This is a genomic window from Pedobacter miscanthi, assembly GCF_003315595.1.
Lineage (GTDB): Bacteria > Bacteroidota > Bacteroidia > Sphingobacteriales > Sphingobacteriaceae > Pedobacter > Pedobacter miscanthi.
In genome coordinates this window covers 1-115,343 of record NZ_QNQU01000015.1, presented here as the reverse complement: position 1 = coordinate 115,343, position 115,343 = coordinate 1, and the positions used below count along the sequence as shown (strand labels likewise).

Annotated in this window: 105 protein-coding genes (1 of these 105 running past the window's edge); 51 read left to right on the top strand and 54 right to left on the bottom strand. The window is 39.1% G+C overall.

Translation table 11 applies throughout. The features are described 5' to 3' along the window. Nucleotides 1-796: the 5' portion of a formyltetrahydrofolate deformylase gene (gene purU, locus DRW42_RS17620; RefSeq protein WP_113950148.1), read on the bottom strand. 44 nt of this gene lie to the left of the window's left edge; 796 of the gene's 840 nt are visible here — the first part of the coding sequence; the start codon lies at nt 794-796; its stop codon lies beyond the left edge, outside the window. A 118-nt stretch (nt 797-914) separates the two neighbouring features. Between purU and DRW42_RS17615 the strand changes: the two genes are divergently transcribed. Then, a complete protein-coding gene (locus tag DRW42_RS17615; protein WP_113950147.1) occupies nt 915-2,300 on the top strand; it encodes a DNA recombination protein RmuC in 1,386 nt (461 codons plus the stop codon). 345 nt (nt 2,301-2,645) lie between these two features. On the opposite strand, the gene thiL is transcribed toward DRW42_RS17615, so the two are convergent. The 3 genes from thiL to nadA form a co-directional block, all read right to left on the bottom strand. Then, nucleotides 2,646-3,686 (bottom strand): thiamine-phosphate kinase, encoded by a 1,041-nt coding sequence (gene thiL / locus DRW42_RS17610; protein WP_113950146.1) that lies wholly within the window; start codon nt 3,684-3,686, stop codon nt 2,646-2,648. Nucleotides 3,687-3,844: 158 nt separating this feature from the next. Further along, nucleotides 3,845-5,083 (bottom strand): dicarboxylate/amino acid:cation symporter, encoded by a 1,239-nt coding sequence (locus DRW42_RS17605; protein WP_113950145.1) that lies wholly within the window; start codon nt 5,081-5,083, stop codon nt 3,845-3,847. A gap of 110 nt (nt 5,084-5,193) precedes the next feature. Continuing rightward, nucleotides 5,194-6,234 (bottom strand): quinolinate synthase NadA, encoded by a 1,041-nt coding sequence (gene nadA / locus DRW42_RS17600; RefSeq protein ID WP_425273488.1) that lies wholly within the window; start codon nt 6,232-6,234, stop codon nt 5,194-5,196. A gap of 408 nt (nt 6,235-6,642) precedes the next feature. Here nadA and nadB point away from each other — a divergent pair, with 408 nt between their 5' ends. Both nadB and DRW42_RS17590 read left to right on the top strand, forming a co-directional pair. Continuing rightward, on the top strand, nt 6,643-8,229 hold the full coding sequence (nadB, locus tag DRW42_RS17595; protein WP_113950195.1) for an L-aspartate oxidase: 1,587 nt from the start codon (nt 6,643-6,645) through the stop codon (nt 8,227-8,229). 113 nt (nt 8,230-8,342) lie between these two features. Then, complete coding sequence (locus DRW42_RS17590) at nt 8,343-8,855, top strand: gamma carbonic anhydrase family protein (protein WP_113950143.1); 513 nt, start codon at nt 8,343-8,345, stop codon at nt 8,853-8,855. A 96-nt stretch (nt 8,856-8,951) separates the two neighbouring features. Here DRW42_RS17590 and DRW42_RS17585 read toward each other — a convergent pair whose 3' ends face one another. The 6 genes from DRW42_RS17585 to DRW42_RS17560 form a co-directional block, all read right to left on the bottom strand. Continuing rightward, complete coding sequence (locus DRW42_RS17585) at nt 8,952-10,592, bottom strand: Ig-like domain-containing protein (protein WP_113950142.1); 1,641 nt, start codon at nt 10,590-10,592, stop codon at nt 8,952-8,954. Between the two features lie 121 nt (nt 10,593-10,713). Continuing rightward, nucleotides 10,714-12,576 (bottom strand): tRNA uridine-5-carboxymethylaminomethyl(34) synthesis enzyme MnmG, encoded by a 1,863-nt coding sequence (gene mnmG / locus DRW42_RS17580; protein WP_113950141.1) that lies wholly within the window; start codon nt 12,574-12,576, stop codon nt 10,714-10,716. A 143-nt stretch (nt 12,577-12,719) separates the two neighbouring features. After that, nucleotides 12,720-14,582, bottom strand: coding sequence for an ABC-F family ATP-binding cassette domain-containing protein (locus DRW42_RS17575; RefSeq protein ID WP_113950140.1), 1,863 nt, complete (start codon nt 14,580-14,582; stop codon nt 12,720-12,722). Nucleotides 14,583-15,160: 578 nt separating this feature from the next. Then, entirely contained in the window at nt 15,161-15,793 is a 633-nt protein-coding gene (locus DRW42_RS17570) for a GIN domain-containing protein (protein WP_113950139.1), read from the bottom strand. A 359-nt stretch (nt 15,794-16,152) separates the two neighbouring features. Further along, entirely contained in the window at nt 16,153-16,590 is a 438-nt protein-coding gene (gene ybeY / locus DRW42_RS17565; protein WP_113950138.1) for an rRNA maturation RNase YbeY, read from the bottom strand. 175 nt (nt 16,591-16,765) lie between these two features. Next, complete coding sequence (locus DRW42_RS17560; protein ID WP_113950137.1) at nt 16,766-20,083, bottom strand: DUF4175 family protein; 3,318 nt, start codon at nt 20,081-20,083, stop codon at nt 16,766-16,768. 368 nt (nt 20,084-20,451) lie between these two features. On the opposite strand from DRW42_RS17560, the gene DRW42_RS17555 reads away from it, so the two are divergent. The 9 genes from DRW42_RS17555 to DRW42_RS17515 all read left to right on the top strand — a co-directional run bounded on the left by DRW42_RS17555 (nt 20,452) and on the right by DRW42_RS17515 (nt 35,122). Continuing rightward, nucleotides 20,452-21,957: a glycerophosphodiester phosphodiesterase family protein gene (locus DRW42_RS17555; protein WP_113950136.1), complete on the top strand. Its 1,506-nt coding sequence runs from the start codon at nt 20,452-20,454 to the stop codon at nt 21,955-21,957. 313 nt (nt 21,958-22,270) lie between these two features. Further along, nucleotides 22,271-24,640, top strand: a complete 2,370-nt coding sequence (locus DRW42_RS17550) for a phosphocholine-specific phospholipase C (protein ID WP_113950135.1) — start codon at nt 22,271-22,273, stop codon at nt 24,638-24,640. Nucleotides 24,641-24,748: 108 nt separating this feature from the next. Further along, nucleotides 24,749-27,619 carry a ligand-binding sensor domain-containing protein gene (locus DRW42_RS17545; protein ID WP_158544364.1) on the top strand — a complete coding sequence of 957 codons (2,871 nt, stop codon included), beginning with the start codon at nt 24,749-24,751 and terminating at the stop codon, nt 27,617-27,619. A gap of 37 nt (nt 27,620-27,656) precedes the next feature. After that, the gene (locus DRW42_RS17540) at nt 27,657-28,283 is read left to right on the top strand and encodes a response regulator transcription factor (protein ID WP_113950133.1); all 627 of its coding nucleotides are present in this window, start codon (nt 27,657-27,659) and stop codon (nt 28,281-28,283) included. A 138-nt stretch (nt 28,284-28,421) separates the two neighbouring features. After that, nucleotides 28,422-28,754, top strand: a complete 333-nt coding sequence (locus tag DRW42_RS17535; protein ID WP_158544363.1) for a VOC family protein — start codon at nt 28,422-28,424, stop codon at nt 28,752-28,754. A gap of 2 nt (nt 28,755-28,756) precedes the next feature. Then, nucleotides 28,757-29,623, top strand: a complete 867-nt coding sequence (locus DRW42_RS17530) for a helix-turn-helix transcriptional regulator (RefSeq protein ID WP_113950131.1) — start codon at nt 28,757-28,759, stop codon at nt 29,621-29,623. Nucleotides 29,624-29,911: 288 nt separating this feature from the next. Next, on the top strand, nt 29,912-33,034 hold the full coding sequence (locus DRW42_RS17525) for a SusC/RagA family TonB-linked outer membrane protein (protein WP_113950130.1): 3,123 nt from the start codon (nt 29,912-29,914) through the stop codon (nt 33,032-33,034). Between the two features lie 11 nt (nt 33,035-33,045). Then, entirely contained in the window at nt 33,046-34,500 is a 1,455-nt protein-coding gene (locus DRW42_RS17520; RefSeq protein ID WP_113950129.1) for a RagB/SusD family nutrient uptake outer membrane protein, read from the top strand. Nucleotides 34,501-34,651: 151 nt separating this feature from the next. After that, a complete protein-coding gene (locus DRW42_RS17515; RefSeq protein WP_113950128.1) occupies nt 34,652-35,122 on the top strand; it encodes a nuclear transport factor 2 family protein in 471 nt (156 codons plus the stop codon). Nucleotides 35,123-35,173: 51 nt separating this feature from the next. Here DRW42_RS17515 and DRW42_RS17510 read toward each other — a convergent pair whose 3' ends face one another. Beyond that, entirely contained in the window at nt 35,174-35,743 is a 570-nt protein-coding gene (locus DRW42_RS17510) for a DUF2911 domain-containing protein (protein ID WP_113950127.1), read from the bottom strand. Between the two features lie 110 nt (nt 35,744-35,853). Continuing rightward, nucleotides 35,854-36,039 carry a hypothetical protein gene (locus DRW42_RS17505; protein WP_047799688.1) on the bottom strand — a complete coding sequence of 62 codons (186 nt, stop codon included), beginning with the start codon at nt 36,037-36,039 and terminating at the stop codon, nt 35,854-35,856. 311 nt (nt 36,040-36,350) lie between these two features. On the opposite strand from DRW42_RS17505, the gene DRW42_RS17500 reads away from it, so the two are divergent. The 5 genes from DRW42_RS17500 (at nt 36,351) to DRW42_RS17480 (ending at nt 43,744) form a co-directional block, all read left to right on the top strand. Then, a complete protein-coding gene (locus DRW42_RS17500) occupies nt 36,351-36,977 on the top strand; it encodes a TetR/AcrR family transcriptional regulator (protein ID WP_113950126.1) in 627 nt (208 codons plus the stop codon). Further along, complete coding sequence (locus DRW42_RS17495) at nt 36,974-38,293, top strand: TolC family protein (RefSeq protein ID WP_113950125.1); 1,320 nt, start codon at nt 36,974-36,976, stop codon at nt 38,291-38,293. Before DRW42_RS17500 ends, DRW42_RS17495 begins: the two co-directional genes overlap by 4 nt. An 8-nt stretch (nt 38,294-38,301) precedes the next feature. Continuing rightward, nucleotides 38,302-39,339 (top strand): HlyD family secretion protein, encoded by a 1,038-nt coding sequence (locus DRW42_RS17490; protein WP_113950124.1) that lies wholly within the window; start codon nt 38,302-38,304, stop codon nt 39,337-39,339. A 9-nt stretch (nt 39,340-39,348) separates the two neighbouring features. After that, a complete protein-coding gene (locus DRW42_RS17485) occupies nt 39,349-40,896 on the top strand; it encodes a DHA2 family efflux MFS transporter permease subunit (protein ID WP_113950123.1) in 1,548 nt (515 codons plus the stop codon). 262 nt (nt 40,897-41,158) lie between these two features. Further along, nucleotides 41,159-43,744: a phosphoenolpyruvate carboxylase gene (locus tag DRW42_RS17480; RefSeq protein ID WP_113950122.1), complete on the top strand. Its 2,586-nt coding sequence runs from the start codon at nt 41,159-41,161 to the stop codon at nt 43,742-43,744. Nucleotides 43,745-44,169: 425 nt separating this feature from the next. On the opposite strand, the gene DRW42_RS17475 is transcribed toward DRW42_RS17480, so the two are convergent. From DRW42_RS17475 to DRW42_RS17455, 5 genes are all read right to left on the bottom strand, one after another. After that, nucleotides 44,170-44,418, bottom strand: coding sequence for a DUF6952 family protein (locus DRW42_RS17475; RefSeq protein ID WP_010599336.1), 249 nt, complete (start codon nt 44,416-44,418; stop codon nt 44,170-44,172). Continuing rightward, a complete protein-coding gene (locus tag DRW42_RS17470) occupies nt 44,418-44,726 on the bottom strand; it encodes a thioredoxin family protein (protein ID WP_109925589.1) in 309 nt (102 codons plus the stop codon). Before DRW42_RS17470 ends, DRW42_RS17475 begins: the two co-directional genes overlap by 1 nt. 14 nt (nt 44,727-44,740) lie before the next feature. Then, a complete protein-coding gene (locus DRW42_RS17465) occupies nt 44,741-45,373 on the bottom strand; it encodes a peroxiredoxin (protein ID WP_039479644.1) in 633 nt (210 codons plus the stop codon). 344 nt (nt 45,374-45,717) lie between these two features. Continuing rightward, the gene (locus tag DRW42_RS17460) at nt 45,718-48,102 is read right to left on the bottom strand and encodes a S9 family peptidase (protein WP_167437811.1); all 2,385 of its coding nucleotides are present in this window, start codon (nt 48,100-48,102) and stop codon (nt 45,718-45,720) included. A 286-nt stretch (nt 48,103-48,388) separates the two neighbouring features. Then, nucleotides 48,389-49,567 (bottom strand): hypothetical protein, encoded by a 1,179-nt coding sequence (locus DRW42_RS17455; RefSeq protein WP_113950121.1) that lies wholly within the window; start codon nt 49,565-49,567, stop codon nt 48,389-48,391. Between the two features lie 131 nt (nt 49,568-49,698). Between DRW42_RS17455 and DRW42_RS17450 the strand changes: the two genes are divergently transcribed. From DRW42_RS17450 to DRW42_RS17440, 3 genes are all read left to right on the top strand, one after another. Next, nucleotides 49,699-51,093 (top strand): aldehyde dehydrogenase family protein, encoded by a 1,395-nt coding sequence (locus tag DRW42_RS17450; protein ID WP_113950120.1) that lies wholly within the window; start codon nt 49,699-49,701, stop codon nt 51,091-51,093. 134 nt (nt 51,094-51,227) lie between these two features. Beyond that, nucleotides 51,228-51,752: a YfiT family bacillithiol transferase gene (locus DRW42_RS17445; RefSeq protein WP_113950119.1), complete on the top strand. Its 525-nt coding sequence runs from the start codon at nt 51,228-51,230 to the stop codon at nt 51,750-51,752. Then, nucleotides 51,749-52,225 carry a DUF6265 family protein gene (locus DRW42_RS17440; RefSeq protein WP_113950118.1) on the top strand — a complete coding sequence of 159 codons (477 nt, stop codon included), beginning with the start codon at nt 51,749-51,751 and terminating at the stop codon, nt 52,223-52,225. The genes DRW42_RS17445 and DRW42_RS17440 overlap by 4 nt, the downstream gene beginning before the upstream one ends. A 231-nt stretch (nt 52,226-52,456) precedes the next feature. Here DRW42_RS17440 and DRW42_RS17435 read toward each other — a convergent pair whose 3' ends face one another. The 8 genes from DRW42_RS17435 to DRW42_RS17400 all read right to left on the bottom strand — a co-directional run bounded on the left by DRW42_RS17435 (nt 52,457) and on the right by DRW42_RS17400 (nt 58,016). After that, on the bottom strand, nt 52,457-53,176 hold the full coding sequence (locus DRW42_RS17435; protein WP_113950117.1) for a heavy-metal-associated domain-containing protein: 720 nt from the start codon (nt 53,174-53,176) through the stop codon (nt 52,457-52,459). 84 nt (nt 53,177-53,260) lie between these two features. Continuing rightward, on the bottom strand, nt 53,261-54,085 hold the full coding sequence (gene ygiD, locus DRW42_RS17430; protein ID WP_113950116.1) for a 4,5-DOPA-extradiol-dioxygenase: 825 nt from the start codon (nt 54,083-54,085) through the stop codon (nt 53,261-53,263). A 123-nt stretch (nt 54,086-54,208) separates the two neighbouring features. Then, the gene (locus DRW42_RS17425) at nt 54,209-54,781 is read right to left on the bottom strand and encodes a YceI family protein (protein ID WP_113950115.1); all 573 of its coding nucleotides are present in this window, start codon (nt 54,779-54,781) and stop codon (nt 54,209-54,211) included. A 318-nt stretch (nt 54,782-55,099) separates the two neighbouring features. After that, a complete protein-coding gene (locus DRW42_RS17420) occupies nt 55,100-55,660 on the bottom strand; it encodes a helix-turn-helix domain-containing protein (RefSeq protein WP_113950114.1) in 561 nt (186 codons plus the stop codon). After that, entirely contained in the window at nt 55,660-56,163 is a 504-nt protein-coding gene (locus tag DRW42_RS17415; protein WP_113950113.1) for a DUF3347 domain-containing protein, read from the bottom strand. Before DRW42_RS17415 ends, DRW42_RS17420 begins: the two co-directional genes overlap by 1 nt. Before the next feature lie 11 nt (nt 56,164-56,174). Next, a complete protein-coding gene (locus tag DRW42_RS17410) occupies nt 56,175-56,987 on the bottom strand; it encodes a transporter family protein (protein ID WP_113950112.1) in 813 nt (270 codons plus the stop codon). 1 nt (nt 56,988) lies between these two features. Further along, nucleotides 56,989-57,525, bottom strand: coding sequence for a heavy-metal-associated domain-containing protein (locus DRW42_RS17405; protein ID WP_113950111.1), 537 nt, complete (start codon nt 57,523-57,525; stop codon nt 56,989-56,991). Nucleotides 57,526-57,614: 89 nt separating this feature from the next. Then, nucleotides 57,615-58,016, bottom strand: coding sequence for an HYC_CC_PP family protein (locus tag DRW42_RS17400; RefSeq protein WP_113950110.1), 402 nt, complete (start codon nt 58,014-58,016; stop codon nt 57,615-57,617). A 94-nt stretch (nt 58,017-58,110) separates the two neighbouring features. Here DRW42_RS17400 and DRW42_RS17395 point away from each other — a divergent pair, with 94 nt between their 5' ends. Next, on the top strand, nt 58,111-58,833 hold the full coding sequence (locus DRW42_RS17395; RefSeq protein WP_113950109.1) for a peptidylprolyl isomerase: 723 nt from the start codon (nt 58,111-58,113) through the stop codon (nt 58,831-58,833). Here DRW42_RS17395 and DRW42_RS17390 read toward each other — a convergent pair. Together DRW42_RS17390 and DRW42_RS17385 are read right to left on the bottom strand one after the other, a co-directional pair. After that, nucleotides 58,826-59,113 carry a type II toxin-antitoxin system RelE/ParE family toxin gene (locus tag DRW42_RS17390; protein WP_113950108.1) on the bottom strand — a complete coding sequence of 96 codons (288 nt, stop codon included), beginning with the start codon at nt 59,111-59,113 and terminating at the stop codon, nt 58,826-58,828. The genes DRW42_RS17395 and DRW42_RS17390 overlap by 8 nt on opposite strands. After that, nucleotides 59,110-59,337 (bottom strand): hypothetical protein, encoded by a 228-nt coding sequence (locus DRW42_RS17385; protein WP_113950107.1) that lies wholly within the window; start codon nt 59,335-59,337, stop codon nt 59,110-59,112. The genes DRW42_RS17390 and DRW42_RS17385 overlap by 4 nt, the downstream gene beginning before the upstream one ends. Nucleotides 59,338-59,506: 169 nt before the next feature. On the opposite strand from DRW42_RS17385, the gene DRW42_RS17380 reads away from it, so the two are divergent. The 3 genes from DRW42_RS17380 (at nt 59,507) to DRW42_RS17370 (ending at nt 62,554) form a co-directional block, all read left to right on the top strand. Further along, on the top strand, nt 59,507-60,274 hold the full coding sequence (locus tag DRW42_RS17380) for an exodeoxyribonuclease III (protein ID WP_113950106.1): 768 nt from the start codon (nt 59,507-59,509) through the stop codon (nt 60,272-60,274). Between the two features lie 95 nt (nt 60,275-60,369). After that, nucleotides 60,370-61,608 carry an imidazolonepropionase gene (hutI, locus tag DRW42_RS17375; RefSeq protein WP_113950105.1) on the top strand — a complete coding sequence of 413 codons (1,239 nt, stop codon included), beginning with the start codon at nt 60,370-60,372 and terminating at the stop codon, nt 61,606-61,608. Continuing rightward, a complete protein-coding gene (locus DRW42_RS17370; RefSeq protein ID WP_244215310.1) occupies nt 61,586-62,554 on the top strand; it encodes a formimidoylglutamase in 969 nt (322 codons plus the stop codon). Before hutI ends, DRW42_RS17370 begins: the two co-directional genes overlap by 23 nt. A gap of 196 nt (nt 62,555-62,750) precedes the next feature. Here DRW42_RS17370 and DRW42_RS28830 read toward each other — a convergent pair whose 3' ends face one another. The 10 genes from DRW42_RS28830 to DRW42_RS17325 form a co-directional block, all read right to left on the bottom strand. Continuing rightward, complete coding sequence (locus DRW42_RS28830) at nt 62,751-62,909, bottom strand: hypothetical protein (protein WP_158544362.1); 159 nt, start codon at nt 62,907-62,909, stop codon at nt 62,751-62,753. Between the two features lie 11 nt (nt 62,910-62,920). Next, a complete protein-coding gene (locus DRW42_RS17365) occupies nt 62,921-63,505 on the bottom strand; it encodes a 5-formyltetrahydrofolate cyclo-ligase (protein ID WP_244215309.1) in 585 nt (194 codons plus the stop codon). Between the two features lie 98 nt (nt 63,506-63,603). Beyond that, nucleotides 63,604-64,164 carry an elongation factor P gene (gene efp / locus DRW42_RS17360; protein ID WP_113950103.1) on the bottom strand — a complete coding sequence of 187 codons (561 nt, stop codon included), beginning with the start codon at nt 64,162-64,164 and terminating at the stop codon, nt 63,604-63,606. Between the two features lie 103 nt (nt 64,165-64,267). Beyond that, on the bottom strand, nt 64,268-64,828 hold the full coding sequence (efp, locus tag DRW42_RS17355) for an elongation factor P (protein WP_113950102.1): 561 nt from the start codon (nt 64,826-64,828) through the stop codon (nt 64,268-64,270). A gap of 427 nt (nt 64,829-65,255) precedes the next feature. After that, nucleotides 65,256-65,870 carry an ABC transporter ATP-binding protein gene (locus DRW42_RS17350; RefSeq protein WP_113950101.1) on the bottom strand — a complete coding sequence of 205 codons (615 nt, stop codon included), beginning with the start codon at nt 65,868-65,870 and terminating at the stop codon, nt 65,256-65,258. 5 nt (nt 65,871-65,875) lie between these two features. Beyond that, the gene (locus DRW42_RS17345) at nt 65,876-66,358 is read right to left on the bottom strand and encodes a GNAT family N-acetyltransferase (protein ID WP_113950100.1); all 483 of its coding nucleotides are present in this window, start codon (nt 66,356-66,358) and stop codon (nt 65,876-65,878) included. 41 nt (nt 66,359-66,399) lie between these two features. Beyond that, nucleotides 66,400-67,185: an acyl-ACP--UDP-N-acetylglucosamine O-acyltransferase gene (gene lpxA / locus DRW42_RS17340; RefSeq protein ID WP_010599175.1), complete on the bottom strand. Its 786-nt coding sequence runs from the start codon at nt 67,183-67,185 to the stop codon at nt 66,400-66,402. Continuing rightward, nucleotides 67,185-68,597: a bifunctional UDP-3-O-[3-hydroxymyristoyl] N-acetylglucosamine deacetylase/3-hydroxyacyl-ACP dehydratase gene (locus DRW42_RS17335; protein WP_113950099.1), complete on the bottom strand. Its 1,413-nt coding sequence runs from the start codon at nt 68,595-68,597 to the stop codon at nt 67,185-67,187. Before DRW42_RS17335 ends, lpxA begins: the two co-directional genes overlap by 1 nt. Further along, nucleotides 68,587-69,663, bottom strand: coding sequence for a UDP-3-O-(3-hydroxymyristoyl)glucosamine N-acyltransferase (gene lpxD, locus DRW42_RS17330; RefSeq protein WP_113950098.1), 1,077 nt, complete (start codon nt 69,661-69,663; stop codon nt 68,587-68,589). The genes DRW42_RS17335 and lpxD overlap by 11 nt, the downstream gene beginning before the upstream one ends. 122 nt (nt 69,664-69,785) lie before the next feature. Beyond that, on the bottom strand, nt 69,786-71,009 hold the full coding sequence (locus DRW42_RS17325; protein WP_167437810.1) for an HD domain-containing protein: 1,224 nt from the start codon (nt 71,007-71,009) through the stop codon (nt 69,786-69,788). Nucleotides 71,010-71,120: 111 nt separating this feature from the next. Between DRW42_RS17325 and porX the strand changes: the two genes are divergently transcribed. From porX to DRW42_RS17300, 5 genes are all read left to right on the top strand, one after another. Beyond that, complete coding sequence (gene porX / locus DRW42_RS17320) at nt 71,121-72,674, top strand: T9SS response regulator signal transducer PorX (RefSeq protein WP_113950097.1); 1,554 nt, start codon at nt 71,121-71,123, stop codon at nt 72,672-72,674. Nucleotides 72,675-72,942: 268 nt separating this feature from the next. Beyond that, complete coding sequence (locus DRW42_RS17315) at nt 72,943-73,179, top strand: hypothetical protein (RefSeq protein ID WP_113950096.1); 237 nt, start codon at nt 72,943-72,945, stop codon at nt 73,177-73,179. A 9-nt stretch (nt 73,180-73,188) separates the two neighbouring features. Further along, nucleotides 73,189-73,605 (top strand): tRNA (adenosine(37)-N6)-threonylcarbamoyltransferase complex ATPase subunit type 1 TsaE, encoded by a 417-nt coding sequence (tsaE, locus tag DRW42_RS17310; protein WP_113950095.1) that lies wholly within the window; start codon nt 73,189-73,191, stop codon nt 73,603-73,605. A gap of 73 nt (nt 73,606-73,678) precedes the next feature. Next, on the top strand, nt 73,679-74,905 hold the full coding sequence (locus tag DRW42_RS17305; RefSeq protein ID WP_113950094.1) for an alanine dehydrogenase: 1,227 nt from the start codon (nt 73,679-73,681) through the stop codon (nt 74,903-74,905). Between the two features lie 108 nt (nt 74,906-75,013). Next, nucleotides 75,014-75,697 carry a M15 family metallopeptidase gene (locus DRW42_RS17300; RefSeq protein ID WP_113950093.1) on the top strand — a complete coding sequence of 228 codons (684 nt, stop codon included), beginning with the start codon at nt 75,014-75,016 and terminating at the stop codon, nt 75,695-75,697. 296 nt (nt 75,698-75,993) lie between these two features. Here the strand turns inward: DRW42_RS17300 and DRW42_RS17295 are convergent, their stop codons facing one another. Genes DRW42_RS17295 through DRW42_RS17285 form a run of 3 tightly spaced genes read right to left on the bottom strand, consistent with a single transcriptional unit; the run spans nt 75,994 to nt 78,817 of the window. After that, complete coding sequence (locus tag DRW42_RS17295; RefSeq protein ID WP_113950092.1) at nt 75,994-76,494, bottom strand: phosphoglycerate mutase family protein; 501 nt, start codon at nt 76,492-76,494, stop codon at nt 75,994-75,996. Between the two features lie 38 nt (nt 76,495-76,532). Further along, nucleotides 76,533-77,573 carry an aminotransferase class I/II-fold pyridoxal phosphate-dependent enzyme gene (locus DRW42_RS17290; RefSeq protein ID WP_113950091.1) on the bottom strand — a complete coding sequence of 347 codons (1,041 nt, stop codon included), beginning with the start codon at nt 77,571-77,573 and terminating at the stop codon, nt 76,533-76,535. Beyond that, nucleotides 77,573-78,817, bottom strand: a complete 1,245-nt coding sequence (locus tag DRW42_RS17285; RefSeq protein ID WP_244215308.1) for a D-alanyl-D-alanine carboxypeptidase — start codon at nt 78,815-78,817, stop codon at nt 77,573-77,575. The genes DRW42_RS17290 and DRW42_RS17285 overlap by 1 nt, the downstream gene beginning before the upstream one ends. 135 nt (nt 78,818-78,952) lie before the next feature. Between DRW42_RS17285 and DRW42_RS17280 the strand changes: the two genes are divergently transcribed. The 7 genes from DRW42_RS17280 (at nt 78,953) to DRW42_RS29515 (ending at nt 86,284) form a co-directional block, all read left to right on the top strand. Beyond that, nucleotides 78,953-80,200 carry an aspartyl protease family protein gene (locus tag DRW42_RS17280; RefSeq protein ID WP_113950089.1) on the top strand — a complete coding sequence of 416 codons (1,248 nt, stop codon included), beginning with the start codon at nt 78,953-78,955 and terminating at the stop codon, nt 80,198-80,200. Nucleotides 80,201-80,292: 92 nt separating this feature from the next. Beyond that, nucleotides 80,293-82,809: a zinc-dependent metalloprotease gene (locus DRW42_RS17275; protein WP_113950088.1), complete on the top strand. Its 2,517-nt coding sequence runs from the start codon at nt 80,293-80,295 to the stop codon at nt 82,807-82,809. 553 nt (nt 82,810-83,362) lie between these two features. Further along, nucleotides 83,363-84,238: a phosphodiester glycosidase family protein gene (locus DRW42_RS17270; protein WP_113950087.1), complete on the top strand. Its 876-nt coding sequence runs from the start codon at nt 83,363-83,365 to the stop codon at nt 84,236-84,238. A 92-nt stretch (nt 84,239-84,330) separates the two neighbouring features. After that, nucleotides 84,331-85,224, top strand: coding sequence for a hypothetical protein (locus DRW42_RS17265; RefSeq protein ID WP_244215307.1), 894 nt, complete (start codon nt 84,331-84,333; stop codon nt 85,222-85,224). A gap of 104 nt (nt 85,225-85,328) precedes the next feature. After that, nucleotides 85,329-85,520, top strand: coding sequence for a cold-shock protein (locus DRW42_RS17260; protein ID WP_025141747.1), 192 nt, complete (start codon nt 85,329-85,331; stop codon nt 85,518-85,520). Nucleotides 85,521-85,619: 99 nt separating this feature from the next. Further along, nucleotides 85,620-86,147 (top strand): RBBP9/YdeN family alpha/beta hydrolase, encoded by a 528-nt coding sequence (locus DRW42_RS17255; RefSeq protein ID WP_113950085.1) that lies wholly within the window; start codon nt 85,620-85,622, stop codon nt 86,145-86,147. A 59-nt stretch (nt 86,148-86,206) separates the two neighbouring features. Next, nucleotides 86,207-86,284, top strand: coding sequence for an alpha/beta hydrolase (locus tag DRW42_RS29515; RefSeq protein WP_208643582.1), 78 nt, complete (start codon nt 86,207-86,209; stop codon nt 86,282-86,284). Between the two features lie 245 nt (nt 86,285-86,529). Here the strand turns inward: DRW42_RS29515 and DRW42_RS17245 are convergent, their stop codons facing one another. The 4 genes from DRW42_RS17245 to DRW42_RS17230 all read right to left on the bottom strand — a co-directional run bounded on the left by DRW42_RS17245 (nt 86,530) and on the right by DRW42_RS17230 (nt 89,120). Beyond that, nucleotides 86,530-87,009, bottom strand: coding sequence for an anti-sigma factor family protein (locus tag DRW42_RS17245; RefSeq protein WP_113950084.1), 480 nt, complete (start codon nt 87,007-87,009; stop codon nt 86,530-86,532). Continuing rightward, entirely contained in the window at nt 87,006-87,587 is a 582-nt protein-coding gene (locus DRW42_RS17240; protein ID WP_113950083.1) for an RNA polymerase sigma factor, read from the bottom strand. The genes DRW42_RS17245 and DRW42_RS17240 overlap by 4 nt, the downstream gene beginning before the upstream one ends. 576 nt (nt 87,588-88,163) lie before the next feature. Next, nucleotides 88,164-88,484 (bottom strand): DMT family transporter, encoded by a 321-nt coding sequence (locus DRW42_RS17235; RefSeq protein ID WP_113950082.1) that lies wholly within the window; start codon nt 88,482-88,484, stop codon nt 88,164-88,166. Nucleotides 88,485-88,553: 69 nt separating this feature from the next. Then, a complete protein-coding gene (locus DRW42_RS17230; protein ID WP_113950081.1) occupies nt 88,554-89,120 on the bottom strand; it encodes a Crp/Fnr family transcriptional regulator in 567 nt (188 codons plus the stop codon). Nucleotides 89,121-89,371: 251 nt separating this feature from the next. On the opposite strand from DRW42_RS17230, the gene DRW42_RS17225 reads away from it, so the two are divergent. Then, a complete protein-coding gene (locus DRW42_RS17225; RefSeq protein ID WP_113950080.1) occupies nt 89,372-89,737 on the top strand; it encodes a DUF6249 domain-containing protein in 366 nt (121 codons plus the stop codon). A 136-nt stretch (nt 89,738-89,873) separates the two neighbouring features. Here the strand turns inward: DRW42_RS17225 and DRW42_RS17220 are convergent, their stop codons facing one another. The 3 genes from DRW42_RS17220 to DRW42_RS17210 are packed head-to-tail and all read right to left on the bottom strand — an operon-like array spanning nt 89,874 to nt 91,984. Further along, complete coding sequence (locus tag DRW42_RS17220) at nt 89,874-90,296, bottom strand: hotdog fold thioesterase (protein WP_113950079.1); 423 nt, start codon at nt 90,294-90,296, stop codon at nt 89,874-89,876. Continuing rightward, nucleotides 90,286-90,795: a DinB family protein gene (locus DRW42_RS17215; RefSeq protein WP_113950078.1), complete on the bottom strand. Its 510-nt coding sequence runs from the start codon at nt 90,793-90,795 to the stop codon at nt 90,286-90,288. Before DRW42_RS17215 ends, DRW42_RS17220 begins: the two co-directional genes overlap by 11 nt. Then, a complete protein-coding gene (locus tag DRW42_RS17210; RefSeq protein WP_113950077.1) occupies nt 90,776-91,984 on the bottom strand; it encodes a sensor histidine kinase in 1,209 nt (402 codons plus the stop codon). Before DRW42_RS17210 ends, DRW42_RS17215 begins: the two co-directional genes overlap by 20 nt. A gap of 225 nt (nt 91,985-92,209) precedes the next feature. Here DRW42_RS17210 and gltX point away from each other — a divergent pair, with 225 nt between their 5' ends. After that, nucleotides 92,210-93,718, top strand: coding sequence for a glutamate--tRNA ligase (gene gltX / locus DRW42_RS17205; protein ID WP_113950076.1), 1,509 nt, complete (start codon nt 92,210-92,212; stop codon nt 93,716-93,718). A gap of 87 nt (nt 93,719-93,805) precedes the next feature. Here the strand turns inward: gltX and DRW42_RS17200 are convergent, their stop codons facing one another. Together DRW42_RS17200 and DRW42_RS17195 are read right to left on the bottom strand one after the other, a co-directional pair. Further along, complete coding sequence (locus DRW42_RS17200; protein WP_113950075.1) at nt 93,806-94,204, bottom strand: hypothetical protein; 399 nt, start codon at nt 94,202-94,204, stop codon at nt 93,806-93,808. Nucleotides 94,205-94,206: 2 nt separating this feature from the next. Further along, the gene (locus DRW42_RS17195) at nt 94,207-94,884 is read right to left on the bottom strand and encodes a hypothetical protein (RefSeq protein ID WP_113950074.1); all 678 of its coding nucleotides are present in this window, start codon (nt 94,882-94,884) and stop codon (nt 94,207-94,209) included. Nucleotides 94,885-95,071: 187 nt separating this feature from the next. Here DRW42_RS17195 and ypfJ point away from each other — a divergent pair, with 187 nt between their 5' ends. The 7 genes from ypfJ to DRW42_RS17160 all read left to right on the top strand — a co-directional run bounded on the left by ypfJ (nt 95,072) and on the right by DRW42_RS17160 (nt 102,926). Further along, a complete protein-coding gene (gene ypfJ, locus DRW42_RS17190) occupies nt 95,072-95,914 on the top strand; it encodes a KPN_02809 family neutral zinc metallopeptidase (RefSeq protein ID WP_113950073.1) in 843 nt (280 codons plus the stop codon). A gap of 104 nt (nt 95,915-96,018) precedes the next feature. Beyond that, the gene (locus DRW42_RS17185) at nt 96,019-97,152 is read left to right on the top strand and encodes a sensor histidine kinase (RefSeq protein WP_113950072.1); all 1,134 of its coding nucleotides are present in this window, start codon (nt 96,019-96,021) and stop codon (nt 97,150-97,152) included. 18 nt (nt 97,153-97,170) lie between these two features. Beyond that, the gene (locus DRW42_RS17180; protein WP_113950071.1) at nt 97,171-100,761 is read left to right on the top strand and encodes a response regulator; all 3,591 of its coding nucleotides are present in this window, start codon (nt 97,171-97,173) and stop codon (nt 100,759-100,761) included. 17 nt (nt 100,762-100,778) lie between these two features. Further along, the gene (locus DRW42_RS17175) at nt 100,779-101,150 is read left to right on the top strand and encodes a response regulator (protein ID WP_113950070.1); all 372 of its coding nucleotides are present in this window, start codon (nt 100,779-100,781) and stop codon (nt 101,148-101,150) included. 4 nt (nt 101,151-101,154) lie between these two features. Continuing rightward, a complete protein-coding gene (locus tag DRW42_RS17170) occupies nt 101,155-101,973 on the top strand; it encodes a CheR family methyltransferase (protein ID WP_113950069.1) in 819 nt (272 codons plus the stop codon). Then, complete coding sequence (locus DRW42_RS17165) at nt 101,958-102,542, top strand: chemotaxis protein CheB (RefSeq protein ID WP_113950068.1); 585 nt, start codon at nt 101,958-101,960, stop codon at nt 102,540-102,542. Before DRW42_RS17170 ends, DRW42_RS17165 begins: the two co-directional genes overlap by 16 nt. Before the next feature lie 18 nt (nt 102,543-102,560). After that, nucleotides 102,561-102,926 (top strand): response regulator, encoded by a 366-nt coding sequence (locus DRW42_RS17160; RefSeq protein WP_113950067.1) that lies wholly within the window; start codon nt 102,561-102,563, stop codon nt 102,924-102,926. A 123-nt stretch (nt 102,927-103,049) separates the two neighbouring features. Here the strand turns inward: DRW42_RS17160 and DRW42_RS17155 are convergent, their stop codons facing one another. From DRW42_RS17155 to DRW42_RS17135, 5 genes are all read right to left on the bottom strand, one after another. Beyond that, on the bottom strand, nt 103,050-104,006 hold the full coding sequence (locus tag DRW42_RS17155) for a DUF3137 domain-containing protein (RefSeq protein WP_113950066.1): 957 nt from the start codon (nt 104,004-104,006) through the stop codon (nt 103,050-103,052). Beyond that, entirely contained in the window at nt 104,006-104,563 is a 558-nt protein-coding gene (locus tag DRW42_RS17150) for a LemA family protein (protein WP_113950065.1), read from the bottom strand. Before DRW42_RS17150 ends, DRW42_RS17155 begins: the two co-directional genes overlap by 1 nt. A 40-nt stretch (nt 104,564-104,603) precedes the next feature. Next, nucleotides 104,604-106,427, bottom strand: coding sequence for a hypothetical protein (locus DRW42_RS17145; protein WP_113950064.1), 1,824 nt, complete (start codon nt 106,425-106,427; stop codon nt 104,604-104,606). 66 nt (nt 106,428-106,493) lie between these two features. Beyond that, nucleotides 106,494-108,281, bottom strand: coding sequence for an AsmA family protein (locus DRW42_RS17140; protein ID WP_113950063.1), 1,788 nt, complete (start codon nt 108,279-108,281; stop codon nt 106,494-106,496). Nucleotides 108,282-108,394: 113 nt separating this feature from the next. Continuing rightward, a complete protein-coding gene (locus tag DRW42_RS17135; protein ID WP_147243772.1) occupies nt 108,395-108,760 on the bottom strand; it encodes a hypothetical protein in 366 nt (121 codons plus the stop codon). A gap of 339 nt (nt 108,761-109,099) precedes the next feature. On the opposite strand from DRW42_RS17135, the gene miaB reads away from it, so the two are divergent. The 6 genes from miaB to DRW42_RS17105 all read left to right on the top strand — a co-directional run bounded on the left by miaB (nt 109,100) and on the right by DRW42_RS17105 (nt 115,196). Beyond that, entirely contained in the window at nt 109,100-110,518 is a 1,419-nt protein-coding gene (gene miaB / locus DRW42_RS17130) for a tRNA (N6-isopentenyl adenosine(37)-C2)-methylthiotransferase MiaB (protein ID WP_113950061.1), read from the top strand. A gap of 100 nt (nt 110,519-110,618) precedes the next feature. Next, a complete protein-coding gene (locus DRW42_RS17125) occupies nt 110,619-111,869 on the top strand; it encodes a sigma 54-interacting transcriptional regulator (RefSeq protein ID WP_113950060.1) in 1,251 nt (416 codons plus the stop codon). A 68-nt stretch (nt 111,870-111,937) separates the two neighbouring features. Continuing rightward, nucleotides 111,938-112,453, top strand: coding sequence for an LptE family protein (locus DRW42_RS17120; RefSeq protein ID WP_341866236.1), 516 nt, complete (start codon nt 111,938-111,940; stop codon nt 112,451-112,453). Between the two features lie 75 nt (nt 112,454-112,528). Beyond that, nucleotides 112,529-113,656: a hypothetical protein gene (locus DRW42_RS17115; protein ID WP_113950058.1), complete on the top strand. Its 1,128-nt coding sequence runs from the start codon at nt 112,529-112,531 to the stop codon at nt 113,654-113,656. A gap of 16 nt (nt 113,657-113,672) precedes the next feature. Further along, a complete protein-coding gene (secG, locus tag DRW42_RS17110; protein ID WP_113950057.1) occupies nt 113,673-114,038 on the top strand; it encodes a preprotein translocase subunit SecG in 366 nt (121 codons plus the stop codon). Between the two features lie 132 nt (nt 114,039-114,170). After that, a complete protein-coding gene (locus DRW42_RS17105; protein ID WP_113950056.1) occupies nt 114,171-115,196 on the top strand; it encodes a sensor histidine kinase in 1,026 nt (341 codons plus the stop codon). The last annotated feature ends 147 nt before the right edge of the window (nt 115,197-115,343 follow it).

The window sequence follows — 115,343 nt, the reverse complement described above, 5'->3', positions numbered from 1 at the left end:
CTTCGAAAATCAGTTCCAAAGCTTCCAATAATACTTTTTTTTCTATTTCTTTTCCGGCCCTTACCATTTCCTTTACACCAAAATTATGGTCTACATGATTGGTATGTTGGGTAATAATCGGTCCTTCGTCCAAATTATCGGTTACAAAATGGGCAGTAGCGCCGATAATCTTTACACCACGCTCAAAAGCCTGCTTGTAAGGATTGGCCCCGATAAAAGCAGGTAAAAAAGAGTGGTGGATATTGATGATTTTACCCGCGTAATCTTTCACAAAATCAGCTGATAAAATGCGCATAAACTTCGCTAATACGAGATAATCTACCTCAAAGCGGTTGATAATTTCCTTTATTTCAGCTTCAAATACACTTTTATCTTTATCATTATGATCAACATAAAAGTAAGGAATGCCCAGTTTTTCGGTAAAATCCCTTAAACTTTCGTAATTACCAATTACACATTGAACATTTGCACCCAGGGTTTTAAACTGGTTTTTGATCAGTATTTCTGCCAAACAATGATATTCTTTGGTTACCAGTATAGCAATTTGTTTCTCCTGCCGGGTAATCAAATTTACCTCCGCATCATTTGGCAGGTTTTCTAAAAGTTTCTCTTTTAGTTTATCTGCATCTTCCAGGTTTCCGGTGCAGGCAATTCGGGTAAAAAAAGCTTTGTTGGCTTCATCTACAAACTCACGCATGGCAATAATATTGAGTTGATGTGCCGCCAGCACGCGGGTGATATTGGTAACCAAACCAACCTGGTCGGGACAGGAAATAAGGACTGTTAATGCGTTCATTTATAAAATACTAATGCCCAATTATAGAAAAATTTTACGGTTTTTTCTGGTTCAGGTTGACTAATTTTTTTTGGTATATCTATTTTAAATCTCCATTTTTGCTAAAATTTTTATCATTATGGAGATCATTGGCATTGCTTTACTAACTATTATTTTAATCGTTCTGATTATTTTATTATTGAAGAAACCCCAGGCTGCACTATCGATTGTGTCGGTAGAAGATTTCGAAAAAATGAAAGGCGAAAATGAATCTTTGAAGATCAGTTTGGCTAAAGCCGATGAGCGCGTTTCCAATTTAACGGTAGAAAAAGAACATATTACCACTTTGCTTAAACAGGAGCAGCAACGTTTAATTGACGAATTACAAGCCGAACGCGATCGGCTTGCGGATGCCAACCGCGAACTTGAAAGTACCCGTTCTTTTTACCTGGCCGAAAAAGAAAAACTGGCCGAGCAGAAAGTAAGTTTCGAACAGTCGCAACAAAAACTGAATAAAGATTTCGAGCTGATCGCCAATAAAATACTGGAAGAAAAATCGACCAAATTTATTGAGCAAAACCGCACCAATCTGGATATTATCCTCAATCCTTTAAAAGAAAACATTAAAGCTTTCGAAGATAAGGTAGAAAAGGTTTACAAAGCAGAATCGGATGAACGAAATACATTAAAAGGAGTAATTTCATTATTAATGGATCAAAGTAAACAGATCCAGGAAGATGCCAATAACTTAACTAAAGCCTTAAAAGGCGACAGTAAAAAACAGGGGAACTGGGGTGAGGTAATTTTAGAAAAGGTTTTGGAACGCTCGGGTTTGGTGCGCGATCAGGAATACCGCATTCAGGCCTCGCATATATCCGCCGAAGGCGGTCGCTACCAACCCGATGTAGTAATAGATCTTCCTGATGATAAACATCTTGTGGTTGATGCTAAGGTAAGCCTTGTCGCTTATGAACGTTCGGTATCAGCAGAGACAGATGAAGAGCGTGAAGGCTATGTAAAGCAGCACCTGGCTTCGATTAAGAATCACATTCAAGAGTTGTCGTCAAAAAATTATCAGGATTTATACAAAATCAATTCCCCTGATTTTGTGCTCTTGTTTGTTCCCATCGAATCTTCCTTCAGTATTGCGGTTCAAAAAGATGCCGAACTCTTCAATTTTGCGTGGGACAGAAGGGTGGTCATCGTGAGTCCATCTACTTTACTGGCTACATTACGTACCATCGCCAGCATGTGGAAACAGGAACGCCAAAACCGCAACGTAATGGAAATTGCACGTTTGAGCGGCAGTATGTACGATAAATTCGTGGGTTTTGTGGCCGACATGGAAAATATAGGCAAACACATCAAAAACGGACAGGATGCTTATGATAAAGCCATAAATAAACTATCAGTAGGCGCCGGAAATTTAACCAATACTTCCGAAAAGATTAAAAAATTGGGTGCGAAAGCTACCAAACAGATTGACACTAAATATCTGGATTTAAACGACACGCAAGATTTATAGTTTCGCTATAAGTGGAGGCGAAGCCTCCCGATTTTTTAGAAATTTACTTCATTAAAAATAAAATCCAAAACTTACAAAGTTAGTGATTTTTTCCGACAAACATAGGACGATTTTTTTGCTATTTTTTATTTTTCGGAGTATAGTGTTGTTGTTTGAATTCGTCATGCTGAATTTATTTCAGCATCTTTTAGGCATGATAGACCCTGAAATAAATTCAGGGTGACGATCGCATAAAAAAGTCGTCATTTCGAGCGAAGTGCAACGAGTCGAGAAATCTATCTTGATATAGATCTCTCCGCTCCACTGCATTCCGGTCGAGATGACGACGTAATATTTGTAGTTATCCTATTTATTAAAAGCATTCCAGCCCTGGGCTTTCAGCTCATGTACTTTTTCTGATTTCGAAACCATTTTACAGCCCGAATTTTTATCGGTAACATGTCCAATCACGGTGATATCTACATCATGTTTCAGTTTTTTATAATCTTCCTGGCTGATGGTAAACAATAATTCATAATCTTCGCCACCACTTAAAGCACAAACCGTTGGGTCTAAACCTAACTCACGGGCTGTTTCATAAGTCATTGGGTCTAAAGGAATTTTCTCCTCGTAAATCGTAATTCCTTTATCTGATTGTTCTGCCAGATGCAAAATTTCAGAAGCTAAACCGTCTGAAACATCGATCATAGAAGTTGGTTTAATGTTCAGGTCATCTAAAAGTGCAACAATATCCATTCTGGCTTCTGGTTTCAATTGCCTTTCGATGATGTAATCTTTTCCTTCCAGATCAGGTTGGATTTGAGGGTTTTTCAGATAGATCAATTTTTCTCTTTCCAGAATCTGAAGCCCTAAATAAGCGCCGCCTAAATCACCTGAAACACAGAGCAAATCGTGTTCCTGCGCACCATTTCTGTACACTACTTTATCGGCATCGGCATAACCAATACTGGTAATACTGATCACCAGGCCTTGTTTACTGGAAGAAGTATCGCCACCAATTAAATCGATGTTATATTTATTGCAGGCCAGTTCAATTCCTTTATAAATTTCTTCAACAGCTTCTAAAGGAAATTTACTCGATAAACCCAATGAAACGGTAATCTGACTGGCTTTTCCGTTCATCGCATAAATGTCGCTCAGGTTTACCTGCACTGCCTTGTAACCCAGGTGCATTAATGGCACATAAGCCAGATCAAAGTGGATTCCTTCCAGCAATAAATCGGTTGAAATTAAGGTCTGTTTTCCTTTTGCATCCAAAACAGCTGCATCATCACCAACGCCTTTTACTGAATAATCGTTTTTAATTTTAAAATTAGTAGTCAGGTGTTTAATTAACCCAAACTCACCTAATTCATTAATATCTGTACGCTCTTTATTTTCAAACATATTCACCCCAAACCCCTTAAGGGGCTTTTATTAATAATTATACATTTATAAAGGGCTAAGCCCTTATTTTTTATTTTTAAAAAATTGAATTGTCATTCTGAGCACAACTTGTATCGATTTTTATCGCTAGGGCTTTATACAAACAGATCCTCCCTTCGTCAGGATGACAAATCTTTATTTTCCATCCAATTTTTACCTTCGGTAAACCTGGCAATCAGCATGGCCGCAACATTGTCGCCGGTAGCATTTAACAAAGTAGCCATCGGATCAACCAAAGTTCCAATAATCATCGCTGGTGGCAAAGCTTCCGGTGGTAATTGGTAAGCCGAAATCATCAATAATTCGCCAATATAACCTCCGTTTGGTATTCCACCCTCAACTATACTCACCAAAACGGTAATACCCAAAGCTAAAATAATGGTATCAACATTCACCAAATCTTTACCAAAGATGGCAAAAACAACAGCAATTTTTATAATGGAACTAATGCTTGAGCCATCTTTATGCAATGTAGATCCTAGTGGAATGGTTACGTTGGTGATGTATGCCGGCACACCCATTTTTGTAGTTCCCTCTAAATTTGCCGGAATAGTGGCAATGCTGCTACAGGTTCCGATTGAGGTTAAAGAAGGCACAATATTATTTTTCCAGAACACTTTTATGGCTTTAAATCCGCCCGCTACAAAAGCATATAAAGTGAAAAAAACAATAAAATAAAATGCGCCAACTCCATAATACAAACCTAATGCCTTTGCGTAGGTACCAAAAAGCTGTGGACCAAAAACTCCAACCTGATAGGCAAAATAGGCACCCAAACCTATGGGACCGAGTTTCATGATCAAAATGATGAGTTTTTTCATCACTTCATTACCCGAAACCAGGAACTTTTTAAATCCTTCGCCTTCTTTTTCAGCATATAGGGTAGAAAAACCAACCAAAACCGAAAAAATAATCAGTGCGAGCATATTTTTCCGGCTGCCGATCTCAAAAAACTCTCCAACAGTAAAAAGTTGGGTCAACTGCTCACCAAGTGACTGTATTTTTTCAGGCTCGGCAGGTAAAGTTGCATTTCCCAATTGCTGATGGATCGGAAAAATCCAGGTAGCTACCAAAGTCAAAACTGCTGAAATCAGTATGGTAGCCAGGAAAACCAAAACCATTACGGTTAATAATCTCCCTAATTTTTTACTTCTGTCGATATTTGCAATGGCTGATGAAACCGCAAAAAATACCAATGGAATAACGGCAGTAAACAACAGGTTTAAAAATATATCGCCCATGGGCTTAATACTTTCAACGCTTTTCCCAAAAATCAAGCCTACAATGCTCCCAACGGTTATACCCGCCAAAAGCCACAATAAGCCAGCGTAATTTTTAAGAATGTTATTTTTTTCCATATAATTATTTTTCCGTCATTGCGAGGCACGAAGCAATCCTACAACGATCGCAGGTAGCGTGCGCTTTAAGATTGCTTCGTCGTACCTCCTCGCAATGACGACTTTATTTATTACAACCCCAGCTCTGCCGAAATATCCAGCATCCGTTGTATAGGCTTAACTGCCTGTTCAATAATATGTTGAGGTACAGTAACTTCGGGCAAACCATTTTTAATACATAAATATAGTTTTTCTAAAGTATTCCTTTTCATATACGGACAATCGTTACAGGCACAGCTGTTATTTGGTGGCGCCGGAATAAACGTTTTTGTCGGATTTGCTTTTTCCATCTGGTGGATAATCCCACTTTCGGTTGCCACAATAAATTCAGTAGCCGGGTTGGTAATGGTGTACTTTAACAAACCGGTTGTTGAACCAATGTAATCAGCCATTTTTAAAACCACTTCTTCACATTCGGGGTGGGCTATAAATTTAGCATTTGGGTGGCGTTCTTTTAGTTTTGTAATTTTTTCCTGCGAAAAAATTTCGTGTACCATACAGGCACCATTCCACAATACCAGATCCCTGCCTGTTTTTTTCGCAACGTAAGCACCTAAGTTACGATCTGGTCCAAAGATGATTTTTTGATCTTTCGGTAAACTTTCCACAATCTGCACTGCGTTGGTACTTGTACAGACAATATCACTTAAAGCTTTTAATTCGGCCGTGCAGTTTACATAAGTGATTACCAGATGATCAGGATATTTTTCCTTAAACTTTTTAAACAAATGCGGCGGACAACTGTCTGCTAATGAACAACCTGCCTTTACATCAGGTAATAAAACCGTTTTATTTGGCGATAAAATCTTTGCTGTTTCGGCCATAAAATGCACACCAGCAAATACAATTACATCAGCATCCGTTTTTGCAGCTTCCTGCGATAATCCCAAACTATCGCCAATATAATCCGCAATATCCTGTATGTCAGGTTCTTGGTAATAATGTGCGAGGATAATGGCATTCTTTTCCTTTTTTAATTTCTCAATCTCTGCAAAAAGATCGAGCGTAGGATCAATTTCCTCTTCTGCGAAACCTTTTTTGTTGATTTCTTCTAAGACATCTATGTTCATTTTAAAATTTTCCTTTTTTGAATTTTGACGTTGGTCAAAGATAAAGCTTTCCACGTCTCAATAATTAATAAGTTATTTTAAATAAATAAATCTTGTTTGTTTATTAGTGTGTTAATAATGTTGGCAAGTTCAGAAAATTCTTTCTTTAAGATAAGTTATTAATCGTTTACTAACATTTAGATTACATTTATCTAATATCATAAGTTTGATTTTCAGGCTTATCGAAAAACGTCTCAATTTTTATCAATACCGGAATGTTAATTGTTTATAAGTGGGGAAAAAGTTAATTACTTGTATAAAGCTGCTTAAAAATTGCGCAAAAGATTGTGGCAAATTGTGTTTTTAGAGTAGCTTTAAACATTCAAATTTATTTGTTAGGATAATTTAGACATTGAGTTAACATTTATCAACTAGTTGTTAACATCGTGGATAAAGTAAATGTTTTTATTAATGAGAAAAGTAGATTTTCTGGTAATCGGTTCAGGTATAGCGGGTTTGAGTTTTGCACTTAAGGCTGCAAAATTCGGTAAGGTTTTAATTGTTACGAAGTCGAATGAAGACGAATCTAACACAAAATACGCCCAGGGCGGTGTTGCAGTTGTGGTAGATAAGGGTGATTCTTTTGAAAAACATATCGAAGATACGCTGATTGCGGGCGATGGATTATGTGATGAAAAAATTGTGGAAATCGTTGTAAAAGAGGGGCCTCAGCGTATTCAGGAGATCATTGATTACGGTATAAATTTCGATAAAGACAACTCAGGATTCTACGATTTAGCTAAAGAAGGTGGACACTCTGAACATCGTGTTTTACACTATAAAGATATCACCGGATACGAGATTGAAAGGGTGTTGCTAAATGAAATACATGAGAATAACAACATAGAGATATTAACACATTACTTCGCACTGGAGTTGATCACACAGCATCACCTGGGTGAATTTGTTGATAAGCGTACCGAAGATATTAACTGTTATGGGATATATGCCTTTAACACAGAGCTTAACGATGTGGAAAAGATTGTGGCAAATGTGACTGTGATGGCTTCGGGTGGTGCGGGTCATGTATATTCGGCTACAACAAATCCGGTTATTGCAACAGGTGATGGTATGGCGATGGTTTACCGTGCAAAAGGAAAAGTAAGGAATATGGAGTTTATTCAGTTCCATCCAACTGCTTTATATCATCCCGGGGAGTATCCATCGTTTCTTATTTCGGAGGCTGTTAGGGGTTTTGGTGGTGTTTTAAGACGTAAGAACGGTGAGGAGTTTATGCAGGAGTATGATGAGCGTAAATCGCTTGCTCCGCGCGATATTGTGGCCCGTGCAGTAGATAACGAAATGAAAAAATCAGGCGATGACTTTGTGTATCTGGACATTACAATGCGTAAGAAAGCGGATATTTTAAAACATTTTCCTAATATATATGCAAAATGTTTATCAATTGGGATTGATATGACGAAAGATTATATCCCGGTTACACCTGCCTCACATTATATGTGTGGAGGTATCCTGGTGGATGAATACGGACGTTCTTCTATCAAAAATCTATATGCCTGCGGAGAATGTTCGTCAACAGGTTTACATGGTGCTAACCGTTTGGCTTCCAACTCATTACTAGAAGCTACTGTTTTTGCACACCGAATTTACCAGGATGCGATTGAAAACTTTAAAAGCAATGTTATTCCTGATCATATTCCTGAGTGGGATTCTAAAGGGGTTACCCAGAGTAATGAAGATGTTTTGGTAACGCATAATTTAAGGGAGCTGCAAAAAATTATGGGCGATTATGTTGGTATTGTACGTTCCGATTTCCGTTTGGAAAGGGCACATCGCCGTTTATTCCTGATTTATCAGGAAACGGAAGAATTTTATAAAAAGAATAAGGTATCTGTTAAACTTTGTGAATTAAGAAACGTAATTCAAACCGCTTATTTAGTAATTAAATCGGCTATGCAACGTAAAGAAAGCAGGGGATTACATTTCACGACAGATTATCCTGAACATGCTAAGGAGCTTGTAGATACTGTTTTTTAGCCCCTGTCAGCCTGAGCCTGTCGAAGACCTGTTTGTAAGCTTCGACAAGCTCAGCATGACAAATCGATTTATAACCCATTATCCATATTACATCATCCATCTAACATTATATTATGCCTTTAATACTACCCGTAAAAGATAAATATCCTGAAATAGGAAAAGATAATTTTATTGCCGAAAATGCAACTATCGTTGGTGATGTGGTAATTGGTGATAAATGTTCGGTATGGTTTAATGCCGTGATTAGAGGCGATGTAAATGCTATTACCATCGGAAATGAATCGAATATACAAGATGGTGCAGTAATCCATGCTACCTACTTAAAAGCATCTACGCATATTGGTAGCCGTGTATCAGTAGGGCACAATGCCATAGTACATGGCTGCACCATTCAGGATAATGTTTTAATAGGGATGGGGGCTATTGTAATGGATCATGCCATTATTGAAGAATATTGTATTATAGCTGCTGGTGCTGTGGTTTTGGAGAATACAATATGCGAAACAGGTTACTTATATGCAGGTACACCTGCCAAAAAAATAAAGCCCATTACTGAAGAGCAAAGGGCTTTATTAAATAAATTACCTGATAATTATATTATGTATTCGGGTTGGTTTACCCAATAATGTACGTCATTTCGAGCGGAGCATAGCGTAGCCGAGAAATCTGTCTCGAGATAGATCTCTCCGCTTCACTGCGTTTCGGTCGAGATGACGACCTAATTATGGCGTAGCAGGTGGTATCACCAATGGATCTTCGCGTTCCCAGTTTGGTTTTAGATCAAGCAAGGCTTTTAAATACCATACTTTTTCAGGTTGATAACCACCTTTAACACTTCCTGTATCCCAGATTCCGTTTTTATTTTCATCGTACACAACCCTGAGCATATATTTGCCTGCAGGATATTTAGAGAAGGTAATCTTTGAATTTTTATTGATCGGATACGATTTTATAATATCTTTTTTCTCGGTTAAGAACTGTACTACATAACTTTTACTGGTATCGGGTACAGTTACGTTTAATACCAGTGTAGTGTATGCATCCTGACTTTCCAGTGTAAATTTCTTGGGCACATCTTTATTTTTAGCATTAAAAATAGCTGTAAATGCACCTGCACCTAATTTTAAATCGTAAGTCTTTTTAACTTTCCAGGGATATTTAATGTAGTATTTTTGCTGATCCACACTATCTTTTACCAGCTCGAAATTGGTGCGTTTTACAGAATCTTCGAGTAATGTAATTTTAGATGGATCTGCAGCAGTCATCGGGAAAGGAAAGATTAACGTTAATTGCTGAAAAGGATTTAATTTACCTCCCGATAGGTTATCGTTAATGGTTACTTCGCGTGTATACGTATCTTTTTTACCACGTGTAAAATTTAAAATTTGTAATACTTTACCCTGATCCTGGATGGCCAGTTTTACCGAATCGAAGCTTAAATCCTTTAACCACACTTTTGCAGTGTCGTTGTTCTTCGAAAAATGTACATACTTATCTACATCAACTGCAGGAGGATCGGTAACCGTAATTTTAGGACTTTTAAGCTGCTGATTAAAGTTGATTGATATACTTCCATCATTATTTAATTTTCGGTCAACCACACGAAACTCCGGGGCCAATTCTTTAAAAATCTGCAGGTTGATGTTGTCAATATTTTTATCGATTACAAGGGGCTCTTTAATAAAACCTACCTCATCCGAAGTCTGCTGATAGATTTTATCGCCACCACCACTACTTTCTTTAATCGCATAAACTTTATAGGTACCTTTTCTTAAATTGTTTAATTTATAAGTTCCGGCACTATCGGTAGTGGTATATATGGATGGACGTCTCTTTCCAAAAATAGTATCTCTTTCTAAGGGAAGAATAAATACGGTTGCATCTTTTTCTGGTTCGTCGCTAAGCGAATTGATTACTTTGCCACTGATGGATAGTGAATCAATTTCGGGGCCGGTAGAAAAAACATACGATAAATTTTTAACTACGTTACCTTCGTTTACATCGGCAATTGCTTTACCAAAATTTAAGGTGTATGTTGTATTTTTTTCCAGGGAATCCTGAAGTGCAATTTCGAGTCTTTTCTGGCGCTTCTTTAAAACCGGAAGTTTCTCCTGATCGGGCGAAATCGAAAATTCTTTAAACTCATCCTTGATATTAAAATATTCATCAAATTCGATGATGATTTTTTTTGCATTAAAATTCCTTGTCTGATTTTTTGGTGTCATACTTAAAACTTTCGGTGGCTTGGTATCTTTTGGCCCCCCCTGAGGGCTTTGGATACTCGCGCAACCAAAAAATAGAAGCAGGGCTGAAAAAGCCAATAAGATTTTAAGGTTAAAATAATGATCTTTTAAATTTGGCATATTTTAAACGTTCTGACGGATTTTTATACTTTTTGGAACTCTAACATTAAAAAATCTTATTATTGCTTTATATCGATTTATTTAAAGTCTGTTTTTATTTTGTTAAGCTGTTGATTATCAACTACTTATTAATATAAACCATTAAAACTGATATATCTGAAGGTGAAACACCTGAAATTCTGGAAGCCTGGCCTAAAGTGCGTGGTTTGATCTTAAATAATTTCTCACGTGCCTCTTTTGAAATGGAAACAATTTTATTGTAATCAAAATCAGGTTTAATTTCTTTGTCTTCCATTTTCAGCATCTTGGCTACAATTTCATTTTCCTTCTCAAAATAACTTTCATATTTAATTTTGATTTCGGCCTGCTCAATAGTTTCATTATCTAAACCTTTTGTAGCTTCTGCTAAAGGTTTACTCACTTTAATCAGATCCTGTAAACCAACATGTGGTCTGCCAACCAAACTATGGATTTTTACATTTTGATTCAAAGCGCTTGAACCTAAACTTTCGAGCATCGGATTTGCATCGCCCATTTCGATACCTTGATTTCTGGTAAACTTTACCAAAGCATCTGCATTTGCGATTTTCTGATTTACTTTTTCTAAACGCTCGTCCGAAATTAATCCCAGCTCATGGCCAATAGGAGAGAGGCGGATATCGGCATTATCCTGTCTCAATAATAGACGATGCTCGGCTCTTGATGTGAACATACGATAAGGCTCTTCCGTTCCTTTGGTTACCAGGTCATCAATTAAAACACCGATATAACTTTCTGATCTTTTCATAATCAGCTCGTGTTTATCATTGATTTTTTGGTGTGCATTTATGCCGGCCATGAAACCTTGACAAGCGGCTTCTTCGTAACCTGTAGTTCCGTTAATTTGTCCGGCTAAAAATAAATTGCTGATCAATTTAGTTTCTAATGTTAACGATAATTGGGTAGGTGGGAAGAAATCATATTCTATGGCATAACCTGGTCTGAACATTTTTGCCTGTTCAAAACCTGGTATTAATCTTAATGCTTTAAATTGGACATCCTCCGGAAGAGAGGTTGAAAATCCGTTTACGTAAATTTCGCAGGTGTTCCATCCTTCAGGTTCAACGAAAATCTGGTGACGATCGCGCTCTGCAAAGCGATTAATTTTATCTTCAATTGATGGGCAATATCTCGGGCCTAAACCTTTAATACGACCGGTAAACATAGGCGATTTTTCGAACCCTTCTTTTAAAGTTTCATGTACTTCACTATTGGTATAAGTGATCCAGCAGCAACGTTGATCGGTAGTAACAGGTGTATCGGTGAAGGAGAATTTACTTCTGTCTTCATCGCCCCATTGCTCTTCCATTTTAGAATAATCCAAACTTCTTCCGTCTACGCGTGGGGGAGTGCCGGTTTTCATACGACCAGCTTCCATGCCCAACTCTACTAATTGTTCGGTAATACCTGTTGAAGATCTTTCTGCTGTTCTACCACCACCAAACTTTTTCTCTCCAATATGAATAATACCATTCAAGAAAGTTCCATTGGTGAGTACCACTGCAGTACTTTCTACTTCAATGCCTAATGATGTTTTTACACCGTATACGGTATTATCTTTTACCAGTAAGCCAACAACACTGTCTTGCCAGATGTCTACATTAGGTGTGTTCTCTAAGGCTAATCTCCATTCTTCTGCAAAGCGCATCCTGTCTATTTGGGCTCTTGGACTCCACATCGCAGGTCCTTTAGATTTATTAAGCATCCTGAATTGAATAGTCGATTTATCTGATATAATACCAGAATATCCACCAAGTGCGTCAACCTCACGAACAATCTGGCCTTTAGCTACGCCACCCATTGCAGGGTTACAACTCATTTGGGCAATAGTACCCATATTCATTGTTATTAATAAAACAGATGATCCTAAGTTAGCAGCAGCGGCAGCAGCTTCACAGCCGGCGTGACCAGCACCAACAACAATCAAATCGTATTTTGAAAACATTTTATTATATATTTCTTTAATGTTCCACGTGGAACATTATATTTTTACTACTTTTTATGAGATGCTGTAATGAATTCAGCATGACGTTGTGCAATGTTCCACGTGAAACATAACGTGGAAAACAGGATAGAATTGTTTGCATTCTATTCTGAAAGCTCCAGCCAGCGCATGGTATATTCATCCAATTTAGATTGCAGGCTTTCTATTTCACTTGAGATTTCCTGAATCTTCACATAGTCTGATGCATCAATATTGTTTAAGGTTTTGGTTAGCTCAGCTATTTTAGCTTCAGTATCCTCCATGCCTTTTTCGCTATCTTCTAATTCTTTCTGCTCTTTAAAACTTAATTTTTTTGCAGTTTTAACCGGCACCTGTTCTACAACTGGGGTAGGCGTTTTCTTGGTTTCGGGTTTGGCTTTTGGCTGCTCTAAACTTAGGCGATATTCTGAATAGTTACCATTATAAATTTTAACCACACCTTCGCCTTCCATGATAAATAGCTGATCACTCATTTTATCAAGCAGGTACCTGTCGTGTGATACCAACATTAGAATACCAGGGAAGTTCTCTAAAAATTCTTCAAGTACATTTAGCGTGTCGATATCCAAATCATTTGTTGGCTCATCCAGAATTAAGAAATTTGGATTTTGCATCAGCACCTTCATCAGGTTCAAACGTTTCTTTTCACCACCACTTAGTTTCTCAACCATGCCATGTTGTTTCTTTGGCGGGAAGAGAAATAAGGTTAGTAGGGCAGAAGCAGTAATCACCGAACCATCTGCCATTTTGATAAATTCGGCATCTGATTTTACAATATCAATTACGCGTTCTTTTGGATCGAAAGTTAAACCGCCCTGTTTATAATAACCGAAAACGGTGGTCTCACCTGTATCCACGGTTCCGCTATCTGGCTTTAAATTACTGGTGATAATGTTTAATAAGGTCGATTTTCCGGTTCCATTTTTTCCTGCAAGGCCAATACGATCGCCTTTTTTAAAGGTATAACTGAAATCGTTTATTGTTGGGCGTCCATCAAATGCTTTTGCAACGTGTTCAACCTCAATAATCTTCCCGCCTTGTCGCGACATCTTCATTTGGAGGTTAATACTCTGATTATCAGACTTTTTCTTCGATTTTTCCTCTAATTCGTAAAAAGCATTGATTCTGGCGTTAGATTTCGTTCCACGAGCCTGTGGCATGCGTCTCATCCACTCCAATTCTTTCTTTAATAGCTGTTGGTTCTTATGTAAAACCGTTGCATCTAAAGCTTCCCTTTCCGATTTTTTCTCCAGGTAGTAAGCATAATTTCCATTGTAGTTGAAAATTTTACCCCTATCCAATTCTACTATTGTGTTGCAAACGTTATCCAGAAAGTACCTATCGTGCGTTACCAATAGAATTGTTTTTTGTCCGGTGGTTAATAATTTTTCCAACCATTCAATGGTATCAATATCCAAATGGTTGGTTGGCTCATCAAGTACCAAAATTTCGGGATCTTCGATCAACAATTTAGCTAAAGCCAAACGTTTCTTTTGTCCACCAGATAGGGTAGAGATTTTCTGTTGAAGATGGGTAATGCCCATCCGGTTAAGAATGGTTTTGATTTCATGCTCATATTCCCAGGCGTTATGCTCACTTAATTCTTCATACAAACGATTAAGCGTTTTTTCATCCGGATTAGGGTCTTCGATCAGTTCTTCATATTCCTTAATCAACTGTTGTTGTTTATTCTCTAAAGAAAAAATATGATCGCTAATTGAAAATCCTTCGGTAAACTGAGGTTCCTGATCAAGGAAGCCAATTTTAACGGCTTTATTTTTTACAATTTTACCTTCAAGCGGAGGGAATCTTTCGGCAAGTAATTTCAAAAGTGTACTCTTACCGGCGCCATTAATTCCAACCAACGCTACGCGCTGACCAGAGTTGATCCCCAGGGTTAAATTCTTAAACAGCCATTCGTCATGGTAACCATGTCCTAAGCCTTCTGCCGCAATTAGTGTGCTCAATTTTATTGTATTTCGGATTTATAAAGGAAAATTAGTGCAAAGGTAAGTATAAATTAGTTGCAACGGCATATTCAATGTTGAAAGGACTTATGTATCAGGTAAAAATGGCAGAAACTTGATTGATAATGGCCACGGAGGCTCGGATGAACACGGAATAGCCTTTTATCCATTTTGTGATAGTGAAGGATAATTTATGGCTTAAAAGTCAATATGATTGACAGAAAGTCTCGGTCTCTAACTTCCCTAAGTTATCGTGATTTCGAGCGCAGTGCAACGCAGTCAAGAACCCGGAGGTTTTACGAAGTAAAATCTGTCTCGAGGTAGATCTCTCCACTTCGCTTTGCTTCGGTCGAGATGACGAGTTTTTTATTACAGTCTTTCAAGGTTGCCAGTCGAAGGATCTTTACTTGGATATTTTTGTATTAGCTTTTTGCTACAGTTGAAGGGAGGTATTTGATATTGGTGGTTCACTAGTTTATTCGTCATTGGTAAAGTAGTATATAAAAAAAACAGCGGTTGGACTCGCTCCACCGCTGCTTCAATCATTAACTAAAACTAAACTTTATCTTTCTTGATGTTTAGAAGATGGCTTCTAAAACATCTGCTTTAATATCATTATATCTGTTCGCATTGTAAGTTGCAATTGGTGTTGCGCTTATGCTGCTATCTGTTGCGGTAAAATCATTAGTGTTTACTTTTGCAACCGCACCTAAAACTGCTGAATAACTTTCGGTAGAACCACTTAATACTAAACTTGAGGCGCCATTAATATTTGTATTTAAGTTTACTGTATTTGCTTTAATATCGGCAGTAGCACCATCATTTAAAACCACATCAAGGTTTAAGAGGTTAAAGTTTCCTGCTGTTTTAACACTCGAAATGTTTGATGCTTCTATAGCAGTAATGTTATTTACGTGTGCGATAACGGTTAAGGGCTCTTTGGTGAAAGAACTGATCCTTAATTCGCCATTTTGTTGTTGTACCAATGCGTTTTTTGCATAGTAGTTATCGTAAACCTGAACGCTTTCTTTAGCATCCTGTACTAAAATTACTTTCACATTTCCACTTACTTTAATTTTAGTGATGTTTTTAACCGAAGTGATATTGGTGTAATTACTGTTATTTTCGTTTGCATTTGCTGTAACGCTTGCAGTACCTAAAATGATTGTTGCCAAGGCTGCTGCAAATAGGGTTTTAATAGAAGTTCTCATGACTTTATATTTTTAATTTTTTAAATCTTTTTTGTGTTTTTTCGAATATAAGACTGAGGCAAACAGGAAAAGTTGCAAGCAGATTGGCTGTATTATACCAGCAGAGGGTAATTGTCGACGAACGCCGTTAACTTTTAGACGAACACCAATAAAAAATATAAAGGGTAGGAGGTATTTAGCTTTTAATTAGGGAGTTATGGTAATAGGAATGTCATGAAAACATATCCGTCGTTTCGAGCGGAGTGCAGCGAAGTCGAGAAATCTATCCCGAGATAGATCTCTCCCTGCCCGAAGCAGGCGAGCGTTACACTGCGTTTCAGTCGAAATGACGATCCGGAAAAGAATAATGTAAAGGAGAATTAAATCAATCCAAATTCGGCTCTATAGCCTAAATGTTCATCTTCTTTTTGGGTCATCAGCGTTTTAGCTGCTTTTCCTTTGTCTTTATAACCCAATAGGTGCAGGGTTCCGTGGACCATGATGCGACAAACCTCATCAAATGCTGAAGTTTTAAAGGTTTTGGCATTTTCTTTTACGCGTTCGATACTGATAAAAATATCACTAACAATCTGTTTTTCTTCTTCAGAATTATCGAAAGTGATGATATCAGTGTAGGTATCGTGATTTAAGTATTGCTGGTTGATGCCTAAAAGGTACTCGTCGCTACAGAAAATAAAATTGAGTTCCTGCAGTTTGTAACCTTCTTTTTCAATGCTAGTTTTGAGCCACTTCTTTATTTTAAGTTTTTGTGGAAGGTTATAGCTAACAGATTCGGTGAAAAAGGATATTGCAGGCATAATATTGTAGTTTGTACTGCAAATTTAGGAAATATAATTTATGGAGCGTTCTCTAAGCCTCAAAAGGTCGTCATTGCGAGAAGGCTTTTTCAGCCGACGAAGCAATCTTAAACTATGGGTTATAGCGATCGTTGTAAGATTGCTTCGTCGTGCCTCCTCGCAATGACGAATTGATTTATTGACTAATATTCAACGATTTTAAATACTCGGCAATTTTATTTTTATAGTAATAATTTAAGCTAGGAGGCAGTTTTTGCAGCATATCGTTTCCATTTTGTTGCTGTTTTTTAAACTGATCTACCATTTTCTGGTAAGATGGTGGAAATTCTTTAGCGGCTTTACTTTCACGTTTCGAATCTTCTTCCTGGTCGCGTTCTGCTTTTTCTGCTTCTAAGAGTTTGGTTAACAGGTCTTTCTGCCTGTTTAAAGTTTCCTGTTGTAAACGTTTGTTAACCAGATCGCTCTCGGTCTGCTTCATTTCCTTAATGGACTCGTTCAGGTTGCCCATTTTACCGGTACCATCCTTGTTTTCTTCGCGATTGATTTTTTCCAGTGCCTGACGGATCATTTGCTGTTGCTGTGCCATTTTTCCAAACTCCTGGCTCATTTGCCCTTTACCCACTGTGCCCTGGTTACCTCCCGATTTCTGCATCTGTTCACGAGCCTGCTGCATACTTTTATTCAACTTATCCTGCATTTGTGAAAGCTGTTTCATGCCCTGCTTCTGTTTTTTTCCACTGCCACCTTTGCCATTTTTTTGCATGTTCTGCAACTGGCTTAATGCTTCGCTCAGCATCAGGGTGAGGTTATTAATAGAAGTCATCGTAAATTGCTGGAAACGGTTAGCTTCTGCTGTCCGTCTGTCGCCAAGGCTTTCCAAACTTTTATCAAGGTTAAAATTGATTTTATTCATTTCCTCATTAACCGTCGATTCGATCTGTGGTACGCGTTTGCTTAAACTGTATAAACTATCTGCAATGGTTTTAAGGTTATCTTTAATGCTGCGCTGTTTCTGTACATTACTGGTATAAGAGGGATCGGTAGCGGTCATTTTCTTTAAAGCCAGCATCACCTTTTCCTGATCGAAAGATGTGGTGAGCAGATTTTCCAACAAACGGCGCAACTCTTTGGCATTCAGGTTATTTTCCATTTCTTCGCCCTGTTGCTGCATATCGCTCATTTTTTTAGATAATTTTTCCATCTGCTCGGCCGCTTTCTGCTGTTTCTGACTGGCATTTTTCGAATCTTTTTTATCTAAAGCATCCTTACTGTCCTGTTGTTCTTTCTGTATATCCTGAACATCTTTTTCAGGATTTTCGTAAGGATTTGGTCTTTCTAAACTCTTATTTTTTTCCTCTAGCTTTTTAAGATCATCTTTAAGGTCTTTCATTTCCTTATTAAGCGCATCCTGTTTTTGCTTTAAGGCTTCGTTATCCTGTTTTTTATCTTTGGTTTGTTCTGATAGTTTTTTCTGTTCTTTGGCAAGTTCATTTAAACGATCGATATCGGCCTGTAGGTTCTGCTCAAATTCTAACTGTTTATAAAGTTCTAAAATACGATCTAATTCATTTTTGAGGGTTTTATTGTCCAGCTGCATTTTAGAAAGTTCATCCTGTGTCTGATCTTTATTTTTTTCATTCATCAGGTTCTGCAGTTTCTGCAGCAGCTCTTTGGTTTTCTCATCAAGCACATTATCAAACAAATCTTTAATCTGTTTCTGTTTTTCTAAAAGCTCTTCGGTCTGTTTTTGATCTTCCTGTTGCTGGATATTTTTGTCATTCTGTTCTTTAATTTCCTTAACGGCTTCATCAAGCTGTTTTTGTTTATCCAAAAGGGCTTCGATTTGCTTTTTATCTTCGAAAGAAATCTGTTTTTTATCGATCAGGCTTTCGGCAACTTTTTTACTTTCTTTTTCGATGGTATTTGCTAAACGGATAGCAGATTGTACTTTTTGTTTTAAAGCCTGGTTACTGGCATTTACCTGCTCCGCGGTTTCTTTTTTAGTAGGCTGTTTGAAGGTTTTAATTTCCGATCTGGTAACTTTTGCTCCATTAACGCCATCATTATCGGCCACTTCGAAATAATATTCAATTTCCTGTCCGGGTTTGGCTGCAGCGGTTTTTAAATCCCAGAAATAGAAAAAGTTATTCTCGGTTACGTTACTTTTAATCGCAATATTTTTGGTAAATGAACCAACAATCCGGTTATTTTCTTTAATGTTATATTTAAAACTTAAACGGCTAAAGCCATAATCATCAGTAACATTCCCGCTGAAATACAGTGCTTTATTGCTTACCGAATCTGGTTTTTCTTCAACATTTATCCCTGGCGACTGATCTTTAACCACGGTAATCTGATGAGATAAAGAATCGCGCAGAGTAACATATTCATTTTTAGGGGTAACGCTGTATTTTGAGTTATTTTTAATGACGGCATTGAAAGCCGATTCATTGTCTTCCACTGGTAAAACATTTTCGGTACCGTTGAGGATAAATAAAATCGAATTGCTTTTTCCGGTTTTAAAATTCCAGGTAACCTTTGTTCCTTCGGGTAGGAGCATATCGCCAACATTGGCAACCTCTTCAGGCTTTTTTCCTAAATAAGCAGGAAAATTTAAAGTTGCGGTTGCATTAAGTAACTCCGGACGTGGTTTAACGGTAAGGGTAAAAACCGACGAACTAAAACCGCCGCCTTTAAAAACCAGTTTTTTATCGTTCTGGATGTTTTTAATGCTGTAATTAAACTTGCTGATGTTCTCTTTCTGTAGTTTATAAGTGTTTTTTCCGTCTTCTACATAAATTTCGGCAGGGAGCTGATCACCAGATAGTTTGAGGTTTATGGTAACGTCATCACCCTGTGTAACGGTTAAACTTTTATTTAAAATAGTAAAACTGAAAGGGGCTTTAGGTGCAATGTATTCATTGTATTTGAAAAAACTGTTCGTACCCTCGCGCAAAATGGCCGGGGCGATGATGGCAATAAGTAAAATGATGGAAAGCGGAAGAAAAAGGTACTTTAAATACCTGCGGTTATCGTTAATGCTAACAGCGGTGTAAAAGGGAACGGGTTTAAGTTCGAGGATTTTCTGATCGATACTGGCAATAATGAGGTGGTTGTTATTGGGCTGGTTTTCTGACAAGCGGTGAAGTTGCAGGGTGTTGAGCAATTTATCCTTAATATCGGAAAAGTGGTTTCCGATGATAACCGATGCTTCGTCGAAAGTAAGGTGTTTGCCCAATTTCAACATCGATAAAAGCGGTTTTACAATGAGAAAACCTATTAACAATATTCCGATCAGTAGATATGCGAAAAAAACAAAAGTTTTTAAACCTGCTGATGGGTTGAGGTAATAAAGGCTTAAAAAAACGATTAAATATAGGGCTAAGAGTATTGCTGCAGCATAAATGCTGCCCCGTAAAATTTTATTGAGGTAAAATTTTCGGATAAACTCATCAATCTTCCGTAATAATTCGCTGTAGTTATTGCTCACCATATCACCGTAAATGTAAAAATTGTTCCAGTCAATTAAAAGGAAAGCATGTTAAGGTAACGCGTTTATTTCAAATAGTTTACCAGTTAACGGATAATTGAGATGTTATTTTTTTCTTTGGAAAACGAAGGATGGTGTTTCATGGCGGTTTTCTGTCCCGCTTTTTGCTGCAACAAAAGCGGAAAAAGCTTTTGGTTTCCGCGTCAATCGGGTTTATTTAACAAAGCCAGGTGTATATCGGGCAATTAACAATGTGACTGATTAATTTAAAAATCTTTATCTTGTTTTTATTAATACAAAGGTTACATAGATTTTAAACGGGTGTTCGCATAAAAATCTACTTTTGATTTTTTGTATAACCATAACAAAACATGAAACGAATACTTATTTCTGCACTGATGTTGTTCATTTTTACTGCTTCCTTTGCCCAAAAATTTCACTGGAACAAAAACCAGGTAATTGCACACCGGGGTGCCTGGAAGAAAAATAATTTTCCTCAAAATTCCATTGCTTCTTTAAACGAAGCCGTAAAACTGGGTTGTTATGGTTCAGAATTCGATGTATGGATGACGGCAGATGGGGTTCTGGTAATTAACCACGATCCAGAATTTCAGGGTTTAACCATCGAGAAAGTTAGTTATAACGACTTATTGACTAAAACCATGAACAATGGCGAGAAAATCCCAACCTTGGAAGCCTACCTGCTGGAAGGTAAAAAACAGAAAACGACCAAACTGATTCTGGAGATAAAACCCTCTTTAATCAGTAAAGAACGCGGTATTGATGTTACCAATAAATGCGTAGAAATGGTACAGCGATTAAAAGTAACCGACTGGGTGGAGTACATTAGTTTTGATTACGATTACTGCAAACGTGTTTTAGCTTTATTGCCCAAAGCAAAGGTTGCTTATTTAAGGGGCGAAATCAGCGCTGAGCAAATGAAAGCAGATAAGTTAACAGGCGTTGATTATCACTATAGCGTATACCAAAAAGATAACTGGATAGAAAATGCACAGAAATTGGGTTTAACCGTAAATGCGTGGACGGTAAATGCAGTACCCGAAATGCAGTGGCTTTTGGCCCACAAGGTAGATTACATTACTACCAACGAGCCTGAATTACTTTTTGAAGAAATTAAAAAAACTCCCGTTGCACAAGGGTGGAAATTAAAGTGGGCTGATGAATTTGATGATGCCGGATTGCCATTAACTAAAAACTGGAGTTACGATGTGGGCGGAAAAGGCTGGGGGAATAAAGAACTTCAATATTATACAGATGCTGATAGCGCAAATGCCGTGGTTAAAAAAGGAAACCTGAATATTAACGTTATCAAAGCGGATAAAGATGCCAATCACTATACTTCGGCCAGGTTGGTAACCAAAAATAAATTTGATTTTAAATATGGCAGGGTAGAAGTACGTGCCATGTTGCCAAAAGGCAGGGGATTATGGCCTGCCATTTGGGCTTTACCAACCGACTGGAAATATGGCAGCTGGCCAAAAAGCGGCGAAATTGATATTATGGAGCATGTAGGTTACGATCCTGATAGTGTACACGGAACGGTACATACCGAAAAATTTAACCACGTAATCAAAACGCAGGTGGGTAAGGCTTTAAAAGTCGAAAATCCTTATACCAAATACCATGTTTATGCCATCGAATGGTTTGCCGATCGCATCGACTTCTTTATCGACGATCAAAAATACCTCACTTTTAACAATACCAAAAAAGGATCGGGCGACTGGCCTTTCGATCAGAATTTCCATATGATTTTAAATGTTGCAGTAGGTGGCGGCTGGGGCGGAAAAAAAGGTGTTGATAATACTATTTTCCCGGCGACCATGAAAGTTGATTATGTAAGGGTGTACCAGAAATAGAGGTTTATTTGTTCATTGCTTCATTATTGAGGTTAACTGGTTAATTGTTTAAATCGGTTAACTGAAAATTGGTTCATTCGTTCATTGGACATTTGTTTATTGGTGACTGCAAACTGGAAACTGTTTCATTGTTGGGTTAACTGGTTAATTGTTTAAATCGGTTAACTGAAAATTGCAAACTGCCAACTGAGAATTGCCACACTGCTCGATTGTTTTATTGTTGGATGAATGGCTTACTCGACTGTGGACGCTAGACTAAGGACTTTGGACTAAAAATCATAACTTGCGGTATCTAAGCTATATTGTATAATTTATGGACTCACGTAGAGAATTTTTAAAAAAAGCGGCCTTGTTTGCCGGGGCCACGGGCATGGCCAACACTTTGCCCAGTTCGGTACTAAAAGCCATGGCCATTAACCCAGAGCCGGGCAGCACCTTTTATGATGCAGAACACATTGTTTTTCTGATGCAGGAAAACAGGTCTTTCGATCACATGTTCGGTAAAATGAAAGGCGTACGCGGATTTAACGATCCACATCCACACATTCAGCCCGATGGTAACAAAGTTTGGTTACAAAAGGATGGTCAGGGTTACACTTATGCGCCTTTTCATGTCGACATTAATAAAACAAAAATTACCTGGCAGGGTGGTTTGCCCCACTCGTGGAACGACCAGGTTGCTGCACGTAATGGTGGTCGTTATGATAAATGGCTCCCGGTAAAAACACCTATGACTTTGGCTTATTACGATCGGAACGACATCCCTTTCTACTATGCCATGGCCGATGCCTTTACCATTTGCGATCAGCATTTTTGCTCATCACTAACCGGAACAACTCCAAACCGACTTTTCTTTTTTACCGGAACGATACGTGGAGAGAAAAGTGCAAACCGCGTAGCCGTGGTGAATAATGATCAGGCTGAATCGCAGAATAATGTATTTGTTGATTGGCCAACTTTTCAGGAAACTTTGGAAGATAACGGAATCGACTGGCGTATTTACCAGAACGAACTTTGGACATCAAAACTTCCTGAAGGTGAGATAGATGATTGGTTGGGAAATTATGGTGATAATCCTGTTGAATACATCAGCAGGCACAATGTTAAATTATCAGCTTATTTTAGAAAAAACGGTGATAATACCGTCAAGCCACCTTTAACAGCCAAAGAAGTTCAGGCAAAATATGATAAACTGTCGCAAAAGGAGAAAAATTTAGTCGATAAAGCCTTTACCACTAATATTTCGCAAAAAGATTACCTGGAACTGGAGCCTTTTACCTTCAAAAATGATCAGGGACAATCTGAAACTATAAATGTTCCAAAAGGGGATATTTTCCACCAGTTCAGAAAAGATGTTGACAGTGGAAAATTGCCAACGGTTTCGTGGCTGGTAGCCCCACAGCGTTTTTCAGACCATACCAGTTCGCCTTTGTACGGAACATGGTATGTAAGCGAAGCTTTGGATATTTTAACCAAAAACCCGGAGGTATGGAGAAAAACCATATTTGTTTTAACCTACGATGAAAATGATGGTTATTTCGATCATCAGCCACCTTTTGTGGTACCAAATCCTGATGATACGACCAGCGGAAAAGTTTCTCCCGGAATCAGTTATGCTACCGATTTCGAAGCCCGTAAGGGAAGTCCGATTGGCTTGGGCTACCGTGTACCTTTGGTAATTGCTTCGCCATGGAGCAAGGGCGGTTTTGTAAACTCGCAGGTTTTTGATCATACTTCTTCATTGATGTTTATGGAGAAATGGCTGGCCAAAAAAACAGGAAAAAACATTAAAAGCAATAATATCAGCGATTGGCGCAGAAACATTTGCGGCGATTTAACCTCGGTATTCAGGCCTTATAACGGCGAAGAAATTAAATCACCAGAACCCTTAAAACGTGATGTAGTTGTAACCAATATCGGTAATGCTAAAAATAAACCTGCACAAGTTGGCCCAACCGCTTTAAATAAAATTGAAGTAGCCAAAATCAATAAATTTGAGTCCTTTTCACGTGAAACATCTGTTCATGCACCAATGCAGGAAAACGGAACCAAACCTGCCTGTGCACTTCCATATCATTTAATGGTTGATGCAAATCTGGTAAATAACGAAATCGAACTTACCTTCCAATCCGCTAAAACTTTGTTTGGCAGTGAAACCGAAAGTATCGGTGCACCATTCAACATGAATACCATCGCTAAATTTAAAGGCGTGGCCGGAAAAACATGGGCTTATGCAGTAAAAGCTGGCGATACCCTGAAAGACAGTATCAAAATCGATGATTTCGATAGTGAAGCTTACGATTTAGCCATCAGTGGCCCGAATGGTTTTTACAGGTATTTTGCCGGAAGTAAAAAAAATCCTGCCGTTTCGATTAAAGCCTATCCCGAACAAAGTGGTTTGGTAAGTAAAAAACTTAACGGAAACCTGGTTTTTGCGATAGAAAATAAAAGCGCTGCTGTAATTACCCTGCAAATTATCGATAACAAATACAAAAGCGGCGTTAAAACGGTAAGTATGAAGCCGAAATCGAGTACAAATGTTGTACTTCATCTTGCTAAAAATGCCAATTGGTACGATTTCAGTGTATTACAGGCTGGTAACAGCATTTTTAAACAGCGTTATGCGGGCAAAATAGAAACCGGAGAAATTACCCAAACCGATCCATATATGGGGAACGCATAAAATATCCCCCTTTCTGGGGGATAGCATTTGAAAGAAATTATGTTTATTTTGTATGGTATGTGCAGTAAACTGTCTATAGTCAAAATAAATTTCATAATTTCTTTCATTTTGGTTTTTAGCCTCCGGCTATCTGCCCAAAGCTATAACTTTACCAACTACAGTTTAAAAGATGGTCTGCCGCAATCGCAGGTAATGTCCATTTATCAGGCTAACGACAGAACACTCTGGCTCGGAACGTTTGGTGGTGTAAGTAATTTCGACGGAAAAATTTTTACCTCCTATAGCAAAGCCGATGGATTGAGTTCTAATTCGGTAAACTGCATTCTTGAAGATAATCAGGGGCAGATTTATTTTGGAACCGAGGCTGGGATTAACAGTCTGAAAAAAGGAAAAATTACCACTATTTTTTCTGGGAAAAGTGTAAACAATCTTTTAAAAGATAAACAAGGCATCATTTGGGGAGTAACCGATCATAAACTTTTTAAAATTGAAAAAGGCAGGCATGTTTTTTATGCTGTAGGGGGCTTGTATGTAAATACGATTAATACCGATCAAAATGGAAATCTTTATGCCGCTGTTGCAGAAAAGGGAATTTATCAGCTCAAAAATAACAAATGGGTAATTTATCAGAAACTGCCGGCTCAATTAGGAGCACTCTCCATCAGAAAAGTTCTATTCGACAGGAGGATAAAGAACAAATTTTACCTGTTAACCTATCGTAGCGGTATTTATGTATCCGAAAATGGAGTGGTGAAACCATTTTTCAAAAATCCTAAAATCGACACCTATTATGCTATAGAACAGGATAACAAAGGAAATATCTGGATTGGGTCGGAAAAAGGTGCTTACCTTGTTCATGAAAATGGTACATCTATCTATTTCAATTCAGATAACGGACTGAGTGATAACCAGGTGAATGAAATTTTTAAAGATGCTGAAAATAACATCTGGATTTCCTGTTTCAGTGATGGAATTTATAAGTACGAGGGAGATGCCTTTATCCGTTACAATAAATTTAAAGGTCAGGATATTGCTTACCCGATCAGCGGGATCGCTGCAGATAAAAATGACAATTTATGGTTTGGAACCTACAATAAAGGCGTTTTTAAGTACGATGGTAAAAAAGTAGAGCAGATCAGTAATCCGGTTTTCAAGGATAAAAAAATCTATTTCGTTTATGCCGACAAGGCAAAAAATATCTGGATATCAACCTATGGTAATGGTGTTTGGAAATACGATGGACAAAAATTTTCGCAGGTATTAAAACCCGAACGTTTTGATAATAGTTGTATCGGTGAAGACAGTGAAGGCGGGATCTGGATCAACGGATTAAAATCTGCCACCTATTTAAAAGATGGTAAAATTGAAAAAATTACCGGGTTTGATGGATATTCTTCCTGCATTTTTCCTTACCCTTTAAGTAAGGATAGCGTACTGCTGGGCACCTCAAACGGTGTTACGCTAATCAGGAATAAAAAAATAGATCCTGGTTTTCAAATTAAAGCGCTCAACCATATACATATTTTAAGCATCATCAAACATGGTAATAACCTGGTTTTTGCTACGCTTGGCGATGGTATTATTACCTGGGATTTAAAAACAAAGGCCATTAAACGTTATGTGGTTGCCAATGGACTAAACTCCAACGATATTTACAGCCTTGCTATTGATAATAAAAACAATTTATGGGCAGGTACGGGCCGCGGAATAAATAAGTTAACCTATAACAAAACAGAACAGCATTACGAAGTTTTCAGGGATCAGCCGCTGGTTGTAGAGTGTAATCAAAATGCCATTATCAATTACAAAAACAATATCCTGGTAGGTACCATTAACGGATTGGTTAAATGCAATACTTCTCCAACAGACGAAAGCAAAAAAAGTCCGTTTATCCATATCCAGTGTATTAATATATTCCATAAAACCGACCGGTCAAAAGATTTGTGTCTTGATTTGAGCCAGAAGAAACAAGGCTTTTACAAATTAGATTATAGCCAGAACCACATTGCCATCAGCTTTAAAGGAGTTTATCTTACCAGCCCCTTAAGTGTGTTGTACCGGTATAAACTGGTAGGTATAGATAATGATTTCAGTAAACCTGTACCCAATACTGAGATCGAATATTCTGCCATTAAGCCCGGTAGTTACACTTTTCAGGTTTATGCCATCGCAAACGGTCAGCAATCTAATATAGAGCAGTTCAGTTTTACCATTGTACCGCCCATTTATGATACTGTTTTATTTAAGATCGGTGCATTTCTGGTATTGATATTTTTAATCTGGCTTATTTTTTACCTGATTTTTAAAACGCGCGAACGGAAGAAACACCAGTTTGAAAAACTGAAGCTGAAAGAACAGGAAAAAATAAGGAAACAGACCGCCGAAGATTTTCACGATGACATTGGCAATAAATTAACCAGGATAAATGTTTTATCGGAGATTTTAGATAAAAAGGTGAATGGTGCCGAAAAAGAGCAAAAAGAACTCATCCGTTTAATCAGGGAAAATGCGGGGCTGCTTTATACCGGAACAAAAGACATTCTTTGGGCGCTCGATCCGCACAGCGACAATCTGTTTGAGATTTTAGTGCACATTAAAAATTTCGGGATAGATTTATTCCAGAATACCGGCGTTGATTTTAAAATGGAAGGTGTGCTGCCCAAATACCAAAAACTGCAGCTATCAATGGAGTTTAACCGCAATCTCACTCTTATTTTTAAAGAAATGCTGAATAATGTTTTAAAGCATGCCAAGGCAACACAGGTACTGATTATGGTGATTGAAACCGATCACAATACCATCAATATTTTAACTACCGATGATGGGGAGGGGTTTGATCTCGAATCGGTGGAGCGGGGAAGAGGCTTAAACAATATTCAAACCCGTTGTAAACGGATAAAATCTACTTTTCAGATTTCTTCTGTTAAGGGAAAAGGCACTACCACCACAATTTCTACAAGAATTCCTGTCACAAAATAGCATAAAAGCCGTCTAACCTTTAAACACACCTTACACAATGAACCAAAGTTTACGAATTGTTTTAATAGAAGATGATGATATTATCAGGATGGGCTACCAATCGTTGCTGAACGAAGTAGAAGATTTCAATGTTGTAAACTCGTATGCTTCTTACGATCTGGCCAGGAAACATTTAGAAGCTGATCAACCGGATGTAATTTTGCTTGATATCCAGATGCCGGGCACCAACGGCTTACAGGCCTTACCCATTATCAAAAAGGCACTTCCCAATACCAATATCATTATTTTAACCGTTTTCGATTCGCCCGAACTGGTTTTCGAAGCCTTAACTATGGGCGCAGGCGGTTACCTTACCAAAAATTCGAGTGCTGCAAAAATTATAGATGCCGTTCGCGAGGTGAGTACCGGGGGCGGGGCCATGAGTACCAATGTAGCCAGGATTGTGATGCATTCTTTCCAAAAAAACCTCAATTCTCCGCTAACTAAAAGAGAAACCGAAATATTGGATAGGATTGCCAACGGACAAACCAAATCGCAGATTGCCAGCGATCTTTTTATCGATCAGGAAACGGTTAGGAGCCACGTAAAAAATATCTACATCAAACTCGATGTAAACTCTAAGGCCGATGCCATTAAAACCGCAAAAGAAAAACGGTTTATTTAAGCCATAACACTACCTTTTGAAAAAATAATGCTAAAATCACCCTTTTTGGGTGATCCTTCCCGTTCAATTTCAGTTTAATTTTACATCATACAATTAAACGCGGTAATGAACCAGTCTGCAAAATTATTTTACGTGCAAGTGAAGCAACTAAATGATGCAGACTCCTTCTATACCAATTGTTTAGGTATGCTTACCGAAAAAACCATGATCGCAGATCGGGAAAAAGGGATATTGGTTAGGGCCGATGATGAAACCAATATTTTTCTTTCGGAACGTAAGCACCAAAACCAGACCAATAAAATTGTATTAAACAGCGATGATTGTTTAGAAGATTATTGCAGGCTAAAATCGAGGGGTGTAATTTTTAAAAAAACACCGTCATATTTAAGCGAGGGTTTAAGTGTCGAATTTTCTGATCCTTATGGTAACGATTTTATCATTCTGGAGCAACGTAACTATAATGAAGATTAAACATGCGGTACGTAAAAGAATTGAGCAACAGAAATAAAATTATAAGCGAGAACACTTGCGAGGCGCTTTACGAACAGCAAAACGATGCTTATACCATCAAATTTGTTTTTAACGGCGCCGAAGACTGCGAAATAAACAAACGCAGGTTCTGCATTTACCCCGATACTTTTGCGGTGGTAAACGCAGGTACTAATTTCTGCAGCAAAATAGATTCGATTAACCCGGTAAATACATTTTCGGTTTCTTTTGGCGAAAATTTTATAAAAGATTTTCACCATACTTTCTCCAGCAGTAACGAAAGTTTACTGGATGGAAAAGAAGCCAAAGCAACTCCGGCATTTATCGAATCGCTATATCCTTTTACCGGCGATATGCGCTTTAACGTGCTGCACTTAAAAAAACAGCTTGATAAAGGATTAAAAGATGAAATGCTCATCAACGAATATATGTACCACTGCCTTTTAAACTATTATAAAATTTATGATAGAGAGGTGGTACAGAAACTGGATAAGCTGAGCTTTATCAAAACTAAAACCCGCGAAGAGGTTTTAAAAAGGTTAACACTGGCTAAAGAGTACATTAGCAGCAACTACAACCAGAATATTACGCTCGAAGATATTGCCGAGCAAGCCTGTTTGTCAGTTAATCACCTGCTCAGGACTTTTAAAGAGGCTTATGATACCAGTCCTTATCAGTTTTTAATGCAGTTGAGGTTAAACCGGGCCAAAGGATTATTACAAACCACAAGCTTTTCGTTAAATGAAATTGTGGGTTTGGTGGGTTTTGAATGCCCAAGTTCATTCATCAGGTTATTTAAAAATACATTCAACATTACCCCTTTAAAGTATAAGAAGAGTAAGTTGAATTAAATATAAATAGTGATTTCTGCATATTTTCTATATCAGGATGAAACTATTTTTGAAGCTCTTGCAGGACAATTTGTAGAAGTTTTTTCCTGTTTAGGTTAATAATGATTAAAAAAGCAAACTGCCAGGATTGGAGTTTGCTTTTTTGCGTTTAGGGCCACCCTTTTTTAAAACGGTGATTTTCGCACATTTTGGGGTTTTCACAGACTGTAAATTGCTTATTGATTTGGTTTCATGCATCCCGGCTAAAAACTAAAGAATAAACTAATTACTAACTATTTATTTCTCAACATGAAACAAAAATTACTATTGATTTTAATGGTGACGGTTTTGTCTTATTTTAATGCCCTTGCGCAGAATAAAACAATAACCGGAAAAGTGGTTGATGCAGACGATGGTTTGCCATTACCTGGTGTATCAATAAAAGTAAAAGGCACTACCCAATTAACCCAAACCACAGGGCTGGGAACATTTTCGATCGCTGTACCCGCAACTGCAAAAACTTTGGTGTTAAGCTACGTAGGTTATACTGAACAGGAAGTAGGCATAACCGGCGAAACATTAAACATACGTTTGGTTCCATCATCAAAAAACCTGCAGGATGTAATGATTATTGGTTACGGAACGATAAAGAAAGAAAACTTTACCGGATCGGCTGCAGTAGTTGATGGCGATGTTTTAAAAGACCGTCCGGTTACCTCTTTCGAAAAAGCGTTGCAGGGAGCAGCAGCAGGTGTGCAGGTTACCAGTGTATCTGGCCAGCCAGGCGCAACATCTACCGTGCGAATCCGCGGTGTAGGCTCTTTTTCTGCCTCGAGTACACCACTTTATGTGGTAGATGGTATTCCGATTACCAATGGCGATTTGAGTAATGTAGCACAAACATCGGATGTATTATCTACCCTTAATCCGAATGATATTGCCTCTTTAACCGTATTAAAAGATGCAACGGCTGCGGCCATTTATGGCTCAAGGGCTGCTAATGGTGTAGTGTTAATTACCACAAAACAGGGTAAAGCAGGTCAAACCAAATTAAACCTGAGCGCCTATACCGGTTACTCTTACCAGGCGGTTGATAAACCGGAGGTGATGGATGCCACACAATATTACAAAACTTATTGGGATGTATATTATGCACAGCGTTTGGCTGCCGGTTTAACTCCTGCAGCAGCAGCTACAGCCGCTAATGGATTAACCAATGGTAAATTGGTGGTAAACCCTTATAATACGGCTAATCCTTATGGGGCAAATGGTGTACTGGCCAATGGTGCAGCCTTGCTTTACGATACCGACTGGCGCGACGAAGTATTGCGCAGGGGGGTAACCAAAAATGTCGACCTATCGGCAAGCGGAGGTAACGAAAAAACCAAATTCTTTGTTTCTGGTGGATATTTTGAACAGAATGGTATTGTAATCCGTTCAGATTTTAAACGTTATTCGGGTAAATTCAATATTAATACCGATGTAACCGATTTCCTTAAAATCGGGATCAACAATAGTTTGGCCCGTACCGAGCAAAATACTCCGGCCGGAAGTACAGGATCTGATAACCCGGTTAACTTTGCCGATCAAACTGCAAACATTTATCCTTTATATGTGAGGGATGCCAACGGAAATGTGGTATATGATGCCACTGGAAATCCGGTTTATAACTACGTTAATCCCGTTACGCCTGATTTTAACCCTGTAGGTTTATCTAAATTAAACGAATACAATACCATCACCAACAGGGTTATCACAAGCCCTTATGCCGAAATTAAATTCTTAAAAGATTTTACGGCTAAAACCATGGTCGCTGTTGATTATATCAATAACCGCGAACGCCAGTTTTATAATATGGAACATGGCGATGGAGTAAGTGTTAAAGGCAGGGCATACCGCTATACTAAAGAAGATGTAACGGTTACTTTCCAGAACACCTTAACCTACGATAAAACATTTAATCTGCACAGCTTTAACGTATTGTTGGGTCAGGAGGCTTATCGCACCAAACAGGATTACATTTATGCCCAGGCTACAGGTTTTCCGTTTCCGGGTACCAATGAGTTAATTTCTGCATCAACCCCAAATACTACCCAGTCTTATTATACCCAAAAAAGGTTTGCGTCTTATTTCTCCAGGTTAACCTATAACTACAATACCAAATATTATTTATCGGCAAGTGTTAGGAGAGATGGTTCTTCTGTTTTTGGCGCCGATCATAAATATGGAACATTCTACTCTGTGGGTGGTGCATGGCGTATCGGAAGAGAAGATTTCCTTAAAAATGTAAACTGGCTCGACGAGTTAAAATTGAGAGCAAGTTATGGTACTACGGGTAACGACAGGATTGAGCGTTATGCTGCGCAGGGCTTATATGCACTGGGCAAAAATTACGAAGGTCAGTCAGGTATCAATTATTTCCAGTTACCAAACCCTGATTTGCGTTGGGAGCAAAACTCAACATTCGATTTAGGTTTAGAATTCGCCATTTTTAAAGGAAAATTAAGCGGTGAAGTTTCTTACTATAAACGAGGCTCAAAAGGCTTATTATTTGGCCAGCCGGTTTCGCAGTTAACCGGTTTCCGTACGCTAACCACCAATTTAGCCTCGATGGATAATTATGGTGTAGAGGTATTATTAAATGCAAATCCGGTAAAAACCAAAGATTTCGACTGGAATATCTCATTCAACATTACTTCGAACAAAAACAAGATCAACCAAATGACCCAGGCTGAGGTTATTGATACCGATGATCCAACCAAAAGATGGACTGTAGGAGGCAGCAGGTACGACTGGTATCTACGCGAGTATGCAGGTGTAGACCCCGCTGATGGAAAACCGATGTGGTATATGGACGAAGTGGTGAACGGGCAATCAACAGGAAACAGAATTACCACTAAAAACTGGTCAACAGCTACCAGGTACAATAATTTCGGATCCTCATTGCCTAAATTTACCGGTGGTTTTAACAATACCTTTAGGTACCAGCAGTTCGATCTAAGTGTATTCACTTATTTCTCTACGGGTGGAAAAATTTATGATACCCTTTATGGAAATTTAATGCACAGTGGTGCAAATGTGGGTAAACAATTATCGGTCGATAATTTTAACAGCTGGCAAAAACCGGGCGATATTACCGATGTACCTCGTTTTGTAATCAACAATACCGATCTGGGCAACAGCACATCTACCCGTTTCCTTTATGATGGATCTTTTATGCGTGTAAAAAACATTGCCTTGGGATACACATTGAAGAAAAACTGGTTAGAAGCCATTCATTTATCAACGCTTAGAATTTATGCAACCGCAGAAAACCCTTTCACGCTGGCAAAACATAAAGGAATGGACCCTGAATCGGCACTTACCGGCTTAACCAATAATGATATTCCGAATGTTAAAACGTTTACGTTGGGCCTTAATGTTGGATTTTAATTTAGATAAAAATGAAAAATATAAAAATATATAAAACCACCATTTACATCGGTACATTACTGTTATTGGTAAATTTGACCGCTTGTAAAAAAGAATTTCTTGAGGTAAGCCCTACCCAGCAGATCAATTCGAAGGAAGCATTTTCATCGCTGGCTAAAATTCAGGCGGCCATGACGGGTATTTACGATTTAACAACATTCTCCGGCTACACCAACAATATGATTTTAAGTGCCGATGTAAAAGGCAATGATGTTATGATTGTAAGCGGTGCCGCAAATTATAACCGTTTTGTAGCGCAATATCAGTTTATCGAAACCTCTAGCAATGGTGATGTGGGTGCCTGGTGGGAGTACAGTGGAAAAGTTATTGCTAATGCCAATCAGTTTGTTGCTAATATTCCAACTTCGCCGATCACCGATGCACAGAAAACCGAGTTTCTGGCAGAAGCCAGGGCATTAAGGGCTTATACCTATTTTTGGCTGATCCGTTGGTTTGCACAGCCTTATACCGTTAATCCTGATGCACTCGGTGTGCCTATTGTTAGAGGTCCGCTTGGCCCTAACGACCCAACACCGGGAAGGGATAAAGTAAAAGATGTGTATGCTTTTATTATTGACGATTTAAAATATGCCGAAACAAACCTGCCAGCAGGTAGAACAAGTGTTTACAGGATGACCAGAGCGGCCATTCAGGGTACTTTGGCCCGGGTATATTTAAACATGGGAAACTGGGCGGAGGCCAGCCGTTATGCAAAACTGGCACGTACAGGAAAACCACTAAGTACCGCTGCTGCATTGTTAACCGGTTTTAATACGGCTACTACCGAATGGATTTATGGCATCAACGTGCGTACAGATGATAATCAGGGCTTTCTGGCCGTATCATCTTTTTATGATCCGTATGATTCAGGATACTCCAGTTTTAGGGTAACCGACGACTTTTTTAACTCTTTTGCCGCAAATGACGAGCGTAAAAAGCAGTTTCTGGTAAAAAGCAGTCCAACTGCCGATCCCAGCACGGGCGCTTACAGAAGAAGAGGTGAGGGCTACCTGATCAATAAGTTCGATTTTACCACCACAACAGCAAATAACCAGGTTTTAATGCGTTCTGCAGAAATGTACCTGATCGAAGCTGAAGCCGAAGCAAGACTTAGCAATGAGCCGGCCGCTAAACAGGCTCTTTTAGCCGTACAGCAAAGGGCAGGGGTAGCAACCGTTGTTTCAGCTAACACTGGTGATGCCCTGATAGAAGAAATACTGTTGGAGCGCAACAAAGAATTATATGGCGAAGGACATAAGTTTTTTGATTTACTGCGTACTAAAAAAGGGGTAAACAGAACAGGTTCTACCGTACACTGGAAAATTGTGAATTTCCCGTCTGGTGATAACCGATTGGTTTCTCCGATACCTCAGTCAGAATTAGATGCAAATCCGGTATTAAAACCACAGCAAAACCCCGGATACTAATTTCTAAACATAATCATCCAAGCCCTTTTCAATTCATTTTGAAAAGGGTTTTTGTTTTTCATCACATTTTAGTTACCTCATCATTAAGGTGTTATCGGCATATTATTATTCTCCAATCCGGCCGAACTTTAATAAAAAAACACCAACAGTTATGAAACTAAAAGCTTTAGTGATTTTATTACTAGGTATTACAATCACCAATTATGCTGTGGCTGCAGAAAAACCAACAGCAAGCCACAAATCAGTGATCAATTATTATATGGACAGCTACATGAATTCTGATTACAAGAAATTAAAAGCTGTTTTAAGTGAGGATGCCGTTTTTACCTCAAATAGAGACATAAGGGTAATTAAACATAAAGCAAGTGAGGTATTAAGTCAGTTAAAAAAGAATGAGGGCGTAATACAACGTAATTGCAACATCAGTTCAACAATCGTTTCGGAAAGCGATGCGCTTGTAATTGCACGTGTGGATATTAATTACGAATTGTTTGACGGCGCACAACAAAACTTTGTAGTGATCGAAAAAAATAACGATGGCGACTGGAAAATTACCAATGTTTATAAAGTATTTCTTTCAGGTGAGAGCGAGGTGAAAAAGCTGGTTTCAACTTCCCGTTAAACAAAAAAGTCCTGGCCAAAACCGGGACTTTATATTTTTCTATATTTTTTCTTAAAAACTGATTGGTAATTCTACCTGTGTTCTATCCCAACCAACTACCAGGTTTGCACCGTCGTTAAGCGGAGTAAAAGTTAACGAGAAATATTCAACCGGTTTAGCCAATGTTTTTACCGGAACGTTTACCCTCACAATATCTTTTGATTGATTATAAGTAAAAGCGCCCCATTTATCGGTTTCGCTGTTTACAATAATCGTCCAGGTATCTTTATTCGGAATGGCAAATAAGCTGTAAGTACCGGCTTTTATTTTTTTGCCACCAATGCTTACTTTTTTAAAGAAGTGAACTTCTGTACTTTCATTGGCTCCAAAGCGCCAAACTGTTCCATATTGTTCTAATACACCAAAAATATCACGTCCTTTTTTCTGCGGACGCGAATAAACGATCTTTATAACAGGTTTTGTAAGGTCGCCAGCTTTAGCTTTAGGGGCATTGAGCGGAAAATATACAATATCTGCCGGACTTGGATCTGCAGCAGGAAATTTTACTTCAGCGGGACTTGGCTGCTGAGCCTTTGCGCTAAAGCATAAAAGAGCGAAAACAACAATGAAGATATTTTTCATTTGTAGGTTTTTGTTTTCTGTGGCAAACGATTAACGGCTCCCTTAAACCTAATGGCAGGGACTACCTAATTTCATCTGCTATGGAATTAATAGGTAAAAGTTAAAAGAAACTAGTATTTTCTTCCTTTAACAATGGCGTTTAAAAATAAGCCTGCACTTAGCAAACCAAAAACACCACCTAATAAGGCGAAAATATAGTTTTGCGTAATGATGGCTCCGGTTAAAACTCCGAAGAATAAACCTAAAGCATAATATAACCAGTTAAAATTATTGCTGCTGTTTTCTTGTACACTCATGTTTTTTGTTATTTGGAGGCAAAGTTAATATTTATTTTAAATTTTAATTTGCCAAATCACCCAATAATCCAATTAATTTATCAAACAAGGCTAATTAATAATGGATACAATGCAAGCACATAGTCATTACCCGAATCCGTTAGCTACCGGAATTATTTCCGGTTCTATCCTGCAGAAAGGATGCCTGAGTCAATTCTGCAATGAGCATTAAAATAAATAAAAGGCACCTTTTATCAAGATAATGTAAAAGAAGTGTACTTACATTTGGAAATTAATCAAACGATTGATTAATTTTGTGCCGTTAAAAAGAAATGAAAACAGAAAAAGTAGATAAAAAACAGGCCATTCTCGATGCAGCTGAAAAGCTGTTTTGCGAAACAGGGTATGAGGGAACTTCTACCCGCCAGATTGCCAAAGAATCTGGTGCGAACATGGCGATGATAAATTATTATTTCGGTTCGAAAGAAGGCGTTTTTATGGAGATCATGAACGAGCGTATTGCAGGTTTTGCATCTCAGTTAAAAATCATCAATGAAGATAAGATTTCGGCTCTGGAGAAATTGCACAGGGTTATAGAGGGCTATGTAAATAGGATCATGAGTAATATTGCATTCCATAAAATGATGCACCGCGAACTGTCTTTAACCCAAAGGCCCGAAATGTACGATAAGATTAAGGATGCCATGAGCCATAATATGCAGCTTATTGATCGCATTATTACCGATGGGATAGAAGATGGCACTTTTAACAAAGTAGATGTGCGGATGGTAATTGCAACCATTATGGGTACGGTAACCAATATTGTTATTGCCCCTCACAAAGTCATGTCGTGCTCTATTTTCGACCTGAACAATCCGAAAGACAAAAAAATTATTAAAGAGCGGGCAATAGCTCACTTACAAGATCTAACAACAGTTTATTTAACAACAAAAAGATGATACCCAAATCAATCCGATTAATGCTTGCGGCATCATTAGTTCCGGCGGCTTTATTTGCACAAAGCAGTAAGGAATTAAACATTAACCAGGCAATAGAACTTGGCATAGCCAATAGTAAAAATTTAAAACTCTCGCAGAACAAAATTGATCAGGCTGTTGCGAAGCTGGAGGTTGTAAAAGACAATGCCTTACCAACCGGTAATGCAAGTTTTATGTACAATCATGCTGAAATACCCACTACCACTTTTACCTTACCTGGTAGCGAATCATCACTCCACCTACCTAAAAGAGCAGATGCTTTTGTAGGAACGGCAGCTGTACAGGAACTGGTATACGGCGGCGGCAAATTAAAATATGCAAAAGAATCGACCAAGTTATTGGCCGAGGTTGCCCGTTTGGATGCCGATAAAAGTAAAGAAGAAATTACTTATGCGGTAATCAATACCTATTACTCTTTATATAAGGTTTTGCAGAGCAGAAAAGTAGTTGATCAGAATTTAGAATCAATCGCTGCCCAGATTAAACAGGCACAACGTTTCTTCGAACAGGGCATTGTAACCAAAAACGATGTATTGCGTTTCCAGTTGCAACAGGCCAATGTTACCCTAACGCAAATGGATATCGAAAGCAACCGCAAAGTTATCAATTACAACCTGGATATCCTTTTAGGTTTACCTGAAGATACCGAAGTTAAAATTGTTGACCCAACCCTTGGTTTAAAAACCCCCGGTTCGTTAAACGAATACATTGGCCAGGCTTTTGCTAACCGCCAGGAGTTAAAACAACTTGATATACAGAATAAAGTGGCTGATTTTAATGTTAAAACCATTAAAGCAAATACTTTACCTACGGTTGGCGTTGGTGCAAACTTATATTATATTAACCCAAGCGGCAATTTTATTCCACCGGCAAACCAATATTTAATGCCAGTTACATTAGGCGCTACGGTTTCGTGGAATTTCGGAAACCTTTGGACAAACAAAAACAAGGTAAGCCAGGCAAAAATCGAACAGAGTGAAATTACCATTCAGAAAGATATTTTATCTGATCAGGTAAAGACAGACATCAACAAAAATTTTCAGAATTACCAGGTAGCCATGAACAAAATCCAGGTTCTCGAAACTTCAATTGCACAGGCTACTGAAAACGATAAGTTACTGGCATCGAAATATAAAAATAATGTGGCTTCGGTTACCGACCGCATTGATGCAGAAACTTTATTATACCAGGCAAAAATAAACTTAGAAATAGCGAAGGCAGATGCAGGTTTGGCTTACTATACACTATTAAAATCAACAGGAAAAATAACGCAATAAATACAGCAATGACAACTGAAAAGAAAAAAAAGAACATAGTAGTACCCATCATTTTAGGTGTTTTACTAGTAATAGGTGTAATCTTCGGGATTACAGAATGGAATTATTATAGCAAACACGTAGATACGGATGATGCTCAGATTGATGGCGATATCAGTCCTGTTGTTGCTCGTGTTGGCGGTTATGTTAAAGACATTAATTTCGAAGAAAATACACATGTAACCGAAGGTCAGGTTTTGGTTAAACTTGATGATAATGATTACAAAGTGAAATTAGAGCAGGCACAATCTGGCCAAAAAGGCGCTACTGCCGGTGTTGGCGTTGCGCAATCTCAAATTATTGCAACTGAAGCAAATACAAGTACCGCAAAAGCAAACGTAGCAGCTGCAAGGGTTAAATTAAACTTAGCACAAAAAGATTACGACCGTTATGCGAACCTGGTAAAAGACGGATCGATTACCCAACAGGCTTTCGATCAGGCAAAAGCTTCAAAAGAATCTGCTCAGGCAGCTTATCAGGCAGCAACCGATCAATATAATGCTGCGGTTAAACAAGTGGGTACCACACAATCGCAACTGGCAGTAAGCAGCAATGTAATCAGCCAGCGCCAGAGTGATATCGATTTCGCAAAACTTCAGTTATCATACACTGATATCAAAGCACCTGCAACAGGTATCGTTTCTAAAAAGAATGTTCAAAAAGGACAATTGGTTCAGGCCGGTCAGTCTTTATTCTCTATCGTAAACGACGGAAGTATTTATGTAACGGCAAACTTTAAAGAAACCCAGCTCGAAAAAATCAGAGAAGGTTCTAAAGTAGAGATCGAAGTGGATGCTTATCCTGATCAAAAAATTCAGGGCGAAGTATATAACTTCTCACCAATTACTGGTGCAAAAGGATCTTTATTGCCTCCTGATAATGCCACAGGTAACTTCGTTAAAGTTGTTCAACGTGTTCCGGTAAAAATCAAAATCCATCCATCAAAAGAACTGTTGGCTAAATTACGCCCGGGTATGAGCGTTAAAGCTTCAGTATCTACTAAATAATAAATTAAAATGGCCGAAGTAGGTTTAAAAAAGTGGATTATTACGTTTACGGTAATCACAGCTTCTTTGTTGGAGCTGATTGATACAACTATCGTAAACGTGGCAATACCACAGATACAGGGAAACCTGGGCGCCACCCTCGAGGATGTTGCCTGGCTTTCTACAGGCTATGCGGTAGCAAACGTTATCGTTTTGCCAATGTCGGGCTGGTTGGGTAACCGGTTTGGCAGGAAAAATTACTTTCTTACCTCCATCATCGTTTTTACACTCGTTTCCTTTTTATGCGGAAACGCCACCTCACTGGGCGAACTGGTTCTTTTCAGGATTATCCAGGGTTTGGCCGGAGGGGGATTAATTTCGACCGCGCAGGCGATTTTAATTGAAACCTGGCCACGCGAAGATGTGGGTATTGCAACCGCCCTTTTTGGTTTGGGTGCAGTAGTTGGACCAACCGTTGGACCAACCATTGGTGGATATATTTTGGATATCAGTTCATGGCCGTGGATTTTTTATGTGAACATTCCCGTCGGAATACTCGCGGCCTACTGTACATATTCCTTTGTGCGGGCCACCCCGAAAGAAGGGCAGGGTCAACCTGTCGATTGGTGGGGTATCGCCTTATTGGCTATTGCAGTAGGTAGTTTACAAACCGTGCTGGAAAAAGGAGAAAGCGAAGATTGGTTTGCTACTCCATATATTACAGCTCTCGCGGTAGCGTCAGTATTCGGATTATTGCTTTTCATCTGGAGGGAAATGAGTACCGACCACCCGATTGTGAACTTTAAAATTATGCGCCACCGCAGTTTTGCTGTGGGTATGTTTACGTCCTTTGTACTCGGGTTTGGTTTATATGGTTCCGTATTCGTGTTCCCCGTATTCTGTCAGAACCTGTTGGGTTTTTCGGCACTCCAAACCGGAGAGCTGTTATTCCCGGGCGGTTTGTGTACCATTGTAATGATGCCTTTTATCGGTATTATGCTTAAAAAAGGTATCCCTGCACAGTTTATGGCAACAGGAGGGATGTTTCTGTTCTTCGTTTTCTGCTGGATGTTGAGCAACTCTACCCTGCAGTCAGGAACTAAAGATTTCTTTTTACCGTTGATGATCAGGGGTGTGGGTATGGCCCTGTTGTTTGTGCCTTTAACCACCCTGGCTATCCAGGACCTTAAAGGACCAGAAATTGGTCAGGGATCGGGTTTAAATAACATGATGCGCCAGTTAGGCGGATCGTTCGGTATCGCAGCCTTAACCACGTTGATCCACCTTCGTTCAGGATTTCACAGAAGTAATCTCTTAACTACTTTTAATGATTATAACCCGGCTTTTGTAGAACGCTTTAATATCCTGATCAAAGGATTTATGGCCAAGGGGCAAACCTTGTTCGATGCAAAAATTATGGCAGCAAAAGCAATGGAAGGAATTGTAACCCGACAAACCATGTTGCTTACTTATGATGATGCTTATTGGGTTGCAGGATTGATTATGTTGTTCTCAATTCCGTTACTTTATCTTCAAAAGTTTAAGAAAAATGCAAACATTCCGACTGATGTGCATTAAAATTTGTAAAGAAATAGCCTAAATAATGGCAAAAAACAAAAACAGCCGGTGTATTTTATTACATCGGCTGTTTTAACCCAAAAAATTAACAATCAATGCAATGCCCTTAAACATTGCAAATGTTCTTACTTAACTACATAGTAGCCAAATAAGATTCTAAAATTAAAATTTATTCTACAATTTTCCAAATTGTAAGCCTTAGAATTTTAATACCTTATGCATTTTTTGTAGTATTACGGTATACAAAACTATTGCATAAGCTATGCCCAAACTTCGTCTGACTACACAACGAGAATCTATTTTTAATAATGAGGTAATCTCAAAATTCGAACTATTTAACAGCTTATTTCTCACTTTGCCTTTTTATAAAATTAAGGATACCGGAACATTGCTTCCCTTATTTTTTAAAAGCTGTGAAGAAGGTATTGTAAATGGAGAAAAGCCTGCACAGATTATCGAGCAATTTTTTGCCAAGTATACCAGTTATACCGATCGTAAGGATATTATTGATTTGCTTTTCCGTTTTATCCAGTATATTGAGCGCCAGGTGGTGCTTTTTGATGCTGTAGAAGATGCTTCTTTTACCAAATTGAATACTACCGACGAACAAAGTACATTAGCTTTTATTTTAAAGAAAAATGCGGATAATAAACCTGTGCTGGCCAAAATTGAAAAGCTGATTGATGAACTTTCACTTCGTTTAGTTTTAACTGCGCACCCCACCCAGTTTTATCCGGGCAGCGTATTGGCCATTATTACCGATTTAACCAAAGCCATCAGGGATAACGATATTATTTCGATGAACTCGCTTTTGCAGCAATTAGGTAAAACGCCGTTTTTTAATAAAAAATCGCCAACGCCGGTTGATGAAGCCTTAAACCTGGCCTGGTTCCTCGAAAATACCTTTTATTTTGCTGCGGCAAACATTCAGGAAGAAATCGACCAGAATCTGGACGAATATAACCTCGAAACCAAGAAAATTTTAGAACTCGGTTTCTGGCCGGGTGGCGATAGAGACGGAAATCCGAATATCCATGCCGATACCACTTTAGAAGTTTCTAAAATGTTGCGCCAGATCCTTTTCCGTTGTTACTATCGTGATTTTAGGGTAATTAAACGTCGTATCACTTTCAGGGGGGTTGAAGAAAATATTGCAAAGTTGCACGATGTACTTTATCAGAATGCCTTTGATCAGACCTGCGAACTGCACGATATTTCTGATGAATTGCGCGATAACCTCAATAAAATTAAAGAAACATTACTGGCAGAACACGATGGTTTATTTGTGGATCTGGTGAATGACCTGATCCGTAAAATAGATTTATATGGCAATTATTTTGCTTCGCTGGATATCCGCCAGGATAGCCGTGTGTTGAGGAGTGTACATGCCTATTGCCGTGAAAATAAACCGATTTCTTCTTTATACCCTGCCGATTATGATAAACTATCGGAAGCAGAAAAACTGAAACTGATTTCGTTTAAAGAAGCAACTATTGTTTATGCAAGTGAACCTGATGCTTTAATTGAGGATACCATTCAGGTTATCAAAGAAATTAAAGGTATCCAAAAGCGAAACGGCGAAAAAGCCTGTCACCGTTTTATTATCAGTAACTGCCAGCAGGCAAGTGATATTTTACAATTGATCGAACTTTTCCTTTGGAACGGTTGGAGCAAGGAATCACTAACAATCGATTTTGTGCCCCTTTTCGAAACTGTTAACGATTTAAAAGGTGCTGCAGAAATTATGGATACTTTATATAGTAATCCATTTTATAAAGCGCATTTAGCCAGCCGCGGAAATAAGCAGGATATTATGCTTGGTTATTCCGATAGTACAAAAGATGGTGGTTATTTAATGGCCAACTGGTCTATTTTTAACGGAAAAACATCACTTTCTGCAGTTTCAGCCAAACATAGTATTCAACTGGCATTTTTTGATGGTCGTGGCGGTCCACCTGCACGTGGCGGAGGTAAAACACACCGTTTTTATGCCTCAATGGGTAAAGAAATTGCTAATAAAAACATGCAGTTAACCGTTCAGGGGCAAACCATCAGTTCGCAGTACGGTTCGGTAGAAAGTGCCGAATTTAATATCGAACAGTTGATCAACGCAGGATTAACCTCTGGTTTGAAAGAAAAACATAACATTCTTTTAGATCCTGAAAATAAAGCCTTGCTTGATGGAATGGCCGAAGAAAGTTATAAAGCTTTTGTTGACCTGCGCGAACATCCTTTGTTTGTAAGTTATTTAGAGAAATTATCTCCTTTAAAACTATTATCACAGGCGAATATCAGCAGTCGCCCGGTAAAAAGAAACGGTGGTGGCGAAATGAAACTCGAAGATTTAAGGGCTATCAGTTTTGTAACTGCCTGGAGCATGCTAAAACAGAATGTACCTGGTTTTTACGGCATGGGAACCGCATTAAGCAGTCAGGAAAAGGCTGGTAACTGGGCCAAAGTGGTTAAGGTTTACGAAGATTCTGATTACCTGAAAACCATCGTTGATAACTGTATGATGAGTATGAGCAAATCGGACTTTGTAATTACAGCCCATTTAGCCAACGACAAAGGGTTTGGGGCTTTTTGGACTCAACTACACAATGAGTTTAAATTAACCAAAGAGATGCTTTTAAAACTATCAGGACAATCAACTTTGATGGCCAATTATCCTGTAGATAAAAAATCGATCGCTACCCGCGAAAAGATTATTTTACCATTGGTTTTGATCCAGCATTTCGCTTTAGAGAAACTGCAGCACGATCAGAACGAGAAAGATCAGCACGCCTTAGAAAAACTTGCGGTAAGAACGGTATTCGGTATCGTAAATGCCGGTAGAAATTTGGCATAATCTCGAAAAATGTTTGCGCTCGTTTCCAAACGAGCGCATAAATAGCAAAATGATTCTATCGTTTGTAAACGATAAACTATTCAACGCTCGTTAGAAACGAGCGTTAGCACCTCATTCTTTATCCAAGGTCTGTGTCCTCACAGACCTTTTTTTATTATTGGGCTGTCATTCTCAAAGCTTCGTCATTTCGAGCGAAGTACAACGAAGTCGAGAACCACGCAGTGCTCAGCGAAGCTAAATCTGCCTCGAGATAGATCTCTCCGCTCCACTGCGTTTCGGTCGAGATGACGGTTTTAGTTTAGGGCAATCAATAGAAGTTTAAGTTTTGGCAATGATGAAATCGCGTATAGACAAAAAATCCCCTGCAGATTTTCATCAGCAAGGGATTTTATATTTCGAAAAAGCGAGATTAAGCTTTAAGACGATTACCGATCAATCGAACCCATCACTTTTTGGCCGAAAGCATTTAATGCATCTTTTTCGGCAGCACCTTCACTAACCATCTGGTGTACTTCTAAGGCACCACAGATATTGGTAATCATTTCGCCAGCCACATCAACCTCGTGCTCACTAACGCCTCTAAATTCGCAGAAAGCTTCTAAAACCTCTAAAGTGGTCTCCAGTTGTGCCGGAGTAGTGTTTTGAAACAATTGTCTTATAACCGGAATCTTCATTACTTTATCTTGTTAAATAGTTCAATTAAACCTTCTGCTTTGTTGGTTTGCACCTGATCTACCAAATTGCCACCTTCAAAAGCTGCGAAAGTTGGTAAATTATCAACGTTTGCAAATTTGCGTGAGTTCGGAAGTTTTTCGGCATCAACAATCAGGAAAGCTACATCTTCATTTTCCGAAGCCAGTTTTTTAAACTTAGGTTTCATGATCCTGCAGTTTCCGCACCACGATGCAGCGTACTGAACCATCACCTTTGAGTTATCGGCCAGGTATTGTTGAAGATTATCTTCTGTTAATTCTAAAAACATAACGTTTTGTTTAATTAGTTAGCAGCTAAATATTCAGCTACGCCAGTTCTGTTCGCGTTCATTGCTTCTTTTCCTTCTTCCCAGTTTGCAGGACAAACTTCGCCGTGTTTCTGAACGTGAGCATAAGCATCAATTAAACGTAAATATTCTTTAACGTTTCTGCCTAGTGGCATATCGTTAACACTTTCGTGGAAAACTTTACCGGTTTCGTCGATTAAATAAGTAGCTCTGAAAGTTACGTTAGAACCTGAGAAAGATTCGTTTCCTTCTTCATCGTAGTTAACTTCCTGATCTAAAATATCAAGGATACCAGATAATTGTCTGTGGGTATCAGCTAAGATCGGGTAAGTAACACCTTCAATACCGCCATTATCTTTTGGCGTATTTAACCATGCGAAGTGAACTTCGTTGGTATCGCAAGATGCACCGATTACAATCGTATTTCTTTTTTCAAATTCAGGTAAAGCAGCCTGGAAAGCGTGTAATTCTGTAGGGCAAACGAAAGTAAAATCTTTTGGATACCAGAATAATAACACTTTGCTATTTTTGTTTACAGCCTCTTCAAATACATTGATTTTCAAGTCATCACCCATGTCTGACATTGCATCAATACTAACACTCGGGAATTTTTTACCTACTATTGCCATAATTTTTTGTCTTTAATTTTGTTGGCACAAAGGTAAGGCTAAAAGAGGTGTCAATCAACCCCGATCCACTAATTGTTAATTGTATTTATTGATAACGATATAGATGAAAGCTATATTGTTTTGATGAAATATAGCGGGGTTCTATTTTGCTCTTTGTCGTCATTTCGAGCGGAGTGCAACGCAGTCGAGAAATCTGTTGCGGAGACTTTTATGTCTACCATCAAGAAGCTCCATAAAAAACTCATCATTGCGAGGCACGAAGCAATCCTAAAGCACGCGCTAGTAGCGATCGCTGTAAGATTGCTTCGTCGTTCCTCCTCGCAATGACGAGCTGTGTGAAAAAACTACTTCTTCAACGTACTCTCATACAATTTAAATATCCTTTTATACTCATCCGTCCAGCTGCTTGGCTCAACAAAACCATGGTCTTCTACCGGATAAACCGCAAGTTCCCAGTTGTTTTTACCCAACTCGATAAAACGCTGAGTAATGCGCACAATATCCTGAAAGTGTACGTTTACATCAACCATTCCGTGCGCCATTAAGAGGTTTCCCTTTAATTTATCCGCAAAGTAAATTGGCGAGCTTCTTTTGTAGGCAATTGGGTCGTTATAAGGTTCGTTTAAAATATTGGAGGTATAACCATGGTTGTAATGCGCCCAATCGGTAACCGAGCGTAAGGCTGCCCCACTTGCAAAAACATCCGATTCGTTAAACATCGCCATCAGTGTAATAAACCCGCCATAAGAGCCGCCGTATAAACCAACATGTTTTGGATTAACACCATATTTCTCAACCAAAAACTTAACGCCATCGGCCTGATCGGTTAAGTCTTTTCCACCCATGTGGCGGTAAATGCCCGTACGGTGATCGCGACCATAACCAGAACTTCCGGTATAATCGATATCGATTACTGTATAACCATTATCAGCCAACAGATTATTAAACATAAACTCGCGGAAATAGGTGCTCCAGCCAAAATGTACGTTTTGTAAATAGCCTGCACCATGTACAAATACTACAGCAGGATGGTTAGGATGCGGATTATCCGATTTATAAACCCTTGCATATACATCGGCCCCGTAGCGGTTTTTAAAGGTAACCATATCGGGTTGACGCCATTTGTAAGAATTAAATTCTGCAGAGGTTGATTGCGTAACCTGTACGGCTTTTGCACCAGCTTTATTGGCCTGAAGATATAATTCGCCGGGTTTATCCATATAAGAATAATTGATGGCAATAGACTTCTCGTCAGGCGAGAGCGTAATGTCGCTTAAACCTTTCATGGTGGTAATTTGTGAAAGATCGCCGCCATTTACACTTATTTTAAAAAGATTGGTTATTCCCGGATGCTCTTTATTTGCTTTGATATAGAACGTATTTCTGTCTTTCGATAACTGTACAGTTTGTACTTCCCATTTACCCGAAGTAAGCTGTTTTTTGTCGCCCGTGTTTACATTTGCCACATAAAGGTGCGAATAGCCTGTAGCTTCGCTTTGGTAATAAAAGCGGTTATTGTCTACCCAGCCAGTGCTGCCCTGGTAAAAACCGCTGATACCAGGACCGCCGATCCAGGCTTCATCCCGCTGACGGTCGACCAGTGAAAATTTTCCTGTCAAAGCATCCAGTTTCAAAATCCAACGATCTTTATTGTCTGTAGAAGTAGCTACAACAATGGCTGCACTTGCGTTGTCATTCCAGATGGGGCCAAAGAAATTTACAGGCCTGTCGGCGTTTTTCTTTTTTAAGGTATCCAGGTCTTTTGGGTAATCTTTCAGGTAATCAGGAAGATCTTTTATGCCAGGAATGGTAGAGGTTTGGATAGCGTAAATCGTATCCCGTTGTGTATCGTAAATAAAACCCTGCGACGTATTTTCATTTTCACCAACTTTTGTACGGCCAGGAATATCTTCGGTATAACCTGATGCGGTAACGTAGTTCGGCACAATGGTATTGTGATTATTTTGGGCCGGGGTAGTTAATTTATAGGTAACGAAACGCCCGTTAGGACTAATAATTACCCCATTTAAAAACTTATCTTCTGTATAAAGTTCTTTTAACGTTTTTGTGTCTGCAGAGGTATTACCAAAGCGACCTCTTCCGCCACGCGAACCGTTTTTAGCTTCAGCATTTCGCTTTTTTATAATGTCGAAAAGTTCCGTTTGCTCTGCTTTTAGCCATTTGTCTTGTTCGGTAAGAGTTTTGGCTTCTGTTCGTCCTGCTTTTTTACCTTTAACAAAATTGGTAAGTTGTTTGGTTTCTGCCGATTTAAGATCAACTTCAAAAAGATTATCACCCAACTGGTAAACCACATTTCCATTGGTTAAAAAAACCGGACTGTTTTCTCTTTCCAGTGTGTTGGTTAATCGTGTCTCTTTATTTGTTTTAAAATTCTGCAGATAGATGTCGCCACTTTTTTCTACCAAGCCCAGGCTGCGGCCCGCATTATAGGTATAGTTTAAGCTCAATAGTTTTTCGTCTTCTTTTTCTGCTGCTTTAACAGGTTTGGAGGTGCTTGCTGAAACTTTGAATAACTCTTCTTTGGATTTATTTTCAGGATTCCAGTTAAAATAAAGGGTTTTGCTATCTGCCGTCCAGCGGAAATTTGTGGGCGCAATACCCATCCATTTCGGGTCACGCATAATTTTTTCGACGGTTAAGGGAGCCAATTGCTGGGCAAAAGCATATTCTCCCGTGCAAAGCAAAAGGAAAAGTAAATATTTCTTCATGAATTTTAGGTTTGCATGCAATTTAAGGAAAGCACAAACCAATTTTAGAAGGAAATGGAAATGTTACAACCTGAGCCATATAAATTAACCACAGATAATCCTTTACGTTAAGATTAAAATCTGTGTTTATCTGTGCAAATCTATGGCAAAAAACTAACGGATCGTCTTTCTGGTTTTATCCATTTCTGCCATATAAATTAACCACAGATAGAAATGATGAACACAGATAATCCTTTGCGTTAAGGTTAAAATCAGTGTTTATCTATGAAAATCTATGGCAAAAAAACTAGCGGATAACTCTCCCAGTTTTATCTACGTTCACGTCATCGAAAGGTTTAAGGTATTCGTTGATGATCACAGAAAACTCTCGTCTTGTAAGCACTTTTTTGAGGTCGTATTTGGAGCTGAACCTATAATTTTTGTTCCATTTTTTCTGGAGTTCTGCTTTTGTGGCCTCCACTGATTTATTGCCCACATAACACACCAGTGAAATGGCATTTTCTAAGTTAATGGGGATATTCTGGTGATCATCGAACCAGATCTGTGCTTTATAATAATACTCTTTGATAGGTTCTTTGATTTCGCTATAAGTAACCTCTTTTTCAGGGTTTAAATAAGCTTTGTTCTGTTTAAGTTCTGCCTTGATAATTCCTGTTATACCAACTTTTTGGGTGGCGAGCCAATTGGAATCGGTAAGTTTTACATCTTCAAAGGGCATTAACGGATGTTTGTAAGCCATTAACTCGCCCTGAATCCTTTTTAAATTCGATAAACTGGTTTTAGTGCCAAAAAATGCGGCATAAGCTGCGGTTGCGCCGGCGGCAGTTCCGATTTCGAACTGATCGGCAGGAATATACAACAGGTTTTCCTGGTTGGGGATCAACAGGCTATATAATGATAAAAAATTTGCACCCGTAGAAGCAATACTGGCCACCGTGGTGCGGTATGTGTTTTCGCTATAGTTTAATGGGCTTAAAGATGCCAGATTTAAAGATGTGATTTTGAGTGCGGACTCCAGTTTCTCCGGATTATCTGCCAGCACCAGGATTTTGGCTTTTATGCTTTTATCTTTGGTTAGTTTCACTTCCCAGCCACTTCCTGATCGTTTGATTTCGGTGTATGGTGTGTTATTGATGACGTTTAAAAGCAGCGTGCTATCTACCACGATTACTTTTGGCCGGTTTTTTTTATCAGGTTTGGGTTTCGGGGTTTCTAAGCTTTTTGCATTTTCGGTTTCGCGCTTTAAAAAGTCCTGATAAAAAACCTTGTTGGTTGGGGCTATTTTATTTAAATCCAGTTGTGCTTTTTGGGTAAGCAGGATGGTTTTTACACCCGATTTAAAGGATTGAAAAGATGCGCTATAGGCTGCATTGCCGCTGCCGATTACCAGCACATCTGTTTTTAAGGTTTGGGCATGGATAACGAGGGGAATTATGAATGCGAAAACAAAAAACAATCTTTTCATCTTTGATTATAAAATTTGCTGCAATATGCTTTAAATGAATGAAATTTTAATGAAAAGCATGCATTTTAACTAAATTTAACCTGTAATTTCAGGAAAATCGATGGTATGGTAAAACAAAATATTAGGTAATTATGGAACAACAGATCAAACCGGTTTTCGATTTACAGCAAAAACATAAATTCGATTTACGTAAAACGGATGCTAAAACACGTATTGGCAAATTAAAATTACTGAAACAGGCTTTAGAAAATTTAGAAGAGGCAATATTTGCCGCTTTGGAAAAAGACCTGCGTAAAAATCCATTCGAAACCGCGGTAACTGAACTCTATTTTACCTACGCTGAGATAGATCATGCCATCAAAAAACTGAAAGGATGGATGAAACCTAAACCGGTGGGCGGAACATTGAGTAATCCGTTTTCAAGCAATAAAATATATTACGAACCCAAAGGCGTTTGTTTGATCATTGCACCATGGAATTACCCCTTACAGTTGATGATGAGTCCGCTGGTTTCCGCAATAGCTGCCGGCAATTGTGCTATCCTCAAACCCTCAGAATTGAGCGAAGCAACCGCCGGCCTAATCCGTAAATTAATTGCAGAAACCTTTGAGCCAAAAGAAATTGCCTGTTTCGAAGGCGACGCAGGTGTTTCTACCGAGCTGCTGAAGCTCCCGTTTGATCATATCTTTTTTACAGGAAGCACCGCGATCGGCAAAATAGTAATGGAGGCGGCGGCGAAAAATCTCACCTCGGTTACTTTAGAGCTTGGAGGGAAATCGCCGGCAATTGTAGATGGAACCTGCCACATAAAAAAAGCCGCAGAAAAAATCGCCTGGGGCAAATTGGTTAATGCCGGACAAACCTGTATCGCACCGGATTATGTACTGATAGAAGAAAACCGGTTAAATGATTTTGTAGAATACTATAAAGCTGCGGTACAGAAATTGTTTTTTGAAGGTGCTGAAATTAATAAAAACGACTATGCTAAAATTATTAACGAAAAACAGTTTAAACGCATTAATAAATTAAAGGAAGATGCGATTAATGATGGAGCGGTGTTAACTTTTGGTGGCGGAGCTGACGAACAAAGTTTAACCATCGTGCCAACACTTTTAACTTCGGTAAAAGAAAACAGTGCCATTATGCAGGAAGAAATATTCGGACCGGTTTTGCCTGTAATCACCTATAAAAATCTTAAGGAGGCTATTGATTTAGTAAATGGCAAAAATAAGCCGCTGGCACTCTACATTTTCTCTAATAGTAAACAGAACCAGCGTAAAATTATAAATGAAACCAGCGCAGGCGGAACCTGTATAAATGATGTGCTTGTGCATATCAGTAACCCGAATTTACCTTTTGGCGGTGTAAATAGTAGTGGAATGGGAAGTTGCCATGGTATTTTTGGCTTTAAAACCTTTTCGCACGAAAGAGCGGTTGTTCAATCAAAATTGGGGATGACCAAAATGATTTACCCTCCTTATGGCAAAAAAATTGGTTTATTAAAGTGGTTGAAAAAGTTGATGTAACGGGTTGTTTTAATGTTTTATGTTGAAAGGTTGCAATGTTGATGCTTAACCTTCAAACATTGCAACTTTCCAACCTTTAAACTATTTATATTTTAGAAACAGAAAATTCTGCTTAAAAACATTATTTTGGTTTCATGGATATAGAACAGCTTAAATACCCTATAGGTAAATTTATAATGCCGGAGGTTTTCGATCAAAAACAGGTTGATATCTGGATTTCTGAAATTGAAGCTTTGCCAGGCCAGCTTAAAAAGGCTACCGAAAATTTAACTGATGAGGAGTTAAACCAGGTATATCGCCCTGAAGGGTGGACATTGAGACAGGTGGTTCACCATGTGCCTGATAGTCATGTAAATGCTTATATCCGTTTCAAACAGGCAATTACCGAAGATGTGCCGGTAATTAGGCCGTACTATGAAGAGCGCTGGGCAGAAACCGGAGAAGCCAAAGATGGCGATATCAAGCTATCAATTGATTTATTAACCGCTTTACATCAACGCTGGGTTACTTTTCTGAAAACGTTGAAAATTGAAGATTACCAAAGGAAATATATCCATCCGGCGCATAATCAGGAACTCACTTTAGCCAATATGCTGGGCATGTACGCCTGGCACGGCAAACACCATTTGGCACATATTACCAATACCATAACGAAATGAAAAGAATTTATTTATTTGTCGTGATCTTATCGCTTGTTGGTTTTTATAACGATGTTAAAGCGCAGAAAAACCCATCAAAAACTTTCCAATTCGTATTAGGTTCTTGGGAAATGCAAATGCCCAAAGGTAAAATTGTAGAGCAATGGAGCGAGGGCGCCGATAAAATACTAAATGGCAAGAGCTACCGTATTAATGCAAAAGGCGATAGTGTACTTACCGAAACTTTGCAGATCAGAACAATAGGAAAAGATATTTTCTATTGCTCAACTGTCGCTAATCAGAATGAGGGTAAAGAGGTTTGTTTTAAACTTATCTCCATAAAGGACCAGATTTATATTTTCGAAAATAAGAATCACGATTTTCCGCAGAGAATCGTTTATCAAAACCTGGGTAAAACAGAAATGCTCGCCTGGATTGAAGGCGAGCTGAATGGCAAAAGCCGAAAATCGGAGTTTAGGTATAAGCGGCAGTAGCTTTAAACGCTTGATTTTTTTTATTTTAGTGTCGTCACCCTGAATTTATTTCAGGGTCTATCTCGCAGGAAAGATGCTGACCACGTAGTAGCTATTAGACCATTGAATAACAATAGAAATGGCTAGTAAAACAAGTTCAGCATGACGACCGCCTAGGAGAAGAGGCTAAAAATAGATTCTTGTAATAGGTTTCTAAATAGTTTCTCCGATGAGTTTTGACTAAAATCTAACCTACATCAAAATCAACATGGCCGCGCTCATGGCAATCATAATTGCATCTTCAACAATGGTTACGGTGCTCATGGGCAGATTAAAAACAGCACCCAAACAGGCACACTGAATTTTCTTTTTGTTTAAAACGCTTTCCAAAACGCCAAGGATACTTACCGTCATTACAATCAGGGTAACCCAATTTACTACAACAGGGGATAGGTTTAAGGCAAATGATAAACCAAGCCCAAGTTCGATAAAAGCATAAATATAACCCCATACGTTGAATTTTTTAGCTACGATATCGTACATGGCATAACTTTCGGCAAAAGCTTTTAAGTTCAGCATTTTAAAGAAAGAAAAGGTGAGGAAAAACCCAGACATAAAAATGCGCATGAACACCATGAAATTGATGGTGTTATCTTGCCAGGAAACCACTAACGAAATTGCGGTTACGTATCCGAAGATTAACAAAATGGGCTTATAGGTTTCTGCCCACGATTTTGCTTCTTCCATTGTTTCACTGTGGTGCGTGGCCGAAATCTGGTATTTACTATCGGCACCGCCCAAAGCTTGTTGCAGTGCATCCAGCCCAATATGTTTTTCCATGCTAATGGTAGCAGAATTGGTGTCTTTCGAAACTTCTACTGAAGTTACGTCTGGTAAAATGAGCAGGTTGTTTTTTACTTTATTTTCGCAACCACCGCAGGTCATGCCTGTGAGTTGATAGGTATGTGTCATGATGAAATTCTTTTAAGCAAATTTACCACTTTGAGGGGCCATAAGCGTTACAGAATAATCATAAAGTTTTATAGAATTTTAGTTTTACCCCACCAATACCGAAGTCATCGTTAGCGAACCACCAACGGCTTTATCATTAAAAAACGAAATGTCTTCCTTATCATTCTTTAATCCAAGGGTGTAAATGAGCGGTAAATAATGCTCTGGGGTAGGAATGGCCAACATCGCATCGGTACCAAGGTTACGGTAGTTAATCAAAGGTTGATGATCGCCATTGGCAATTAAATTTTTAAACTTATCATTCATTTCAAGTGCCCAATCGTAACCACCGCCATTAATCATTTCCCAGCTCAACATGCGGAGGTTATGCACCATATTGCCACTGCCAATAACCAGTATTCCTTTTTTACGTAGGGCATAAATTTCTTTGGCAATTTCGTAATGATGCTCTGGCGATTTGGTATAATCAATGCTCAATTGCAGCACCGGAATATTTGCATCGGGATACATGTGTCTTACAATTGTCCAGGTACCATGGTCTAAGCCCCAATCGTGGTCGAGGCCAACAGGTGTAGAATGGATTAAATCCGGTATTTCTGCAGCCAAAGCCGGGTCTCCGGGAGCAGGATATTGAACATCAAAAAGCGCTTTCGGAAAACCACCAAAATCGTGGATGGTGGTGGGGAAATCCATTGCAGTAACAAAAGTGCCATGGGTATACCAGTGTGCTGATACCACCAAAACGGCTTTTGGAACAGGGATATTCTTCGCCAGATCTGCCCAACTCTGACTAAACTCATTGTTTTCTATACCATTCATCGGAGAGCCATGACCAATAAAAAGTGTTGGCATTAAATCCGTTTGAGGCAAACGCTGAGTAAAGTTTCTGAATTGAGATAGTGCAGACATAATATGGTTTTTGTCATGCTGAGCCTGTCGAAGCACCTATATGCATTTCGACAAGCTCAATGTGACAGATTTAATTAAAAATTTTTACTAGATCATCAAAATGATAAATGATGACTGGGTTTTTTATTTTGCCTGAACAAACTCCAGGTTCAATTTAATGGCAACATCTTTTGCAACACCTGCTCCGGTTGGATCATACTTTATGTTATAATCTAAACGGTTAATGGTTGTTGTTGCGCCAAAACCAGCTTTGGTATTACCTTGCTGATCTTTAGCGGTACCACCATAAACAACTGCAAATTTTACATCTTTGGTTACGTCGCGAATGGTTAATTTACCACTTAATTCGTAATTGTTACCGCTTAATTTTTTGAAAGAAGTACTTTCGAATTTCATAGTAGGAAATTTCTCCGCGTTAAAGAAATCATCAGTTTTTAAATGACCATCTCTCATATCAACACCGGTAGTAATGCTGTTTACATCAACAGTAAAGGCGATTTTGGCATCAGTTAAATCTGGTTTAGCAGCTGTAACTGTTCCCTCGAATTTTTTGAATGAGCCATCAACAAAAGAAATGCCCATGTGTTTAACCGAAAAATTAACAAACGAGTGCATTGGATCAATTTTCCAGCTTGTTTGTGCAAATGATGCCACACTAATTGAGGTAGCGATCAGAAATAAGAATAATTTTTTCATACCTGGTGATTTTATTTAGGTACAAAGGTAGTTGAGTATCAGTCGATCGGTATTGACGTATGGTAAGAAATTGTGCGGAAAGGCTAATCGGTTAACTGTTTAAATTGGTTAATTGTTGGAATGCTAGATTGTTAAATTGCTGCATTGTTAATTGAAAACTGCCAACTGGTATATGCTTTTATGGTCAATAGCTGATGGTCTGATGGTTCATGGACAACTAGCGCTGAACATTTTGGCCATCAACCATGATTCACATAACCATCGGCTCTAAATCTCGCAAAGCCATCCTCCATCTTACCTCTTCCATTTTACATCCCATTAAACCTCATCCAGTGTTTTCCTGCTATCGGCCGAAGCGGCTTTATAAACTGAAGGTGTAATTCCGGTCACTTTTTTAAACTGTGCCGATAAATGTGCTACGCTGCTATAGTTAAGCTGAAAGGCAATTTCGCTTAGTGTTAGTTCACCATAGGTAAGCATTTCTTTTGCTTTTTCTATTTTTTGGGCAATAAAATATTTCTCGATGGTTTGGTTTTCCATTTCCGAAAAGATACTGCTTAAACTGGTATATTCCTGGTTTAGCTGATCACTTAAATATGCCGAGAGATTGACTTTTAATGGTTCTTTCGCATAGTGAACCAGATTGATGATCGCCGTTTTAATCTGTTCGGCCACCTGGGTTTTTTTATCTTCCAATAATTCAAAACCAAAATGTTTAAGGCGTTCCGATATCCTGATTTTATCTTCGGAAGTGATATTTTCGGCCAGGGTAACCTCGCCGAGTTCAACCAATAATGGTTTAAAGCCAAGCTTCTCGAGCTCGGCCTTAACCACCATTTTACAACGGTTGCATACCATGTTTTTGATATGCAGTTCCATTAGTTCGGTTTTATGGTTTCAGAAACATCACCGCAATCGAACATTATACTTCCATAATATGGATTTTCGATGTTTTCTTTTTCATTTAACCAGCTCGCCTTTGCCATTGGGCAATGCTGAACATAAACGGTTTGGCGGTTAAATTTTAAACCTTTCAGGGTTTTGATCATGGCATAAGAAATCCCTTCAAAGGCTTTTCTTTGTGTTTTAATGTCGTTCGAACCTGCAAGTTGAGCCGATTTACTTTTGATAATGGCCGCCTGCTCCATAAACACTTTATGCTGATCTGCCGGTAAATCCTTATGGTTAACTGCATTTACTTTAGCAGATAAAACTTTTACTTTTTCTATCGCCAGGTCTTTTTTATCGCTTGCCAAGGCATTTTTTACCTCGTAGTACGCCGTTAATACCTGATTTAAGGCTGCGTCTGTTTTGCTTTGTGCGTAAGTGAATGCTGTGGTTGCGATCGTAATGATGGCAACTAATCCTAATATTTTTTTCATGTGATGATATTCTATTTTAAAACGTTAAAAAAATTAAATTCTGCCCTGAGCAAATACATGTTTTTGGTATACCGGTTATCCATATTTCCCGCTGCCTGAAAGCGGTAACCAAAATCGATTCGGGTTGTACTATTTAAAACCATCTGTAGGGCAGGGGCTATATCCAGGTAAGATTGACCGCTGCCTGGGTCGGTTTTGCCCAGTAACTCTAAATATACATTAAAGTTGGGCTGTTTGTAATCCTTATAAACGACAGGTAAAACCAGATAACCCGACGATAAGCTGTACGATAGCATATTTTTTGGTTGAGGCATCCCTAAAAGTTGTCTATCGCTGTTTTCGAAAGCATGCGCATAACCTAAGGTTGATGATAGCGCCAGTTTATGAAGCAACTGGGTAAAAATCAATCCGCCCTGTAAGCCACTATTATCGCCTTCAAGGTTAATATCACGCGTATAAGTTGGACGCTTGCTGGTACTTATCCTACCAAAGGCTGATGCCCTGAAATGACTATGTGTATCATCAAGCGATAAAAAACGATACTTCGCATATAAACTTCCGCCCTCCAAACGGTATTTCCCGTCCATATCAGAAAGAAAACCCTGCGCATGCATCATCAGGTTCTTATTAAACCCGATCATCACCTCCGGAATGGTACGGCTTACATAACCCGGATAATTGAACATCCCTTCGTTAGTAATCCTGACACCGATTGATTTGGTGGGCATATTACTCGCAGGCTCCGTAAATACATATAGTTCCTGTGCCGAAACACGGGTACAGGCACCGATAATCACCAGTGCCAGTACGAATATCTGCTTCATACTAAGAAAGAACTAAATGATAAATGCGTGTTTTTTTACCGTTAACAATGCCTGTACCACTTGCATAAGCATCAGAATTGGCTGTGGCGGCCTGTTTTTTAAATGCAGAACCAGATATGAAATCTTTATCTACCACGCTGGCTTTTATCGTACCACTAAGGGTTTTACCTTTAACATTTACAAAACGGTATACATTGCCATTAACAACAGCCTGACCTTTATCATCAACCTTTACGTCGTTAAAATTGAAATTTGCAGTTAAACCTCCAACCGAAAAACCCGCATCCTGAACTTTTTTGCGTACCTGGTCGAGGTTGATGTTTGCATCTTTTTTAAAGGTTAAAACAAAAATGTTTTTGTTAAGATCAGGTTTTACGCTACTGATAAAATTTAAGGTTTCTAATGATTTTTGAGTAGCATTTGAACACATAGAACAGGTTAAACCGGTTACCTGTAGATCTGCAGTTGAAATTTGTTGTGCCGAAACTTTAACGGCGAAAAATAGCATGATGATGCTGAATATTTTGATTGCTTTCATGATTTTTTTGAAATTAGTATTTAAGAAAATGTCACATTGAGCTTGTCGAAATGCAAATAATAAAGCATAACGAAGCTGATGTTTAACTCCTAATTCCTAAAAATGCAATTGAAAATATGTAAAGCAACCCGAGAAGATAAAGGCGGAGCTTTGTTAGAAATTTTACTGAAAAACTCCGGAGTAATGTTGCTGAGAAATTCTAAAACTGGCGGATGAAGAAAAAGTTGGATAGAAAACAGTTTTGGCATCTGTAACTGTGCCTCTGCCTGGTGACTATCTTTTACCTTAACCGTTACCTGAGTATTTTTGCAGCAACCGTCATCTTTCTTTTCGGCAGGGATATCCTTACAGAATTTGCAGGAAACCTCATTGCTAAAAAGTTTAACGTTTTCGAGTTTGCCTCCACAGAAATGAAGACTTAAAGCCAAACCCATAACACTAACCGCATAGAATACAGCCAAAGAAAGTGCTATTTTTTGTTTTAACTTCATTAATACAAAGGTAAAGCAAAATTTATCTAATATTGCCTGCATTTATTTATTGAATTTCATTTTTTAGTTTATTTTAGCCTCAAACAGCAATTAAATGAAGAAATTATTATGGTTATTCTGCACTTTTTCGGTGCTTACGGCCTTTGCAGCCAAGCCTAAAAATCAATATGTTCGCATTAAAACTGAATATGGTGAATGCATTATTAAACTCTACAATCAAACACCATTGCACCGCGACAATTTTTTGAAACTGGTTAAAAAGGGTTATTACAACGATCTTCTATTCCATAGGGTGATTAAAGATTTTATGATCCAGGGCGGCGATCCGGATTCGAGAAATGCCAAACCGGATTCGTTGTTGGGTAACGGCGGGCCAAAATATACGATTCCGGCAGAGTTTAATGATAGTTTGTTCCATAAAAAAGGCGTTTTGGCTGCTGCACGCGAAGGTGATGATGTAAATCCTGCAAAAGCATCAAGCGGAAGCCAGTTTTATTTGGTTCAGGGCAAAGTATTTACTGATCAGCAATTAAACAGCGTTGAAGAAAAACGCCTGAAATTCAAAATTCCAGAATGGCAACGGGAAGTGTACAAAACAATAGGGGGCACTCCTCATTTAGACCGGAATTATACGGTTTATGGCGAAATTGTAGTGGGCCTGGATTTGGTTGATAAAATAGCCGTTTTAGCTACCGATAAAAATAACCGTCCAAAGCAGGATGTAAAAATGGAAGTTACTGTTTTGAAGAAAAGGGAAGCGAAAAAAATCGAAAAGCAGTTATTGGAGGAGGCTTCGAAAGAGAAGATGGCTATGTAAGGAGCGGTTCTTGTCTGTTATCAAAAAAGAATAGTAAGCGGATCTGATCATCTTCAATTTCGTAAAACACCGAAGTTTGATTCGTTATTTTTCCTTTTCTAAACTGATCTGAGATAGATGCCTCAAAAATTTCGGGTTGTACTTTAATTATAGAAAGGATTTTATTCGTTTGCTTTAAAAATTTCTTAGCCGATTGTTCACTGAATTTATCTAAAATAAAGGAAAAAATCGCATCAAATGTTTCTTTTGCTTCGTCTGTCCAAACTACCGTCAAACTCATAGATATTTGGCATATCGTTTCATTACTTCATCATGAGGAGTTAATTTGCCCTCTTTAGCCTGTTGCAATCCTCGTTTAATTCCCTCCTGAACATGTTTAGGAAGTTCTTCCAGGACAACCGGTTCGCTATGACTCAAAAGCATATCCAACTCTGACAAAAGATTCTCGTCATCTGTTTCGAAAACCTTTTTTGCGATTTCTATTTTTAATTCTTCGATGCTCATAAACAAATTTAACGAAAGCAATTCTCAATTACTAAGCATTTATTCAATTAATTTCTAAATTTACCGCCCACAACAATTGAAACTTACAAATGAAACTATTGTGATTTATCTGCTGAGCGGACATAAAAATCATGATTGCTTCATCTCCATTCAAAACAAAATTTAACTGATGAAAATCATCTCCTATAATGTAAATGGGATCAGGGCTGCCAGTACCAAAAACTTTTTTGGCTGGCTTCAGGCTACGGATGCCGATATGGTCTGTTTGCAGGAAGTAAAGGCATTGCCATCTCAGATCCCCGAAATTATTGCATTAATTGAACAGTTGGGTTATCACCATTATTGGTTCCCGGCAGAGAAAAAAGGATATAGCGGCGTAGCCATTCTATCAAAAATTAAACCCAACCTTGTAGAATTTGGTTGCGGTGAAGAATGGATCGATAAAGAAGGAAGGATTTTGAGGGCGGATTTCGACGATTTTTCTTTGATGAGCCTTTATATGCCATCTGGCTCAAGCGGAGATGAAAGGCAGGTTAAAAAGTATGAATTTATGCGTTTTTTTGATGTGTATATCGGAGAATTGCGCAAAGAGATCCCACATTTGATTGTTAGTGGCGATTATAACATCTGCCATACCGCCATTGATATCCACAACCCAAAATCGAATGCGAATTCGTCGGGATTTTTACCAGAGGAGCGGGAGTGGATGCAGTTGTTTTTGGATAACGGTTTCATCGATACTTTCCGGCACTTTAATAAAGATCCTCATCATTACACCTGGTGGAGTTACCGTGCAGGTTCGAGAGGGAAAAACCTGGGCTGGCGTATCGATTATCACCTGGCCACAAGGCCTATGGAAAGCCGCCTGAAAAACGTGAGGATTTTGCCTGATGCCATTCATTCTGATCATTGTCCGGTTTTATTGGAAATGGAATAGTTTTAAGGTTAACTGGTTAATTGTTTAAATCGGTTAACTGGCCCCTAATTTTCGATTAACCAATTTATACAGTTTAAACAATTAACCATCTGCAAATGCTAATCACAAACATAAAAGGGCTTGTAGGTCTGCATCCTAAAGATAAATTAGTGCTCCGTGGCAGCGAACTCAGTAATCTGCCTGTTCTCGAAAACGCATGGCTTTTGCTGGAAGATGGCTTGATCAGAGATTTTGGCAAAATGGATGCTTTTCCATCTTCCATTGCATATCTTCCATCTTACAACGCAGGAGGCCGCTACGTTTTCCCTTCCTGGTGCGATAGCCATACCCATATTGTTTTTGCGGCTTCGCGCGAAGAAGAATTTGCGATGAAGATCCAGGGAAAAACCTACGAAGAAATTGCCGCGGCAGGAGGTGGAATTTTAAATTCGGCAAATAAACTCCAAAAAGCATCAGAAGAGGAGCTATTTGAAAGCGCTGCTATCAGACTAAAGCAAATGATCCTTCAGGGAACAGGAGCTGTCGAAATTAAAAGTGGTTATGGTTTAACTACAGAAAGCGAAATCAAAATGCTCAGGGTGATTAAACGACTGAAAGATCAGTTCCCGATTCCGATAAAAGCAACCTTTTTGGCTGCGCATGCATTTCCGGCCGAATTTAAAAATGATCATCAGGGTTACATTGCTCTGATTACTAGTGAGATGTTGCCTTTGATTGCGAAAGAAAACCTGGCCGATTATATTGATGTTTTCTGTGAAAAAGGATTTTTCTCTGTAGAAGAAACTAATCAAATCCTAAAGGCTGGAGCGAAATACGGATTAAAACCAAAAATCCATACGAACCAACTTTCCGTTTCGGGGGCAATAGAGGTTGCGGTTGAAAATAACGCCATTTCGGTTGATCATCTGGAAGAAAGTAATGAAGAAACCATCAATACGTTAAGAAATGCTGATACCATTGTAACATTACTGCCTTCCTGTTCGTTTTATCTGGGTATACCATTTGCCGATGCTAAAAGTTTTATTAAAGCCGATTTGCCGGTTGCTTTGGCAACCGATTACAATCCGGGCTCAACACCTTCAGGAAATATGAACTTTGTGGTCTCAATCGGTTGCATTAAAATGAAAATGTTACCTGAGCAGGCCATTAATGCGGCCACTTTAAACGGTGCAGCTGCCATGGAGATCAGCGGGAATTACGGAAGTATTGCGGTTGGAAAAAAAGCAAATTTATTTATCACTAAACCGATGCCATCAATTGCTTATTTACCTTATAGTTTTGGCGAAAGTATGGTAGATAAAGTGATTTTAAATGGCGAATTTTATAATGGATAACCTTAAAATATACGCACAGCACGATATCGATCGTTTGGTTATCCACCGTGATGGCGAAACCAAACTGGGCGAAAAAGTCGCGGTTTTATCTTCGTGGCAAGAACTGAAAGATACCAGCGCAAAATTTGTGCTGTTGGGCATCCCGGAGGATATTGGCGTACGTGCAAATTTGGGTATTGCCGGAGCGGCATCGGCATGGCGCCCGGCTTTAACTGCTTTTCTGAATATCCAGAGTAACCGCTTTTTAAGTGGTGAAGAAGTTTTAGTTTTGGGGCATTTTGAGATTGATGAACCGAGTGACTCTTCTATAAAAGTCCTGCGCAATAAAGTTGCTGAAATTGATGACCTGGTTTATCCGGTAATGGAGAAAATTGTAGCTGCAGGCAAAATTCCGATTGTAATTGGCGGCGGACACAACAACGCCTATCCAATTATTAAAGGAACTTCTTTGGCAAATAAAACCCCAATTGATGTGCTAAATATTGATGCACATGCTGATTTGCGCGAATTGGAAGGCAGGCATAGTGGAAACGGATTTTCTTATGCCCTGAAAGAAAATTATCTCGGTCAATATTTCATGTATGGCCTGCATCAAAATTATAATAATGAGGCAATTTTAAAGCAGATTGAAAATAAGCCCAGGTTAAAAGCTGTATTTTTTGAAGATATTTTAACCGGTGCAGATTATAATGACCTAATTAAGAATCTGAGACCAGTTGCAGGTTTGGAAATCGATCTGGATTGTATACAGGATGTACTTTCGAGTGCCGAAACGCCATCGGGATTTATTGTTAATGATATCAGAAAACTAATTTTAACCAATGCCCATAAGTTTGCTTACCTGCATGTATGTGAAGGTGCCACCCGGATGCTGGATGGACGGGTAAACAGATTAACTTCTAAGTTGATTGCTTATTTGGTGAGTGATTTTATTAAGGCACGTTAATGTGCATACCGTCACCCTGAATTTATTTCAGGGTCTTTTCTTTAAGAATCGAGTTTTGCTTTTTTTTGCCACGGATGCACGGAAAACACGGAGTGTAGCACAGTCGAGAAATCCACTAGAGAGTATTTAATTTAGTAGGTTATTCGCTACATAGATCCTGAAATAAATTCAGGATGACGATTATCAAATGAAAACCCTACAAATGTTCTGCTTCGTATTTTTCTCCAGCCTTTAACATTATTTCGATCTGTTTCAGGTCTTCGGCAGTTAATTCTTCCTTTTCCTGTAGTTCAAATACCGCAATCATATTGTCTTCGTATTGTTTTTCGGTTTTGATAACGATTTCCTGTGGCATGGTGCGGAAGCTTAAAATTTTATAATTTCTGTTGGTGTAATGCAAAAATCGAGTTTAATGTCGTGTTCGTTTACATCATCGATTTTTTCAATTGCAGGGTACAAAGATAAACCTATTTTCTGAGCATTTATACCTTCAAGAAAACGATCATAAAAACCTTTCCCGTAACCTACTCGATAGCCACGTTTATCAAAAGCCAACATTGGAATGATCACCATATCTATTTCACCTCCGTGTATCTTCCCTTTTTGAGGTTCTAAAATATTATAGAGGTTTTTTTTCAGGTCTTCTACGCCGAGGTATTCATGATTGGTCATCAAAGCTGTTGCGAAATCGGCTTTTGGCACAATGATTTTAATTTCGGGATGATTTTTGGTAATCCAGCCGATTAATAAAAACGTGTCAGGCTCTTTTTTTTCGCTAATGGGTAAAAAGATGTGAAGCGTTTTGATTTTGCTAAAATCGAGCGTTTTAAACTGATTTAAGAGTGATTTGTTTAACTCTTGGTAGGTTGAGTCGTTTGATAACAATCTATCTTTTAGCGCTTGCTTTCTGATTTCGGCTTTTAGCATAATTACAAAGATAATATTTTTCAAACCTCGCAGGTTTTTAAAACCTGCGAGGTTTATAAACTGTTCAAACAAAAAAGCCTCTGAAGAATTAACTTCAGAGGCTTTCAAATATTAGGTTAAAATTATTTTACACGCTCCACATATTCGCCGGTGCGGGTATCAATTTTAATTTTATCTCCTTGATTTACAAACATCGGCACCTTAACCTCAACACCGTTTTCAAGTGTAGCTGCTTTTAATGCATTGGTAGAAGTATCACCTTTAACAGCTGGCTCCGAATAGGTAATTTCGAACTCTGCAAAGTTTGGTAACTGTGCCATAATGGCTTCGTCGCTTTCCATCGAAACGATGATGTTCATGCCTTCTTTTAAGAATTTAATGGCCGAACCGAATAAAGCTTTTTCAACGTTAAACTGCTCGTAAGTGTTGTTATCCATTACTACCAGATAATCACCTTCTTCGTATAAATACTGGTAATCGTTGGTTTCTACGCGGCAGATTTCTACAGCCTCGTCGGTATTCATACGGGCTTCAACAATTCTGCCCGATTTAATGTTACGGAATTTACCGGTATAAAACGCGCCACCTTTACCCGGTGTACGGTGATTCCATTCGTCAACAGTAACCAGTTCGTTATTTACGCGAAGGATGTTCCCTGTTTTTATTTCTGATGCTTTTGCCATATAGTGTTATCCCAAATCGGGTTTTATATTTTAGTTTTTCGTGACGGCAAAGGTAAAATTATTTTAACAAAAACCTATAAAGGTTTAAGGCATAAGCCCTATGCTATTTTACCCTTTCCATATAGTCGCCAGTCTTGGTATCAACTTTCACTTTGTCGCCCTGGTTAATAAAAAGTGGAACCCTGATTTCGGCACCGGTTTCAACGGTGGCATATTTTAAAGCACTTGTAGAGGTATCGCCTTTTACTGCAGGCTCCGAGTAAGTTACTTCCAGTTCTACACTGTTTGGCAACTGTGCCACAATCGGTTCGTCGCTTTCAAAAGCAATAGTTACATTCATGCCTTCTTTCAAAAATTTGATCGAACTGCCAAAAAGCAATTTAGGGATATTGTACTGCTCGAATGTATTGTTATCCATCACTACCAGATAATCGCCATCCTCATAAAGGTATTGGTAATCATTAGTCTCCACACGGCAAATGGTTACCTCTTCGTCAGTACGGAAACGGTATTCTACAATTTTGCCTGTTTTTACGTTTCGCATGCGTGCCTGATAGAAAGCCCTTAAATTTCCCGGGGTACGGTGGATATATTCTTCAACACTTACCAACTCTCCGTTAAAACGAAGAACATTTCCGCTTTTTACTTCTGATGCCTTTGCCATGATATATTAAAATCCTGTTTTGTTATTTAAAAAACCAAAGTTAAAAAAATGGATGGTGATTTGGAAGGGCATAGATTCATTGGTTTAATCGTTATTTGTTGATTGGTTTTTGCGCTTCCGATAAAAAAGCGCTAAAAAATGCCGTATAAAAGAAATGCCTTTGGGAACCACTCCAAAGGCATAATCAACCTAAACCTCAAACTAAACTATGAAAAACTCTTTGCCTTTTAAGGGCTATATTCTGATTCCGCAAAGCGGAGAAATATGATCTTTTCCTTGAAGAGATAAATTAAATAATTGTTTCTCTTTTTGGTGGTGCAAAGGTACAAACTATTTCTTAATTGCAAAATATTTTTTGAAAAATTTATTTTTAGTACAAATGTATGACAAAACAGACGTTGTGATATACACTGATTAAAGTGTTAACCTACTTATAATCTGATATTTGTATTTGATTGGTGCAGAAATCGTATTCCTGTATTTGATTAGATCCGATTATCATTAAACGGTCTTTCCCGAAATTTTCAATCAGCTCGCGGTACCAGTTTATTCCCTGAACATCTAAATTGCTGGTTGGTTCATCCAAAAATAAGATTGGAGTATCGGTGCAACAGGCCAAAGCGAGTTTGGTTCTTTGCTTCATGCCTGATGAGAAGTATTTAATTTCTTTATTCTTTGCTTTCTCCAAACCTAATATGCCGATCAGTTTTTTGGCATCAAGGCCATCTGCAAAATTTTTAAACTTAAAATGGAAATCGATGATCTCTTTTAAAGTAAAGGTTTCAACCAGTTCGAGGTATGGGGCTGCGAGACTGATGTGTCTGTAAATATTTTCGACTGGTATTTCTGCTGTATCCGAAAATGTAATTTTTCCTTCGGAAGGAGAGAGGCTCCCATTTAAAACACTTAACAATGTTGATTTACCCGAACCGTTTGGTCCCAATATGGCATAGCTGTTACCAGATGAAAATTCGGTACTTAAATTCCTGAAGATCCATTCTTTGTTAAACCTTCTGCCAACATTTTGTAAAGAGATGTTCATTTGGGTTAAGCGTTTGGCGTTGGGTGTTTGGCGTTTAATGCTTTAACCATGCACACACTGTTATCAACACCAATGTACTGACCATAATTTGGTGTAATGCGGTAACCGATTTTCTGATATAGGGCAATGGCTTCGGGTTGTTTTTTGCCGGTTTCTAATACTATAGCGGTAAAGCCAAGTTCATTTGCCCAGTTTTCCAGTTCGGTTACAATTTTAGCCGCAATGCCTTGCTTCCGGTAATCGGGGTGAACAAACATCCTTTTTACTTCGGCCTCATGGCCAGAGAAGGGCTTTATTGCGCCGCAGGCAACAGGTACATTATTCTGATAGGCAACAATCACTTCTTTAATGGCATCAACCTTATTAAATTGCGCATAAAAAGTATGATCATCGCCATCCCTAACGGCTAAATCCTGATCCAGCAAAGCCACCAATTTTCTAAAATCGGCATTGTCTGAATCAGTTCTGATTAGCGTTATATCACTCATTTATTAATAAAAGTTTTGACTTTGGTCTTTAAGCTTTTCGCTTAACTGCCCATCCCAAAGCCCTTCATTACCCCACGGTTAGAATTTCGGATAAAATCAACAATTTCATCACGGATTTCCGTTGGTTTAAATTCGGCTTCGATCATATCCAAAGCTTTGGTTACGTTATTGTGTTTTACAAAAAGCACTCGGTAAATTTCCTGTATCTCATCAATCTGCTCGTTGGTAAAACCTCTTCTGCGCAAACCAACTGAGTTGATACCGGCGTAAGAAAGTGGTTCGCGGGCAGCTTTAACATAAGGGGGAACATCTTTACGTACCAGTGAACCACCAGTTACAAAAGCGTAAGAGCCTACTTTAACAAATTGATGTATAGCAACCAGGCCAGCCAGAACCACATTGTTGCCAATGGTGATGTGACCCGCTAAGGTGGTGCTGTTTGAAAAAATACAGTTATTTCCAACCTCACAATCGTGTGCAATGTGCGAATAAGCCTGGATAAGGCAATTGCTGCCGATAACGGTTTTCCATTTATCTTTAGTGCCGCGGTTAATGGTTACACACTCGCGGATGGTGGTATTATCGCCAATTTCGGCCGTAGTAACCTCACCGGCAAATTTTAAATCCTGAGGCTCACCAGAAATTACAGCACCAGGAAAAATGCGGCAGTTTTTACCGATACGAGCGCCGTCCATAATGGTAACGTTCGATCCGATCCAGGTACCTTCCCCAATTACAACGTCTTTATGGATTACAACAAAGGGTTCGATTACCACATTTTCGGCAATTTTTGCCTGAGGGTGTATGTATGCTAAAGGTTGTATCATTATTGGGCGGGTTCTGCTTGTTTAACTTTTGAAATTTGAGCCATCATTTCGGCTTCTACCACTATTTTTTCGCCAACCATACCTACGCCTTTCATCTGGGCAATTCCCCTTCTGATCGGTTCGAGTAAATCGCAACGGAAAACAATGGTATCGCCCGGAAGCACTTGTGCCCTAAAGCGCACGTTGTCTATCTTTAAGAAATAGGTAAGGTAATTTTCGGGATCCGGAACGGTACAAAGTACGAGAATTCCGCCTACCTGTGCCATAGCCTCAATCTGCAATACGCCCGGAAATACGGGAGCACCAGGAAAGTGGCCTTTGAAAAATTCTTCATTCATGGTTACGTTTTTAACGCCTACCACATGGTTTTTAGAAAGTTCCAGAATTTTATCAACGAACAAAAATGGCTGACGGTGCGGCAAAATTTCCATTATTTTCACTACGTCAAACAATGGTTTTGCATTCGGATCGTATACTTTTTGTATTTTTTTGTTTTTTTCTTTTTTAATGGCCGCTTTAATCTTTTTGGCAAAAGCAACGTTTGCAGCATGGCCCGGGCGTGCAGCCATAATGTGGCCTTTTAAGTGCATACCTACCAGCGCCAAATCACCAATCATATCCAAAAGTTTATGGCGGGCAGGCTCGTTCTGGTAACGCAGTTCCATGTTGTTCAAAATGCCTTGTGGGGCAACATCAATGTCTTTGCGGTTAAATAATTTTGCCAGATGGCTTAATTCATCTTTGGTAACTTCTTTATCTACAATTACAATGGCGTTATTTAAATCGCCACCCTTAATTAAATTGTGCGATAACTGGTATTCCAATTCGTGTAAGAAACAGAAAGTACGGCAGGAAGCAATTTCTTTTTTAAACTCTGCAATGGTATTAATGCCAGCATGCTGACTGCCCAAAACAGGAGAGTTATAATCGATCATGCAGGTAAAACGATAATCGTCTAACGGCATGGCCACAATTTCTACTTTTCTATCTTCTTCGGTATAGGTAATGTTATGGGGAATGGTAAAGTATTCGCGATCTGCATTTTGTTCAACGGTACCTACTTCTTCCAGTAAATCAACAAACTGGATAGAACTACCGTCCATAATCGGTGTTTCAGGTCCGTCTAATTTAATGAGCACGTTATCAAGATCCATACCCACTAAAGAAGCCATTACGTGTTCTACAGTGCTTACGCTTGCCCCGTTTTGGGTAAGGGTTGTTCCGCGTGAAGTATCGGTTACGTTATCAGCATCTGCTTCAATAATCGGATGGCCATCTAAATCAATACGCTGAAATTTAAAGCCATGATTTTCGGGGGCCGGGCAAAATGTTAAAGTAACATTGGCGCCTGTGTGTAAACCAACTCCAGATGCCGATATTTCCTGTTTAATCGTTTTTTGTCTAACGTTCATTGTTTATTGTATTCTTTTCCAGTTCAGCTGTAAGCTTTTTCAATTCCTCTTCGAGCGCGTTTATTCTTTTTTCTACATCCGGGAGATGCTTGAAAATTACGGAAGCACGCATCCAGTTGCGCAAAGGCTGCGCCGGACTTCCGTGCCATTGTTTATTTTCTTCTGTAATGTTAAAGTTTATGCCTGCCTGTGCACCAATCTGTGTGCCTTTTGCAAGGGTTAAATGCCCTGCAATACCCACCTGGCCGCCTACCACGCTGTTAGGGCCAACTTTAGTACTGCCCGATATGCCCGATTGTGCTGCCAAAACGGTGTTTTCGCCAATTTCTACATTGTGTGCAATCTGGATCAGGTTATCAATTTTGGCACCTTTTTTTACGATGGTAGATCCCATTGTGGCACGGTCTACCGTAGTGTTGGCACCGATTTCTACATCATCTTCGATAATGACATTTCCAATCTGCGGGATTTTATTATAAGTACCATCTTTTTGAGGTGCAAAACCAAATCCATCGCTTCCAATAACGGTATTTGAATGGATGGTAACCCTTTTCCCGATTACTGAATGATGGTAGATTTTTACCCCGGGAAAAAAGGTGCTGTTTTCGCCGATTTTAGAATTTTCGCCAATAAAAGTCTGAGCGTTTATTTTACAGCCATCACCGATTTCTACATTCTCGGCCACATAAGCAAAAGCATCAATAAATACGTTTTTACCAATTTTGGCAGTTGGATGTACAAAGGCCAGTTTATCAATGCCCGATTGCGCTTTTTGTGCATTTACCGCTTCGTTATATTTATCGAGTAAAATGGTAAAGGCGCTGTACGGATTTTCAACACGGATTAGAGTGCTGGTATAAGGCTGTGTGGGAGCGAAATCTTTTGATACGATAACAACCGACGCCTGAGTAGAATACAAAAAGTTTTCGTACTTAGGGTTGGAAAGAAAAGACAAAGAGCCTTCTTTCCCGTCTTCTATCTTCGAAAGTTCGGTAACGGCTACATCAGGGTTTCCATCAATGGAACCGTTTAAAAACTGACTTATCTGCGTGGCAGTAAATTGCATCGTACAAAGGTATATGTTAAATTGATATGAACAAAAAAACCTGCTAGAGTTAAGCTGTGTATATTTTACACAATTATAAGACTTAAAACGGCAGTAAAAGTTAAATATTTTGTTAAATAAGCTTAAATGCCCCTGGGGTAACAGAGGATATATTTTTCAACGGTTTTTTGTAGCGACTCGAGATTGGATAAATCTGATGCCTTTGCAATATCTACAATATCGTTATTTTTCATCAAAATCTTGATATTACCCACCCCAGCGTTGTATGCCCGGTTCTGGATAGAATCGGTAAAAACAAAATACCTTGCCTCTTCAGGTTTAATTTCCAGTAAATTAATGGCAGCATCCTGCAAAAAGTTAAGACGATCGGCACCCACTTTTTCGTTGCCCATTTCTACTTTATAAAGATTACGCGAGGTAAGCATTTTACAAAGCGTAGACAAAATTTTATCGGGATGTTTGGTCCAGACTTTAACGGCTGCGTAAATATCCTGATCATCCAGATTGGTGAAATGCTCCAGGTTTTCATGCTGCGAAAAGAAATTGGCCTCGTTTATATCGTTTTTTAAGAAGTGGTTTAGTGATGGCGAAGCAAATAATTCAGTGCCGGCAGCAGAAAGTTCTTTGGCACGCTCCAATAATTTCACCAAAATCATTTCGCCCGATATTACCGTTTTATGCAAATAAACCTGCCAGTACATCAGCCTGCGGGCAATTAAAAACTTTTCGATTGAATAAATTCCTTTTTCTTCAATTACTAGGTCATCATCATGTACGTTAAACATTTTGATAATCCTGTCGAAACTGATTACGCCCTCACTTACGCCTGTAAAAAAACTGTCGCGGTTTAAATAATCCATCCTATCCAGATCCAGCTGACCTGAAATGAGCTGATGAAGAAACTTTTTGTGATAGGTACCATTAAAGATCTCGATTGCATGGCTTAAACGGCCTTCGAAATGGATATTAAGGTCGTTCATCAGCTTTGCTGAAATATCTTCATGCCTGATGCCGGTAACCAACGAATGTTCTAAAGCATGAGAAAATGGTCCGTGGCCGATATCGTGTAGTAAAATGGCCAAAATGGCGGCTTCTTCTTCACCCTCGGTAATGCTGTGTCCTTTACTTTTTAAAAGATTGATGGCCAAACTCATTAAATGCATGGCACCCAATGCATGGTGAAAACGGGTGTGTAAAGCGCCCGGATATACCAAATGGGTCATCCCCAGCTGTTTAATGTAACGCAACCGCTGGAAATAGGGATGCGAAATCACATCATAAACCAGTTCTGATGGAATACTGATGAAACCGTAAACCGGATCATTTATTATTTTCTTCTTGTTCAATCGTTAAAAATAGTTAAATAGATAGATACGGTACAAAAATTGCTATTTTTATTCACAGTTTGATTTACCTGCCAAAATTAAAGGGCAATACTTATCTATTTTTACAAAAAAATGCAAGAAACCAAAATATTATGGGCCGACGATGAAATCGACCTGTTAAAACCACATATATTATTGTTGAATGATAAAGGTTATAATGTAACCACATTTACCAATGGAAACGATGCTTTGGAAGCATTCGGAAAGGCACACTTCGACCTTGTTTTCCTCGATGAAAACATGCCGGGAATGAGCGGTATCGAAACACTTTCGGCCATTAAAAACTTAAATCCCGATGTGCCGGTGGTCCTGATCACGAAAAGTGAGGAAGAAAACCTGATGGAAGATGCGATTGGTAGTAAAATTGATGATTACCTGATTAAACCGGTAAATCCAAAACAGGTTTTGCTTACCATTAAAAAACTGATCGATAATAAACGTTTGGTAAGCGAAAAAACATCGATGGCATACCAGCAGGATTTCCGCCGTTTGGGTATGACCTTAGGCGATAGACTAAATTACGAAGAGTGGATTGATGTTTATAAAAAAATCGTTTTCTGGGAGCTGGAATTAGAAAAATTAGACGATCCGCAAATGCATGAGATTTTAACCATGCAAAAACAGGAAGCCAATACCCAGTTTACCAAATTTATCGAAGAAAATTACCTCGACTGGATCAAGAATAAGGATAAAGCACCTTTGCTTTCGAACGAATTGTTAAAGAAAAAAGCCTTTCCTTTAATTAATGATAATACACCCGTATTTTTTATTTTGATTGATAACCTCCGTTACGATCAATGGAAAATCATCAATCCGCTAATTTCCGAATATTTCAGGATCGATGAAGAGGATATGTATACGAGTATTTTGCCAACAGCAACCCAATATGCGCGTAATGCTATTTTCTCGGGCATGATGCCTTTGGATATGGAAAAACGTTTCCCGCAACTTTGGCAGAACGATGATGATGAAGGTGGAAAAAACATGCACGAGGAGGCTTTTTTAGCCGATAATATTAAACGCAGTTTAAGAAAAGACTGTAAATTTAGTTATCATAAAATCCTCACCTTTGAGCAGGGGAAAGATCTGGTAGATCAAACCAATAACCTGTTGCAGAACGATTTTAATGCCATTGTTTTCAACTTTGTGGATATGCTGAGCCATGCCCGTACCGATATGCAGATGATACGCGAGCTGGCAAATGATGATGCGGCTTACCGCTCGTTAACTTTATCGTGGTTTGAGCATTCGCCACTGTGGGATTTGTTGAAAAAAATCTCTCAAAAACAGGTAAAAGTGATTATTACAACAGATCATGGTACCATCCGGGTTAAAAAACCGGTTAAAGTGATTGGCGATAGGAGTACCAACACCAATTTAAGATATAAACAGGGTAGAAACCTTAATTTTAATGCAAAAGAGGTGTTTTTGATTAAAAATCCTCATGATGCTTTATTACCAAAGATCAATATTAGTAGCAGTTACATATTTGCTAGGGAAGATAGTTATTTCGTTTACCCGAACAACTACAATCAGTTTGTAAACTATTATAATGAAACTTTTCAGCATGGGGGGATTTCGCTTGAGGAAATGATTATTCCTGTAGTAACTTATTCGCCGAGGTAGTTTACTCCGCTCATAATCTCGTCATTTCAAGCGGAGAGCAGCGCAGTCGAGAAATCTATCTCGAGGTAGATCTCTCCCTGCCCGATGCAGGCGGGCGTTCCAGTCGAGAGGAAGGATAGTATGCAGTCGATAAATGACGATATATAATAGGCAAAAGCAATACAATTAAGTATTACTTTTGCCTTTACAACAACTATTACAATAGAATTACCCCTATATTTTGTTAAACTGAAGCATTATTCTTAATTTTAGTTAGATTTTAAACAACATGAATATATCGATAACTCAACTATATGCACTTTTGAGCGAAAAGCTTGACAAGGATACTGCAGAGCAGTTGACCAGTTATATCGAGGCGAAAGTTGATAAATCTGTTGTAGATAAAACAACCCATTTGGCTTTTAAAGAAGATTTGGCAAATGCTAAAACGGATATGATTAAATGGTTTGTTGGCTTATTTATAGCGTTGGCTTTAATGATTATCGGCCTGTACTTTAAAGGCTAATTCTTTCTAATGACAATTTCCGTTGAAAATCTTCCTGATTTAGCAAAAGTTGCTACAAAACTTAAAGATTTTGCAGGTACCGAAAAGGTCTTCATTTTTGAAGGTGATATGGGTGCAGGCAAAACCACTTTTATTAAAACTTTTTGTGCTGCGCTGGGCGTAACCGATGTAGTTTCGAGCCCAACTTATTCTATCGTTAACGAATATGAAAGCCCTAACGGATCGGTATTCCATTTCGATTTCTACCGTATTAAAGATATCCGTGAAGCCTACGACCTGGGCTATGAAGAATATTTTTACGGCGGGGGCATCTGTTTAATCGAGTGGCCCGAGCGGGTAGAAGAACTACTGCCCGAAAATCATATCAAAGTAGAAATAAAGGTGCTTGATGAAAACCGCAGAGTATTCCATCTTTCGAAGGTATAACATTTAGTTATCAATTAATTAACAGATTTTCCGTACCTTGAACAACCTAAAACTACAAAAACATTAATTCAACATGGCTACAGGATTACGCGAAGGAATGGCCGATATAGCTCGTCAGGGTTTACTCCAAACACAAGAGGCGAAATTAGAAACCAGAAATAAAAAGAACAGCTTATATATAGGAATACCCAAAGAAATTTCTTTTCAGGAAAATAGAATTGCATTAACTCCTTTATCTGTAGCGCTTCTGGTAAACAATGGTCACCGCGTGGTTTTAGAAACCGGTGCTGGCACAGCTGCCAACTTTTCGGATACCGAATATGCCGAACAGGGCGCGAAGATTGCCTATGATAAAAAAGAGGTTTTTGACGCCGATATCCTAATGAAAATTGCTCCGCCAACGATGGAGGAAATTGAGATGATGCATAAAGGGCAGACGCTTATTTCTTCATTGCAGACGGGAACTCTGAAACAGGATTACCTGAAAGCCCTGATGCATAAAAAAATTAATGCGTTATGTTTCGAAAATCTCCGCGATGAAGGCAATATTTTGAGCGTGGTAAGAGCCATGAGCGAAATAGTGGGATCTACCTCCATTTTAATCGCAGCTGAATACCTGAGCAATGTAACCGGAGGCAAAGGGCTGATGTTAGGCGGTTTTACAGGTGTTCCGCCAACTGAAATCGTAATATTAGGTGCAGGTACCGTTGGCGAATATGCCGCCAGAACTGCTTTGGCATTAGGTGCAGAAGTTAAAGTTTTTGACAGTTCAATTTACCGCTTACGTCGATTACAAAATAATCTGGGCAGCAGGGTGTTTACCTCGGTGATGCAGCCAATTGTTTTAAATAAAGCTATTGTAACCTGCGATGTGGTGATTGGTGCCATCCGCGCCAGTCATGGCCGCAGTCCCTGTGTGGTAATGGAAGAAACCGTAGCCCGGATGAAACCACATTCGGTGGTTATTGATGTAAGCATCGATCAGGGTGGTTGTTTCGAAACGTCTGAAGTAACCAATCATACCAACCCGGTTTTCAGGAAATATGATGTAATCCACTACTGTGTACCTAATATTGCATCACGTGTGCCAAGAACGGCCTCTTATGCGCTAACTAACATTTTTGCCCCCATTTTATTGGACATCGGCGAATACGGAGGTTTGGTTAACATGGTTTGGAATAATCCGGGTATCCGCGAAGCACTTTATATTTATCAGGGAAACTGTACCAATAAAGATTTAGCCGATATGTTTAATCTACCATTTAAAAATCTGGAACTTTTGGTGGTTTCGAACCAGTAAAAAGATGTAAAATGGATGATGTAAGATGGATAATGGTGAAACTCTTGATACTCAATACTAACATCTTGATAATCAATACCAACATCTTGATACTTCCTTACTAAAAATATGAAATTCAATCTGCTTGCTTTTTTCCTTTTGATATCAGGCGTTGTAATTGCCCAAAACAAACCTGTTGCAGCAAATAAACTCGTTGTTGTTAGTTCTTTTACGCAATATCAATCCTCTGTAAAATCTAATCCGGATAATGCCCTAGTCGAAATCAAAAAAGCCATTCCAAATATCACTTTAGATATCCGCTACGCTACCAGAAATAACTTTATGCAGCAGGTAATGTACAAGCAGGCGAGGGCTTTTGCACGGAAACCTGTTGTAGAAGCGTTAAAGAAAATCCAGAAGGAACTGAATAAAAAGGGCTATGGCTTGAAAATATTTGATGGATACCGTCCTTATGCCATCACGGTTGAGTTTTATAAAAAAGCGAGCGATAAAAACTTTGTGGCCAACCCTGCAAAAGGATCTAAACACAACAGGGGCTGTGCAGTAGATTTAACCTTGATTAACCTAAAAACGGGCAAAGAACTGGTCATGCCAACACCTTACGATAGTTTTTCGGCTGCTGCAGCGGCAAAATATGAAAAAGTATCTCCGGAAGCGAAGAAAAACCGCGATTTCCTCATTACCATCATGGCAAAATACCGGATGAATGTACTGGAGAACGAATGGTGGCATTACGATTTTTCAGACTGGAGAAATTATGATCTGATGGATATTCCTTTCGAGAGGCTTTAGGGGGTCATTGGTTCCACTGTCATTAGTTAATTGGGCTAGACGTTTAAAAATAATCTCGTCATTTCGACTGAAGCGTAGCGAAATGGAGAAATCTATTCGAGGCGTAAGATATTGTCATTTTATACTAAATTTTAACCTCTGGTCGTCACCCTGAATTTATTTCAGGGTCTATCTAGCAGGAAGGATGCTGAAACAAGTTCAGCATGACGATCGCATCGAGCAATGGTTCTATTGGCTACTATGAATGAATATAATTGGGCTCCGATTTTTGTTGCCTTTGGGTAACACCACTCGAACTACAAATGATGCGGCCTTCCGTATTGATCCATTTTAACCTTTGCCTTATCATCTTTTACCGATAATTCGAAAATGTAATCGTAATCATCATCGGTAAGTTCTTCTTTTGGTCTTTTGCCGCCAAGGGCTTCAATAATTTCGAGTACGGTGTTAGAGTGGCCCGCCACAATAACGGTTTTGCCAACATAATTGGTTTTGATGCTATCAACAAGAGATTTAATGTCTTTATAGTCAATCACCTTTGGGATCACCAACGAATCTAAAGTTTGGTGTGTACGTTTGGTTGGGGTGGCAAAAGCCGCGTCGAATTTTACCTTTTTTAAATATTTCGCCAGATCTGCAGTGCGTATTTTTCCTTCATCGGATAGGTTTGGATTGGTATCCTGAGGGTTTGATTTATCTTTTTCGGCATGTCTGACAATCCAGACAGTGGTACTTTGTGCAGAAATTGCACTGATAAAGAGCAGGCTTAACGAGAGAAATACGAACAGTTTTTTCATGTTATAAATATTCAAAAATTAATCGGGATAAGGAAAGGTTAAAAATTCAGGGCTTTTTTCAGCTTTTCAATATCCTGTTCCGTATGCCAGCTGCTCAGCACAATCCTGTTAATCGGCCTGCTATCAGGATCGGGATAAGGAAATGAAGAGATCAGGATACTTTTCTTCAATAAATGATCTGCCAGCGTTGGATCCTGTGATAAGAAAGCAGGGAACGCTTGTTCGAACCGCCAGGATAAATTTAAAGAATCAATGAATAAGTTAATATTTTGCTGCAGCCTGCTCCATGCCTTTTGATATATTTCTTCAGCGTGGATAAATGCAAAAAGACTGGCTGCGGGAGGAGGGGAGGCCCCGACAAAAATATTGGTGTTTTTAAGTTTGGCAATAATTGCATTCGAGCCTAAAACTAAACCAGCATCAACACCTAAAGCTTTAGCCATCGATGCAACTACCATCCGCTCAATATTTGCTTTAACCGGTAAACTGGTAAAAGCGCCCAATCCATTATTATTTACGCCTATACCATGCGAATCATCTACAATCAGGATAATCTCTTTTTCAGGCTTTATTTCGCTTAGAAAATTGAAATCATAAATCTCAGGAAAAAGATTGTTCATGGAATTGCTGATGAGCACCCAGGTTTTTTCGGCAGTATTGTTGATTAATGTTATTGTTTCATTTTTCCATGCATCAAAGGTCTGGCTATTTACAGTTTGATCAGCGAGCCATAATGCAGGATGTGTGGCTGGCGCATAAATTACCTTGCCTAAAGCCGACAAAGCTTTAACCGTAAGCTGCGCCGCTAAATATCCGCTCGAGGTAATGAGCGCATTTTCTGCTTTAAAACGTTTTGCAACTATTTTTTCTGCTTCGTCGTAAATACCCAGCTGGATGTTATTGTTCCGGCTGGTTCCGTTGTTTAAACCAAATTTTTTAATCCCTGCTACATGTAAATCAATAAAAGCCTGGTTTTGTGGAATACCCAGATATGCTGTTCCGCCAAAATACAGATAAGAGGTACCATCTATATTGATGTTATTAGAGAAAGGCTTATCAATTGATTTAAAATCCGGCATTAAAAATTTTCGTGTATGTAGGTTACTATTCTTACCATTTCAGCACGTACTTCGGCTGTGGGTTTTACGAAATTGTTATTCATAAACGAATAGATGTAGGTTTTGCCTTTTTTCGTCAGTACATATCCGCTTTGATTATGAACACCACCCAACGAACCTGTTTTGCCAAAAACAAAAGGTTTGTCGGTTTTTGGATAGGCACTTTTTAAAGTGCCGCTTTTTCCTCCTGAAGGCAGCATATCAAAAAGTTTTTCAGGATTATTCACCAGTTTATAAATAGAATCGAGCAAATAAATATTATCGCGGGGGGTAAACAGGTCCTGACGTGATAAACCCGATCCATCTACCCATTTAACTTTATCGGGCAGAAAGGAAAGGTAGTTTTTGGTAATGTGCTGTATGGCTTTTACCGTGCTCAGTGTATCACCGATCTGGTTTGAGCATACCAGCAGCAGATGTTCGGCAATAAAATTATCGCTTGGCAGCATCATGTGTTTTAAAACCGAATCTCGTTTTGCACCCTGCAAAGTTTTCGCATCTGCAGGGATTTTAAAATCAATAAGGCCAACCGGTTTGTGCAAGGTATCTGATAATACTTCAACAGTTACCTGAGCACTGGTTTTGTAAGGATTTTGTTGATTGTATCCCGGTTTTACGGCAACGGCCGGGTAATGAAAATTATTGGTCAAAAAATCGCGTGTTACCTGAAAATTGCCTGTAGTTTTGGTCGAATCGGCCTTAAAACAAGAGGCGAAAACTTTCGGCTCGATGTTGATTTTATTCGGACCGGCATACGTAGAGGTAACCATATTATCCATAATCGGCATCTCGGTAATTTCGGGCTGATAATAATAATCGTAATCATCCCACGCCCAGCCATCGCCAAAAAAAGTACCTGAGTAACGCCCGGGAGCAAAAAAGAGTTTTTTGTTGGATGCTGACAGGAAGTTATAGGCCGATTTATCTTTAACTGCAAACTGTAAAAACGAAGGATCTCCCGTTCCCCAAAAAATTAACGAGTCGTTCCGTTCGATATATTTTAATGCCGGCATTAAATCGGGCAGCATTTTTAAACTTGCATAAAAAGTATATAATTTGGTGTTAGAGGCCGGAGTAAAATACTTATCGGCATCTTTTTCAAAAATCATCTTTTTATCCGCAGGATTGTAAAGCGCAAAACCCACCTGGTATTGTTTGATAACCTGCGAATTCTTAAATTCTTTGGCTACTTTTCTCGAGACCATTTTGTTGGTTGAGCATGCCGTAAACAAACAAACCGATAATGCAGATAGAATAAAAAAGAGATTGTGATTTTTTAACCCGAACATGTTCTTAATTTAAGGGACATAATTATCAACTAATTTATTAAATTTAGTTCAATGTTAACCAAATATAGTCCCGGTGTAATAATCTGTTTACGCAAACTAACAATTTGCCTGGGATTTGTATTTCTTTTTTTTTCGGCTTCGGCACAGGAATTCTTTTTCAAAAGGAACCGGCAAAAACAATCTATTACGTTTAAATGCATTAAAAACCTCATTGTTATCCCTGTTTATGTAGATGGTAAAGGCCCTTTCGATTTTGTGCTGGATACCGGTGTAGGGCCCATGATCATTACCGATCCGTCTATTATCGACTCGTTAAACTTTAATCTGCTCCGTAAAATTAAAGTTTCAGGATTGGGGATCGAAACAGTTGAAGCCTATGTTTCACAGAGCCTTGATGTAAAAGTGGGTGGTGCTACCATAGAACATATTCCAACGGCAATTTTAAAGGAAGATCTTTTTAATTTATCAGGCCATTTGGGGATTAAAATTTATGGACTGCTGGGTTATAGCTTTTTTAACAGCTTTATTGTTGATGTGCGTTATAGTGAGAACCGGCTGATTATCTACGATCATGATGCAAAGATTAAGTACCGCGGGAAAAAAATTCCCATTGAGATCGAAAACCAAAAACCTTATGTACTGGCCAATGTTGAACTTCCCGACGGTGAATCAATAAATGCCAGGTTTTTAATGGATACCGGCGCCAGTCATGCTTTATCGATGGAAATGCTCCGCGGAACCGAATTTCCCCTGCCTGAAAAAAAGATCAAAGCCAATTTGGGGATGAGCCTGAGCGGGCAGATTAAAGGTTATGTTGGGCGGGTGGCCAGGTTAAATTTGGGGGGTTATAATTTTAGCAGTGTAGTTGCCGGTTTTCCTGATTTTAAAACCATTGCAGATAAGATCGACCTATCAAAACGAAATGGAAATCTGGGGGCCGATCTGCTGCGCAAATTCAATATCCAGTTTAACTACGAAGAAGGCTTTATTTATGTTAAACCCAATAGTTTCAGTAAAATTCCTTTCGAACATGATATGGTAGGCATGGTGATCTATCTGGATCAGAAAGAGTATAAAAGGCTGATTATTGGCGAAATAGACGAAAATAGTCCCGCCGAAAAAGCAGGCCTTTGTCCTGATGACGAAATTATCGGCGTGAATTTTAAAAGTGTTGATACCTACACCTTAAACGACTTAAGCGAATTGTTTAAATCGAAGGCCGATAGAAGCATAATTTTTGAGATTTATAGAGATAAACAGGTGTATTTTAAGGTAGTAAGGCTCGAAAAGAGGATTTAAAGACGGTAATTTTCTGGTTACAAAACAATTGCCATGTAACAAGGCTTTAACTTTAACCTCTTATTATCAAGCAAACTAACTTTTATATACACATGAAGAAAAACTTTAAGGTGCTTGCTTTGGCAGGTATCGTAGCGCTTGGTGTAGCCGGATCTGGTTCCGTATATGCACAAAAAAAATCTAAAACCACAAAAGGGGCAACTCCTGCCACACCTGCCGCCACTCCGGCTGCAGCACCAAAAAAAGAAGGAATTAAACCATTTTCGGAAGTAATTACCGCAAAAGCTAAAACTACAAACGGCTTGTTCAAAACACACAAAGTAGACGATAAATGGTATTTTGAAATACCGGATTCGATGATTAACCGCGAGATGTTAGTGGTTACGCGCTTAGCTAAAGTACCAGCCGGCGTTAAAGTTGGCAATCAGCAATATGGCGGAGAAGAATTAAACGAGCAGGTATGGAAATGGGAACGTAGGGGCAAACAGGTGTTTATCCGCGTACCAAGCTATTCAACAAAGGCAGATCCGAACAGTGATATGTACGAATCGGTGCAGAACTCAAACCTTGCACAGATTTTGGCCAGCTTCGAAATTAAAGCTTACAACAAAGATACCAGCGGTGTGGTAATTGATGTAACTGATTTTTATAATGGCGATGTAATGGCTATCGGTGCTACCGACCAGATCCGCAAGGCCTATAAAGTAACCATGTATGATGCCACACGTTCTTACATTGATACCGTAAAAACTTTTCCGATCAATATCGAGGTGAAAACTGCTAAAACTTACCGTGCGGCAGAATCGCCAACCGATAACAGCAATGCTGCAGTAACTTTCGAGTTTAACACTTCGATGCTTTTATTGCCAAAAACGCCTGTTAAAGCAAGGATTATGGATAACAGGGTAGGTTTCTTCGGTCAATCCCAGATTGATTACGGAACCAATGCACAAAAAGCAGAACGTACAGCTTATATCCACCGCTGGAACCTGGTTCCCAAAGATACCAACGCTTACAAACGTGGCGAACTGGTAGAACCGGTAAAACCGATCGTAATTTATATAGATCCGGCTACACCAAAAAAATGGGTGCCTTTCCTGATTCAGGGTATTAACGATTGGCAGGTTGCATTTGAGGCAGCAGGTTTCAAAAACGCAATTATTGGTAAAGAAGCGCCAACCGCTCAGCAGGATCCTCAGTTCAGTGTAGAAGATTCGAGGTATTCAGTAGTGCGTTATTTCGCATCTGATATCGCAAACGCTTACGGACCGCACATCAGCGATCCACGTACCGGACAGATTTTAGAAACACATATCGGTTGGTACCATAACGTAATGAATCTGTTGCGCAACTGGTATTTTGTACAAACCGCTGCCATTAATCCAGAGGTGCGCAAAGCTCAGTTTACCGATGCGCAAATGGGCGAACTGATCCGTTTTGTCTCATCGCATGAAATTGGCCATACTTTAGGTTTACCGCACAACTTTGGCTCAAGCTATGCTTATCCTGTTGATTCGTTACGCTCTAAAAGCTTTACCGATAAACATGGTACTGCACCATCTATTATGGATTATGCCCGTTTTAATTACATTGCCCAGCCGGGCGATGGTGTAACCAAACTACACCCTCAAATTGGCGAATATGATAAATGGGCGGTGAAATGGGGATACTCATGGATTCCGGGTGGTAAAACTGCGGAGCAGGAAAAAGAAGTTTTAGATCAGTGGACCTTAAAAAATGCAGGTAACCCACTATACTTTTATGGCCGTCAGGGAACTTCTTTAGATCCACGTTTGCAAAGCGAAGATTTAGGTGATAACGCGATGAAAGCAAGTACTTATGGTATTGCCAACTTAAAACGCATTTTGCCTAATGTAGAAAAATGGACTTTCCAGAAAGGAAAAGATTATAGTGACTTAAAAGAAATCTATACCGAAATTGTGGGTCAGTTTAACCGTTACATGGGCCATGTGGCTGCAAACGTTGGTGGATTAAGCGAAAACTTTAAAACTTACGAGCAAAAAGGACCGGTTTATGCTTACTTACCTAAAACGAAACAAAAAGAAGCAGTTACTTTCTTTAATCAACAGTTATTTACTACACCACTTTGGTTAATCAGCAACGGGCAGTTAAGCAAATTCGATAATGGTGTATTATTGAATCGTATTAAAAGTGTTCAAACCAATACTTTGGGCAATCTTTTATCTGCTTCGCGTATTGCGCGTTTATTGGATAATGAAACCAAAAACGGTGCAGCAAAAGCTTATACCTTGCCAGAGTTATTTACCGATCTGAGATCATCTGTTTTTGTTGCCGGAAGGGCTGATGCATTTAAACGTAATTTACAACGTGCTTATGTAGATCGTTTACAGGATTTAATGACCAAAGAAGCCGATCTTCCTCCTGGTTTCCCGGCAGAGTTTGCCGCAGGTTTTGGCTTAACACCAATTAACGTTGGTTTATCTGATATCAGGCCATTGGTTAGGGCAGAATTGAAAACCTTACTGGCTACCACCAAAGCAAGAGCTGCTGCCGGCGATGCCATTACAAAAGCACATTACGAAGACTTAAGTATCCGTATTAAAGATATTTTAGATCCGAAGAAATAGTTAATTATAGAATGATAAAATTATAGAATGATTGAATGGATGGCAAAATGCCGATTCAATCATTCAAAACCCAATCATTCAAAATTCATTCCTTCAAAATTCAATCATTCAAAAAAGCGGAGCAGATCATTAAATTGATCGCTTCGCTTTTTTTGTTTTAAGTTAAATGCCGAACCCTGGTTTATAAACCTGATAGAACGAAAAGCCCACAGCGAGGTACGAGCGAGGACTTGGAGGGATAGCAGGACTACCGGCAGCCATTAACACCGAACCATTCGTTTTCAGAAAATATTGAACACCTGAAACATTAGAGTATACTTGAATGCCTATTTGGCCAAACCTCGCAGGTTTTTAAATCGATTCGTCATCTCGACTGAAGCGTAGCGGAATGGCGAGATCTACCTAGATAGATTTAGCTTCGCTGAGCACCTGCGTGGTTCTCGACTCCGTTGCACTCTGCTCGAAATGACGACGTTATTAAAACCCTTTGTATAATTCTTGATGCTTTAAGTTAAACACACATCTGTTTTTTATTTTAGCGCAAAACTGCATTATGCTTAAAAAATTATTCTTTGCGCTTACACTTTTTACTTCGGGCTTATCAGCCTTTGGCCAAAATGCCGATTCTTTAGCGGTTGTAAAAACCAGATGGCAGAAAAATAAAATAGCTAAACAGGTAGTGATGTACAGGCATCATTTTGATCAGAAAAACCTTTTTGCTGCCAATGAGAATATTTCCTATTTAGAAGTAAAAAACACTGGTCGCAAAGCGGTATTTGCCATCGGTGCTGAAGAAAAAACATTAATTACCACCAGCAATTTTGGATTAAGGGATACGGCAATTGCTGCGGTAAACGGCAATTTCTTTGACGTAAAAAATGGTGGATCGGTAGATTTTGTACGTGTTAACGGAAAAACCATCAATACCAACCGCCTGGAAAAAAGTGGAAACAGGGCAAGGCACCAGGAAGCGGCCCTTGTAATCGATAACGGCAAAATTGCCATCAAAAAATGGGACGGCTCTGCCGATTGGGAAACAAAGTTAAACGAACAGAATGTGTTATTAAACGGTCCGTTATTAACCTTCAATAAAGTTGATGAAACACTGGATACCGCTGCCTTTAACCGCTTACGCCATCCGCGTACCTGCCTGGGTATAAAACCAAATGGAAGGGTAATTTTGTTAACTGTTGATGGCAGAAACGATAATTCAGCCGGAATGAGTTTGTTCGAACTTACCAAGCTCATGCGCTGGTTAGGCTGTAGTTCTGCTATAAATTTTGATGGTGGTGGTTCTACTACGCTGTGGGTAAACGGCATGCCCGATGGTGGTGTAATCAATTATCCAACTGATAATAAAAAGTGGGATCACGAAGGGCAACGGAAAGTGGCCAATGTTATTCTAGTGAAGAAACAGGCCAAAAGATAAAACACCTTTAACAGCAACAAGCTTAAAAAAACTTATTTTAGCCGAAGATTTTTGTTGAAATGATTAAAAATACGATATACCTTTCCTTTTTTATGCTCATGCTCAGTGCCTGTAAAATGGGTACCAAAACCAGCGACCCAACGTTGAGGGATTTTACTTTCGAACCTGTTAAGGGCATCAGGTATGTTGAAGTAAAGCGCCGGTTTAAGGATGGATACTCTTTTAATCAGGAAGGTTTTATGCAGAAACCCTCGTGGATCATTGAGGTGGTTAAAGAAGATACCATGTCGGCCTGGAGCCCGCAGAAGCATAGGATGCAGAATTTTTACCTGCAGTACGACCATGGTAATGTATACAATTTCGCCGCCGAATTTTTCAAGGTAAAACACATCAGTAAAGATAGTTTGGTTTTCCAGCGCATACAGGTTGACGGGAAAGTGATTGCGTCTGATGTACGTTCGGATGTAAACATGACTTTTTATGCGCAGGACTACATTAAAAATAAACTGAAGACCAAAGCCGAAGAGCTGCAGAAACCAACCAGTGCTGATACCGCTTTTATCGAAAAACGTTCTGCCAAAGTTAACCTGAATAGCGATAGTGCTTTTGCTGCTACAGATCCGGTGCAGTTTATTTCGAAAAGCAAAATTGCTCGGGTAGAAAAAATCAGTACGGTAGATCGTGCCAATAATAGAACAGAAGCTTACGATTACATGTTCCCGCAGTATATCATCAGGATCGATAAAGCGTATAAAGATTTTGCTTACCAGGTTGCCGCCGTGGTAGATTTTCAGGGAGGGATACATGTTAAAACCATTTATAATGTACTGCCTGAAAATGCGGAGGCCAAAAAGAAGGTGGCCCAGGGTATTGCCGACATCTATGTAAGGAACCTTTTTAACGTAGCTCCGGGTACCACATTAGGCGTGCCGCACAATAGTGAAATCACCCTGACGATGATTGGAAAGGCAACTAAAAAGCCTTAATAATCTGATGTTTACAAAATTTTAACGTTAAAAAAATGTTAAAATTTTATTTTGATTTTAAAAATTAAAAGTTACCTTGCATACTTAATTTAATATTTAATACAATGCAAGAAGGCACAGTAAAATTCTTCAATGTAACTAAAGGTTTTGGCTTTATCGTTCCTGCGAATGGCGACAGCGAAATTTTTGTTCATTCAACAGGTCTTATCGACGAAATCCGTGAAAACGACAAAGTACAGTACGAAGTTGCTAACGGTAAAAAAGGCTTAAACGCCGTTAATGTGAAAGTAATTTAATTTATTTATCATATTTACAATGAGCCTCGATTCCGTCGGGGCTTTTTTGTTTTTTGTCGTTATCAATCAGTCTGTTTTTAGATCTACATTACTATTTTTATGACCCATTACTTTATTATTCCCGGCCTGGGAAATTCTGGACCAAACCATTGGCAAACCCATTTCGAAAATTCAGGAGATAACTTTACCCGCATTAACCAAAAGGAGTGGGATGCACCGGCAAATAAAGATTGGATTGAAACCATCGAAGCCGCAATAAAGGGTTACGATCTGAATAATGTGGTTTTAATCGGCCATAGTTTGGGCTGCACAGCCATCGCTAATTGGGCAAAAACTTACCAAAAACGAGTGAAAGGTGCCTTATTAGTTGCCCCGAGTGATTTGGAAGCGCCAAAATACATTTTCGAGACGCCCGGATTCGATGGCGTTCCTTTGGATAAAATAAACTTTAAAACCATTGTAGTATCCAGCACAAACGATGAATGGGTAACTTTAGAAAGAGCCGCATTTTTTGCCAAACATTGGGGCAGCGAATTCATCAATATTGGTGAAGCAGGGCATATTAACGCAGATTGGGGCTTTGGAGAATGGCCGGAAGGATTGGAGATTTTAAAACAGTTGGGATAAGGTTTCCCGCAGATTGCGCGGAAAACGCAGATCGAAATCAATCAGCGTAAATCATTTAGATCTCCGGACATATTAATGCAGATTCGGGCTTTGGAGAATGGCCGGAAGGACTGGAGATCTTAAAACAGTTGGGATAAGGTTTCCCGCAGATTGCGCGGAAAACGCAGATCGAAATCAATCAGCGTAAATCATTTGAATCTGCGGGCATATTAATACCGATGCCGTTCGGCAAGTGGCCGGAAGGGGCTGGAGATTCTTAAAAAACCAGGTTAAAATTTGCTTTAAATGATTCGTCATCTCGAGCGAAGTGCAACGTAGTCGAGAGATCTACCACGTCAGATCTCTCCATTCCACTGCGTTTCAGTCGAGATGACGACTATTTTTATTTATACATCTTTTTCCTCAAAAACTGATCTAGAAACACCAATCCAATTACCAAATCAACAAATAAGAAGCTGTAGAGCACAGTTGGTGTAATATATTTATTCAGATTGAAGTTTAAATTGGCATCCAAATCGAATTTTGGCAAGCTGATGTTCGAATTATAAAGTACATAACCAAATAAGGCCAACAATGAAATCATGAAAAAGCCGCCAATGCCATAAATAATCTTTTTATCAACCTGTGTTTTCATGGCTACAGGTGCAGGCTCCAGAGCCACACTTTCCATTACATTTCTAGCGAAAGACATCGATGGTTCATCCAGATCCAGCCCGGCAAAAACCGAATTAAGGTTTAAAAGATCTTCGTACTGCGATTTAATCTCAGGATCAGATTCAATTTTTTCTTCAATGGCTTTTTTTGCCAATCCGTTTAAATTGCCATCTATATAATCCCAAAGTTGTTGCTCTATTTCATTCATAGTAACTCCTTTACTTCATCTTTTAACAAATATTGTAATTTTTCTTTAAGCCTTTGCCTTGCCCGGTGCAATTTTACTTTTATCGTATTGGGCTCCATGTGCAAGGCTTCGCCAATTTCTTCCAAACTCTGCTCGCCTTTGTAAAAAAGGGTAATAATTGCGGCATCATCCGGCAAAAGCTGGGTAATGGCTATATTCAAAAAAGCATGACTATCCTGTTTTTCGTATCCATTGGCATTAAAACCTGAGGTATGGTTCTCGAGCTGTAAAAGAGTGCCTTCATCATGTATCGAGGATGTATCCAAACGGCTTTTCCGCAAAAAAGTCATGGCCGTGGTATAAGTAATAGTGTACAGCCAGGTACTAAATTTAGCTGTTTGCTTAAAAGTACCCAATGCTTTATATGCCTTTATAAAGCAATCCTGGGCAATTTCTTCGGCATCTTCCCTGTTTTTTGCAAACCTTAAAGCAAGCGTAAATACAAAGCGCTGGTGGCGTTTAACCAACAGTGCATACTGATCGGTTTGCCCGTTCAATACGTTTTGTATCAGTGCTAAATCGGTAAGGTTTTGCTCCATGTTTAGCTGTAAGACTACATCAAAGATCGGTAGGTTACACGTGAAACATTATTTTAATTGTTGAAGCGCAAAGATCGTCATCTCGACTGAAGCGCAGCGAAATGGAGAGATCTATCTGGATAGGTTTCTCGACTGCGTTGAACTCCGCTCGAAATGACGCTACTTTTTTAACTCTGATAATGGTAGTTTCCGAAGAATCTAGGAATGAAGGTTTAATTAAATTTTATTGTTTTTTGGAAATGATGGGGCTGTTTTTCTTGGCAGACTGTGGTCCTGCTGTTCGCTGTAGCCCTCATACTTCGGGGCTGCCGCTGCCATCAGGTTTACGAACATCGTTTCTGCGCCCTGCAAACTGCAAAAATGAAATGCTGTTTTGGCCATTTAGCCCCCTGCCCCTTGCAGGCGGTCGGGTGAAGCATTACCCTGCATCCCGGGCATCGGGAGAAGGGTAAAAGCGGAACACGGGAGCCGATTTTGTTGTTTGCACAGGTATTGTGCTCAAAAATATTTTTGCCCCTTAAACTTCCGAAGTTTTGCAAACGCGCTGGCCACGGTAAACTTCGGAAGGTGGCCGCACTAATGCGAAGCAAAAAACTTTAAACCTGCAATTGATCCGATAAGCGTGCAGATAAAAAATATCCGCCAAAAGGTTGCCGGCTCGTTAAAATAGGCAATGCCGATAATTACTGTCCCAACGGCACCAATCCCCGTCCAAACCGCATAGGCTGTGCCCATCGGCAGGGTTTGGGTAGCTTTGTTTAATAACAGAAAGCTTAAACCGATGCATACAAAAAATGCCGCACTCCATTTTATGTTCGAGAAATTGTTCGATAATTTAAGGCAGGTAGTAAAGCCAACTTCAAAAAGGCCGGCAATAATTAAGATAATCCAGTTCATGATAAATGTGTTTCCGCAAAATTACGGCACATTTACCGGGCAACATTTTACAAATGTTAAAAAATGAACCTATTTGCAAGCGGCCCTGATGCGGCTTAAAGTAACCTGTGTTACACCAAGGTATGAGGCAATGTGTTTTAAAGCAACGCGTTTTATCAACTCGGGCGATTGTGCTATAAATTCCTCATAACGTTCTGCTGCACCTTTAAAAGCCCTGTCGATCAATCTTTTTTCGGTGGCAATCAGCTCCTGTTCTGCAATTTTTCTGCCCCAGTTGGCAATTTCAAGGTTGTGTTCGTAAAGCGAAAAGAGATCATTTAACCTGATCTGCATTAAAGAACTGTTTTCTAAAAGTTCAACATTTTCATAACCGGGGCGGTTATTGATGTAGCTGTTGAAAGAAAAAAGCACGTTGCCACTTTGTCCGAACCAAAAGGTAATCTCCTGGTTCTCGCCATTGCAATATGCCCGGGCGATGCCATTTTCAAGAATAAAGAAATTGGGCTCTACCTTGTCTGCGCGGATAATTATAGCTCCCTTTTGGTGTTTAACATACTCAACATACTTAGCAAGCTCATGTAATGAACCATCACTTAATGAGGCAAAAACGGCTATATTTCTGAGTTTTTCTATCAAAATGCAAGGTTATGAAGCAAAAATAGCAATGTTTATCTGGTATAAGCTAATTATTATGTTCTGTGGGTTTAATGATTGAACATTCAAAATTAAACGCGTAGTGCCTTGCCACCTGCAATTTGATCATTGAAAATTGATCATTGAACATTTTTTACCCTAAGGTGTAACCTCTTTAAAAAACATGTAGTCATAATACACAGAACACGGTTCAATAAACAAATAAAATATTTACAAATTAAAAAATTATAATCATGTCAGGTATATTAGTTCCCATCTCACTTTTTTTAGGCGCATTCGCAATGGTATTTGGAATACGTTATTTATCAAACAAGGAAAAAATGGCAATGATCGAACGGGGAATCGATCCTGGAATCCACAAAGCAACACCCAAACCCTTTTTAAGTTTAAAATTTGGTTTGTTATTAGTTGGCTTGGGCATAGGTTTACTGGTAGCCCTGTTTGTTGTAAGGTCGGTATTTAACCGGGAAATGACGGATGGCGAAGAAGGGCAGGCAGTTGCCGTTTACTTTGGCTGTATCGGTATCTTCGGCGGCTTAGGGCTGATTGTTTCTTATCTGGTAGAAAAGAAATGGTTAGATAATAACAAATTGCTTTAATCAGCAGAGAAGTTAAGTTTTTATAGTGCGGTGGCAATTAAACTTGACTTCTCTTATTTTTGTCCCATCAGGTTTTGATGTCGTTAAAGAAGTCAAGTTTTATAGCAGAGTGGCTATTTAAACTTGACATCTTTTTTTACTGCGGCTTATTAATAATGGCTACCGTTAAGCGGCTAATGCAGTTCATTTTGCCACGCTCGTCGTAAATTTTAATTTCCCAAACCTGCGTTTTGGCACCAACGTGTAAAGGTTTACAGATTCCTTTTACCAAACCACTTTTTACCGGGCGCAGGTGATTGGCATTTACTTCTAAACCAACTGCAACATACTTTTCAGGATCGATGCACATATACGAGGCAATGCTTCCCAGGGTTTCGGCCAGAACAACCGAAGCGCCGCCATGTAATATGCCTGCAGGCTGGTGTGTACGTTCGTCAACAGGCATGGTGCCGGTAATAAAATCTTTACCAATTTCGGTAAAACGAATATCAAGCAATGCCCCTAAATGGTTTTTGGGGCGGTTATTTAAATCTTCAACAGTAAAATCCTTAAACCACATGATAACGTTCTTTTAAAATGGAAACATGGTGAATAATATGGCCGCCAACAATAAATAAGATCGATTTTACATTAATTTCCCTGCCTGATGCAATTCCTTTTCTTTCCAGTTCTTCTTCATTTAAGGATTTAAAAAGGAACAGATTGGCTTTTCGCAATGCCGTAAATTCTTCAATTAAATCTTCCAGTTCGCGTTGCTCAAAACGGGCATTCTGCACATAATCGTTCTCCTCAAAACCGGGCAGATGCTGCTGCTCGTTACGGGCGAAACAGGTAATGCGGTAAGCGAAAACACGTTCTGCATCGATAATGTGCCCCAGCATTTCCTTTAAGGTCCATTTTCCTTCAGCATAGGCATAATCTGCCTTATCGGTATTCCTCCTGAATAAAGCCGGCAGGCTTTCTACCTGGTCGTTTAAAATCTCGAAAATTTCCCTGTCAACTTTGCTGATGTAGGTTTCGCCCCAAATCGGATATTCGTTAGGCTGTGGTCGGTTCATATCTTAAACTGCTTTTTAATATTATCCTAAAAGTGGTGCCTTTGCCCAGCTCTGATTCTTTTACAAAAATTTCGCCGCTATGGTAATTCTCCACAATACGTTTGGTTAGCGATAAACCAAGCCCCCAGCCACGTTTGCGTGTGGTGTAACCCGGTTGGAAAACCGCATCAAATTTAGATCGCGGAATACCCTTTCCTGTATCGCTCACATCGATAAATACCTGTTCTTTGGCCAGGTTTTCAATAATATTTACCGAAATCGATCCTTCATTTTCGATGGCGTTGGCTGCATTTTTCAATAGGTTTTCAATTACCCAGTCAAATAGCGGAACATTGAGAAGAGCCCTTACCTGTTCGTCGCCTGTAATGCTGAATTTAACTTTATCAGAGGTACGTACTTTAAAATACCGGATAAAATCGCTGATCACGATATAAACCGTATGGTCTTCGAGTATCGGTTTAGAACCTATTTTTGAGAAACGGTCGGTAATAATCTCTAAACGTTTAATATCGTTTTCCATTTCGGCAATCAAAGGGTCATCTTCTGCATCAAATTTAGATTTCATCAGCTCCGTCCATGCCATGAGCGACGATATCGGAGTGCCCAGCTGATGCGCCGTTTCCTTGGCGAGCCCCACCCAAACATGGTCTTGCTCATCCCGCCTTGCCGAACTGAATGCGGCATAAGCTGTTAAAAGGAAAAGGAATATTACGCCCATCTGGATGTAGGGGAAATACCTTAACTGTGTTAAAATGAAAGAATCGCGGTAGTAAGCTTTAAATTTTTTGCCAAAAAAATTCATTTCATCCGGAGGATGCTGTGCCTTCATCTGCCTTAATTGACGGACAAAATATAAACTGTCGTAACTTAGTTTGGTATCCGCTGTCGGATAATTGGTTTTCGTGCTGTCCAAGCCGAAAAAAGAACTGATCATACCTGCAGAATCGATCATGATTACAGGCGTTTTAGTGTTTGCCCGTACCGTTTCTACAATTACACGATAATCATCATTATCATAAAGAAACATGGCCCGTTCCTGGATTTTAACCCAAAGGTGAAATTGATCGGCTTCTTCGCGCTCCATTTTTTTAACAAAAGAATCGGTGTAAAATACTGAAGCAATGCCAATTAGGATGGCAAAAATGAGAAGGAAAAACTTCCAGCGGCGTTTCTTTTGATAAGGGTTCATGCTTTAGCTAGCCAAATTACAATAACAAAACGAAAAAAACACCAAACCATTATGCTTTTTCGAAAACCAATAACCATCAATTTAAAAGCATAATACCTTCATCACGGATGAAAATACTATAAAATGGATGAAAAACATATCTTTGCAGCGTCTTGCGTTTTGCGCAGTGCGATGGGTGTTTGCTAAGCGCCAACCGCTATACGCCAGGCGCCCAACAACCCGATTATGGATAAAAAAGTTAGAGTAAGATTTGCCCCAAGCCCAACCGGAGGCTTGCATTTAGGTGGTGTGCGCACTGCTTTGTTCAATTATTTGTTCGCAAAAAAAAATAACGGAACGTTTGTGCTGCGTGTAGAAGATACCGATCAGAACCGTTTTGTAGAAGGTGCAGAAGAATATATCGTAAACTGTTTAGATTGGTGTGGTATTACGCCCGATGAAAGTCCAAATAATCCGGGTGCCTATGGTCCATACCGTCAAAGCGAACGTAAACCAAGTTATGGCAAATTTGCCGAGCAACTAATCAGCGATGGTTATGCCTATTATGCTTTTGATACGCCTGAAGAGCTGGATGCTAAACGTAAAGAAATCCCTAATTTCCAGTACGGGCAGGCTACACGTATGCAGATGCGTAATTCTTTAACCCTTACCGTTAGCGAGGTAGAAGAGTTGCTGGCCGCAAAAACGCCACATGTAGTACGTATTAAAGTACCTACAGATGAAATTGTACATTTTAAAGACCTGATCCGTGGCGATGTAAGTTTCGAAACGTCGTTGGTTGATGATAAAGTATTGTTAAAGGCCGACGGAATGCCAACTTATCATCTGGCCGTTGTAGTTGATGATAAAGCAATGGAAATCACTCATGCTTTTAGGGGCGAGGAATGGTTACCATCAGCACCGGTACACATCTTACTTTGGAAATATTTAGGCTGGGAAGCTGATATGCCTGCCTGGGCGCACCTGCCATTGATTTTAAAGCCAGACGGACACGGAAAATTGAGTAAACGCGATGGCGACCGCTTAGGTTTCCCGGTTTATGCCATGAACTGGACGGATCCTAAAACCGGCGATGTTACCAAGGGTTTTAAAGAAATGGGTTTTATGCCCGAAGCATTTATCAATATGCTGGCCCTTTTAGGCTGGAACGACGGAACTGACCAGGAGTTATTCTCATTAAAAGAGCTGGAAGAAAAATTCTCGATTGAAAGAATCAGTAAAGCCGGCGCTAAATTCGATTTCGAAAAAGCTAAATGGTACAACCACGAGTGGATTAAATCGCAGAGCGCCGGGCACCTGGCGGCAGGCGTTAAGGCCGAACTTGAAAAAGCAGGAGTTGAAGTCGAAGATGATACTTTCTTAAATACTGTTATCGATTTAATTAAAGACCGCTGTACCTTATTGCCTGATTTTGTGGCGCAGAGTACTTACTTTTTCATTTCGCCGGCAGAATATGATGTAAACTCCGTAAAACCAAAATGGACACCTGAGAAAGCGGCATTTTTTAATGCTTTTGCCGAAAGTTTAACCTTAACTGATGCCATTGCTGCTGAAGCAGCTTTTAAAACCCTGGCCGAAGAAAAAGGATTTAAACCTGGCGAATTGATGCTTCCTTTCCGTATTATGCTGGTAGGTGGCAAATTTGGCCCGGGTGTTTTTGATATTGCTGTATTATTGGGCGAGGCAGAAACCAAAGAAAGAATAGAAAAAGCAATAACTGTTTTTAACGGTTAAATATTATCCAACATTAAATAAAACGCATATTATAAAGAAGTCAAGTTTTAATAAACTTGACTTCTTTTTTTATAAAGTTAACGGGTATTATTCTTTTAAAAATAATAAAGCAGAATTATAATCAATAGGTTTCCAGTTGCTAAGCTTCTCATTAGGGCTTATGCCTTTTCTATCTAAAATTTCGATCTCTATGCTTTTAAGCAATTCTGGTTTTTTGTCATCGAAAATATTACTGAGCGGAAGTATTTTTCCTTTATAGTCAACATAATTTGGGTTAGCAATACTATAGCCCTTTTCCTGTATTGATTTTATAAATTTAATAGCCAGTTCTTTTTCATTTTTGCTATCCTTTACATTTTTAAGTTGCTCCCATTGTGCATTAAAGGATGTGGTTGGGTTTTGATCAGGTGCCATTGGTTTATCTTTCTTTTGAAGGCAGGATATATTCAGGAATAAAATTATAATGCAGAATATTTTTACTTTCATAATTAGTGAATGTTTTTCTCTCTTAACGTTTTGTTTAACCATGGCATATATATAGCCCGATGCCTCTGCCTGATGGTTTCCCCCGAATTCATAATAGACTTTAGATCCGAAATAAATACTCCTGAGTCGTACTCATCATTTAAACCCAGCATGTGTCCAAACTCATGAACTGCACCTCTTTGATAAGTTTTAGCACTTTTTTTAAGATACTCAAAGTCATTGGTGTCAAAATTGCCTGTTCTTAAACTGCTTATAACAAAACTTTGTGCCCATTCATCTTTTCTCAATTTAACCACATTTAAAGTCCAGTGATTATGTGTAAATACCCCAATTTTATTAAATGAAAACCTAAATTCTAATGCAATGGTTTTTCTACCAGCCGAGCCAGATAATGTTTTAATGTTTGATGCACCCCATTTTTTATCTATTTTCTCTCTGAAGTTTTTCTCAAAGTTATCTTTATCAATAAAGTTCCAATATTGATTGCGCCGGTTTATATAAATTATTTTTATTCTCATATAAATGATCAAAATATAATTCCCATTAGGGCGCTGAACAAAAAGCATATCAAATGCAGGAGTAGTAGTATGATTAAATGAAAGGTCTCTTGTGCTCGGAGGGGTTTCTATTGCTGAAATTAATCTTTCTCCATGTTTAAGTACTTCCCATGTATTAATCATAATTGAAATTTGTTAATTCATTATTGCTTAATTGTTTAGGGATATTTTAAAATTAACAAATACTTTTTAATAATAAAGAGGTTTTTTTGCCACAACCCAAAAGAATAAATCAACAAAAATAATTTCTACTTTAGTATAACAATTGTTGTACAAACAGGGTTATGCTATAAACTTAAAAATATAAACTATGCAGTGGTTTGGTAAAGGCAGTAATAATGTAGAAGACGGTAGAAGCGGAGGTGGGGGCAGAACCGCTATTGGCGGTGGCATCGGTATTATCATTGTGGTACTCGGATTAATTTTCGGGAAAGATTTAACCGGTGTGGTGAGCCAGATTCCGGCAGCAACCGGAACCGAAGAAGTAAAGCAGGGTGTACCGGCCAACGATGCGCAGGCACAGTTTGTTTCGGGTGTGTTAGAATCTACAGAGCAGGTTTGGGATAAGGAATTTCAGGCCATGGGCAAGGAATACGAATATCCAAAATTGAGGTTATTCCGCCAGGCAGTGCAAACAGCCTGTGGAAATGCAAGTGCCAATGTTGGCCCGTTTTATTGCCCTGGCGACCGTAAAGTATATATCGACCTTTCATTTTACGACGAATTGAAAAACCGCTTTGGCGCTGCCGGCGATTTTGCGCAGGCTTACGTTATTGCACACGAGGTTGGACACCACGTGCAGAATTTACTGGGTATTTCAGAAAAACTTGACCAGGCCCGTGGAAACGTGAGTGAAAAAGAATATAACCGCTTATCGGTTAAACTGGAGCTGCAGGCCGATTTTTTTGCCGGTTTGTGGGCACACAATGCACAAAACCTAAAAGATTTTAAACTGGATGAAGGTGATATTGAAGAAGCCCTAACTGCTGCCAATGCCATTGGCGATGATAAACTGCAAAAACAGGCCACAGGTGATGTACAGCCTGATTCGTTTACCCATGGTACTTCAGCACAACGCATGTACTGGTTTAAAAAAGGCTTCGAAACAGGTGATATAAAACAGGGTGATACCTTCAATTCAAATAATTTATAAAAAATTAAAACTTTTTTAAAACACTGTTGTTTGTTTACAGTTAATGAGATTTTTGTCTCAAAACCAAACATAATTATCCCGGCTTCTTATTTGTTTTAATAAAGATGATCCTTATAGTTGATGACAGGCCCGAAAACCTGATCTCGTTACAAAAAGTACTACAGGCACACAATTTTGAAGTTGATACCGCATCATCTGGCGAAGAGGCACTGAAAAAAGTGCTGAAAAACAATTATGTCCTGATTATTCTGGATGTGCAGATGCCAGATATGGATGGCTTCGAAGTGGCAGAGGCCATATCGGGGTTCAGCAAGGCAAAAGATACAGCAATAATTTTTCTTTCGGCCGTAAATACCGAGCTGAAATTTATCACCAAAGGATATCTGAGTGGTGGTTTAGACTACATTACCAAACCTGTTGATATCAATGTGCTGCTGCTTAAAATCAAAACGTTTTACCGCATTTACGAACAGAACAGAAAACTGAACGAGGTGCAGGAAAAACTGCTCGAAGAAATCGAATTCCGTAAACAGGCCGAACATAAAAAGGACGAATTTATCAGCATCGCCAGCCATGAGCTAAAAACACCCCTAACCAGCGTAAAAGGTTATATCCAGCTGTTGCAGAGAAGCCTGAACAGGGATGATAAAACGATGGCGCAAAACCATCTCGAAAAAGCCAGTATACAGCTCGAAAAACTTAACGACCTGATTGTTGACCTGCTCGATATTTCTAAAATTGAAAGCGGTAAGATGAAGTTTAACATGAAAAGCTTCTGTGCCGATAATATGGTAAACAACGCCATCGAAATGTTGCAGCAATCAAATCCTGATTTTAAGATCACTAAAATCGGCAAATCCGACGAGATTATTTTTGGCGATGAAATGCGCCTGGAACAGGTGGTAATTAATTTTATTACAAATGCCATTAAATATGCGCCAGGCACCAATCAGGTTAATGTAACCATTAATATCAAAGATGAAAAACTTTACCTCGCTGTAAAAGATTTCGGCATCGGCATATCTAAAGAACAGCAGAATAAAATATTCGATAAATTTTACCGTGTAGAAGAAAACAGCAACCGTTTTAACGGCCTGGGCATCGGTTTATACATCTGTTCAGAAATTATCAACCGCCACGGCGGCACCATTGGCGTAAACAGTGTGCCTGATGAAGGATCGGAATTTTATTTTATCGTTCCCACTACAGAAGAAGAAATCCTTAAAAACCAGATCTAATTATCCTTAATTAATATAATGAAAACAACTCTTAAAAATAATTTACGTTTGGGCCTCGGCTTATCGCTAATTATTCTCTTTATCAGTTCGCTGGCTTCGTATATAAGCATTAGCAACCTGATTAAAAGCACAGACCTGGTAAAACATAGTGATGAAGTGATCCTGAATACCGAAGGGGTGATTTCTACCTTAAAAGATGCAGAAACCGGACAGCGGGGTTATCTTTTAACCGGTAATAAGCTGTTTTTACAACCTTACTATGGTTCTACCGATACTGCAATGGCTACCTTGAACCGTATCGAGGCGCAAACTAAGGATAATCCGATTCAACAGAAAAATGTTGCCGAACTAAGAAATATTTTATCGCGCAGGCTCAATATAATTACCTCAACGATCGAAATTAAATCGCTGGGCGGACAGATCGATCCAACGGTGCTTTTACAGGGCAAAACCTATATGGATCAGGCCCGTAATGTGGTTAACCGCATGGTAAAAGAAGAACGCCGACTGCTTGAAACACGTACGGCAGAATTAAATAAACTTACTTCCTACACACCGATCCTGATTCTGATTGCAGCTATTCTGGCTATACTCATTACCTTGTTTTTCTACAGAAAAGTATCCATTGATTTTGATGAACGTGTTAAGCTCCAAAAGGAAATTGAGGATAAAAAATATGAGATGGAAAAACGCATTGTGGCCATTAAAGAAATTGCCTATCAGATTTCAAATGGTAATTATGGCGTAAAACTCGATAGCCAGACACAGGATGACATCGGCGAGCTGTCTGAGTCGTTGAATACCATGTCGTTTTCATTGAAAAAATCTTTTGATACGCTTGAAGAAAATGAATGGCTGCAAACGGGAGTGGCAAACCTGAACGTAAAAATGGTTGGCGAAAAAGATGTTTTCCATCTTGCCGAAGATATTATCGAATTTCTGGCCAATTATACCAAAAGCCAGATTGGTGCACTTTACTTATTTAAAGACGACGGTTACCTGCATTTAAAAGGTCAGTACGCTTTAAAAGGGCAAAATTTGACTGAAAGCCTTGAAATTGGGCAGGGATTGATTGGTCAGGTGGTTAAAACCGGTAAATCGATCCTGCTGGAAGATGTACCACAGAACGAATTATCGATTACTCATGCCACCGGTAATATTAAACCTGCTCAGTTAATTGTATTGCCGATTATCAGGAACGAAATTTCTATCGGTGGGTTAGAGCTGGGTACCATTGGTAAATACAGCGACCTGCAACTGCACTTTTTAAATCTTGTATTATCTGATGTGGGTACTGCATTGCTGGGCGCTCAGAACCGTCAGAAATTGCAACAACTGCTGGAAGAAACCCAGGCACAATCAGAAGAGTTACAGGTACAGCATAACGAACTGGAAGGATTAAATGCCGAACTTGAAGCACAGGCGCAGAAACTTCAGGCCAGCGAAGAGGAATTACGTGTACAACAGGAAGAACTGCTGCAAAGCAACCAGGAACTGGAGGAAAGAAGCAGTTTGCTGGAAGAGAAAAATGAACTGATTGAAGAAAGAAATATCGAAATACAGCAGAAAGCAGAAGCACTGGAACTAAGTACGAGATATAAATCGGAATTTTTGGCTAACATGTCGCACGAGTTAAGAACACCGCTTAACTCTATCTTGCTGTTATCGCGTTTAATGGCCGAAAATGAAGCAATGGACCGCGAGCATCAGGAATATGCGGAGGTTATCCAGAGTTCAGGTCAGGGTTTATTAAGTTTGATTGATGAGATTCTGGATCTTTCTAAAATCGAGGCCGGTAAAATGGAACTGGACAGGACAAACATCAAAATTGATGAGATCATCCTCAATATGCGTTCGTTATTTAATCCCCTGGCGAAAGAGCGAAACCTCAATTTTGTTGTCGATAAATCAGCAGAAGTACCTGAGTTTTTCCATACCGATAAAATGCGTTTGGAGCAGATTATCAAAAACCTGCTATCAAATGCCATTAAATTTACAACCGTAGGTTCGGTAACCCTTAACATCAGTAAAAATGAGAAGTTAGGTGCATTGGTCTTCAAAGTTACCGACACTGGTGTTGGTATTGCTCCTGATAAGCAGGGAATGGTGTTCGAAGCCTTTCAACAGGCAGATGGCTCTACACGCCGTAAATTTGGTGGTACAGGCCTTGGACTATCCATTAGCCGCGAGCTCGCCAAATTGCTGGGCGGTTACATCGATTTAAAAAGCACAGAGGGCGAAGGCAGTATTTTTACATTAACCCTTCCGATCGACAAAAACAAGGGTTTCGATGGTGTAGTAAGTAATTTTGAGAAACCTGTAATTGCTCCGCCTGCCGAACCCGTTGTTAAAAAGGCAAGTAATTTAACTGTGGCCAATATTCCGCAGGAAATTGAAGACGACCGTGATAATATCGAGCCCGATGACAAAGTAATTTTAATTGTGGAGGATGATACCCCTTTTGCCAAAACACTTTTAGATTTTACACGCAAAAGAAATTATAAAGGTTTGGTTGCCGTACGTGGTGATGTGGGTATAGAAATGGCGAAAAATTATAAACCACTGGCCATTCTGCTCGATATTCAGTTACCGGTTAAAGATGGCTGGCAGGTAATGGAGGAGTTAAAATCAGATCCTGAAACCCGGCCGATCCCGGTACACATCATGTCATCGCTACAGGTTAAAAAAGAAAGTTTGTTAAAAGGAGCAGTTGATTTTATCAACAAACCTTTTGCTTTTGAGCACATGCAGGAAATTTTTTCTAAACTGGAACATGCGCTGAGCCGTCACCCTAAAAAAGTGCTTATTGTTGAAGAAAATGAGCAGCATGCCAAAGCATTAAGCTACTTTTTAAGCAACTTTAATATCCAGACAGAGATTGTGAACCAGGTACAGGAAGGTGTTTCGGCATTACATAAACCAGAGGTTAACTGTGTAATTCTGGATATGGGTATTCCGGATAAACATGCTTACGAAACGCTTGAGGTGGTGAAGAAAACGCCTGGATTGGAAAACCTTCCGATTATTATTTTTACAGGTAAAAACCTTTCAAAAGGCGAAGAAAACCGCATTAAACAATATGCTGATTCTATCGTGGTAAAAACAGCACATTCTTATCAGCGTATTTTGGATGAAGCAGGCTTGTTCCTTCACCTGGTTGAAGAAAAAAGTAAGGAAAAAACTAAAGCGCCTAAAAAATTCTCCGAACTGCAGGATGTACTGGTGGGTAAAACCGTTTTGGTAGCCGATGATGATGTGCGGAATATCTTTTCGCTTACCAAAATGTTAGAGCAACACCAAATGAAGGTAATAGCTGCAACAGATGGTAAAGAAGCACTAAAATTATTAAACGAAAACCCTGAAGTTGATGTGGTTTTAATGGATATGATGATGCCGGAGCTGGATGGTTACGAAACCACAACGGCGATCAGGCAGGATATCAAATACCGGAACCTGCCTATTTTAGCGGTAACTGCAAAAGCAATGATGGGCGACCGTGAAAAATGCATTGCTGCGGGCGCATCCGACTATATCAGTAAACCCGTTGATATGGACCAGCTGATTTCTTTATTACGTGTTTGGCTTTACGAAAACCACCATAAATCATAACCCATTTTTATTAAAGTATGCCTCAAAAATTAATTCTCATTATTGATGATGATAACCGAAACATTTTCGCTTTAAAAGCTGTTTTAAAGGCCAAGGGTTTTGATTGTTTATCTGCTATAAGTGCCAAAGAAGGCTTTTCTATTATGGAAAAGCAAAATAACGTTGCTATCGTTTTAATGGATATGATGATGCCCGATATGGATGGTTATCAGGCCATTGCAGCCATGAAAAAATCGCCTAAAATGCAGGATATTCCGGTATTGGCCGTTACTGCGCAGGCCATGGTAGGCGATAGGGAGCGTTGTTTATCAGCAGGAGCATCAGGATATGTTTCAAAACCAATAAATGTTGACGAATTATTGATCCAGATAGAAAAATTTACAAAATAAAATAGTGATAAGTGATGCGATAGATAATGAACAGGTAGAACTCCTGTTAAACGATGTTCTGGAAACTCATGGCTACGATTTTCTTGAATATTCGCATGCATCGATTAAAAGGAGGATTACCCGCCTTTACGCATTGGATAACTTTGTAAGTTTTGCCGAATTCCGTTATACAGTTAAAACAGATAAGCAGTATTTTAAGCGGTTTTTAGAAGAAATTACGGTTAATGTGACCGAAATGTTCCGCGATCCTTCGTTTTATAAGGCATTAAGAGAAGATGTGCTCCCTGTTTTGGGTACTTACCCCTTTATCAGGATTTGGGTGGCAGGCTGTTCTACAGGAGAAGAGGCTTATTCGCTTGCCATAGTTTTAAAGGAACTCAACCTGCTTAACAAATCGCTTATTTATGCTACCGATATTAATCCATCAGTACTGGATAAGGCAAAAAAAGGAATGTTTCCGCTTAATTATCTGAAACAGTATTCTGAAAATTACCTGCAATCAGGAGGGCTAAAAGATTTTTCTACTTATTATACTGCAAATTATTCGCTGGCCAAGTTCGACGAAACTTTGAACAGTAAAATGATTTTTTCTACACATAACCTGGTATCTGATCATTCTTTTAACGAATTTCAGCTTATTTTATGTAGAAATGTGTTAATTTATTTCGATAAAGAGCTACAGCACAAAGTATTTAACTTATTCGATGGAAGCATCGAAAAATTGGGCTATCTTGCCCTGGGAAGTAAGGAAAGCCTTGAGTTTTGGCCAAAAGCCAAAGAGTATAAACGCATAAGACTGGAGAAAATATGGCGCAAACTGTAAAATCTGGTTCCTGTGCGGCATTAATTATCGGTGGTTCGGCTGGTAGTTTGGATGTGTTGCTCGAAATTTTCCCTAATTTAAAAAACGATCTCAATTTTCCGATTGTATTGGTGGTACACCGTAAGGCCAGTAACGAGTCGCTCTTAACCGATCTGTTACAGAGTCGTACCAAATTAAAAGTTAGAGAGGCCGAAGAAAAAGAATTTTTAACCGCGGGGAAGGTTTTTATTGCCCCTGCAGATTACCATACACTGATTGAGGATGACGGCAGTATTTCGCTTGATTATTCAGAAAAAGTGAACTATTCACGCCCCTCTATCGATGTTACCTTTCAGGCAGCAGCAGAGGTGTTTAAGGAAAAAGTAGTATGTATTTTACTTTCGGGTTCCAATGCTGATGGGGTAGAAGGATTAAAAAGTGTAAACAATTATGGGGGTAAAGTGGTTATACAAAATCCAAATACAGCCATAATGCCGTACATGCCCCAACAGGCGGTACTGGGTGTAAGGCCACATGTAATACTGGACAGCCATGAGATGGCTGATTTTATAAATAATTTAAATGATTAATTTGCTTTCGGAGGTAATATGACAGTTGCAAAAAAGGTGTTTGTTTTTGATGATAACAGGGATATCCTTGATTTATGTACATTTATTTTGGAAGATGCAGGTTATGAAATCAAAACATCTGAAAATGCCAACAATATAGAAGAACAGGTGGCCGAATATATGCCCGATCTGATTTTTATGGATAACTGGTTGCCCGATTTGGGAGGCATACAGGCTACAAAGGCCCTAAAAAGCCATCCGGATTTAAAGCATATCCCGGTGATTTATTTTTCTGCAAATAACGACATTTCATCATTGGCGGATGAAGCGGGGGCCGATAGTTATTTATCTAAACCTTTTGATATTGCTGCGCTTGAAGAGATTGTGAAGAAACATTTGAGTTAGCAGTAAGACTCACGAAATTTAAAATAGCCTGTGCGTTGAGCGAATTTCGTTAGTCTAGGTAAGGGCTTTACTAAACTTCCGAGGTTTCCCCTTGACTTTCGGCTTTATTAACTAAGCAATCATTTAAGCCTTCCCCCAAATTCTTGTATTCAAATCGAGTTCTTTAACAATATCGTACATAAATTTAATTACGGTAATGTCTTCATCCATAATGGTAGGATCTAGTAAAGACTTAAAAACCGGGGCTTCGAAATAATTTCTTTCAAGCGGAAAAGCAATGTACATCCTCGATCCGATAAAGGATAAACTGATGGTATATTTAGATTGATGGTTGAGGTTTAATATCCGCTCCATCATCACGGGGGTAAGGATATATCTGGCTTCAACCTGATCTGATCCATGTGTTACAAAAGTCTTATCGAAATCAGTATTTTCCAGTTTAACCACATCATTACCGCCGAACGAAAAAACATTCTTCGAAAACCAGGCCCCCAGTGCTGCACCGAAATCTTTCGGTCTCACTACAGTAACACCATTAAAGTTTTTATTAAAATCTGCTACAAAAATAATCCCTTTAAAAATTTCGTGCCATTCGGTTCTTGTTCCGTTTTTGGTTTGGGTAACAGTTTTATATTCCGCGTGTACCTCTGCAAAATAAAAATCTGTTTTACCAGCGGTGCCCGTTACCAGATCTTCGGTACTGTAACGATCAGGGTCGGTGTTGAAAAGTTGACAATGCCTGAACTCGTGCTCCCCGATACCACTATTTGGCGTTATGGTAAGGCTTTGATCTAAAAATTTTAGCGCCGCACCTATTACATCGCGCTTGTATTGATTACGGTATATACTTTGTTCTGAGTAAGCACTGGAGAGTTTTATACCCCCAAATATGCCTAAGGCCACAATACCTATAAAACCAGGGATAGGGAAACCCAAAACGAAGGAAAGAATTAGTATAGCTACACCACCTGCAATAAAAAGATAGCCCTTTTTCTGACCGGAGGCAATGTTTTTACGCTGATCCTCCATTCCAGCCAAAACCTGTTGTAAGGCTGTATTGCTTTCGATACCTAAGGCCATTAATTGTTAAAAAGCTCTTTGGCGCTGATGTTTTTACGCTCTTCTGCGGCGGTCTCTAACACAGCGATAGGCTGGAAATTTAACATGCCGGCAAAAAGGCTACCCGGAAACATCATAATTGAGTTATTATAATCTGTAACAGCCGAATTGTATGTTCTTCTGGCTGCTGCAATTTGTTCTTCGCTCTCTGTCCAGGTGCTTTGCAGGTTAATAAAATTGGTATTGGATTTTAAATCAGGGTAGTTTTCTATATTTACCATTAAACCTTTTACACTGCTGCTTAACTGGGCATCTAATTCTGCCTTTTCTGCATTGCTGATATTCCCTGATGTAGCTCTTGATCTCAGCTCAACTATTTTGGTTAATGTACCCTGCTCATAATTGGTGTATTGCTTTACCACTTCAACAAGGTTCGGGATAAGATCGAAACGTTTTTTGAGCATTACATCAATGGCAGAGAATGCATTAATAACCTGGTTTTTCTTTGCAATTAGCAAATTGTAGAAGAAAATGCCAATGAGGAATATAACAACAAGAATAATAATAACGATGATCATAATTTAGCGTTTGGATTTAGAGAATAAATATAAGAAAAGGTTACAAAATCTTAACGTTTTCATTTTGCTCGCGTTCTTTTTTCAGGCGGCGTTCCATTCTTTTTTGTACCCTTAAATTATGACTGGCCCGCATGGCCTTAAAATTGGCAATATGTTTACGTACTTCTTGCTGCTTCTCTTCGGTGATGCCGATGCTATACTTTATGCCTGTAAAAAGGCTCCTCCAGATCAGGTTAAAAAACGAAGTATTGGCAGGTCTGCTATAGTTAACATCAACCGGTATTAATTTGCCATCTGCTCCCGGATTTTCAGATTTAATGATGAGGGCATTCGCCAAAAAAGACAGAAAACCACGTGTAACTAGGTGATCTTTTGTCGGGTCGTTCTTCATCAATGCCACAGAAAGATCGTAATATGAAAAGGCAACCGTTCCATTAGCGCCAAAATCGTTCGCTTTAAAGTCGAATTTCAGCTTGTCAACATTGCCCCGGTTTATGCGAACAAGCCCGAGTGGTTTGGTAATCTGGTTTAACACCCTTGCATTAAAATTATGAAGCACCCCGTTATAAGAAAATTCACCATCTTTTGCGGTAAGGTTAAATTTGAAGTTTACGTCGAGTTTCCCCTGTCCAAACAGGTAAGTATTCAGGTTAACCTCCATAATGGGGTTTATGGCTTTGATCTTATCGAGGTTGGTGGCATTTTTTATAATTCCCGATGTATTTTCAAAACTAATTTGTCCGCGTTGGTTGCTCGCACTGTTATACACCGCATAATTGATATTTACGTCTTTCAGCTGTATTTTTTGTACCAATATAGGGGCTTTAAGTAACTGCAAAAGCTGATGCGGAAATTTACCTATCTTATTTTCCTGGGGTTTACTTTTGATCCCATTTTGATTAAAAACAGAGATATGACCATTAGAAATTGCCATTTCTTTAGCCCAAAGCTCTTGTTTGCTGATATATAGTGGTAAATCTATCCCGTTTAGCATAATATCCTTCATGCCAATATCAAAACGTTCGCGGGCGTAACCTGCCACTTTACCGAATTGCATTTCATCATGTAAAGGAACGAGGGCAAAACTATTAATCCTTAATTTGCCCGTTGTAGCCCTGAAATCCAGTTTTTCCACCTTAATATCGTACATTTTATCAGGTGTATGGTATACGTAGTTGTTCAGGTTAATTACGATATCTTTCAACAGGTAAAAACGTTTGGGATCGTCGGCAGAAGTAGAATCGACCAGTAAATCTGTTAAGGTGATATTCAGGTCGTCGATATCGAAAGGAACAGAATTGGGTACATTTTTATTCACGTATTTAAAGCCTACATCCTTAAAGCGGATAGTTTTAATGCTAAACTCTTTCAGGTTTTTGGAAATGATATCGTAGGGCGAATTTATTGGTCGGGGCGCACGGCCTTCGTTAAAGGCAAACTGCTGGTTAACCATGGTTACCTCCGGTTTATCAAAAATAATTTCTCCGATCTGGAGTTTTTTTTCGCGGTAAAGGGTTAAGGGATGAAAGTGTTTTACCACCAGTTTTTTTAAAGAAACTGTATACAGGTTATTCGGAGCCCTTTTTAGGGCAATCAATTGTTTAAAACGATTGGTATCGGGTGTAATCTTTACATTTTGTAAAGTGGCATTTCCTGTAACCACATTGGTTGATACCGTGGTAAAGCTTATGGTGTATAAACTATCTGTAGATTTATAAAGTAGTGTTTTAATCCTATCCGTTAATATCGGCCTCGATTTTACATTAAGAAACCATGTTATACCGGCAAGTAAAATAAATATACCAAGCAATATGCCTGCAATCCATTTAAAAACTTTATAAGGGTATCTTTTAGTATCAGGCATTAACAATAGGGCATGCGGTGTTTTATCAGCAATATACGGTTATATGACATATTTTAGAAATGTGCCTTAGTTTTTTTCCCGTTTTGCTTTTCTCGCAGCTTTCCTGTCTGCCCGTTTTTGCTCCCTTATTTTTTTGGCAATTACTTTTTGCTGTTTTACCGGATTTTTTTCGGGAACAATGCCCACGCCAACAATATCCTTTATACCCACAAAAACAGTCTTCCACATCAGGTTAAAAAATGAGCCTGAATTAATCCTTGTATTGGTCATATTTGCCGTTCTGGGTGCTTCACCTTTTTGTGGGTTTTCATTTTTAACCAAAATGGTATTTGCCAGGAAAGACAGAAAGCCTTTTTCCTTAGTGCCTTCGCCATCAATATTATCCGAAAGCAGTTTTACCTTCAAATTATTGTAAAGCATATTCATCGATCCTGTTGCCGATCGTAAATTTCCGCTCGCCTTAAAATCAATATGTTGTATATCGCCACTTTCTATTTCGATCAAGCCCAGCGATTTTGATAGCGGATTGAGGTTTTTAAGGTCAAATTTGCCCATATTGCCACTGTAGGTAAATGCGCCATTGTTATCCGTAAGATTAAAATCTATTTTTACGTTCAATTTGCCTGCGCCCATTAAAAGGGTATTTAAATCGGCAATAGCATGGCTCTTTTTGGTGAGCTGAACACTATCGTTGGTTACATTGAAAATATTACCGGTGAGGGCTTTAAAATTAACCGATCCGGTTTTTTTACTGGCGGGATTAAACTCCGAATACTTCACGTTTACATTACGAAGTTTAACTGTATCAATTAAGGTTGGGATATTTAATCGTTTTAAAGCCATGTGCGGATAATTCTGGCCTTTATCAAGACCCGGCGGCGGTGGCGATTCGCGACTCATGAACACTTCTACATTTGCCGGACCGATTCTTAACGATTTTGCATGCAGCTGCTGGTTGGTATTTAAACCGATAAAATCGACACCATTAAATTCTATTTTTTCAAAAGCTAAATTATAGCGGTCTTTCTGGATTTTATATTTGCGGGCAAAGGTAAGTTCATCATATAAGGGAGTTAGTTTAAAGCCCTTAACTATTATTTTTTTGGATGAGGTAGAGCCTTTAACCGTATCAACTTTCATCGAATACATTTTGTCTTTTGTAACCGATTTATAGCCAGTCAGTTGAAAAGACACATCTTTCGTGTAGTAAAACCTTGTGGTATCGCTGCCCGATAACGAATCCAATAAAAAATCGTTAACCGTAATATCAAGGTGTTTAATGGAGTTTTTCGTCTTTTTAGCCGCGGTTTTATTGATGTAATCGAAATCGGCATCTACAATTTTAATACTTTTAACATGTACCGATTTAAAGGTTTTAGAGATCTGTTCGTAAAGCGATTTTTCATCTTTTAAGGTATCCGGTTTCTTGGTAACCTTATTAAAAATCATATTGATGGAGGGTTGCTGTAACAGGATTTCGCTTACATCTATCCGTTTTTTAAAATAGGCCGTTAATATCCCAACCCGGGTAATCTGCAGTTTCTTTAATTTTAGCTCGAAAGTGTGCGCTGGTGCCAATTGTTTTTTCTTCAGACTATCGAAAACCGAAGTATCCGGGGTTAAGGTAACATCGCGCAGGGCCAAACTACCTGTAATTACATTCAGGTTAATGCTTTTAAAATCAATCCGGTATAAATGATGCGAACCATTGTAAACACCATCCTTTATTTTTTCAGTAAGTATAGGTTTCCACCGGGCACTTAAAAACATGGAACCAAAGGCAACAATTAATACCAGTATACCCAGGATACTTCCTATCCAGGTCCAGATTTTGTGTTTTCGTTGAGCTGTCATTATTCGTGGCTTATCGATAGGTAACAGATGGGAGAGAGAAAGGTTTTTTTGATAAAAAGCGAAAAGACTAAAGGTGAAAACCAAAGATTGAAAATTATTGAATGGCTTGATGGTTAAATTGTTTTTTGGAGCGCAGGGACAGTATAGAAAACGGTGTTTGTGTTATTATGCTGGCGGCTTAATGCAGTTCCTTTGTTTCTAAACCCGATAGGACGAATGCCGATCTTTCTATCGGCAGTAGGGATAGCGGGGCCACAGCCAGCCACATACACCGGACCGTTCATTTCCAAAAAACTAAAAGTGAGAATATTGCTAATGGCTTGATGGTTAAATTGTTTTTTGGAGCGCAGTGGCAGTGTAAACAATAACGTTTGTTCCTTTGCTTCGCTTGTACGCTTCGGCCATCGTTCCTCCTGCCTGCAGGGTACCGCTTCGCCAAGGGCTAAATTGGTTAGGCCGGTGGCGCGGAAACCCCTCATAGCTGCATGAACAAATGTAATGTAAACCCGACCGTAGCGGGATGCCACAATTTTTTCAATTGGGGCAGAAGCGGGGGCGGGACTACAGCCCGCCATATACACGGAACCCTACATTTTCAAAAAATCTTTAGCGATCTAATAATTACGTTATTATGGCGCTTCCAATCTTAACGCTGTTGATATACTCCATCATGAAAGATTGTTTCGTCGTTCCTCCTCGCAATAACGTTAAAGGTCATAGGATCATAATCCCACTGTAAACATTTAAACAAAATATGTCAAATTGTCACTTTTAATTTTATTTATGTATTTTTGCAATCCCCAAAATGTTTTTAAATAATGATTGATTTACAAGTACCAGATAAGACGCACGATGAGGCCAGACAAGGTGAAGCTTTAATTTTAGATACACCTGTAAAAGCTGATGCCCGTAAGTTATACATCGAAAGTTATGGTTGCGCCATGAATTTTGCTGATAGCGAGATTGTTGCTTCTATCCTTTCAGAAACAGGATTTGAAACCACAGGGGATTACCACCAGGCCGATGTGATTTTCATCAATACCTGCTCTATCCGCGAAAATGCCGAAACCAGGGTAAGAAACCGTTTATCGCAGTTTGGGGTAGAAAAACGCCGTAACCCGAAACTAATTGTGGGGGTTTTAGGCTGTATGGCCGAACGTTTAAAATCTAAATTTCTGGAAGAAGAACGTTTGGTTGATGTAGTAGTTGGGCCTGATGCTTACCGCGATTTGCCTAACTTAATTGAACAGGTAGAAAGCGGCCATAAAGCAGTAAACGTATTACTATCACGCGAAGAAACCTATGCCGATATCAGTCCGGTGCGTTTAAACAGCAACGGAATTACTGCATTTATTTCCATCACCCGTGGTTGCAATAACATGTGTTCTTTCTGCGTGGTTCCTTTTACCCGTGGCCGCGAACGTAGCCGCGATGCCCATTCTATTATTGAAGAAGCAAAAGCATTGTTCGAAGCAGGCTACCGCGAGGTTACCCTTTTAGGACAGAATGTAGATTCGTACACCTGGGCCTCGGAAGATGGTACCGAAACCGTTAATTTTGCCCAGCTTTTAGCGCAAACAGCATTGGTTAGCCCTGATTTAAGGGTAAGGTTCTCTACCTCACATCCTAAAGATATTACCGACGAGGTTTTACATACCATTGCCAAATACGATAACATTTGTAACTATATTCACCTGCCTGTGCAATCCGGAAATACCCGTGTATTGGAATTAATGAACAGAACTTATACCCGCGAATGGTATATTAACAGGATTGATGCCATTCGTAATATTATTCCGGGTTGTGCAATTTCTACCGATATCATCGCAGGTTTCTGTACCGAAACAGAAGAGGAACACGAAGAAACCTTGAGCATGATGGATTATGTACAGTATGATTTTGCCTATAACTTTACCTATTCGGAAAGGCCGGGAACTTTAGCTGCCCGTAAACTGGAAGATGATATTCCTGAAGAGGTGAAAAAACGCCGTTTAGCCGAAATTTTGGCCAAACAGCAGGCACATTCATTAATGCGTTTGCAGGAATGGGTAGGTAAAACCGTTCGCGTATTGATTGAAGGTACTTCTAAAAAATCCGACCTTGATTATTGCGGAAGGGGCGATAATGGCGCAATGGCCATTTTCCCTGCAATTGAAGGCGTTAAACCTGGTGAATACGCAAATGTGTTTATTGAAAAATGCACTTCAGCTACGCTGATCGGAAGAATAGTTTCGTAGCATAAAGCTAAAAAACTAAAGCAGAAAGCGAACATAACCTGAAACTCCCAGTCTTGATACTAGTTATTTGATACTAGAGATAGGCACTTGACACTAAAGAATGTATACACAAAATATTAAACAGCGGTTCGGAATTATTGGCAATTCGCCATTGCTTAACCGTGCCATAGATATTGCAAGCCAGGTAGCACCAACCGATATGTCGGTGTTGATTACCGGTGAAAGTGGTAGCGGTAAGGAGGTTTTCTCGCAGATTATCCATCAAATGAGTGCCCGTAAACATGGTGCTTTTATTGCCGTAAACTGTGGTGCTATCCCCGAAGGAACAATAGATTCGGAGCTTTTTGGTCACGAAAAAGGATCTTTTACCGGTGCACATGAGGCCCGTAAAGGTTATTTTGAGGTGGCTAACGGTGGTACCATCTTTTTAGATGAAGTTGCCGAGCTGCCTTTAGGTACGCAGGCCCGTTTATTGCGTATTTTAGAAAGCGGCGAATATTTGCGCGTAGGTTCATCTAAAGTTCAAAAAACAGATGTACGTATTATTGCCGCCACCAATGTTGATGTATACAACCGCGTAAAAAACGGAAAATTCCGTGAGGATTTATATTACAGGTTAAATACCGTTCCATTGCGCATTCCGGCTTTACAGGAACGTAAAGAAGATATTTACCTCTTGTTCAGGAAATTTGCTGCCGATTTTAGCGATAAATACCGTAGTCCGGCTTTACACCTTGAGCCTGACGCCATTCAGATTTTAACCAATTACAGCTGGCCCGGAAACGTACGTCAGTTGAAAAATATTGCCGAGCAAATCTGTGTGTTGGAGAAAGACCGCAATGTTACCGGACAGGCTATTTTAAACTATATTCCTAATGAAGCGGGCAGTAATCTGCCAATGGCCATCAATTCTCAGTCAAAAGAAGATTTTACAGAACGCGATATTTTGTACAAAGTACTTTTTGATATGAAAAAGGATATGGTAGAGCTTAAAAAACTGGTTGCCGAAATTATCCAGCATGGTGGAAATACAGCTACCGTTTTAGCTGATAATCCTCAATATATCAATCAGCTATACCGTGATGTAGAATTGCCGGTAGGGCAGGAACATGCTTTTACCATCCAGCACCCAACGCCTGTAAATAATAACGTAAACAATAACAACAACAATAACGATTATTTTGCGCACGAGGCCGAAGAGGTAGAAGAGTCGCTTTCATTGGTTGATAAAGAATCAGACCTGATTAAAAAAGCGCTGAAAAAACACAAGGGCAAACGCAAATTTGCCGCGCAGGAGCTGGGCATATCAGAACGTACGCTTTACAGGAAGATTAAGGAATTAAACCTGTAATTTACCTATAGCCACATATCAATTCTGTTCAAATTACGTTCCCTAATAATTCAGATCTATTTTCGATAATGATGAAAATTAAAATATTTGCCTTAATCCTCCTTACCTCTGTATTAAGTGCCTGCTCTTATAAATTTAGCGGAGCTTCTACAACAGGATTAAAAACGGTGGTGATACGTCCCTTCGAGAACAATGCGCCGCTGGTAGTGCCTACCTTAAGTAACCAGGTAACCGAATCGTTAAAAACCCGTATCCGTAACCAAACCAAACTGATTATTGCAACAACAGGAGAAGGCGATGCCTCTTTTGAAGGCAGGATAACCGGTTACGAGATCAAACCTGTGGCACTGCAAAATAGTGCTACGCCTACTTCGGGTGCGAACAGGCTAACCATTACCGTTTCTGTTAAGTATAAAAACAACCTGAAAGAACACGAAAAAGAAAGTTTTGAAGAAAGCTTTACTAAATATTTCGATTTTCCGATAACAGGTGCGCCAATCCAAACATTATTGCCCGGTGCTATCGAGAACATTAACAAGCAATTATCCGAAGATATTTTTAACCGTGCCTTTGCACAATGGTAAATAAAGCAGGATTGTACACGATAAAATTTTAAAAACCCGTCTACATTTTTTTAACTTAGCACCAAACCTTCGATAATGGATAACAAAAAGCTACTGGCAGATTTACTCGCGCAACCTGGAAAGGTGAGGCCAGAGCATGCATCCATGTTGCAGGAAATGGTTGCTCAATATCCTTATTCGCAGCCGATCCATCTGCTTCTGGCAAAAGCCAATGCCTCATTTGTGCCAAAGGCCGCTTTGTATGGTCAGGGCCATGTACTCTTCCATGTACTTAATATGGTTGCGGTTGATAATGAAGATGTTGAAGCTGCAGTAGCTGAAAATACACACGAAGAGCAGGATGTTTTTGAAGAGGTAGAATCACTTAATGATGAAAATCTTACTTCGTTGGAAGAAGTAATTGCTGAAACTGAAGTTTCAGATGATATTCAGGACACTGAAAAGGTTGAAGAGCTTAAAAATGATCTACCTGCTGTAAATCCAGCGGTTGAGATAGAAACACCGGATCACCTGCCGGGTACTGATAGCCATTTAACCGATGCACCTGCGGTTGATGATTCTTTCATCGAAAGTGTAGCTGCAATTGATTTTTTTGCCTTTGAGAAAAAAATGGGTACCGAAGTGGTAACACATGCGCCACACATCGAAACGGTAGTACCTGATGATCCTGAAGTGAATTTTGTTTCGCAGTATAACGACGACAAACTTCCGTATACCTTTTTATGGTGGCTGGCTAAAACCCGTAAAGAACACGAACAGGTTTTTCAGCCTTATGCACCTGTAAATCCAAATAATTTAAGGCCACAAGCGCAAAATACCCAGCAACAGGAACGGGCAGAGTTTCAGCAGCAATATGTAGAGCATATTTTCCATATCCAGACGCCTTTTGAGGTAGCCGATCATCTGGCCGAATATCCTGCTGCAGAAGTAAAGGATGTTAAAGGTGCAGAAATTATTGAGCGCTTTTTGAAAGAAGATCCAACAATCAAGCCGCCTAAACCAGAGCAGATTGATAACGAAAATAAAGCAAAAAAGAGTGCAGAAGATAATTACGACCTTGTTTCGGAGACTTTAGCCAAAATTTATATCGAACAGATGCTTTATCACAAAGCCATAGATACTTATAAAAAATTAAGTTTGAAATATCCGGAAAAAAGCCGTTACTTTGCCGACCTTATCCAATCTATAGAAAAGAAATTTTAAAAAATATAATATTACCATGGTAACCTTTTTAATCATTTTATTAATTATTGCGTGTGTAGCCTTAGGCTTGTTTGTTTTAATACAAAACCCTAAAGGTGGTGGTTTAGCTACCGGCGGCGGCACAAGTAACATGTTTGGTGTACAACGTACAGGCGATGTTTTGGAAAAAGGATCGTGGGTTTTGTTAACTGCAATAGTAGTGCTAACCCTTGCTGTTACTACAATTGCTAAAACCAGTGGTGGTTCTGCAGCTGTTGGAAACTCAGCTATTCAGGAGCGTTTGGATAAAACACCTTCACCATCTCCGCTTGGAGGCGGCCTGAACAGCACTAAACCTGCCGCAACACCGGCACCGGCTAAAAGCGATTCGACTAAAAAATAATTAATTATCGATAAGATTTTAAAAGCTTTCCTCAAAAGGGAAAGCTTTTTTGGTTTTTAACATTTTTTGGCTGTGATGCATAGAGAAATGCTTGTTAACACACATTTAACATAAAAAGCCTTAAATTGCAGCATGAAATTAAGTGTGCTGGTTTTATTTACTGCTCTTGCCGTTGGACTTTCTATCGGTATGGTTAATTTTTATTTTCAGCACAGCTGGTATTACCTCGCTATTTCTTTCGGGGTATCGTTTCTTTGCAGTTTCCTGGTTTTCTATTACCTGCTCGAAAAATACATTTACACTAAAATCAAGCTTATTTACAAGCTGATCCATAACCTTAAACTGGGAAAAGATTTAAAGGACGCCCTTGGCGAGTATGTAAGTTCGGATCCGATTAATGATGTAGAAAATGAAGTAAAGGAATGGGCCGGAGCGAAGAAAAAGGAAATAGATCTTTTGAAAAAGCAGGAACAATTTAGAAGGGAATTTCTCTCCAATGTTTCACACGAATTTAAAACGCCGCTTTTTGCCATTCAGGGATATATCGAAACTTTGCAGGATTGTTTGGTAGATGATCCCGACCAGGCGGTTCTTTTTTTAAAAAAGGCAGAAAACAACGTAGAGCGTTTAAGTTACCTGATTAACGACCTGGATGTAATTTCTAAACTCGAAACCGGCGAATCGCCCATTAATTACCAAAAATTCGATTTTGTGCAGCTGGCCAAAGAGGTAATGGAAAACCTGGAAGACCGTGCAAATGCCAAACACATCAAATTATTTTTTAAAGATAAATATACCGCGATAACACCAGTTTCGGCAGACAGGGAGAAAGTACGTCAGGTACTGATTAATTTAATTGTGAACAGTATTAAATATGGCATTGATGGTGGCGAAACCGCAATCAAAATTTTTGAACTGCACGATCAGGTTTTAATCGAAGTTACCGATAATGGTATCGGTATTGAAGAAAAGCACTTATTGCGCCTTTTTGAGCGCTTTTATCGCATTGATACACACCGCGCACGCGAAGTTGGCGGAACGGGTTTGGGTCTGGCGATTGTTAAACACATTTTAGAAGCCCACCAGCAAACCATTTCGGTGAGGAGTACACCGGGTATTGGTACTACTTTTGCATTTACCCTGCAAAAAGGAGGGTAGTGCTTTTAACAACAGAGGGCAAAGAGAAAAGACACAGAGACAAGTTCAGATCTGTGTTAATCTGTGCATCTGTGGCTAAAAATTTTGTAACCCTACGCCCTCGCCTTGGTTCGTGTCTCCACCAATGCTATTAACTTAAGCTATTTA

What these genes read in the sequence shown, in the direction of transcription:
- DRW42_RS17615 (WP_113950147.1), top strand. Translation starts at nt 915, where the DNA reads ATGGAGATCATTGGCATTGCTTTACTAACTATTATTTTAATCGTTCTG.
- thiL (WP_113950146.1), bottom strand. Translation starts at nt 3,686, where the DNA reads ATGTTTGAAAATAAAGAGCGTACAGATATTAATGAATTAGGTGAGTTT.
- DRW42_RS17605 (WP_113950145.1), bottom strand. Translation starts at nt 5,083, where the DNA reads ATGGAAAAAAATAACATTCTTAAAAATTACGCTGGCTTATTGTGGCTT.
- nadB (WP_113950195.1), top strand. Translation starts at nt 6,643, where the DNA reads ATGAGAAAAGTAGATTTTCTGGTAATCGGTTCAGGTATAGCGGGTTTG.
- DRW42_RS17590 (WP_113950143.1), top strand. Translation starts at nt 8,343, where the DNA reads ATGCCTTTAATACTACCCGTAAAAGATAAATATCCTGAAATAGGAAAA.
- DRW42_RS17585 (WP_113950142.1), bottom strand. Translation starts at nt 10,592, where the DNA reads ATGCCAAATTTAAAAGATCATTATTTTAACCTTAAAATCTTATTGGCT.
- mnmG (WP_113950141.1), bottom strand. Translation starts at nt 12,576, where the DNA reads ATGTTTTCAAAATACGATTTGATTGTTGTTGGTGCTGGTCACGCCGGC.
- DRW42_RS17570 (WP_113950139.1), bottom strand. Translation starts at nt 15,793, where the DNA reads ATGAGAACTTCTATTAAAACCCTATTTGCAGCAGCCTTGGCAACAATC.
- ybeY (WP_113950138.1), bottom strand. Translation starts at nt 16,590, where the DNA reads ATGCCTGCAATATCCTTTTTCACCGAATCTGTTAGCTATAACCTTCCA.
- DRW42_RS17560 (WP_113950137.1), bottom strand. Translation starts at nt 20,083, where the DNA reads ATGGTGAGCAATAACTACAGCGAATTATTACGGAAGATTGATGAGTTT.
- DRW42_RS17555 (WP_113950136.1), top strand. Translation starts at nt 20,452, where the DNA reads ATGAAACGAATACTTATTTCTGCACTGATGTTGTTCATTTTTACTGCT.
- DRW42_RS17550 (WP_113950135.1), top strand. Translation starts at nt 22,271, where the DNA reads ATGGACTCACGTAGAGAATTTTTAAAAAAAGCGGCCTTGTTTGCCGGG.
- DRW42_RS17540 (WP_113950133.1), top strand. Translation starts at nt 27,657, where the DNA reads ATGAACCAAAGTTTACGAATTGTTTTAATAGAAGATGATGATATTATC.
- DRW42_RS17530 (WP_113950131.1), top strand. Translation starts at nt 28,757, where the DNA reads ATGCGGTACGTAAAAGAATTGAGCAACAGAAATAAAATTATAAGCGAG.
- DRW42_RS17525 (WP_113950130.1), top strand. Translation starts at nt 29,912, where the DNA reads ATGAAACAAAAATTACTATTGATTTTAATGGTGACGGTTTTGTCTTAT.
- DRW42_RS17520 (WP_113950129.1), top strand. Translation starts at nt 33,046, where the DNA reads ATGAAAAATATAAAAATATATAAAACCACCATTTACATCGGTACATTA.
- DRW42_RS17515 (WP_113950128.1), top strand. Translation starts at nt 34,652, where the DNA reads ATGAAACTAAAAGCTTTAGTGATTTTATTACTAGGTATTACAATCACC.
- DRW42_RS17510 (WP_113950127.1), bottom strand. Translation starts at nt 35,743, where the DNA reads ATGAAAAATATCTTCATTGTTGTTTTCGCTCTTTTATGCTTTAGCGCA.
- DRW42_RS17505 (WP_047799688.1), bottom strand. Translation starts at nt 36,039, where the DNA reads ATGAGTGTACAAGAAAACAGCAGCAATAATTTTAACTGGTTATATTAT.
- DRW42_RS17500 (WP_113950126.1), top strand. Translation starts at nt 36,351, where the DNA reads ATGAAAACAGAAAAAGTAGATAAAAAACAGGCCATTCTCGATGCAGCT.
- DRW42_RS17495 (WP_113950125.1), top strand. Translation starts at nt 36,974, where the DNA reads ATGATACCCAAATCAATCCGATTAATGCTTGCGGCATCATTAGTTCCG.
- DRW42_RS17490 (WP_113950124.1), top strand. Translation starts at nt 38,302, where the DNA reads ATGACAACTGAAAAGAAAAAAAAGAACATAGTAGTACCCATCATTTTA.
- DRW42_RS17485 (WP_113950123.1), top strand. Translation starts at nt 39,349, where the DNA reads ATGGCCGAAGTAGGTTTAAAAAAGTGGATTATTACGTTTACGGTAATC.
- DRW42_RS17480 (WP_113950122.1), top strand. Translation starts at nt 41,159, where the DNA reads ATGCCCAAACTTCGTCTGACTACACAACGAGAATCTATTTTTAATAAT.
- DRW42_RS17475 (WP_010599336.1), bottom strand. Translation starts at nt 44,418, where the DNA reads ATGAAGATTCCGGTTATAAGACAATTGTTTCAAAACACTACTCCGGCA.
- DRW42_RS17470 (WP_109925589.1), bottom strand. Translation starts at nt 44,726, where the DNA reads ATGTTTTTAGAATTAACAGAAGATAATCTTCAACAATACCTGGCCGAT.
- DRW42_RS17465 (WP_039479644.1), bottom strand. Translation starts at nt 45,373, where the DNA reads ATGGCAATAGTAGGTAAAAAATTCCCGAGTGTTAGTATTGATGCAATG.
- DRW42_RS17460 (WP_167437811.1), bottom strand. Translation starts at nt 48,102, where the DNA reads ATGAAGAAATATTTACTTTTCCTTTTGCTTTGCACGGGAGAATATGCT.
- DRW42_RS17455 (WP_113950121.1), bottom strand. Translation starts at nt 49,567, where the DNA reads ATGAAAAGATTGTTTTTTGTTTTCGCATTCATAATTCCCCTCGTTATC.
- DRW42_RS17450 (WP_113950120.1), top strand. Translation starts at nt 49,699, where the DNA reads ATGGAACAACAGATCAAACCGGTTTTCGATTTACAGCAAAAACATAAA.
- DRW42_RS17445 (WP_113950119.1), top strand. Translation starts at nt 51,228, where the DNA reads ATGGATATAGAACAGCTTAAATACCCTATAGGTAAATTTATAATGCCG.
- DRW42_RS17440 (WP_113950118.1), top strand. Translation starts at nt 51,749, where the DNA reads ATGAAAAGAATTTATTTATTTGTCGTGATCTTATCGCTTGTTGGTTTT.
- DRW42_RS17435 (WP_113950117.1), bottom strand. Translation starts at nt 53,176, where the DNA reads ATGACACATACCTATCAACTCACAGGCATGACCTGCGGTGGTTGCGAA.
- ygiD (WP_113950116.1), bottom strand. Translation starts at nt 54,085, where the DNA reads ATGTCTGCACTATCTCAATTCAGAAACTTTACTCAGCGTTTGCCTCAA.
- DRW42_RS17425 (WP_113950115.1), bottom strand. Translation starts at nt 54,781, where the DNA reads ATGAAAAAATTATTCTTATTTCTGATCGCTACCTCAATTAGTGTGGCA.
- DRW42_RS17420 (WP_113950114.1), bottom strand. Translation starts at nt 55,660, where the DNA reads ATGGAACTGCATATCAAAAACATGGTATGCAACCGTTGTAAAATGGTG.
- DRW42_RS17415 (WP_113950113.1), bottom strand. Translation starts at nt 56,163, where the DNA reads ATGAAAAAAATATTAGGATTAGTTGCCATCATTACGATCGCAACCACA.
- DRW42_RS17410 (WP_113950112.1), bottom strand. Translation starts at nt 56,987, where the DNA reads ATGAAGCAGATATTCGTACTGGCACTGGTGATTATCGGTGCCTGTACC.
- DRW42_RS17405 (WP_113950111.1), bottom strand. Translation starts at nt 57,525, where the DNA reads ATGAAAGCAATCAAAATATTCAGCATCATCATGCTATTTTTCGCCGTT.
- DRW42_RS17400 (WP_113950110.1), bottom strand. Translation starts at nt 58,016, where the DNA reads ATGAAGTTAAAACAAAAAATAGCACTTTCTTTGGCTGTATTCTATGCG.
- DRW42_RS17395 (WP_113950109.1), top strand. Translation starts at nt 58,111, where the DNA reads ATGAAGAAATTATTATGGTTATTCTGCACTTTTTCGGTGCTTACGGCC.
- DRW42_RS17390 (WP_113950108.1), bottom strand. Translation starts at nt 59,113, where the DNA reads ATGAGTTTGACGGTAGTTTGGACAGACGAAGCAAAAGAAACATTTGAT.
- DRW42_RS17385 (WP_113950107.1), bottom strand. Translation starts at nt 59,337, where the DNA reads ATGAGCATCGAAGAATTAAAAATAGAAATCGCAAAAAAGGTTTTCGAA.
- DRW42_RS17380 (WP_113950106.1), top strand. Translation starts at nt 59,507, where the DNA reads ATGAAAATCATCTCCTATAATGTAAATGGGATCAGGGCTGCCAGTACC.
- hutI (WP_113950105.1), top strand. Translation starts at nt 60,370, where the DNA reads ATGCTAATCACAAACATAAAAGGGCTTGTAGGTCTGCATCCTAAAGAT.
- DRW42_RS17370 (WP_244215310.1), top strand. Translation starts at nt 61,586, where the DNA reads ATGGCGAATTTTATAATGGATAACCTTAAAATATACGCACAGCACGAT.
- DRW42_RS28830 (WP_158544362.1), bottom strand. Translation starts at nt 62,909, where the DNA reads ATGCCACAGGAAATCGTTATCAAAACCGAAAAACAATACGAAGACAAT.
- efp (WP_113950103.1), bottom strand. Translation starts at nt 64,164, where the DNA reads ATGGCAAAAGCATCAGAAATAAAAACAGGGAACATCCTTCGCGTAAAT.
- efp (WP_113950102.1), bottom strand. Translation starts at nt 64,828, where the DNA reads ATGGCAAAGGCATCAGAAGTAAAAAGCGGAAATGTTCTTCGTTTTAAC.
- DRW42_RS17350 (WP_113950101.1), bottom strand. Translation starts at nt 65,870, where the DNA reads ATGAACATCTCTTTACAAAATGTTGGCAGAAGGTTTAACAAAGAATGG.
- DRW42_RS17345 (WP_113950100.1), bottom strand. Translation starts at nt 66,358, where the DNA reads ATGAGTGATATAACGCTAATCAGAACTGATTCAGACAATGCCGATTTT.
- lpxA (WP_010599175.1), bottom strand. Translation starts at nt 67,185, where the DNA reads ATGATACAACCTTTAGCATACATACACCCTCAGGCAAAAATTGCCGAA.
- DRW42_RS17335 (WP_113950099.1), bottom strand. Translation starts at nt 68,597, where the DNA reads ATGAACGTTAGACAAAAAACGATTAAACAGGAAATATCGGCATCTGGA.
- lpxD (WP_113950098.1), bottom strand. Translation starts at nt 69,663, where the DNA reads ATGCAATTTACTGCCACGCAGATAAGTCAGTTTTTAAACGGTTCCATT.
- porX (WP_113950097.1), top strand. Translation starts at nt 71,121, where the DNA reads ATGCAAGAAACCAAAATATTATGGGCCGACGATGAAATCGACCTGTTA.
- DRW42_RS17315 (WP_113950096.1), top strand. Translation starts at nt 72,943, where the DNA reads ATGAATATATCGATAACTCAACTATATGCACTTTTGAGCGAAAAGCTT.
- tsaE (WP_113950095.1), top strand. Translation starts at nt 73,189, where the DNA reads ATGACAATTTCCGTTGAAAATCTTCCTGATTTAGCAAAAGTTGCTACA.
- DRW42_RS17305 (WP_113950094.1), top strand. Translation starts at nt 73,679, where the DNA reads ATGGCTACAGGATTACGCGAAGGAATGGCCGATATAGCTCGTCAGGGT.
- DRW42_RS17300 (WP_113950093.1), top strand. Translation starts at nt 75,014, where the DNA reads ATGAAATTCAATCTGCTTGCTTTTTTCCTTTTGATATCAGGCGTTGTA.
- DRW42_RS17295 (WP_113950092.1), bottom strand. Translation starts at nt 76,494, where the DNA reads ATGAAAAAACTGTTCGTATTTCTCTCGTTAAGCCTGCTCTTTATCAGT.
- DRW42_RS17290 (WP_113950091.1), bottom strand. Translation starts at nt 77,573, where the DNA reads ATGCCGGATTTTAAATCAATTGATAAGCCTTTCTCTAATAACATCAAT.
- DRW42_RS17285 (WP_244215308.1), bottom strand. Translation starts at nt 78,817, where the DNA reads ATGGTCTCGAGAAAAGTAGCCAAAGAATTTAAGAATTCGCAGGTTATC.
- DRW42_RS17280 (WP_113950089.1), top strand. Translation starts at nt 78,953, where the DNA reads ATGTTAACCAAATATAGTCCCGGTGTAATAATCTGTTTACGCAAACTA.
- DRW42_RS17275 (WP_113950088.1), top strand. Translation starts at nt 80,293, where the DNA reads ATGAAGAAAAACTTTAAGGTGCTTGCTTTGGCAGGTATCGTAGCGCTT.
- DRW42_RS17270 (WP_113950087.1), top strand. Translation starts at nt 83,363, where the DNA reads ATGCTTAAAAAATTATTCTTTGCGCTTACACTTTTTACTTCGGGCTTA.
- DRW42_RS17265 (WP_244215307.1), top strand. Translation starts at nt 84,331, where the DNA reads ATGCTCATGCTCAGTGCCTGTAAAATGGGTACCAAAACCAGCGACCCA.
- DRW42_RS17260 (WP_025141747.1), top strand. Translation starts at nt 85,329, where the DNA reads ATGCAAGAAGGCACAGTAAAATTCTTCAATGTAACTAAAGGTTTTGGC.
- DRW42_RS17255 (WP_113950085.1), top strand. Translation starts at nt 85,620, where the DNA reads ATGACCCATTACTTTATTATTCCCGGCCTGGGAAATTCTGGACCAAAC.
- DRW42_RS17245 (WP_113950084.1), bottom strand. Translation starts at nt 87,009, where the DNA reads ATGAATGAAATAGAGCAACAACTTTGGGATTATATAGATGGCAATTTA.
- DRW42_RS17240 (WP_113950083.1), bottom strand. Translation starts at nt 87,587, where the DNA reads ATGGAGCAAAACCTTACCGATTTAGCACTGATACAAAACGTATTGAAC.
- DRW42_RS17235 (WP_113950082.1), bottom strand. Translation starts at nt 88,484, where the DNA reads ATGAACTGGATTATCTTAATTATTGCCGGCCTTTTTGAAGTTGGCTTT.
- DRW42_RS17225 (WP_113950080.1), top strand. Translation starts at nt 89,372, where the DNA reads ATGTCAGGTATATTAGTTCCCATCTCACTTTTTTTAGGCGCATTCGCA.
- DRW42_RS17220 (WP_113950079.1), bottom strand. Translation starts at nt 90,296, where the DNA reads ATGTGGTTTAAGGATTTTACTGTTGAAGATTTAAATAACCGCCCCAAA.
- DRW42_RS17215 (WP_113950078.1), bottom strand. Translation starts at nt 90,795, where the DNA reads ATGAACCGACCACAGCCTAACGAATATCCGATTTGGGGCGAAACCTAC.
- DRW42_RS17210 (WP_113950077.1), bottom strand. Translation starts at nt 91,984, where the DNA reads ATGAACCCTTATCAAAAGAAACGCCGCTGGAAGTTTTTCCTTCTCATT.
- gltX (WP_113950076.1), top strand. Translation starts at nt 92,210, where the DNA reads ATGGATAAAAAAGTTAGAGTAAGATTTGCCCCAAGCCCAACCGGAGGC.
- DRW42_RS17200 (WP_113950075.1), bottom strand. Translation starts at nt 94,204, where the DNA reads ATGAAAGTAAAAATATTCTGCATTATAATTTTATTCCTGAATATATCC.
- DRW42_RS17195 (WP_113950074.1), bottom strand. Translation starts at nt 94,884, where the DNA reads ATGATTAATACATGGGAAGTACTTAAACATGGAGAAAGATTAATTTCA.
- ypfJ (WP_113950073.1), top strand. Translation starts at nt 95,072, where the DNA reads ATGCAGTGGTTTGGTAAAGGCAGTAATAATGTAGAAGACGGTAGAAGC.
- DRW42_RS17185 (WP_113950072.1), top strand. Translation starts at nt 96,019, where the DNA reads ATGATCCTTATAGTTGATGACAGGCCCGAAAACCTGATCTCGTTACAA.
- DRW42_RS17180 (WP_113950071.1), top strand. Translation starts at nt 97,171, where the DNA reads ATGAAAACAACTCTTAAAAATAATTTACGTTTGGGCCTCGGCTTATCG.
- DRW42_RS17175 (WP_113950070.1), top strand. Translation starts at nt 100,779, where the DNA reads ATGCCTCAAAAATTAATTCTCATTATTGATGATGATAACCGAAACATT.
- DRW42_RS17165 (WP_113950068.1), top strand. Translation starts at nt 101,958, where the DNA reads ATGGCGCAAACTGTAAAATCTGGTTCCTGTGCGGCATTAATTATCGGT.
- DRW42_RS17160 (WP_113950067.1), top strand. Translation starts at nt 102,561, where the DNA reads ATGACAGTTGCAAAAAAGGTGTTTGTTTTTGATGATAACAGGGATATC.
- DRW42_RS17155 (WP_113950066.1), bottom strand. Translation starts at nt 104,006, where the DNA reads ATGGCCTTAGGTATCGAAAGCAATACAGCCTTACAACAGGTTTTGGCT.
- DRW42_RS17150 (WP_113950065.1), bottom strand. Translation starts at nt 104,563, where the DNA reads ATGATCATCGTTATTATTATTCTTGTTGTTATATTCCTCATTGGCATT.
- DRW42_RS17145 (WP_113950064.1), bottom strand. Translation starts at nt 106,427, where the DNA reads ATGCCTGATACTAAAAGATACCCTTATAAAGTTTTTAAATGGATTGCA.
- DRW42_RS17140 (WP_113950063.1), bottom strand. Translation starts at nt 108,281, where the DNA reads ATGACAGCTCAACGAAAACACAAAATCTGGACCTGGATAGGAAGTATC.
- DRW42_RS17135 (WP_147243772.1), bottom strand. Translation starts at nt 108,760, where the DNA reads ATGAGGGGTTTCCGCGCCACCGGCCTAACCAATTTAGCCCTTGGCGAA.
- miaB (WP_113950061.1), top strand. Translation starts at nt 109,100, where the DNA reads ATGATTGATTTACAAGTACCAGATAAGACGCACGATGAGGCCAGACAA.
- DRW42_RS17125 (WP_113950060.1), top strand. Translation starts at nt 110,619, where the DNA reads ATGTATACACAAAATATTAAACAGCGGTTCGGAATTATTGGCAATTCG.
- DRW42_RS17120 (WP_341866236.1), top strand. Translation starts at nt 111,938, where the DNA reads ATGATGAAAATTAAAATATTTGCCTTAATCCTCCTTACCTCTGTATTA.
- DRW42_RS17115 (WP_113950058.1), top strand. Translation starts at nt 112,529, where the DNA reads ATGGATAACAAAAAGCTACTGGCAGATTTACTCGCGCAACCTGGAAAG.
- secG (WP_113950057.1), top strand. Translation starts at nt 113,673, where the DNA reads ATGGTAACCTTTTTAATCATTTTATTAATTATTGCGTGTGTAGCCTTA.
- DRW42_RS17105 (WP_113950056.1), top strand. Translation starts at nt 114,171, where the DNA reads ATGAAATTAAGTGTGCTGGTTTTATTTACTGCTCTTGCCGTTGGACTT.